Source organism: Streptomyces sp. NPDC012888 (assembly GCF_042900645.1).
Taxonomy (GTDB): Bacteria; Actinomycetota; Actinomycetes; order Streptomycetales; family Streptomycetaceae; genus Streptomyces.
The window spans coordinates 111,840-202,317 of sequence record NZ_JBIBBM010000018.1; the positions used below are offsets into that span (position 1 = coordinate 111,840).

A 90,478-nucleotide genomic window follows, 5' to 3' on the forward strand; every position below is an offset into this window, starting at 1 on the left:
TGAGCCGGGGCGGCCGGGCCGCAGCGGACACCGGTCGCTGGCCGACACCATCGGCGAGACCGACCCCGCCATGGAGCTCTTCGAGGACTTCAGCACCCTCGCCCCGCTGCTCGCCCAGCTCGACGAGCGCGACCGCAGGATCCTCTCCATGCGGTTCGGGGAGGAGATGACGCAGGCGCAGATCGGTGCCGAACTCGGCATCTCCCAGATGCAGGTCTCCCGCCTGCTGTCGCGGACCCTGGCCCGCCTGCGGGCAGGCATGCTGACGGAGGCCTGACGCCTGACGCAGACCCCGTCCCACCGCCGGGCGACGAAGCCGGGCGCCGGTACGCACCGGTGCGGTACTCCGTGTACCGCACCGGTGCGTACCGGCGCCCGGTTCGCGGTATCCGGGGTATCCGGGCCGGCCAGGGCCCCCCCGCGGCGCGGCCGCGCGGGCTGGCGGCCCCGCGCGGGCTAGCGGCCCGGTGCCAGCCTGGCGGCGTCGAACTCCGCCCAGATGGTCTTGCCCTGGTCGTGCCGCTCGGCTCCCCAGCGGTCGGACGTCTGCTGGACGATGAACAGCCCGTGCCCGCCCGGCAGTGACGGCTGGTGGGGCAGGCGGGGCGTGGGCAGGGTGGGGTTGCCGTCGCTGACCTCGACGCGCAGCCGGGAATCGGAGGCGTCCAGGACCAGTGCCAGCGGCCCGCCGCCGTGCAGCATGGCGTTGGCCACGAGCTCCGCCACGAGCAGGACGACGTCCTCCGCGACGTCGTGGTCCACCCCGAACGAGGTCGCGGACCACGCCCAGTCCTCCAGCGCCCGCGCGGTGAACGCCCTGGCGTGGGCCACCGGTTTGGGCAGCCCGGCCAGGGGGATCCACCTCCGCTGGCCGCCGGGGGGCAGTGTCCCGCCCCTCCGGCCGTCGTCGAGGGTGCCCGGGCTGGTCGTCATGTGCGGGAACCCCTTCGGTGTCGGCGTTGCAGTGCGGCTGTCGCTGTTGGTTTCGCTGTTGCTGTCGCGGTAGCCGGCGCATTGGTCGTCCGGTTTCGGATGCCCCGGTGTGCTCGGATTATGCCCCTCCCGGCCCGGAGGGCCCCACGGGTCCCTCACGCCGACAGGGCGGCGTCGACAGAATCGTGAATGGAGAAGACGGTCTGCGCGCCGGTGAGTTCGAGGACCCGCATCACCGTCGGGGCGACCGCGGCCAGCCGGAACCGGACCCCCGCCTCCAGCGCGGCCGCCCGGGTCTTGAGCAGCAGGTTCAAGCCGGAGGAGTCGCAGAACCCGACCTCTTCGAGGTCGACCACGAGCACCGGCGGTGCCTGCCTGACCAACCCGGTCAGTGACTCCTCCGCGGGCGCGAGACCCTCGATGTCGAGGTCACCGGCGACGCGGCAGACCGCCCCGCGCTCCTGCGTGTGATGGACCCGCACCGTGACGGGTGACTCCTGCGGGTACCCGGCGGTCAAGCCGGCTCCCTGCTCGTGATCGGCTGGCATCGTCGTCGTTCCTCCCAAGAGTGCCCTTCGACCTTACGCAAGCGTCCCCGGCCCGGCCAAGCCCGGCCCCCACTCGTCTGCTGCCGGGGGAGCGCCGCTCGCGTCATCCGCCCCCGGACCGCCCAGGACGGACACGCCGACCAGGCAGGTGTCGTCGTCGGTGTCGGCCCGGCTGTAGCGCAGCAGGTGGTCCAACTGGCCCTCCAGGTCCGACGGGCCGCCGTCCCCGCCGGCCCTCTCGGTCAGCGCGATCAGACTGGTCAGCGACGCCTGGAGGGACTGGTCCCGGCGTTCGATGAGACCGTCGGTGTACAGGACCAGCAGGTCCCCGGGCCGCATCCGGACCTCGTTCTCCTCGTACTCGGCCTGGTCCACCACCCCGAGCAGGATCCCCCCGAGCTGCGGCAGCGTCTCCGCGGTGCCCCCGCGCAGCAGGACCGGGGGCGGGTGGCCGGCCCGAGCCCAGCGCAGCCTGCGCGTCACCGGGTCGTACAGCCCGCACACGGCCGTGGCGGTGAGGTTCTCGGTGAGCTGGTGCGTGATGCTGTTGAGCCACGTCAGCAGCTGCGCGGGACCCGCTCCGGTGGCCGCCAGCCCGCGCAGGGCGTTCCGCAGGGCGACCATGCCCGTCGCGGCCTCGATGCCGTGACCGGCGACGTCCCCCACGCACAGCAGGATCTCGCCGGACGGCAGGGTCAGGGTGTCGTACCAGTCCCCGCCGACGAGGTGGTCCTTCTCCGCGGGCCGGTAGCGGACGGCGACGTGCAGGTCGTCGAGGTTCACCGGGCCCCGCACCGGGGGCATGATGGCGTGCTGCAGCTGCCGGGCCAGACGGCTGCGTTCGGCCGCCTGCTGCTCGGTCTGCGCGAGCTGGTCGCGGGTGGCGGCCAGGGCCACCTCGGTCCAGTGCTGCGCGGAGATGTCCTGGTAGGCGCCGCGTACGAGGTGCAGCCGCCCGTCCCGGTCGTGGACCGGCTCGGCCACCACACGGATGTGCCGCGTCACGCCGTCCGGCCGGTGCAGCCGGAACGCCGTGGAGGCGGGCCTCTGGTGGTGGAGCAGCATGCGCAGGAAACGGCCGATGGTGTGCCGGTCGTCCGGGTGGGCGTGGTCGCCGAGCTGGTCCAGCGGGATCGGCAGGGCGCCCGGGGGCAGGCCGTGCAGCTCGTAGACCGCCTCGTTCCACACGATCTGCCGGGTCCCGAGGTTCTCCTCGAAACCGCCGATCCGCCCGAGCCGCTGCGCGTGCTGGAGCAGCCGGGCCACCCGCGGGGTGCCGTCCTCCAGCCGCCACACCACCGCGAGGTGGCTGCCGTGCCGGCTGATGCTGACCTTCGCCTGGGTGCTCAGCGCCACTCCGCCGACCATGGCCGACAGCGTCATCCCCGCCGTGCGGAACGGCTCCCCGGTCACGAAGACGTGCTCGGCCTTCTCCAGCAGCCCGCCGGGTTCGGCCGCCAGGGGGTACGCCTCCAGCAGCCGTGCGCCGACGATGGCGCTGGTGGGACGCCCGGCGAAGTCGACGAAGGCGGGGTTGGCGTGGCGGATCGTGAACTGGAGCGGGCTCTCGCCGCTCTCGGGCGCCATCTGCAGGATCAGGCACGGGTCCAGCAGGCCGTCGGTGAGGGCCCGTACGCCGTCCAGCTGCGCGTCGCGCCGCTCAGGTCCCGCCGGTCCGGACCCCGCCCACGTCTCCAGGGTCGCGGCACAGAGCTCGGCCAGCGCCTCGAACTGCCGTTGCAGCGGCTGGGACTGCTCCGGCAGCCGTTCCGGCCAGCACACCTCCAGCACACCGGTGAGCCGCCCCCCGATGCCCGCCGGCACGGCGAGGCGTCCGCCGCCGATCTCGTGCTGGCCGATCGACGGCAGGCCGGCGGCGGACAGCGCCGGATAGGCGACGGAGGCCCGCCGGTCGAGGGCCCGGCGCGCCGGGGTGGGCACACCGGGCGGCACGTGCCGCCAGCGGTGGGCCTCCTCGGGGCCGAAGCCGGCGCTGCCGGCCAGGGAGAGGGACTGGTCGGGATGGGCCGCCCACACGGCCACCGCGACGGCGCCCAGCGGCCGCAGCGCGTGGTCCAGCATGGACCGGGCCACCGCTTCGGTGTCCTGTTCGGCGAGGGCCAGGGCCTCGGTGCTGCGCAGCCGCACGCCGACCGAGTCCGCGGCGGGCGCGGCCGCCGAGGCGGTGACGAAGTCGCGGGCGATGGTCGAGATGCGGTCCGCGGCGGCCTGGTTGACGAGATCGGCGGCGAGGACGAGGGTCGACACGCCCGCCTTGTCGGCGAGGACCGCCAGTTGGGCCGAGGCCTCGGTGGGGCCGCAGCGCAGCCGCTCGACGAGCACGCCGACGGCCATCTCCACGAGGGCCCGGCCCGCGGCATGCGCCTGCGCCTGTTCGAGCTCGCGCCGGAGCCGTTCGACGGTCGTCGCCAGGCGCCCGACGGCGGTCCCGTCGCCAGCGCCGGGCCCGGTGCCGTCCGCAGGGCTCCCGGTGGCGGAGCCCTCCGTACCGGCCCCGGTGGCGGAGCCCTCCGTACCGGCCCCGGTGGCGGAATCTTCCGCCCTGGCCCCGGCCGCGGTGCCGTCCGTACGGGCCCCGGTCGCGGAGCCGTCCGTACCGGCCGCGGGCGCCTCCCGCTGTGGCCCGACCAGGACGGCGTCGGTACCCGGCGCGGCCCCGATCGGGACGGTGCCGCCGCGCGGCTCACTGGTCTGGGGGTGCACTGCTCGTGGCTCCTCGGGTACTCGGATCACTTCCGGCCGCCCGGGTCAGGGCGCCAGATGGCGCGTGATCCGGCTGATCAGCTCCCCGGCGTCGACGGGTTTGGTGATGTAGTCACTGGCACCCGAGGCCAGGCTCTTCTCCCGGTCACCGATCATCGCCTTGGCGGTGACCGCGATGATGGGCAGCCGGCTGTGCTCCGGCATCGCCCGGATCGCCGCCGTCGCCGTGTACCCGTCCATCTCCGGCATCATCACGTCCATCAGGATGACGTCCACGCCCGGGTGCGCGGCGAGGGCGTCGAGCGCGGCCCGCCCGTTCTCCGCCTGCAGCACGCGCATGCCGTGCAGCTCGAGGATCCCGGTGATGGCGTACAGGTTGCGGTCGTCGTCGTCCACCACCAGGGCGGTACGGCCCGCCAGCGAGGGGTCGACCTCCGGGTCCCAGGCCGCGCCGGCGTCCGCCCGCGGGGCGAGCGGCAGTACGTCGCCCGGCCGGTCCGCCCCCATGTGCAGGGCGATCCGCTCGCGCAGCTCGTCGAGGCCGGTGATGAGTTCCAGCAGCCCCGCGCCGTCCCGCTCCCGAAGCACCCGCGCCTGGTGGGCCGCCGTGCCCCGGCTGCTGTGGGCCAGGACCGGCACCGAGTGCAGCGCCGGGTCGCGTTCCATCTCCTCCAGGAGTCCGACGGCAGCGCCGTCGGGCAGGTCCAGGTCGAGGACCACGCAGTGGCACGGACTCGTCGCCAGGGTGGCCGCCGCCTCCTGCGCCCCGACGGTGGTGACGATCTCCACGTCGCGCCGGTCCGCCGCCCCGGCCTGGCGCGGCAGGTCCCCGACGGCGTTCTCCGCTACCAGGGACAGCAGCCCGCTCGGGCGGGCCTCGACGACGAGCAGCCGCCGCGCCCGGACCGGTCCGGGCACGGGGCCGCCGGAGTCCACCGCCGCGAGGGCCCCGGCCTGACCGGCCGGCTCCCCGGTTTCGGTCTCCGAGCCCTTCCGCGTGCCCGCGGACGCCATCTCGGCGAAGTCCGGGCGGGCCACCGGCAGGTAGAGGGTGAAGGTGCTGCCCTTGCCCAGGGTGCTCTCGACGGTGATGGCGCCGCCCAGCAGGTAGGCGATCTCCCGGCTGATGGACAGGCCCAGGCCCGTCCCGCCGTACTTGCGGCTGGTGGTGCCGTCGGCCTGCTGGAAGGCGCCGAACACGGTCTCCAGGTGCTGCGGCGCGATGCCGATCCCGGTGTCGCTCACCCGGAACGCGACGACCGGACCGCCCCGGCGGACCCGTTCGGGAACCTGCGCCTCGTCGGCCGGCTCGATGCGCAGCTCCACGCTGCCCTGCTCGGTGAACTTCACCGCGTTCGACAGGAGGTTGCGCAGGATCTGCCGGAGCCGGTAGTCGTCCGTCAGCAGCTCGGTCGGGACCTCCGGTGAGGTGCGGACCGTGAACGACAGGCTCTTCTGGCTGGTCATCGGCCGGAACGTGACCTCGACGTAGTCGAGCAGCCTGCTCAGCGAGAGGGTCTCGGGGGTCAGGTCCATCTTCCCCGCCTCCACCTTCGACAGGTCGAGGATGTCGTTGATCAGCTGGAGCAGGTCGGAGCCGGCGGAGTGGATGATGCCGGCGTACTCCACCTGCTTGGCCGTCAGGTTCCTGGTGGTGTTCTGGGCCAGCAACTGGGCGAGGATCAGAAGGCTGTTGAGCGGGGTGCGCAGCTCGTGGCTCATGTTGGCCAGGAACTCCGACTTGTACGTGGAGGCCAGCGACAGCTGGTGCGCCCGCTCCTCCAGCTCCTGGCGAGCCTGCTCGATCTCCAGGTTCTTCGTCTCGATGTCGCGGTTCTGCGCGGCGAGGAGTTCGGCCTTCTCCTCCAGTTCGGCGTTCGAGGCCTGGAGCTCCTCCTGGCGGGCCTGGAGCTCCCGGGAACGCGCCTGGAGTTCGGCCGTCAGACGCTGCGACTCGCCGAGCAGTTCGTCGGTCCGGGCGTTCGCGACGATCGTGTTCACGTTCACCCCCACCACCTCCATCAGCTGCTCCAGGAAGTCGCGGTGGACCTGGGTGAACGGTCGTACGGAGGCCAGTTCGATCACGCCCAGGACCTGGCCCTCGGCGACGATCGGCAGCACCACCAGCGACAGCGCCTCGGTCTGCCCGAGCCCCGAGGAGACCGCGAGGTACCCGGCCGGCAGGGCGTCGACGGTGATCGTGCGCTTGCTGCGGGCGGCCTGGCCGACGAACGACTCGCCGAGCCGGAAACGGGTCGGGCGCGAGCCGTCGGGGAAGGCGTACGAGCCGACCAGCTGCAGGACCGTGCCCGCGGACGTCTCCTCGGCGAGGTAGAAGGCACCGCACTGGGCGGACACCAGCGGGGTCAGCTCGTCCATGATCGATTCTGCGACCAGTTTGAGGTCGCGCCGGCCCTGCAACAGGGCCGAGATCCGGGCCAGGTTGGTCTTCAGCCAGTCCTGTTCCTCGTTGGCCCGGGTGGTCTCGCGCAGGGACTCCACCATCATGTTGATGTTGTCCTTGAGGTCGGCGACCTCGCCGGAGGCGTCGACGGTGATGGAACGGGTGAGGTCGCCCTCCGCGACGGCGCTGGTCACCTCGGCGATCGCGCGGACCTGCCGGGTCAGGTTGCCGGCCAGCTCGTTGACGTTCTCGGTGAGCCGCTTCCACGTGCCGGAGACGCCCTCGACCTCGGCCTGACCGCCGAGCCGTCCCTCGCTGCCCACCTCGCGCGCCACCCGCGTCACCTCGGCCGCGAAGGCCGAGAGCTGGTCGACCATGGTGTTGATGGTGGTCTTCAGCTCGAGGATCTCGCCGCGGGCGTCCACGTCGATCTTGCGGGTGAGGTCGCCCCGGGCGACGGCCGTGGTCACCTGTGCGATGTTGCGGACCTGGCTGGTGAGGTTGTGCGCCATGAAGTTGACGTTGTCCGTGAGGTCCTTCCACGTCCCCGCCACGTTGGGCACCCTGGCCTGGCCGCCGAGGATGCCCTCGGTGCCCACCTCCCGGGCCACGCGCGTCACTTCGTCGGCGAACGCGGACAGCGTGTCGACCATGGTGTTGATGACGCCCGCCAGGGCCGCCACCTCGCCCTCGGCCTCCACGGTGATCTTCTGCGACAGGTCGCCCTTGGCGACCGCGGTGGCTACCTGGGCGATCGAGCGGACCTGCCCGGTCAGGTTGGAGGCCATCACGTTGACGTTGTCGGTGAGGTCCTTCCAGGTGCCCGAGACACCGCGGACCGTGGCCTGACCGCCGAGGTTGCCCGCGGTGCCCACCTCGCGGGCGACCCGCGTCACCTCGTCGGCGAAGGCGGAGAGCTGGTCGACCATCGTGTTGATGGTGTCCTTGAGCTCCAGGATCTCCCCGCGCGCGGTCACGGTGATCTTCTGCGACAGGTCGCCCTCGGCGACGGCCGTCGCCACCTGCGCGATCGCCCGGACCTGACTGGTCAGGTTCCCGGCCATGGAGTTCACCGAATCCGTGAGGTCGCGCCAGGTCCCGGAGACACCCTGGACGTCGGCCTGCCCGCCGAGGATGCCCTCGGTGCCGACCTCGCGGGCCACCCGGGTCACCTCGCCGGCGAACGAACTCAGCTGGTCCACCATCGTGTTGACGGTGTCCTTGAGCTCCAGGAACTCGCCGCGCGCGTCCACGGTGATCTTCTGGGACAGGTCGCCCCTGGCCACCGCCGTGGCCACCTGCGCGATGTCCCGGACCTGGGTGGTCAGGTTCCCGGCCATGGCGTTGACCGAGTCGGTGAGGTCCTCCCAGGTGCCGGACACCCCCGGCACCTGCGCCTGGCCGCCGAGCCGGCCGTCCGTGCCCACCTCCCGGGCCACCCGCGTCACCTCGGAGGTGAAGCGGGAGAGCTGGTCGACCATGCCGTTGAAGACCGTGGAGATCTCCCCGAGCAGGCCGTCCGCCTCCCCGGGCAGCCGGATGCCGAAATCCCCGTCCCGCACGGCCGTGAGCCCGGCCAGCAGCAGCCGCAGCTCCGGCTCGCCCACCTGGGCGGCCCCCGTACCGGCCTGCCTCGGGAATGCCGCGCTGTCGGGCGGTGTAGCGCCAGCCATCGAACGTCGCCTCCGTAGAACGCCTGGCCATGGGGCCGCGGAAGCCGACGCGCGGCCCGCACCGGCCCGTACCGGTCGGGAGGCTACCCCACCCCCCAGCGGATCGGAAAAGCCTCCGATCAGGCCGGACTTCTCCGCCACCGGCGTGCATGAACCCGTGATCACCGGTCATACGGACCTGACGGGGTGGTCGCCAGGGACCGCCCCCCGACCGGAAGGGGCCGTCACCGTGGCCGAGATCGTCCGTGCGTCATACCGGGCCGAGCAGTCGTACGAACCGCCCTTCCGGGGCGCGTGCCGCACCGCCGACGCCGCGGTCTTCGCCCGCGCCGCGCACGAGCCCGCCGCGGCCGCCCGGGCGCGCGAGGAGGCGGCCAAGGCCGTGTGCGGTGGCTGCCCGGTACGCATACCGTGCCGCCGTCACGCCCTCGCCTCCGGTGTTCCCCACGGCGTGCGGGGCGGTCTGACGGCGGACGAGCGCCACGTACTGCTGCTGGACCCCGCGCGCACCCTGCGGGCGTGAACTCCGTCCGGATGGCCCAGTGTGCCCGGCTCCGAAGCGGGGCATACGCGAGCAGCCGCAGGTCACACCCCGGAGGTCCCCGCTGATGACGACCGTTTCCGCCCAGGCTCCCGTCCGACTGGAGGTCGCCTCCGGCGGCCATGTCCCGCTCCAGGCCCGCCTCTTCTACGACCCCGCGGACCCGTACGCGGTGCAGGCACGGTTCCTCGACGGTCCCGCCCTCCTCGCCCGCTGGCACTTCGACCGCCAGATGCTGGCCGACGGACTGCGCCGCAGGGTGGGGGAGGGGGACGTCGTCTTCGCGCCCCAGCAGGACGGGTACGGCCGGGTGGCGGCCGTCCGGATCCAACTCCGCGGCCACACCGACGGCGACGGACGGCCGGCGGCCCTGCTCATGGATGCGGACGTCCTCGGCGGCTTCCTGGAGGAGACCTACGCCGTCACACCGGTGGGGAGCGAGACGCCCGACCTCGACCGGTTCCTGGCGGACGTCCTGGCGCACTGAACCCGACCGTCCGGCTCCGGACGCCCGTCCGGCCGGCCCGACCAACAGCCAACAGGAGGATGAACATGTCGCAGGTCAAGGAATCGATCCGGGTGGACGTCCCCGTGCGCACCGCGTACGACCAGTGGACGCAGTTCGAGTCGTTCCCGCAGTTCATGGAGGGCGTCGAGCGGATCGAGCAGCGCACCGACTCCCTCACCCACTGGGTGACGAAGATCGCGGGCGTGGAGCGGGAGTTCGACGCGCGGATCACCGAGCAGGTCCCCGACGAGAGGATCGCCTGGATGACGGTGGGCCGCGGCCCCGAGCAGGCGGGCGTGGTGACGTTCCAGCCGATCGACCCGTCCCATACGCAGGTGACCCTGGTGATGGACTTCGATCCGGACGGCATGGCGGAGACCGTCGGCGACAAGCTCGGCTTCGTCGACCGGCAGGTCAAGGGCGACCTGGAGCGGTTCAAGCACTTCATCGAGGACCGCGGGAGCGAGACCGGGGCCTGGCGCGGCCGGATCTGACCGGCGGGCCTCCCCTCTTCCCCGGGCGGTGGGACGGGCCGGTCACGGCGCGGAGGGGCCGGCGCGGACCACCGCCTGGTCACCGTGCGGACCGTACAGGTGGAGTATCTCCACGGCCCGGGTGCCGGCCGGGCCGAACCAGTGCGGCTCGCCGGTGTCGAACTCGGCTACCTCGCCCGGGCGCAGCAGGAACTCCCGCTCCCCGAGGACGAGACGCAGCTCGCCGGCGAGGACGTAGAGCCACTCGTGGCCCTCGTGCGCGACCAGCTTCGGTTCCCGAGGGGACAGCACCTGCTTGAACACCTGGACCCGCCCCGGGTACTGGGTGAGCGGGACCAACACGCTGCCCTCCGCCTTCCGCAGCGGGGTCAGGTGGACGCGCGGGTCGCCGCTGGCCGGCGCGGCCACGATCTGGTCCAGCGCCACCCGGTGGGCCCGGGCGAGCGGGATGAGCAGGTCGAGGGTGGGGCGGCGGTTGCCCGATTCCAGGCGGGACAGGGTGCTCACCGAGATCCCGGTGGCGGTGGCGAGGGCCTCCAGGGTCAGCCCCCGGCCGCGGCGCAGTTCGCGCAGCCGGGGGCCGATGCCGTCGAGGATCCGCTCGACTTCCAGGTCCATGCGGTCATTCTTGCAGTTCCCGCAAAAGCGCTCCGCGACGGTGGCGGTGCTCTCCGAGGCTGGGCGGGCACGACAGCCCGTCACGAGAGAGCAGCCGCCGATGCCCCCCGCCCCGAAGCCGTCCGGCCCCAGGCCGCCCGCCCAGAACCCGCCCGCCGCCGCGCCCGCCGTTCCGGCGCCGCCCGTACTCTCCGCGCGCCGGCGCCGGACGGTCCTGGCCGTGTGCTGCCTGTCCATGTTCCTCGTGGGCCTGGACACCACCGTCGTCAACGTGGCCCTGCCCGCCATCGGCCGTGGCCTCGACGCCGGCACCCGCGGCCTCGAATGGACCGTCGACGCCTACACCCTCGTGCTGGCCGCGCTCCTCATCTCCGCCGGCGCGCTGGCGGACCGGTTCGGCCGGCGGCGCGTCTTCCAAGTGGGCCTGACCGTCTTCGGACTCGCCTCCGTGGCCTGCGCGCTGGCCCCTTCCACGGGCGCGCTCGTCGCGGCCCGCGCCGCCCAGGGCGTGGGAGCCGCCATGCTGAGCCCCGTCGCCCTCGCCATCGTGGTGAACGCGATCCCCGACGCCAGGGAGCGCGCACGGGCCATCGGCGTCTGGGCGGCCGTCTTCGGCCTCAGCATGGCGGCCGGTCCGGTCACCGGCGGCGTCCTCCTCGAGGCGTTCGGCTGGCGGTCCGTGTTCTGGACCAACGCCCCCGTCGTGCTGGCCGCCCTCGCGCTCAGCGCGGTGTTCGTCCCGGAATCCCGCTCCCCGCGCCCGCCGTGCCTCGACCTCCCCGGCCAGGCCCTGCTCGCCGTCGCCGTCGCGGCCTCGGTCGGCGTGCTGATCGAGGGCCCGCACCTCGGCTTGGACGCCCCCGCGGTCCTGGTCCTTCTCGCGGTCGCCCTCGGCGCCACCGCCGCCTTCGTCCGGGTCGAGTCCCGCCGGCCCGCACCCCTCATGGACCTGGGACTGTTCGCACGTCCGGCCTTCCGCGGTGCCGTGCTGGGAGCCGTCGCCGTCTTCGTCGCCCTCAACCTGATCCTGTTCCTCACCACCCTCCACCTCCAGGGCAGCCTGGGCTGGAGCCCGCTCGCCGCCGGGGCGGCGACCCTGCCCATGGCCGTCGGCGCCACCGTGTGCGCGCCCTGGTCGGGCCGGCTGACCGCCCGCCGCGGCCCGCGGGTCCCCCTCACGCTGGCCGGAGCCTTCCTCACCGCGGGCGCCCTGCTCCTGACCACGCTCGGTCCGGGCACGCCCGCGGCGCTCCTGGTGCTCGCCCTGGCCCTGACCGGCACCGGCTTCGGCTTCGCCAACGCGCCGATCACCAACGTCGCGGTGGGCGGGCTCCCGCCGGCCCGGGCCGGCGTGGCCGGCGCCATCACGTCCACCGCCCGGCAGCTCGGGGCCTCCGCCGGCACCGCCCTCGCCGGGGGCCTGGTCGCCTCCGCCGCGCCGGCCGACCTGGCGGGCGCCTCCCGCCCGGGCTGGTTCCTGGCGGCCGCGTGCGGAGCCTCCCTCTTCCTGGTGGCCCGTGCGTCCCGCCCGAAGCCGACGTGCTGAGGGCATAGCAGTTCCCCGTCCGCCCGTCGGTCAATCCGCCGCATCGGAAGCCTCCCGTCCAAGGGGATACGGCTGAATATCGACGGGAAATGCGTTCGAATTGCAGTGGGGGTGGTGCCGGAAATCCGTGCCGACGTCGGAGGAAGCGTCCATCGGTCGAGCGGTGTGACTCCGGGTAGCCGAAGCGCCCTGGGAGCAATGGCGAGTTATCGATCCTCCGGTCCGATGAACTCTGGTGAAACCGCCGATCCGCCGAGTTCTGCGCCGTTATGCTCCCGGCCACCTGTCATAAGATCCGCTCTTTCGATGGTTCGAGGTTCGATGGCGCAAGAAACCATTCCCCCCGAAGAAATCCGCCCGGAGCCGGCGATAAGCCGGGGGCTGCCCGTCATCTCCGGCCTGGCCGCCGTGTGCCTCGTCGGCGGCCTCGCCTCCGCGCCGGACACCCTCCTCACCGTATGGATGGCCGTGGCGGCGGCCTGCACGGCGGCCGCGGTCGCCGAGGCGGTGCGGCGCGGCCGCGAGTTCGCCTCGCAGCGCGCCCGGATCGCCGCCCTGCAGCACACCCTCGCACGGCAGGAAGCCGCCGCGGCGCACCTGGCCGAGGTCGTGATGGACGAGGCCATCAGGCGCCTGCGCCAGGGCGAGCTGCCGGAGGAGGTCCTGTCGTCACTGGGAGGCGGCGACGCCCGCGGCCGCCCGTGGAGCGACGACCCCTACCTGACCCCCCGCTTCAAGGCCGCCCTGCGGACCGTGGTGGCCCGGGCCGTCGACGCGGTCGACAACGAGGAGGGCCTGCGCGACTCGGCGCAGCGCGCCTTCGTCAACATCGCCCGCCGCGTCCAGGCCCTCGTCCACCAACAGGCCCACGAACTGCGCGAGATGGAGGACCGGCACGGCCGGAACCCGGACGTCTTCGGCGACCTGCTGCGCCTGGACCACGGAACGGCCCTCATCGGCCGGCTCGCCGACTCCATCTCCGTCCTCGGCGGCGCCCGGCCGGGCCGGCAGTGGAGCCGGGCCGTCACCCTGTACAGCGTCCTGCGCGGCGCGATGTCCAGGATCATCGACTACCAGCGGGTGGACCTGCACTCCGTGGCCGAGGTCGCCATCCTCGGCCCCGTGGTGGAACCGCTGATCCACGCCGTCGCCGAGCTGCTGGACAACGCCACCCGGTACTCGCCGCCGCACACCCGCGTCCACCTCACCGCCTCGGAGGTGCAGTCCGGGGTGGCCGTGGAGATCGAGGACGGCGGGCTCAGCATGAGCGAGGAGGCCCGCCGCCGCGCCGAGAACATGCTCGCGCGGGCCCAGACCGGCATCGACCTCAACGACCTCGGGGAGACCCCCCGGCTCGGCCTCGCCGTGGTCGGCCGGCTCGCCCAGGCCTACGGACTGCAGGTGTCCCTGCGCTCCTCCGCGTACGGCGGCGTCCGGGCCGTGGTCGTCGTACCGCAGCACCTGGTCACCACCGCCTCCGCGGCCACCGGCCTGGCCCACGGCATCGGTTCCTCCTCCGGCCCGCGGGCCGCGGTGGCCACGGCCCGCGAACACCCCGTCCAGCACGCCAGGCCCGCCCGCGTGCCCGTGCCCGGACCCGGCACGCCGTCCTGGGCCACCAGGGCGGCCGCGCCCGCACCCACCACCCCCGCAACGACGACGGCGGTCCCCGACCGGACCGCCTCCGGCCTGCCGCAGCGCCGCCGGAAGGACCGCGTCACCGCCCCCGACGTGCCACCGGCCGCCGCCCCGCACACCACGCCGGAGAACGGCCCCGGCATGTGGCTGGAGGCGTTCCACAGCGGACTGTCCGGCGGCACCGGCGGCGGGCCGTCCGGCTCGTCCGGCCAGGACCAGGACACGCCGGGCTCAGCGACGAAGGGACGTATGCAATCGTGATGACACAGCGAAGCAGCAGCATGGACTGGATGCTCAACGACCTGGCCGCCGGGGTCCCGCAGACCCGGCACGTGATCGTGCTCTCCGCGGACGGACTCTGCGTGGCCCAGTACGGAGCCGACACCGACACCGCGGACCGGCTGGCCGCGGCCTGCGCGGGCCTGCAGAGCCTCGCCGGCGCGGTCGGCGCGGAACTCCCGCACTCCGAAGGCCGGATGCGGCTCGTCGTGATCGAGATGGACGGCGGGTTCTTCTACCTCATGGCCGCCGGCGACGGCTCCTACCTGGCGGTCCTCGCCGACGAGGGCGTCGACGCGGGCCTGATGGGCGCACAGATGCGCAACCTGGTGAAGCGCATGGGAGAACACCTGAGCACCCCGCCCCGACATGACGGGCAGCACACGTGAGTGAACCCCCCACCCGCTGGGAGGTCGGCGGCCCGGAACGGCTCTACGTCATCACCGGAGGGCGCAGCGAACCGTCCATCGCGACCGACCTCGACCTCGTCACCCTGGTCGTGGCGACCGCGGCCGCCCCGCCCGAGACGCAGCCCGAGCACGCCGCCATCCTGGACCTCTGCCAGGCGCCCCTGTCGCTGGCCGAGATATCCGCCTACGCGGGTCTGCCCGTCAGCGTCGTCAGCGTGCTGGTCGGCGACCTCCTCACCGCCCGGCTCGTCCGCTTACGCCCGCCCGTTCCCGCCGCCCAGCTCCCCGACGTCGCCCTGATCGAGGCTGTGATCAATGGACTTCAGAAGCTCTGACCCGGCCGCCGCGACCCGCACCGTGACCCCGCTCCGGCAGACGGTGACGGCAGCCGTCAAGGTGGTCATCGTCGGCGGGTTCGGGGTGGGCAAGACGACGATGGTCGGCGCGGTCAGCGAGATCAAGCCCCTCACCACCGAGGAGACGATGACCCGCGCGGGCATCGGCGTCGACGACACCAGCGGCGTCGCCCGGAAGACCACCACGACCGTGGCCATGGACTTCGGCCGCATCAGCATCAACGACGAACTCGTCCTCTACCTGTTCGGCACCCCCGGCCAGGAGCGGTTCTGGTTCCTGTGGCGCGGCCTCTTCGAAGGGGCCCTCGGAGCCGTCGTCCTCCTCGACACCCGGCGCCTGGAGAACAGCTTCGAGGTCATCGGCCGACTGGAGGAGTGGGGACTGCCCTTCGTCGTGGCCGTCAACGTCTTCCCCGGCGCCCCCGCGCACCCGCTCGAAGAACTCCGCCAGGCCCTCGACCTGCCGCCCACCGTCCCCATCCTCGTCTGCGACGCCCGCCGGCGGGACTCCTCCCGCGACGTCCTGCTGACCCTCATGCGCTACCTGCACGCCCAGGCAGCAACCCCGGAGGCAATGTGACCACCCACCCCACCCCGCCGCCCGAGTGCCCGGCCCACTCCGCCGGCCCCCTGGTGAGCGGCCAGTACCGGCTGCACGGGCCGGAGGCGGAAGCCGACCCCATGGGCCTGTACGAGAGACTGCGGGCCGAGTACGGACCGGTGGCGCCCGTGCTGGTCAGCGGGGACCTCCCGGCCTGGCTCGTGCTCGGCCACCGGGAGAACCTCGACGTGGCGCGCACCCCGTCGCGTTTCGCCCGGGACCCGCGGGGCTGGCGCGACATGCTCGAAGGACGCGTACCCGCCGACACCCCGCTGGGCCCCATGGTGTCCTGGGTCCCGGTGTGCAACTTCACCGACGGCCCGGCCCACGAGCGGCTCCGCTCGGCCGTCGTCGAGTCCCTGGAGCGGTTCGACAAGCGGGGGATCCGCCGTTACGTCACCCGGTTCGCCAACCAGCTCGTCGACGTAATCGCCGGCGACGGCCACGCCGACCTGGTCACCAGCTTCTCCGACCAGCTCCCCATGCTCGTCATGACCCAGCTCGTCGGCGCCCCCGACGAGCACGGCCCGCGCCTGGTGAACGCGGCGCGGGACATGCTCCAGGGGACCGAGACCGCCCTGCAGAGCGACCGCTACGTCACCGAGACCCTGGAGCAGCTGGTCCGCGAGCGGAAGGTCGACCCCGCCCGTGACCTGGCCACCTGGCTGCTGGAGCACCCGGCGGAGCTCACCGACACCGAGGTGCTCATGCACCTGCGCGTCGTCCTGATCGCCGCGTACGAGACCACCGCCAACCTGATCGCCAACACGCTCCGCACCGTCCTGACCGACCAGCGGTTCCGCGCCAGCCTCTCCGGCGGCCACATGACGCTGCCCGACGCCATCGAGCAGGTCCTCTGGAACGATCCGCCGATCAACGCGGTCATCGGACGCTGGGCGACGCAGGACACCGTGCTGGGCGGACGGCAGGTCAAGGCCGGGGACATGCTCCTGCTCGGCCTGGCGGCCGCCAACGCGGACCCGCGCATCCGGCCCGAGACGGAGACCTCCTTCCGCGGCAACCGGTCCCACCTCGCGTTCAGCAGCGGCCCGCACGAGTGCCCCGGCCAGGACATCGGCCGCGCCATCGCCGACACCGGCATCGAGGTCCTGCTGGACCGCCTGCCCGACGTCCAGCTGGCCGTCGCCGAGGAGGAGCTGCGCTGGCGCGGCACCCTGATGTCACGTCACCTGCTGTCCCTGCCCGTACGGTTCACCCCGCGCGCGGCCAGGCCGGCCCCGGGCGTGCAGCCCGCCCAGTCGGCCGAGTCCCCCGAGGCCGGCTGGTCCGCCGATTCCGCCGGGGCCGGCCGGTCCGCCGACCGGGCGGCGGTGCACGTGCCCGCCCCGCCGGCGGCCCCGCCGCTGACGGCCGCGGTGCCGGCGCCCCGCCGTGCCGCCCCCGCCACCCGGGGCCGCCTGTCCACCTGGTGGCACCGCCTGCTGGGCCGCCGCTGACGGACGCGCCGCGGGCCCCGGCCGCCGCAGGGGCGGCCGGGGCCCGCGGGCGTCTTCACTGCTCCAGGAACCGCCACCACCCGGCGATGGCCGGCAGCGGCGGCGGGCCCGCCGCCGGCACGCTCGGCCCGGCGGCGTACCGCAGGTCGAACCGCGCGTCGGCGAGCGGCAACCGGTGCCGGTTGCGGGGACTGGCGTACCGGGGGGCACGACCCTGCCACGCGATGGACCCCGCCACGTACTGCCCCAGCGCCTCCAGATGACGGGCCAGCGGCGGGTCCGCGTCCCGCGCCAGACGCTCCCGCAGCCGCAGGAACAGGACCATCACCCGGTCCCGCAGCGCCACGGCCGACGGGACGGCCTCCGCCGGGGAACAGCCACGCTCCTGGGCGATGACGTTGACCAGGTTCACCTCCGGCGGATCCAGGTGGTCGTCCTTGTCGTACGAGAACAGGTCGTTGTCGGCGCTGACCACGAACCCGGCCGCGTCGGTCAGCGCCCGCAGCGCGGGCGCACAGAGCACCTCGGCCGGCAGCCGCACGCCCCGCGCGGCGTCCGACCAGGTGAGCGAGAAGCGGGTGCCGTTCGCCAACGAGCCCATCGCGGCGAACTCGTTCAGCCCGGGCATGCTCCGCGACTCGGCCCGCGCGGCCTGCCAGGCCGCCCCCAGCAGCCAGTCCCGCGTCCCCCCGGCGAACCGGTGCAACTGCACCGGGTCCAGCACCGCGTGGGTGCGGCGGACCAGGTCGTCCAGTGCCCGGGTCATCGGCCCGGCCGGCAGGACGCCCGCGCCGGGGTCCTCGATGGTCCGCAGCAGCCGCAGACCGTGCTCGGTGACCGCCGCCGTCCCCGCCCCGGCGTCACCGGAGTCCTGCCAGTCGTCGACGGCGTTCGCCCAGTAGTTCCACTCGACGAACAGCAGCAGGACCTCCGGGTCGCCCTCCGGCACGATGCGGCAGGAGAAGTCGGCGCTGTGCGTGGCCAGTCCCCACGCCCGCTCGACCGCGTCCGGGTAGATCCCGAACGCGTCCAGCCACTCCACCGCCCGGACCTCCAACTCCTTCGCGTCCGGGTGCACGAGGTCGCGTTCCAGCGGGCAGTAGAAGGCGGGCAGCCGGTCCCCGAGGCGCGAGGGACGCGGCGGCCCGCTCACCGCCCGGCTCCGAGCCGGAAGAGCAGCAGCCGGGTCTCCAGGGCGTGGTCACGCCAGAGCCGGAACAGCTTGCCGTGCGCCACCGTGGAGTCTCTCAGCCGTTCGCGGGTCCAGGCGGCGGACGCACCGCCGCCCTCCAGTTGGTCGAGCTCGGCCGTGTTCCAGGCCATCGACTGCATCCAGAACTCGGTGACCGCGTCGGTCACGTCCTCGTCCCGCACCAGCTCGAACCCGGCCGCCGAGGCAGCCGTCAGGTACTCCTCCAGCGTGCCCAGCCGCGTCCGGTAGTAGCCGTCGACGAAGCCGAGCCACTCGGGGTTGCGGACGAAGTGCTCCTGGATCCCGAACCACCCGCCCGGCACCAGCGCCCGGGCCACGACCTCGAAGAGCCGGGCCCGTTCGGTGTAGCCGCTGCTCTCCAGAGCGTACGCGGCGTCGTACCGGCGGTGCTCGTCGAGGTCGTGCACGTCCCGCAGGACCGGGGTGACCTGGCGGCCCACCCCCGCACGGCGGGCGAGGAGTCCGACGATCGGCACGTGCTCGGCCGCGATGGTCAGCCCGGTGACCCGGGAGCCGTGCGCCTGCGCCCAGTACAGGGCGGCGCCGCCGAGGCCGCAGCCTATGTCGAGGAGCCTGCGCGGTGGCTTCTCGTACGCGCCCCACGAGCGGGCCGCGTGGTCGACGATCGCCTCCTGCGCGCCGACCAGGCGCTGTTTGAGGGTCTGCTGCGGAACGGTGGTGGGCGGATGCTGCCCGTCGGCGAACATGCCCACGTGGTAGTGCACGCGCGGCCCCGGGCCGTACTTGTGCAGGATGTCCTGCGTCTTGCGGCTGTAGAAGAGCCGAACCCGCTCGTCCCGGTCGTTCCGGTCGTTCCGGTCGTCCCGGTCGGGCTCGTGGTCGTTGCCTAAGGGCGACGCGAGGGGTGTAACGCTCATGTGACGTCCGTCCCTTCGAGGTGGAGGGCCGACGGGACCCGGCGCCGGCGCTGAGACGGCGCACGCCCGTCGTGGCACTGCAGCAGGGATCATCGTTGCACCTGACCCGTGCCGCGTCAGCCCACTGGACGGTTACGGATGCCCTCCCCGCGGAAGAACCGGTTCTGTGCGCTGCCCGGCCGCTGCCCGGCCGCTGCCCGGCCGCCGCCGGCGTCGCGCCGGGGTGGCGTCGCCCTCCGCCGGACGCCCTACTCCCGGCCCGTTCCCTCCGCCCGTTCCCCACCCCGGCCGGCCGCGTCCTCCCGCGCCCACCCCTTCGCGGTGCGCCGCTGGGCTCCCGTGCTGGGGCTCAGCGCGTCCCCGGCCTCCCCGTCCTTCCGGCCGGGCATCACCGCCGCGTCGGCCTCCTCGCGGGCCTCGCGGTCGCCGGCCTCGCCGGGCGCCCGCGACGGGGTCGTCCGGGGGTGCTCGCGCTCGCTCATCACGTCCTCCTCGTCTCGTCGCGCGTCTCGTTGCGCGTCTCGGTCGTCGTAGGCGGCCTCCCGGCCGCCGCCTGCCTCCCGTGTGCCCCTCCGCGTGGGGATTACGCGGCCGGGCCCGGCGCTTCAGCCGAGGACGGGGATCACGTCGCGCGTCTCGTCGACCCCGGTGCCGGCGGTGCCCCGGCCGAGCGGCGCCGCGGGAGGCGCCTCGTCCGCGCAGACCGTGCCGCGCGCCGGCAGCGCCAGCGTGGCGAGGTAGTCGGTGACCAGTGCGCTGACGCAGGAGCTCCGGTTGTACGCGGTGTGCCCCTCGGCGTCGAAGGTCAGCAACCGCCCGTTCTCCAGCGTCCCGGCGAGCGCCACGGCGTCCCGGTACGGCGTGTCCGGGTCACCCGTCGTCCCCAGTACGAGGATCGGCGCGGAACCGGCCGCCCGGTAGGAGCCCTCGTGGCGGCTCGGCCGCTCGGCCTGCCACTGGGCGCAGGCCGGCGCGTGGTTGTGGTCGTACGTGGGCGGGCCGAAGCCGATCGCCGGCCCCAGCAGGGGAGCGGCGGCGGCCTCGGCGCCGACCACCGCGCCCAGCAGCAGGGGACCGCCCGGGTACACCCGGTCGGCGCACTCGACGGCCAGGTTGACGTTGAGGAAGTCGAAGGACGCGGGGGAGGGCGGGGACAGCAGGAACGAGTACTGGCGTTCCTCGGCCGCCCGCAGCGCCTGCCCGAGCGCCGGCCAGACCGCCCTGCCCGCGTTGATGTTGAACATCAGGCGGTAGGCGAGGGTGTAGCCGGAAGCGGGCCGCCCGTTCGGGGTGATGACGGGGTCGGCGTCCAGTGCCCGCTTGAGCCGTTCGAAGGCCTGCCGCGGCTGGCCGTCGCCGAAGCCGCAGGCCGCGGGGGAGCGCGCGCACCAGTCCAGGAACCGGCCCACCGCCGCGTCGAGGGCGGCGAACTGGACGGCGTCGTAGGCGTACGGCTGGTCCGCGTAGCGATGCGGATCGTAGGCCCCGTCCAGGACCATGGCCCGGACCCGCCGCGGGAACTGCGCGGCGTAGACCGTGCCCACGTAGCTGCCGAAGGAACGGCCGTAGAAGGAGAGCGTCTCCTCGTCGAGGGCCCGGCGGAGCAGGTCGAGGTCCTTGGCGTTCGAACCGGTGCCGACGAACGGCACGAGCCCTCCGGCCCGCTGCACGCACGCGGTGGCGAAGTCCAGCCCCTGCCGGACGGCGGTCCGCAGCGCGCCCGGGCCGGGCACGCCCCGCGCGGCGTCCACGGCCGCGGAGTACTCCTGGTCGTTCCAGCACTCCACCTGCCCGCTGCGCCCGACACCGCGCATGTCGTACCCGATGACGTCGAAGCCGTCGCGGAGCGGGGCGGGCAGCGCCCGGTAGCTGTTGCGGGCGAAGTCCACGCCCGAGTTGCCCGGCCCGCCCGGGTGCAGCACCAGGACCCCGGTGCGGCGCTCCCGGTCGGGCGCGGCCCGCCGGGTGACGGCGAGCGGGAGGGTACGCCCGGTGGGGTCGCGGTAGTCCAGCGGGACCAGTGCGGTCGCGCACTCGAACCCGTCCGCCGGGCCGTCACAGGGGGCCCACGACAGGACGGGAACGGGCGGGCCGGCGGAGGGCGGCGCGGGGGCGGCCGCCCCGGGCGCCGCGCCGAGGAGCCCGGTGACCACGGCCAGGACGAGGGATATCCCCCCTGCCGCGCGCTTGCGGGTGCCATCGGCCGAACGGATCTGCATGCGGCGGTCCTCCGTCGTGAGGGGTTGCCGTGAGGCGTTGCGGGACGGGCGACAAGGTAACCGCCGGCCGCGGGTCCTGTCGGCCCACCGGGGGCCGATCCGTCACTACCCCCAGGGGCGGCGTCCGGCTACCACCAGGGGTGTACGTTCCCCCGGAACGCCGACGCCGGGACCGTCGGACGGCCCCCAGGGCGGGCGCCCCGGTACGCCCCGGCACCGGCACGCCTCGGCCCCGGCACGCCCCGGCACCGGCTCGGCGCGGGCTCCGGAGCGGATCCGGACCGGCCGCCGTCAGAGCCGTGGCGGGTGCGTGGCGAGCCAGTGCCGCGCGATCTGCTCGCGCGTGGCGACCCACGCCCCGCCGCGCTGCGCGACGTGCCGCAGGAAACCGTCGAGCGCGCGGATCCGGCCGGGCCGGCCGATGATCCTGCCGTGCAGGCCGACGCTCATCATGCGCGGGCGGTCGGCGCCCTCGGCGTGCAGCGCGTCGAACGCGTCCACGAGGTACGCGAGCATGTCGCCGGCGGTGGTGAACCCGTGCACGATGAGGAACTTGAAGTCGTTCGTGTCCAGGCCGTACGGCACCACGAGGTGCGGCCGCCCGGCCGCTTCGACGTAGAACGGCAGGTCGTCGGAGTAGTCGTCGGAGTCGTAGAGGAACCCGCCCTCCTCGGCGACCAGCCGCCGCGTCGCGGGGCTGGTCCGTCCGGTGTACCAGCCGACGGGCCGGCGTCCCACGAGCCGCCCGACGGCCGCGACCGTGCGGGCGATGTCGGCGCGCTCCTCGTCCTCGGGCACGTCCCGGTAGTCGGTCCACCGCCAGCCGTGGCCCGCCACCTCCCACCCGGCGGCCCCCATCGCCCGGGCGGCGGCCGGATTGCGTTCCAGCGCCCGCCCGACGGCGTACACGGTCAGCGGCACGCCGTACGCCGCGACCGTGCGGTGGACCCGCCAGAAGCCGGCCCGCGCCCCGTACGCGAACATCGACTCCGCGTTCAGGTCCCGGCCGCCCACCACGGGTGGAGCGCCGACGACCTCGTGCAGGTAGCCCTCCGACGCGGCGTCGCCGTCCAGGACGTTCCGCTCGCCGCCCTCCTCGTAGTTGAGCACCAGGCTGACGGCGACACGCGCCCCGCCAGGCCAGGCGGCACGCGGGGGCTCGGGACCGTAACCGGCGAGGTCGCGCTGGTGCTCGGACACGGCGGCACCCTACCGCCGGTCGGCCGCCGCGGCGGTCAGGCGCGGCCCCTGGCGCGACGGGGCGTTCAGGCCCGTACGGTGAGACCGGCCCGGGCGGGGAGGCCGGTGGTGGCGAGGTAGTGGTCCTCGACGGCGCGCCAGCGGGCGATCCACGCCTCCCGGCCGGGAGCCCACGCACGCGCCAGCAGCCGCCGCAGGCAGACCTCGGCGGGGGCGTCCAGGAAGACCGTCAGGTCGTAGAACCCGGCCAGCTCGGGGCGGGCGGTGAGCACCCCCTCCACGAGGACCGTGCCACGGCAGGGCACCTCGCGCGGCGGGCCCGGGCCCGGCGGGTCCGCCCAGGCGCGGCCGGGCCGGTACCGGGCGGGCCGGCCCTCCGAGAGCGGCACGAGGAGCTGGTCGCGCAGCCGCCGCCAGTCGAGGTACCGGCCGTAGCCCTCCACCGTGTCCAGGGCCAGTCGTTCGGCGTCGGGCATGGGCCGGAAGAAGTCGTCGCCGTGCACGACCCGTACGGGGGGCCCGGCCCCGCCGGAGGCCCGGGGTGCGGTCCGGGGTGCGGTCCGGGGCCCGGTCCGGGGTGCGGTCCGGGCCAGGGCCTCGGCCAGGGTGGTCTTCCCCGCGCCGGCACGGCCGTCCAGCGCCACCAGCACGCACCCGCCGGCGGCCCCACCAGCGGCGGGCCGCCGCTCGGCGAGCGCCGCCCAGACCTGCGCCGCCTGCTCTGCGACACCGGCGGCGCCGACGCCCGTCACGGCGCCGCCGCAGCCGCCGACAACCGCTCGAACGCCTGCGCGTCGATCACGGCCGCGCCGCCCGGGTCGTTGTTGAAGTACGCGTACACGTCCGCGTCCCGGGGCCAGGTGCCGGCGATCCGGTCCGCCCAGCTGCGGAGGGCCGTCCGGCCGTACCGGGGCGCCGGCCGGGCCCGTCCCTCGTGGAACCGCACGTAGCCCCAGTCCGCGGTCCGCCACAGCGGGGTCACCGGCCGGGAGCCCCGGTCGGCCCAGCACAGGGCCGCCCCGCGCGCGGTCAGGACCGACCGTACGGCGTCCGTCCACCACGACTCGTGGCGCGGCTCGACGGCGACGCGCGTACCGGCGGGGAAGCAGGCCAGGCAGGCGTCCAGCACCGCCGGGTCGGCCCGCAGGGTCGGTGGCAGCTGGAGCAGGACCGGACCGAGCCGGTCGCCCAGGGAGGCGGCGTGCGTCATCAGCCGGTGGACGGGTTCGGCCGGCTCGCGCAGGCGTTTGACGTGCGTCAGGAAGCGGCTCGCCTTGACCGCCATGACGAAGCCGGGCGGAGTGCGCTCGCGCCACTGGGCGAACGTCTCGGGCGACGGCAGCCGGTAGAACGCGTTGTTGCTCTCCACGGTGCCGAAGTGGCGCGCGTACTCCTCCAGCCACAGCCGCTGCGGACGGTCCGGCGGGTACAGCACGCCCGACCAGTCCCGGTACTGCCACCCGGAGGTGCCTACGTACAGGACCATGCCCCGCGCCTGCCCCCGCGAGGCCCCGGCACACCTCCCTGGCCGCCCGGCGCACCGGCGGCGGGCGGGTACGCCCCACCCCCGGCGGTGTTGCCGGGACCACCCCCGGCCGGGGTGCGGGCACCATGGCCGGCCGGTCCCGGCCGTGACTGAATGATCACCGAACGCACCGCTCCGGTGGTTCCGGCCCCCGACTCCGATACGAGGTCAGCAACATGCCACGCACCCGCCGCTCCTCCGCCCGTGCCCTCCGCAGGGGCGTCGCCCTGGTCGCCGTGACGGCGTCCGCCCTCACGGCGACCGTGGCGGCGCCCACGGCCTGGGCCCGGCCCGACACCGCGCGGACCGCGCTCCAGCGGGGGCTCGACGAGCTCGTCCGCACCGACGGTACGGTCGGCGCCCAGGCCACGCTGCTGAACGGGGAACGGCGCACGTACCTGCGCAGCGGCACCGCCCGCCTCGGCACCGGCCGCCCGATGCCCCACCAGGGCTACTTCCGGATGGGGAGCAACACCAAGACCTTCGTCGCCACCGTGGTGCTCCAGCTCGTCGGCGAGGGCCGGATACGGCTGGACGACACCGTCGAGCAGCACCTGCCGGGCGTGGTGCGCGGCAACGGCAACGACGGCCGGAGGATCACCGTACGACAGCTCCTCCAGCACACCAGCGGGCTTCCGGACTACGCCCGCCACCTGCCCGGGGTCCTGGCGGAGGAGAAGTTCCGGAAGCACCGCTTCGACCACTACGCACCGGCCGAGCTGGTGGCCCTCGCCCTCCGGAACCGGCCGCTGTTCGAACCCGGCGGCGGCTTCGCCTACTCCAACACCGGTTACGCGCTCGCCGGCATGGTCATCGAGAGGGTGACGGGCCGGCACTGGAGCGACGAGGTCCACGACCGGATCCTCGGACCGCTCCGGCTCCACCACACCTTCTCCCCGGGCGCGGACCCGGGCCTGCCCCAGCCGCACGCCACCGCCTACCACCAGTTCGAGGCGGGCGGCCGGCTGGTCGACGCCACCGAGGTCGACATGAGCTGGGGCGGCCCGGCCGGCGACCTCGTCACCACCGCGGACGACCTGGCGCGGTTCTGGCAGGGGCTGCTCGGCGGGGAACTCCTGGACCGGGAGCTGCTGGCGGAGATGCTCCGCACGGTCCCGGCCGACCTGGGCACGCCGGGCGCGGACGAACGGGCCGGGCTCGGCATCCTGTGGCGCTCGCTGAGCTGCGGCGGCGGCTACTGGGGCCACGGCGGGACGACCCTCGGCCACCTGAACGCGAACGGCTTCACCGACGACGGCCGGCGGGGCGTGATCGTGCTGCGGTCCACCAACCTCTTCCGCCAGGACCGCGACGAGCGCACCGACCGGCTCGTCGACGGGGCGCTCTGCGCCCGGAACTGAGCCCCGCCCCGGAACTGAGCCCCGCCGCGGAACTGAGCCCCGCCGCGGAACTGAGCCCCGCCGCGGGCACGAGCCCCGCGGCGGGGCGGCGGCCACTACCGCTGCGGGACGAAGGCCTGCTTGCCGGCGCAGGTCCACACCACCGCCGAGCTGCGGACGGTCTGCGGGTCGACGGTCCGTCCGCCCACCCGGCCGTCGTCGGAGACGGCCAGTGCGGTGGTCCGCCAGCCGGCGGTCACCGGCAGGGTCAGCAGCGGGCCGCTGCCGGGCCAGTACACCGGGCGCTCCTGCGACGCGAAGCCCTCGGTGAACGTGCTCTCCGTGCCCACCGTGACGTTCGTCGTCGGGCTGATCGCCTCCAGGGTGGCGTGCAGTCCGGCCGGCAGGCCCGGGTTGACGGGCTGTCCGTCGTACGGACGCTTCCACGTCGCCGGGGTGCGCCGCTGCACGTCCCGGTAGCTCTCGGCCTCGTAGCCGACGACCCGGCCCTTGTCGTCCAGGCCGCTCGCCACGGTGTTCACGGTCGGGTCGTCCTCGGTCCAGACCTGGAGCACCTGGGGCGGGTATCCGCCGGCCGGCCACACCACCGGGTTGCTGACGGTGACCTCGCGGTCGTTCTCGACGTCGGTGTGACGGACCGTGGCGGTGCCGAGGACGTCGCCGCGGGTGTTGATGCCGCTCACCGAGGTGGTCAGGGTGCCGGCGGGCAGCCCGGCGGGGGCGGGCAGGACGCGCGCCGGCCCGCCCTCGACCCACTCCTTCGCCACGCCGCCCTCGCCGAACACGATCCGGCCGGAGGCGTTGACCTTCGGTTCGGTCAGGTCGCCCGCGGTCGCCGGTGCGGTGAGCAGCCGGACCGCGGCCTGGCCCGCGCGGTAGGAGAACGCGGACTGCGCCTGGTCGGAACCGCGCTGGACCACGCCCACCATCAGCCCGGTGGCGCTGACCCCGCTCACCCATCCGGCGGTGTGGCCCTCGGGCAGGGGTACGGGGTGGGCCTGGCCGCCGGTCCAGTAGGCGGGGCGGCCGTTGCTCACGCCGACGGCGAGGTCGCCGGCCCCGAACGCCCGGACGGCACCGCTGGTCCAGCTGTCCTCGGCCGGCAGGTTCGGCAGGACGGTGAAACCGGGCGTGCAGGCCGCGGACGCCGAAGTCCCGGCCGCCGCCGGAGCGTTCCCGGCGACGGCGGGCGCGGCGGCCGACATCAGAACGGCCAGAACGGCGGCCGCCGCGGCAGCGGCAGTGCTCTTCCTCATGTGGTGTGTCCCCCCTCGAACGCGCGCCCGTACCCCGGCGCGCAGAAATGGCTGTGTCGGGACTGATCCCGATACGTCACGGCTGATCCTATGATCAGCCAACTCCGCCGTACATGGGCCGGATTGATTCGCCCACCCCAGACAGACCAACGGCACCACCGAAAGGTTGTACGTGGGCTCCGCCGGCGCCGGGCGGGGGATCCCGCGTCCCTCCCGGCCGGGCCGACCTGACGCATCCGCCCGGACTTGACCAGGTCTGGGAACGCCCTGGGACCTGCCGCGCCGCCGCTGACTACTGTCCCCGAGTCGCACGCGATCACCGTGCGGCTTCGGGGGGTCGAGCATGCCACCCCGGTCACTCCACGGATGGCTGCAGGGAGCAGAAGTGAACCGCAAGAGGTTGTCGATGATCGCCGCGCTCGTGGTGACGGGCGCGGCCGCGCTGACCGGCTGCAACAAGGACGGCGGTGCCGTCAACGTCGGCAGCGACGGCAGGGCGATCTACAAGATCGGATTCCAGGGCCCGCTCACCGGCGAGAGCTCGGCGATCGGCGTCAACATGGAGAACGGTGTCAAGCTGGCCGTCAAGCAGGCCAACGCCCGCGGCGACCTGCCCTTCCACGTCGAGTACGCCCCGTCCGACGACGCCGGCTCGCCGGACCAGTCGCCGGCCGCGGCGCAGAAGCTCATCGACGACGAGGGTGTCGTCGGCCTCGTCGGCCCCGCCTTCTCCGGCGCCGCCAAGGCCTCCGGCCGGCTGTACTCGGAGGCAGGCCTGGTCTCCGTCTCGCACGCCAGCCACCCCAGCCTGCCCGACCTCGGCTTCCGCTCCTTCGTCCGCTCCGTCCCGAACGACAGCGCCCAGGGCGGCGCCATGGTCACCTACTTCACCAAGAAGCTCCAGACCAAGAAGGTCTACGTCGTCGACGACAAGAGCGAATACGGCGTCGGCCTCTCCAAGGTCGCCGAGAAGCAGCTCGAGGAAGCCGGCGTCGAGGTCGTCAAGGCCAGCGTCCCGGCGAAGACCCCCGACTACACCGCCGCCGCCACCGCCGTGAAGCACTCCGGCGCCGACGCCCTGATCTACAACGGGCTCTACTCGGACGCGGCGCCGTTCGCCAAGAAGCTCAAGGACGTCGGCTTCGACAAGCCGAAGATCGCCAGCGACGGCACGTACGACAGGAAGTTCACCGAGCTGGCCGGGGAGGCGGCCGAGGGCTGGCTGCTGACCTGCCAGTGCCTCGACGCCAACGTCGACCCGGGCACGAAGCAGTTCGCCGAGGACTACAAGGCGGAGTACAAGACCGCGCCCGGTCTCTACGCGGCCGAGTCCTACGACGCCGCCAACCTCATCATCGAGCAGATCAAGTCGCTCGGCGGCGACGTGCGGCGCGAAGCCGTCCTGGACAAGGTGAAGAAGGCGAACTACAAGGGCCTCACCCGGCAGTTCTCGTTCAAGGAGAACGGCGAGTTCGCCGGCAACGGCATCTACCTCAGCGAGGTCAAGGGCGGCCGGATCACCCTCAAGGGCAACGTCGACACCCTGGCGAACGCGGGCTGAAACCGATGACCCTCCTCGAATTCCGCGACTACCTGGTCCCGGGCCTCGCGCTCGGCGCGCTGTACGCGGTGATCGCCATCGGCTACACCCTGGTCTACGGCGTGCTCAAGCTGATCAACTTCGCGCACAGCGAGGTGTTCATGCTGGGTGGCTTCGGGGCGCTGATCGTGCTCACCGAGGTCGCCCCCGCCCATCCCTCCGGGCCGGTCTCGGTCCTGCTCGTCCTCCTCGGCCTGGCCGTCTCCGGCCTCGTCGGGGCGGGCACCGCCTTCGGCCTGGAGAAGGTCGCCTACCGGCCGCTGCGCAAGCGCAACGCCCCCGCACTGATCTTCCTGATCAGCGCCATCGGCGCCTCGTTCTTCCTCTACAACCTCGCCGGCAAGCTCTTCGGGCGCGACCCCAAGTCCATGCCCGCGCTGTTCGACAACGGCGTGCTCTTCCACGTCCTCGGAGCACCGGTCGACGTCGTCAAGCTGCTGCTGATCGCCGCCGCGCTGGCCATGATCGTCGGCCTCGACCTCCTGGTGCGCCGCACCAGGCTGGGCTCCGCCATCCGGGCCGTCGCACAGGACCCGGAGGCCGCCGGCCTGATGGGCGTCGACATCGACCGGATCGTCTCCCGGACCTTCGTCATCGGCGGCGTGCTCGGCGGGATCGCCGGCTTCCTCTTCGGCCTCAACAGCCAGGTGTCGTTCACCATGGGCTTCGTCCCCGGCATCACCGCGTTCGCCGCGGCCGTCCTCGGAGGCATCGGCAACATCCGCGGGGCCATGCTCGGCGGCATGCTCCTCGGCCTGGTCGAGACCTACAACGTGCCGCTGTTCGGCGAGGAATGGCGCTACGTCGCCGCATTCGTGGTCCTCGTCGTCGTACTGATGGTCCGCCCGACCGGCATCCTCGGCGCGAAGCTCGGGAGGACGGCATGAGCACGCTGCACGAAACGGCCGAGCGGCACTCCCGCCCCGCGCCGGCCCCCCGCCCCGCCCGCCCGTCCGCCGAGGCCCTCGCGGCCCTGCGCAGGGTCCGCTGGTACCAGCGCCCGCGCTGGCGCAGGCTCGGCACCCTCACCGCCGTCGGCGTCCTCCTCGCCGTGATGACCGGAGAGCAGGGATCCGGAGCGGACCTGCTGTTCTCCCTGCGCACGACCTTCACCGGAACCGCCCTGTGGGCCTGGACCGCCGCGGCCGTCGCCCTCTGGGCGGTCGCCGAGTTCGGCACCGTCCCCCGCCGCGCCCTGACCTCCGGCGTCAGGGCCGCCGTCGCGCCGCTGAGCGGGATCCGCCCGGCGCTCGACCGCCGCCCCCGGCTGCGCGTCGCCCTGGTCGTGGCCGGGCTCGCCGCGGCCGTGCTGCTGCCACTGCTGTTCGACCGGTCCACCAACCAGGTCCTGGTGGACTGGGTGGGCATCTACGTACTGCTCGCCCTCGGCCTGAACGTCGTCATCGGCTGGGCCGGCCTGCTCGACCTCGGCTTCGTGGCCTTCTTCGCCATCGGCAGCTACAGCACCGCCTTCTGGAGCGGACAACTGCCCGTCGAGCCGCCGTTCGTCCTCAACCCGTTCCTGTCCATACCCGTCGCGATGGCCACCTGCCTCCTCGCGGGCCTCCTGCTCGGCGCGCCCACCCTGCGCCTGCGCGGCGACTACCTCGCCATCGTCACCCTCGGCTTCCACGAGATCATCTACCTGGTCGCGAAGAACGCCGACGCCGTCACCGGCGGCTCCCTCGGCGTCTTCGGCATCCCGCACTTCTCCGTGGACCTCGGCCCCCTCCGCCACACCTGGGGCCTGGACCCGCTGGACTACCTGTGGCTGCTCATCGCCCTGATCACTGGTCTGGTGCTGCTCTTCCGCAAGCTGGAGCGCTCCAAGATCGGACGCACCTGGGAGGCGATCCGCGAGGACGAGGTCGCCGCGGCCGCGCACGGCGTGGACACGGTCAAGTACAAGCTGATGGCCTTCGCCATCGGTGCCTCCACCTCCGGAATCGCCGGCGCCGTGTACGCCAGCAAGGTCGGGTTCATCAACCCCGAGAACTTCCCGCTGCTGTACTCGGTGCTCGTCCTCGCCTACGTGATCTTCGGCGGGATGGGTTCCATCCCCGGCGTCCTGCTGGGCGCCGCACTGCTGGCCTACCTGCCCCACGGCCTGAAGGACGTGGTGGACCAGAAGGACCGGTTCATGTACCTGGGCGCCCTGCTGGTGGTCATGATGATCTACCGCCCGCAGGGACTGCTGCCCGCCAGGCGCCGCCGGCGCACCACCGGACCCACGCGGGGGGAATCATGACGACCACGTTCGCGGAACGGGCGGCGGCCGCGACGGCCGCGGCGGCCACCCGCCCCGCCACCGGCCCCGTCCTGGAGGCATCCGGACTGACCCTCCGCTTCGGCGGCCTGGTCTCCCTGTCAGGGGTGGACCTCGCGGTGTGCCGCGGCGAGATCCACGCCGTGATCGGCCCCAACGGAGCGGGGAAGACCTCCCTGTTCAACTCGCTCACCGGTGCCTACGCACCGCAGGAGGGGCGCGTGGTGTTCCGCACCGAGGACGGTACGGAACACAGCCTGCTCGGCCGCAAACCCCACCTCGTCAACCGGCTCGGGGTGGCCCGCACCTTCCAGAACATCCGCCTCTTCGCGGCCCTCACCGCGCTGGAGAACGTCAAGGTCGCGGCGGAGAGCGACACCCGCTCCGGCCCGCTCGCCGTCATGCTGGGCCTGCCCCGGGCGAAGGCGGAGGAGCGCGCCGCCGAGGAGACGGCCCACCGACTGCTCGCACTCGTGGGCCTCGACGCCCGGGCCGACGAGACCGCGGCCTCGCTCTCGTACGGCGACCAGCGCCGGCTGGAGATCGCCCGCGCCCTCGCCACCGGACCCCGGCTGCTCCTGCTGGACGAGCCGGCGGCGGGCACCAACCCCACGGAGAAGCGGGAACTGGCCGCCCTGATCCGCCGGATCAACTGCGAACTGGACGTCAGCGTGCTGCTGATCGAGCACGACATGCCCCTGGTCACCTCGGTGGCCGACCGGGTGACCGTACTCAACTTCGGCAAGGTGATCGCCTCCGGCTCGCCGTCCGCGGTCCAGCGCGACCCGGCCGTCGTGGAGGCCTACCTCGGCTCCACCGCCGACCCGAACACACCCCGGGGGGAGACCCGATGAGCGTCGCGACGGAGGCACAGCGGCAGACCGCGACCACCACCCCGGCCGCCGCCGTACTGGAACTCGACGACCTGCACGTGGCCTACGGCGCGATCGGCGCGCTGAAGGGCGTCGACATGGTCGTCCGCGAGGGCGAGGTGGTCGCCCTCCTCGGCGCCAACGGCGCCGGCAAGACCACCACCCTGCGCACGATCTCCGGCCTGCACCGACCCACGTCGGGAGCGGTCAGGTTCCACGGGGAGCGGATCGACGGCGTCCCCGCCCACGCGGTCGTGGGCCTCGGCATCGGCCACTCCCCGGAGGGCCGCAGGGTCTTCGCCGACATGACGGTCCTGGAGAACCTCCACATGGGGGCCTACCGCTTCAAGCGGCTCCGGCCGGAGGACCTGGACCGGGTGTTCACCCTCTTCCCCCGCCTGGCCGAGCGGCGCACCCAGCGGGCGGGCACCCTCTCCGGCGGCGAACAGCAGATGCTGGCCATCGGACGGGCCCTGATGGGCCGGCCCGAACTGCTGCTCCTCGACGAGCCGTCGATGGGTCTCGCACCGCTGGTCGTGGCGCAGATCTTCGACATCGTCGAGGAGATCAACGCCCAGGGCACCACCGTCCTCCTCGTCGAGCAGAACGCCGCCCAGGCCCTCAGGATCGCCGACCGCGGATACGTCCTGGAGACGGGCCGGATCACGATGCACGCCCCGGCCTCCGACCTCCTCGACGACCCCCGCGTCCGCGCCGCCTACCTCGGCGAAACCGCCCACTGACACCCCCGCGCGCGCGAGCGACGCCCCCGCGAACCGGCCGGCCGGCGGGGGCGTCGTGGGGCCTGTCGGCGCCGTGCGGTTGACTGGGCATCAGTACGACCGGACGACCGACCTGGGGACCACGCAGTGAAGAACGACATCCACGACGTCCACGACGGCGACGGCAGGGGCGACACCTGCGACCACGACGGCGGCGGCGCTGTCCCGCCGGCGCCGGACGCCGCATGGCTGGAGGAGCGGCTGGGCGAAGGATCACTCTGGCGGCCGGACGAGGCCGCCCTGCCGGCTGAACTGACCGACGCCGCCACGCGGCGGTTCCTGCTCACCGTCGGCTTCCCCACCGTCCACCTCGACGTCGCCGGCCTCGACACGCGGCACCTGCGCGACGAGGACGGCCTGGAGCCGTTCGACGCCGACGAGATCTACGGCAACCGCTACCCCGACGACGACTCCCCGCCCGAGAACTTCTCCTTCACCGCGCTCACCTGGGGCGACCAGCACCTGATGCTCGAAGCGGCGGACGGCGGCATCACCCACTACGACCCCAACGGCTGGGACCACGGCGCAGGGTGGCAGGGCGCGGCCGCCGACGACCTCCCCTCGCTGGCGGTGCTCCTCGCCCTGATCGCCGAGTCGTCCGAAGCGCTGGAATCCTCCGACGACACCGTCCGCACGGCCGCGGCCGCCGCCCTCCGCGAGCGCATGACCGCCCACGACCTGAACGTGGACGGATCCGCCTTCTGGGACATGGTCTTCGACTGCTTCGCCTGATGTGCGGTCAGCGGGCCGGGGCGCCGGCGAGCAGCCGGTCGTGTCGGGTGCGGGCGGTGACGCGCAGCAGCTCGCGCAGCCGTTCGTCCGGGCGGCCGCGCGTCTTCAGGGCGTGGCAGTTCGGGCAGAGGGCGATCATGGACCGGGGCAGGTCCTCGCCGCCCCCGGCGTGGTCGTCGACGTGATCCACCTCCAGCAGGTAGGACCCGTTCCTGCCGCGTGTCCCGCCGAAGCGGGGATCGCGGCATTCGGGGTTCTCGCAGGCGCCGCCGCTGCGTTCGAGCACCGCCTGGCGCGAGGCGCCGATCCGGCTGAGCCGGGTGCCGGTCAGGGTGCGCGGCAGGTGGTGCCGGCCTTCGCGGACGGTCCGCTCGGCGCGGGCGTTCAGCTCCGCGTAGCGCAGCGCCGGCACGGCCATCCGCCGCAACAGGGCCGCCGTCGCCTTGCACTGTTGCAGGGCGGTCCCGGCCGGCGGCGCGGGAGGCAGCGCGTAGTGGCCCCCCGAGGTGTCCCACGCGCCCTCGAACTCGGCGTGGCGCAGGCGGGCGCACTCCCACCGGCTCCGGCCGAGGACGCCGAGGATCGTCGCGACGTCGAGCCACAGGGCGCCCTCGGGGAGACCGTCGCCGTACGTCGCGTACTCGTAGCCGGTGTAGAGGGCCGCGTACGTCGTGTTGCGGCCGTAGGTGACGACCCGTCTGCCGGCCAGGAGGCGCGCGAGTTCGTCGGCGACGTCCCGGAACGGCGGCGCCTCCCGCAGGTCCTCCACCGTCGCCCCGTGGAGGTCGAGCCGCCGCAGGAACTCGACGTCCCAGCCCGGATCGACAAGCCGGTGCCAGCGCTTCCTGCCCGTCGCGGACGTCACGGCCACCTCGTACGGCGTGGCACGGGCGAGCGGGTCGGTGGACGGCGCCGGCGACCCTATGGCGTTGACGGCGAGGACGAGCGTGGACGGATCCGCCAGCACCTGCTCGGCCCACTCGGCGGCGGTGCGCCGGTCGGCCTCCTCCCGTACGGGATCCGGCTCCGACAGCGGCAGCGGCCGCGCCCGCTCGACGTCGTACACCGGTGACGGCCGGTAGACCAGCTCGGTCCAGGTCGACGTGGCGCGGCGGCTGCCCCGGTGCGGCATGGTGACCGTCTTCGGGGGCCCGAGGACGTAACCGTCCGGCCGGAACAGGTCGAGCGGCCGCAGCCCGGCCCTCCTCAGCGAGCCGGCGGTCCGCAGGCCCGCCGGCAGCGCCGGGTACCGCTCCAGCAACTCGCGCAGGTAGCGGTCGGGTTGGCGAGCGGCTCCCAGCACGTAGACGGGGGCTCCGAAGCCGGAAGGTATCGCGCCGCACACCACGTGCTGCGTCCCGGAGGGACGGAAGGGCGGCTCGTCGTCGAAGTCGGTGAGGATCACGTCCTGAAGACCGGCGGAGCGGCGCTCTGGTTGTACGGGACCCTGCACTCCGCCGGCTCGGGTCAGCCCAGGAAGTCCACGCGGTCGATGAGACCGTCCCGCACCCGGTACGCCACGAGGACGCGGACGGGCTCCTCGGCGACCCCGTGCGCCACCTCGCGGTCGACGACCCAGTCGCCCTCGACGAGCCTCCCCGTGATCTCCGCGCGGCACCGCCGCTCGGCGAACTGCGCGCCGTACACCTCGGACAGCTCCTGCCGCCCCCGCAACACGGCGCCGTCGCGCCGCGTCACGACGACCTCCTCCGCGTACGTGGCGAGGAAGGCGGCGAGGTCATGGCCGTTGTACGCGGCGAGCTGACGTTCGACCACTTCTTCGGGTGCGCTGTTCACACCGCCCAGCCTGCCACACCACCCCGGCCCGCTCCGCCGGGGCCCCGGGGCGACGGGCCTGCCGCGGCAGCCGCGGCAGGCCCGTCGCGCGGGCCCGGGCGAGCGCTACGCGCCCCAGCCCCCGTACGGCACGGTGATGAGTTCCATGGCGTGGCCCGACGGATCCATGAAGTACACGCCGCGCCCGCCGTCGTTGTGGTTGATCGCGCCCGGCTTCTCCATCCGGGGGTCGGCGTAGTGCTCGATACCGCGCGCGCTGATCCGTGCGTACGCGGCGTCGAACTCCTCCTCGGACACGAGGAAGGCGTAGTGCTGCGGAGCGATCCTGTCCGCCGGGACGGTGGCGAAGTCCAGACTGACGCCGTTAGCGAGGGCGACGACGATGAAGGGGCCCCACTCATCGGTGATTTCGAGGCCGAGGAGCTCCGTGAAGAACTCCGCGGATTCCCGGTTGTCCCGGGCGTGGACGATCGTGTGGTTCAGTTCGACCGGCAAGGAATGCCTCCGAGGGCATGTCCCGACACCTCCATGCCTCACCCAGCCGGTGACCGGCACGCGATGTCGCCGTAGATCATACGCACCGGAACCGCTGCCCGTGAGCCCGGCACCCGGGCGGCCGCGTTGCGGACCGCCGGGCGGCGTCGTTGGTCCGGGCATGATCCGTACACCGCGCATCCTCGCGGCCGTCCTCGGCGTCACCGCCGCGGCGCTCGCCGCCACCGCACCCGCCCCGGTCGCGGGAGCCGCCGCGCCCCCGGGCCCCGGGCCGGCCGCCGGAGTCACCATCGACGTGGTCTCGGTGAACGGGTCGGGGTGCCGGCCCGGCAGCGCCGCCGTCGACGTCTCACCGGACAACACCGCCTTCACCGTGACCTACAGCGAGTACCTCGCCCAGGCCGGCAAGGGCGCCAAGCCGACCGAGTTCCGCAGGAACTGCCAGATCGGCCTGCGCGTGGACGTGCCCAAGGGCCACACCTACGCCGTCGCCAAGGCCGACTACCGCGGCTTCGCCAACCTGGCGGAAGGAGCGGTCGGCACCCAGAAGGCCGGCTACTACTTCCAGGGCACGAGCGAGACCACCGGCCGGAGCCACGACTTCCACGGCCCGCTGCGGGACAACTGGCAGGTGACCGATACGACGGCCCTGACGGACCTGGCCTGGCTGCCCTGCGGTCAGCGGCGCGACTTCAACATCAACACCGAACTGCGCGTCGACGCGGGCGGGTCCGACACCGCGACGACCACCAGCTTCATGACCATGGACTCCACCGACGGCAGCGTCAACGCCCGCTACCACCTCTCCTGGAAGAAGTGCCCGGCCCGGTGACGGCGGGCGGGCCGCCTCCCCGCGTGGGGGAGGCGGCCCGCCGAGCCGCGGCCGTCAGCACTGGCGCAGGCCGGGAGCCGGGTCGACCGGGGTGTGGACGTCCACCGCGGGAACGTTGCCCCACTGGCCGTTGTCCAGCTTGGTCCAGTACCAGACGCTGTTGCCGCCGCCGTGCCGGTCGCCGTAGCCCCAGCACTGGAACCAGCTGAAGCCGGTGTTCAGCGGGCCTCGGACGGCCGAGTTGTACGAGCGGTGCTCGTAGCCCCTGGCGCCGACGCGGTTGCCGCACCACAGCCGGCCGTCGGAGCGGACCCCGCATTCGGCCGCCGCGGCCTTGCCGGCACTCGGCGCGGCGACGGCGGGCGCGGCCGCAGTGGCCAGGCCGGAGCTCAGAGCAGCGGCGGCGAGGCCGAGGGCGATCTTCGTGCGTGGGGACATGGACATGTTTCCTCCTTGGGTGACGGCCCCGTCGTTCGACGCGGAGCCCGGTTGGTGGGATCGGGAGATGAAGAGGTGAGGGGACCGGGGCTCAGGGGCAGGTGGGTACGCCCTCCAGCCAGGCGGGTCCCTTGATGTAGATGTTGGTGATCCAGGCCCGGTACTCCGGCAGGTACGACCAGGCGTCGTTGGTGTAGCCGTCGGCCGTCACCGTCTCGGCGTGCTTCTGGCACTGCACGCGCACCCGTGTCGGCCCGCCGAACCGGTGGACGCGGGCGCTCCCGGTCGACGGCTCGGTGTGCGTCCACACGTCCGTGCCCCAGGTGCTGAACGTGCCCTGCTGCGCGGCCGCGTCGATGCGGACCGCGCCGGCGTAGTCGCCGCCCAGGCGCACGTCGCTGACCGTGATCCGGGTGCCCGACTGCCGGGCCTCGACCATCCGCCCGGCGCCCAGGTAGACCGCGATGTGGTGGACGGCCCCGCCCGACCCCCAGGCCAGCAGGTCGCCCGGCAGCAGCGGCCCGGTCCCCCGCTCCGGGCCGAAGCGGGCCGCCGCGTGCGGCGTTTGGAACTGGTGGCCGGAGTTCCCGGGCAGCAGGTCCCGGCCGGTGGCGCGGGCGTAGGCGTACCGCACCAGGCCCGAGCAGTCGAAGCCCAGCCGCTCGGGGTCGTGTTCGCTCGCCGGGTCGGACGGGTCCACCTGCCCGTACGTCGGCCCGGGCTCGGGCCCGTGACCGCCGCCCCAGGTGTACCAGACGCCGATCTGCTCACAGGCCGCCCGTACGGCGCTCTCCGCCACCGCGGAGGCGCCCGGGGCGAGCACCCCGCAGGCCGCCGCGGCGGCCGTGCCGGAGGCCCCCGCGCCGGCCGCCCCCGTACCCGGCGCCGCCACCGCCGCGGTGCCGCCGGCGACGAGGACCAGCGCCGTCACCGTCGCGCCCGTGGCCCGGCGGAGCGCACGGACGGCCCGCCGCGCCCCCCGGCGCCGCGTGCCGCCGGCCGGCCCGTCCTCCGGCACGCGGGGCGTGCTCGCCCCGCTCGCCCGCGCCGCCGCCGTCCGTGCCGGCCACGGCTCGCCCGTCGGGCCGCGCCTCGTCGCGCAGTCCGGGCTGACCGGCCCGTTCACCCCGTCGATCCTTCGCATCGCGCTCCCCGTTCCCCGTCCCGTTCACGGCGTTGCCGCCGTTCGCGGCGCCCCGTTCGCCGACCTGTGTGCCGGCCCTGCCGAGACTGTCCCGCCGCCGGGGCCGCCGTCGAGGCACCACGCGTCGCCCAGCCAGGTGGGAAACGGGAAACCCCGGGAAACCCCGCCCGACCGCGGCTGCCGTCAGCAGCGCGGCCGTTCGGGCAGGCCGGGCAGCGCCAGGTACCGGCGCCCCGCCCCTTCCGGGTCGCCGACCAGCGCGCAGATCCCCTCGACGCGCGCCCCCGGGTCCAGCGACCACAGCCGGACCGTCCCGTCGGTGCCGCTGCTCGCCGGACGCCCGCCGACCGGGTCGAACACCACGCCCCACACGGCGCCGTCGTGCCCGGCCAGCGTGGCGTACGGGCGGTGTCCGGCGACCTCCCAGAGCCGCACGCTGCCGTCGATCCCGGCGCTGGCCAGCAGCCGACCGTCCGGCGCGAACGCCACCGCCCGCACCGCCCCCGTGTGGCCGCCGAGCACCGCGGTGCCGCCGCCGGGCGCCGTCCGGTCCGCCCCCGGCGGCCAGGACCACAGCCGTACGACACCGTCGTTGCCGCTGCTGGCCAGACGGAGACCGTCGGGGGAGAAGGCCACGCTCCGCACCGCGCCGGTGTGACCGCGCAGCACCGTGCGCTCCGCCCGCTCCCCGACGTCCCACAGCCGCACGGTCAGGTCGTCGCTGCCGGTGGCCAGCAGAGCGCCGTCCGGACTGAACGCCACGGCGTTGACGAAGTCCTGGTGCGCGGTCAGCGTGCTGAGCTGCCGGTGCCCGACGGCGTCCCACAGTTTGACCGTACGGTCGGCGCTCGCCGAGGCCAGCGTCCGCCCGTCGGGGGAGAAGGCCACCGCGAACACCGAACCGCCGTGCCCGTCCAGCGTGGCCAGGAGCCGGCCGCGGGCCGCGTCCCACAGCCGCACCCTGCGGTCCGCGCCCGCCGTTGCCAGCGTGCGCCGGTCCGCGGAGAACGCGACCGCGAACACGGCCCCCTGATGCCCGGTCAGCGTCGTGACCGGCCGCCGGCGCGCCGGCTCCCACACCCGCACGGCGCCGTCGGTCCCGGCGGAGGCCAGCAACCTGCCGTCGGGGGAGTACGCGGACTGCCACAGCTGGGCGAACGGCCGCGCCACCAGCGCGCCGCGCCCGGGCTCCCACACCACCGCGGACTGGTCGAAGCTACCCGTGACCAGCAGGTCCCCGGGCCCGGCCGCCACCGCCAGGACGTAGTCGGTGTGCCCGGCGAAGGTGTGCGCCACCCGGTGGTCCACGGCGTCCCACACCTTCGCAGTCCCGTCACCGCTGCCGCTGACCAGACCGGCACCGTCACGGGTCCAGGTGACCGCGTTCACGTCGTCGCTGTGCCCCCGCAGCACCACCGGCGGCGTCGCGCCCGCCCGGCCCGCGGGGCCGCCGGTGGCCCACACCCGCACGGTTCGGTCCGCGGCACCCGAGGCGACGCTCCGCCCGTCCGGTGCGAAGGCCACCCCCAGCACCGCGTCGGTGTGCCCCTCCAGGACGGCCGCCGCGCCGCCGTCACCGCCGCGCAGCGCGCCGGCCACGTCCCACAGCCGGACCGTCCGGTCGGCCGATCCGGAGGCCACGGTCCGGCCGTCCGGCGCGAACGCCACCGAGTGCACGGTGTCCGCGTGCCCCCGCAAGGTCGCCGAGAGCCGCCGGGCCGCCACGTCCCACAGCCGCACCGTGCCGTCCATGCCGCCCGTCACCGCGGTCCGGCCGTCGGGGGAGAAGGCGACCGTCCGTGCCCCGCCACTGTGCCCGTACAGGACCCCGGCGACCTGCCGCTGCGGCATCCGCCACAGCCGTACGGTGCCGTCCGCGCCCGCCGACGCCAGCAGGGTGCCGCCCGCCCCGAACGCCACCGCCTGCACCGCGCCGCCGTGCCCGGTGAGCACCGCCAGGGGCGAGCGCGGCGCGGCCGGCCGGCCGTCCCACAGCCGTACCGTGCCGTCGCTTCCGGCCGTCGCCAGGACCCGGCCGTCCGGCGCGATAGCCACCCCGTTCACCGGCCCGCCGTGCCCCGTCAGCCGGCCGCCGAACGCCTGGCTCTGCGTGCTGAGCAGCGCCCCGCGGGCCTCGGTGGTCGGCGCCGTACGGTACGCCTCGGCCGCGAGCAGCATCGACGCCTCCGGCCGGCCGGCCGCCGCCGCCCCGGACCGCACCGCCATCGCCTGGGACTGCGCCACCCGCCGCTCCTCCACGGCCCGCGTCCGCTGGTGGAAGGCCAGCCCGCTCGCGCCGACCGCCACGGCCAGCATTACCGCCAGCGTGGCCAGCAGCCTGTTGCGGGCCCGCGCCTGGCGGAGTGCGCGCTGCCGCCGCCGGTGCTCCTCGGCGCGGCTCGCCGCCAGGAACTCCGCCTCCACCGGGCCCGGCGGGTTCCGCCCGTCCTGCCGGTCCGCCCACTCGTCGGCCGCCGCCAGCCGGTTGCCCCGGTACAGCAGTTCGGGGTCGCGGGCCTCCCGCAGCCAGGCCGCCGCCGCGTCGCTGAGCTGCTGGTGCAGCAACAGCCCCGCGCGGTCGGTGTGGATCCAGTCCCGGAGCCGCGGCCAGGCCCGTAACAGGGCCTCGTGCGTGATCTGCACCGCGCATTCCCCGGCGGTCACCAGCCGTGCCCGGACCAGGGAGTCCAGCGCGGCGGAGGCCGCCCGCGGGTCGGGGGCGGCGGAGGTGAGCCGGTCGGGGGCGGCCCGGCGGCGGGTCTCCACCTCCCCGTCGCCGAAGTGCACCAGTTGCAGCAGTACCCGCCGGGCGGCCTCCCGGCCCGGATCGTCCAGGGCCGTGTAGACCTCCTCCGCGGTACGGGCCACAGCCCCGCGCAGCCCGCCGGTCGCCTCGTACGCGTCGACGGTGAGCGTCCGGCCCGACCGGGCCTGCCAGGTGACGAGCAGGGCGTGGGAGAGCAGGGGCAGGGCGCGGGCCGTGCCGCCGGGAGCGCCGTCGCCGGCGCCGGCGTCCCGCAGCAGCAGCTCCACCAGGCCCGGCTCGAGGACCAGCCCGGCGCGTTCCGCGGGCCGGGTGATCGCCGTCCGCAGCTCGTCGGGGGTCATCGGGGCGAGGACGAACAGCCCGTGGGTGAAGACCTCCGCCAGTTCCGGGTACGCCAGGCAGCGGCCGCTGAAGTCGGCCCTCAGCCCGAGCACCACCCGTGCGGCGGCGGGCCCCGGCCGGCCGGACTCCGGACCGCCCGCGGTGGCCAGGGCGGCGAGCACGGCGAGGCAGGCCCGCCGCTCCGCCTCGTCCCGGCACTGGGTGAAGACCTCCTCGAACTGGTCGACGACCAGCACCAGCCGGGGTTCCGGCCCAGGCTCCGCCTCCGTCCCTGGCTCAGGCTCCGGCTCCGCCTCCGGCTTCGCGGCCGCCTCCGGCTCCGGCCCGGACGGGCCGCCGCGGAGGGCCTCGGCCAGCAGCCACGGCCGCTCCGCCAGTTCACCGGCGGTCGGAGCGGGCTCCCCGAGCAGGCCCTCGCGGCACAGGGCGGCCAGGAGCTGGGACAGGGGGTGCGCGGTCGGCGTGCACACCACCACCCGTGTTCCCGGCGCGCCCGGTGCGTCCCCCGGCTGCCGCAGGGCGGGGACCAGGCCGGCCCGCAGCAGTGAGGACTTGCCCGCTCCCGAGGGCGCCACCAGGGCCAGGGGGCCCCGGCCCGAGCGGGTGGCGAGCCGTTCCAGGAGGGCGGCCGTCGCCCGCTCGCGGCCGAAGAACCACTCGGCGTCCCCGGTGCCGAACCCGGCGAGCCCCCGGTAGGGGCATTGGGCCGAGGGCTCGGGCTGCCGCGGCTGGGGCAGTTCCGGCACCAGCGCCGCCAGGGTGCCGCCCGCCCGGAGGACCGCGTCACAGCTCCGCGCCAGGGCGGGGGTCGGCGGCTTCCCCCCGTTCTCGATCTTGCTCAGGTAGCCCTTGCTGTAGTGGACGAGCCGGGCGAGCGCGGCCAGGGACAGGCCGCGTTCCGTCCGGGCCCGCCGCAGGGCCGGCCCGAAGGCGCCCGAATCCCCGCCATCGGCCGCCGGGCCCCCGCCCACCGGGGCCGCGCGTACCGGGGCCGCGTCCACCGGGTCCCCGCCCGCCCGGCCCGGGCCCACCGCGCCGGAGCCGTGTCCGGCCTTCGTGGCCCCGGATCCGTCCGGGGGCGGTCCGCCTGTCCCGTCCATGCCTGCCTCCGCGCAGATGCGGCTGCACACGCTAGCGAGGCCGGCCCGTCCCCCGCGCGCAGCGGTCACCCGTTCGGCTGATTCCGGTCACCGGTCGGACCCGGGGGCAGGCCCGGCCGGGTCAGCCGCCGTGCGGCGGGCGGTCCGTCCCCGCCAGGCCCAGCCGGTCGGTCACCGCGGTGAGGGCGGCCCCCAGGGGGAGCGCCACGCGCGCCGCGGCGTGACGGTCGCCCCGCGTGGGGTCCCGGTTCACGATCAGCACGGGGGTGCCGGCCCCGGCTGCCTGACGGACGAACCGGAGCCCGGACATCACCGTCAGCGAGGAGCCCAGGACCAGCAGCGACCTGGCCCCGGCGACCAGTTCGCGGCAGCGCCCGACCCGTCCCGGCGGAACCGCCTCGCCGAAGAACACCACGTCCGGTTTGAGTACGCCCCCGCACCGCGGGCAGGGCACCACGCGGAAGCCGGCGACCTGCTCGTCAGTGAGGTCGGCGTCCCCGTCCGGGTTCAGCGCGGCGGCCACCGGCGCGAACCCCGGGTTCGCCTCCTCCAGACGCTCGGCGAGCTCGCGGCGCGGCATGGACGCGCAGCAGGACAGGCAGACGACCCGGCCGAGGCTGCCGTGGAGCTCGACCACGTCCCCGCTGCCGGCGGCCTGGTGCAGGCCGTCGACGTTCTGGGTGATCACGCCGGCGAGCAGGCCGTGCCGCCCGAACGCGGCCACGGCCCGGTGGCCGTCGTTGGGCCGGGCGCGGCCGAAGGTGCGCCAGCCGAGGTGACTGCGCGCCCAGTACCGGCGCCGGGCCCGGGCGCTGCCGGTGAAGTCCTGGTACGTCATCGGCGTGTGCCGGCTCAGGCTCCCGCCCTCGCCGCGGTAGTCGGGGATGCCCGACTCCGTGGACAGGCCCGCGCCGCTGAGCACCAGGACCCCGCCGGCGGCCAGTGCGTCGGCGACCGGCCCCAGGTCCGTACTGCCCGGGAGCGCGTCCCCGGCAGGCGTCCAGCTGAGGGTGGGGCGCATGCGCATGCGGCCAGCCTACGGAACGCCCCGGCGGCGGGCACCCGGCCGTGGGCGTTTGCGGAAGGCGGCAGCGGGCAGCGGCGCCATGAACGGGCGAGGGGACGAGGGGGCCGGTCGGCATGCACATCACGACGGAAGCGATACGCGCCGAGTTCAGCGCATGGGACCGCGACGACGACTGGCTCCTCGACGAGGAGGAGTTCTCCGGTGCCCTCACCCGGCTGACGGGAGGCGACCGCCCCCCGGAAGAGCTGCTCCGGCTCTTCCGGGTGGCGGACGTCGACGGCGACGGCCTGGTGTCCCTCCCGGAGTTCCAGGGCTGCGTCCAGAGCCTGTAGGGGCAGCGGCGGCCGGTCCCCGCTCAGCCGCTCCGGGGAGGGACGCGCAGCGGCACCGGTTCCTCCTGACCGTCCCAGACGACGCGCAGTACCGAGGGGACGGGCGCACTCATGCAGCCGACCATCATGAACTGGTGCGCGTGCCCGGCCGGGATCGTGAGGCCCTCCGGCCACTCCTCCCGGGCGCCGGAGGCATCGAGGCACCGGACGTTCCCGGCGTCCGCGTCGCCGTGGTTCACCAGCTCCCAGACCGCCTTGGTCCGGTGCTCGATGCGCAGCCGCGCCCGCGGCCGCCGCGCCTCCTCCTCGGCGGCCCGGCGTTCCGCGACCTCATTGCGCCGGTCCGCCAGGGCCCCCTCGGCGGCGGCGGCGGAGCGTTCCGCCGCGACCCCGGAGCGACGGGCCTCGACCACGGCGTCCCTGGCGGCGTCGGCCGAGCGCCGGCCGTACCGCAGTGACCGGAGGCTGACCAGCAGGGCCGCCAGCCCGAGTACCGCCCCCACCCAACCGGGTGCCTCTCCCATGCGCCTTCCTCCCCTGCGTCAGAGCATGAGCAGCAGGCGCGTGTTCGGCACGAGCTTGCGGTTCACGCTGGTGCTCTGCACGAATATCGTGAAGTCGTCGTTGTGGTCGGGCTTCACGCGGACCTCGACGTCCGGCAGGCCGAGGAGCGCGCGCGCCTCGGGCCCCGTGTACACCCGGTCAGTCCCCTTCTCCAGCACCGCGATCCGCTTCCGCGGCTGGATCTTCTCCGACTTGCTCAGCTGGTAGAACGCGCCCCCCGTGCGGTAGGTGTGCCCGCTCTCGACGACCCATTCCCGGATGGCCGCGTCACGGCCCACCGGGATCAGCTCGTACCCGGACCGGTCCACCGGGGTCAGGCCGGCCGCCTCGATGGTGTCCTTGTTGACCGCCTCCGCGCCCACGGAGAACACCGCCCGGGACCCCCGGATGCCCCGGGTCCGGCCCACCATGAACTTCTCGGTGGCCTCCTTGATGACCTGCCCGGCCTCCTCCAGACCCCGCGTGCTCGTGGCGTCCCAGACGGCGATGTTGTCCTTCGGGAAGCCGCACTGCATGGCCTCGCGCTTGCCCATCTGGTCCGGCACGAGCACGGCCAGCGTCCAGTTGTCCTCCTGCCGCGCGATCATGTCGGCGACCGCGCTCACCAGTTCGCGGGCGTTCCTGGTCGGCGCGTCCGGGCAGTGGTGGCTGGCGTTCTCCTGACCGTCGGTCAGGACGAACGTCAGGAAGCTGTGGTCGCCGTACAGCTGGGCCGTCCGGGCCAGCTCCCGCTGCGACTTGAGCGTCGCGGCCAGCAGGGCCGTCATGCCGCCCACCCGGTACAGCTGCTTCAGCGAGGGCATCCGCAGCACGTCCTTGTCGTAGATGACGCACTCCACCTGGTCGGCGAACACGTACACCGTGACCCGGGTCTCCTGGTCCAGTTCCCTGGACCGGCGGGCCAGGTACTCGATCTGCTGGTCGGCGACTTCGACGACCTTGCCGCTGAGGTGCGACATGGACGAACTGGCGTCCAGCACAAGGGCGACGTGATTGATGTAGTTCTGGTTCCCGGACATGAGATCTCCCCCTCGTTCCCAAGCGATGCACCCACCGTCTCACCCGCCACTGACAACGGGTCACGGCCGGCCCGGGACCTCAGGGCCGGTACCGCAGCGGGTGGTCCGCCGGCACCTCCACCACGGCGATGCGGACCCCGTCCGGGTCGGCGATCCACATCTCGACCAGCCCCCAGGGCTCGCGGAGCGGCGGACGCAGCACCTCGGCGCCCCGCTCGCGCAGCTCCTCGTGGGCCCCGTGGACGTCCGCGACCTGGAGCCACAGGCACAGCCCGGGAGCGGGAGGGGCGTCGGCGCGCCCCGACACCTCCAGGAAGCCGCCGCCGAGGAAGTACACCGTGCCGCGCTCGGGGCCGGTGCCGAACTCGCGGTAGACGGCCAGTCCGAGGACGTCGCCGTAGAAGGCGCGGGAGCGCTCGGGGTCGGTGGGGCGCAGCAGCGTCCGGCTGCCCAGTACGTGGACCATGCCCCCACTCTCGTGCAGCGCGGGTCCCGAGGGGAACGGTAGGGCCGGTCGGGTCACCCGCCCGCGGCGTCCCGGCCCACCCGCCGGGCCCACAGCACGAGCGGCACCTGCAGCGGCAGCCTGCCGTACGCCACCGCGCGCAGCGCGGGGGAGCGGTGGCGGAAGTCCGCGGCCATCTTGACGTTCGCCGGGAACACGCCGACGAAGAACGCGGCGGTCGCCAGCGCGGCCACCCGCCGGGTGCGCGGGTGCGCGACGCCCGCGGCGAGCGCGAGCTCCGCCACACCGCTCGCGTACGTCCACTGCCGCGGGCTGCCCGGCAGGGCGCGCGGGACGATGGCGTCGAACCGCTCCGGCACCGCGGCGTGGGCGACGGCGGCTCCCGCCAGCAGACCGGCCAGCAGCAGGGGGGAGGAGGGGGTGCGGGGCATGGGGGTCCTCTCGGGGAGCGGTCGGACAGGCGATGCTACTGACTGGTAGATCCGTGTCGTGCGGGTGCCGGCGAAAAAATCTCCGAAGAATTCCGACGCGGACGTCGATCCGAGGGCCTCTCGTTCGACGCAGGGGTGAGAGGCGGGAGGACCCGCCCCCCGACCCGAGGAGTCACCATGCCGCGTTTCCTGACGATGATCCGCATCGACGAGCAGAACCTGCCCCCGGAGAACTTCCCGCCCGAGTTCGAGCAGCGCATGGCCGCCCTCTTCGAGGAGATCACCAAGGCGGGGGTGATGCTCGACACCGCCGGACTCCTGCCCACCGCCGAGGGGACCCGCCTCAGCTGGTCCGGCGGGAAGATCAGCTACACCGACGGCCCGTTCACCGAGACCAAGGAGGTCGTCGGCGGCTACTCCCTGACCCAGTGCAAGGACAAGGCCGAGGCCGTCGAGTGGACCCGGCGCTTCCTGGAGATCCACCCGGCGGAGTGGCAGGTCAGCGCCGAGGTCCGGGAGATCCAGGAGATGTGAGCGGCCGCTGACCGACGCTGACCGCCGCGGTTGCCCCGAGCCGTCACGGCTGCTCTGATGAGTGGCCGTGACGGCGGAGGACGCGGCCCGGGCGGTCGAGACGGTGTTCAGGATCGAGTCCGGGCGGATCATCGCGGGGGTCGCCCGGATCGTCCACGACGTCGGGATCGCCGAGGAACTCGCCCAGGACGCCGTCGTCGCCGCCCTCGAACAGTGGCCCGTCTCCGGCGTCCCGGACCGCCCGGGCGCCTGGCTGATGACCACGGCCAGGCACCGCGCGATCGACCTCGTCCGCCGCAGGGAGACGTACGCCCGCAAACTCGCCGAGGTCGGCCGGACCCTGGAGGACGTACCGCCGCCCGCCGAGCCCGCCGGTCCCGGGGACATCGACGACGACCTGCTGCGGCTGATCTTCACCGCCTGCCATCCGGTCCTGCCCGCCCGGAGCCGGATCGCGCTCACGCTGCGCCTGCTGGGCGGACTGACCACGCAGGAGATCGCCCGGGCCTTCCTCACCACCGAGCCGGCCGTCGCCCAGCGCATCGTCCGTGCCAAGCGCGCCCTGGCCGGGGCGGCGGTCCCCTTCGAGGTCCCGTACGGAGCCGACCGCGAAGCCCGGCTCGCCTCCGTACTGGAGGTCGTCTACCTCGTCTTCAACGAGGGTTACTCGGCCACCGCGGGCGAGGACCTGCTGCGGCCCGCCCTCTGCGAGGACGCGCTGCGCCTGGCCCGCGTCCTGGCCGGGCTCATGCCCGAGGAGCCCGAGGTGCACGGCCTGGCCGCCCTCCTGGAGCTCCAGGCCTCCAGGACGGCCGCCCGCACTGGACCCGACGGGGAGCCGGTCCTGCTCGCCGACCAGAACCGGACCCGCTGGAACCGGCTGCTGATCCTCCGCGGCTTCGAGGCCCTGCGCCGGGCCGGCACCGGCCCGTACTCGGTGCAGGCCGCCATCGCCGCCTGCCACGCGGCCGCCGTCCGCTACGAGGACACCGACTGGGCGACGATCGCCGCCCTGTACGGACGGCTGGTGGACCTCGTCCCCTCCCCGGTGGTGGAGCTCAACCGGGCGGTCGCCGTCTCGATGGCCGACGGACCGGAAGCCGCACTGCCGCTCGTCGACGCCCTGGCGGGAGAACCGGCCCTGCGCTCCTACCACCTGCTGCCGAGCGTGCGGGGGGACCTGCTGGAGCGGCTCGGACGCCCGGCGGAGGCCCGCGCGGAGTTCCGGCGGGCGGCCGGGCTCACGCGCAACGCCAGCGAACGCGCCCTCCTCGAACGCCGCGCCTCCCGCCTCGCCGGCCAACGGCCGCAAGATCGGCAGGTCCCGCCGGCCGGCGCGTGAGGGGATTCACAAACACCCCGTGTCCTGCCCCCACGGCCCCGCAACGCCGGGGGACGGCCTTCCCGGGACGGCCGCGAGGGGGCCGAAAGGCCGATGGGCGGCGCGCGGAGGATGCCTACCCTTGGTCGCCGGGGGACCCCAGCGACACGAGAGCGGCTTTCATGGCGATCATCAGCACCCGCGCCCGCGGACGGGCGGCCCGCGCCGTCCTGGCGGCGGCGGTCCTCGCGCCCCTGGCACTCCTCGGCACCCCGGCCGTCGCCGCCGGCGGTTCGTCCGGTTCCGACGGTTCCGCGCGTACCGCGGCTTCCGCCGGTTCCGGCAGCGCCACCGACACCACGGCCGCCGGGTCCGCCGGGAGCGCCGCGCGCCCGGCGCGGGGAACCGCCGCCCGGCCCGCGACGACTCCGGTGAGCATCGCCCGGACCGCCACCGGCAAGGACCGCTCGGTCGCCATCACCATCGACGACGGCCCCGACCCCGTGTGGACGCCCAAGGTCCTCGACGTCCTCGACCGGAACCACGTCAAGGCGACCTTCTGCATGATCGGTACCAACGCGCAGAAGTACCCGGACCTGGTCCGTGAGGTCGCGGCCCGCGGCCACCGGCTCTGCAACCACTCCGTCGGCCACGACACCTCGATGGACCACAAGCCGGTCGCCTACCAGGAGCGGGAGATCCTCGGGGGCAAGGAGATGATCGAGAAGGCGGTACCCGGCGTCCGCGTGGGCTACTACCGGGCCCCCGGCGGGGCCTTCACGCCCGAGAGCCGGAAGATAGCCGCCGCCCACGGCATGCGCCCGCTGGGCTGGACGGTCGACCCCAAGGACTGGAGCCGCCCCGGCGTCCCGTCCATCGTCGAGGCCGTCGAGCACCCGCTGGTCCGCCCCACCGTCCTCTTCCACGACGGCGGCGGCGACCGCTCGGAGACGGTGGCCGCGCTGGAGCAGGTGCTGCCGTGGTTCGCCGGGCAGGGCTACGCCTTCACCTTCCCCACCCGCGACACCGACTGACCGGCCCGCCCCCGTACGCCGCTCCCGCCGCACGCACCGCCTCCCGGAGGAATCCGCTCCCCGAACGGGCGGCCCGGCGGGCACCCGCCGCGCTCCGGCCCGAGGATGGGCGCGACCACGCGTGACGGGAGCGACGAGCATGCCGAACGGTTCCGCGTCCAGGAGCGGCGTACGCACCGCCCTGGCGGGCGTACTGGCCTTCGTCGCGCTCGCCGCCGCCGGCTGCGCGGGCACCGGCGCCGGCGGCGGCCCGGGGCCGGGCCCCGGCACGGCGTCCCCGACCCGTGCCGCCGACCGGGGGAGGGTCTCCGTCGTCTACGAGGAGTCGACCGTCAAGCCCGGGGACCGCCGGGTCGTCGCCCTGATCCGCGACTCCCGGGTGCTGGAACGGACGGCCGACTGGGTGAACCGGACGGTGGCCCTACCGCACGACCTGGTCGTGAAGGTCACCGCCGCGGTGCCGCCCGGGGTCACCGACGCGGTCGCCCAGCCCGACGGCAGGACGATCTACCTGCCGCCGTCGTTCCTGACCGAGGTCCAAGAAGCCCTCACCGACGTGGTGAAGACCGTCGAGCGGCCCTCCCTGATCCCCGCGGCCGACTACGACAGCGACGACCTGACCGTGCTCGCGACCCGCTTCCTCCTCGGCCACGAGCTGGGCCACGCCCTCCAGCGCCAGCTCACGCTGCCCAACCTCGGGCTGGAGGAGGACGCGGCCGACGGCTTCGCGTCCTTCTACACCATCGGCGAGGCCGGGCCCGGGCCCTCCCTCGCGGCGGCCCTCCTCTTCGACGAACTCGCCCGCAAGGAGGGCGAGCTGACGCTGGAAGGACTGGCGAGCGACCACCCCGTCACCCAGCAGAGGGTCTTCAACTTCCTCTGCTACCTGGACGGCAGCGACCCCGGGAGGTTCCGCGGCCCCCTGGTCGAGACGGGCTACCTGCCGGAGAGCCGGGCCTGGCTGTGCCCACAGGCCTGGGCGATGCTGGACCACGGCTGGTGGACCCAGCTGCAGCCCCACTTCACCGCCGCGTACAGGGCCCGGGGCGACGCCGAACAGCGAAAGGCACGCGAGCGGTTGGCCGCGGAGACCAAGGCCTTCGCCGAGCGGATCGACGAGTTCCGCAGCGGCACCCGCAGCGGGGGAACCGTGGGGTAGCTTCGCGGCGTACCACTCTGCGGCTGCGCCCACGGACGGCAGCCCCGGACGGCGAACGACCACGCCCCGCACCCCGCTGGAAGAGACATGACCGAGCCCCGCCGACAGAGGATCCACCGCGTCAACGCCGACATCGTGCTGCACCCGGACCTCAGCCCGCCGGCCCGGCTGCTCTACGTCGCGGCCGTCATCGGCACCACCGTGCCGCTCTCCCGGGAGCGGCTCCTGGAGATCCTCGGCCTGGACGGGGAGGACCTGCTCGACCCGCTGTTCGAGGAGCTGGAAAACCTCGGGGTGGTCGAACGGGACCGGGTCGACTGCCAGCCGGACAGACTGATCGTCCACGAGCACCTGCCCCCGTCGGCCCGGCCGACCCCTGAGATGGGCGAGAGCGAACGCAGGGCGCGGGAACTCCTCGCGTCCGCGCACGAGTCGCTCGGCGCCGCGAGCGAGCGGAGCGAACCGCCCACCCTGCGCTACGCGTTCGTCACCGTCGACGGCACGCTCGCGCTCGGCACCGCGACCATGCCGCAGATCCGGCAGAAGGTCGGCGCCGGGACGCACGGCGAGACCGGCACGGAGTTCGTCTCGGTCCGCAGCGACCTCGCCGCCTACCACCTGGTCCCGTACGAGACCGACACCCGCCGGATGAACAAGGTGGCGAACGGCATGTTCTGGGAACTCAGCGACCCCGCCCACCACCCCGCCGTCACCGAGGACGACGACCCGGACGCCGCCGACGCCTCGGAGGACCGCCCCGACCGCGTGATCAAGATGCGCGGGCCGGTCGCGTTCATCCGCCGCGGCGGGATGTCGCCCGAGGACGAGGCGATGGTCAAGGAGGCGTACGAGCGGGCCCACGGCCGGTTGCGGTCCAAGGGCTGGATCTGACGGGGCATAGACTCCCGTCCATGGCATCCCGTATCAGCGAACTGGTCATAGAAGCCACTGACCCTGCCCGGCTCGCCGCCTTCTGGAGCGAGGTCCTCGACTACGTGGAACTCGGCCGCGAGGACGACGGAAGCATCGAGATCGGACCGCCGGACGTGGGCTTCGGCGGTCCGCAGCCCACCCTCGTCTTCAGCCCCAGCAGCGAGCCGCGCACCGGCAGGCTCCGGCTGCACATCGACGTCAACGCCACCGACCGCGACCAGGACGCCGAGCTGGAGCGGCTGCTCGCCCTCGGCGCCCGGCCCGCCGACGTCGGCCAGACCGGCACCGAGAGCTGGCACGTCCTGGCCGACCCCGAAGGCAACGAGTTCTGCCTGCTGCGCGCCCGGCTCCAGCCCCTCTGAACCGCCCGGAATCCACACCACACCACACCACGGCCCGGTCCGGCAGGGCGCCGGCCCGGGTCGGCGCCGGGCCGGTCACGTCCGGCCGACAGCCGCCGTGCGGAGGGCGGTGCGGACGCCGGCGATGACCACCGCGATCAGGCAGAGCGCGATGACGGTCTCCGCCCACAGGAAGGCGAACCAGTCGATCACGCAGCCGATCGGGGGCGTTCCCGGGGCGGTGTTGCGGAACGCGGACAGGGCGAACAGCGTGGCGGCCATCCAGGCGAGGGCCGGCCAGACCAGACCCTCGCGCCGGGTCATCAGGTACCAGGCGCCCATGAGCACGGCCGCCGCCAGCGCCCACATCACCACCATCATGAGGACGGCGAAGACGAGCAGGCTGCCCGAGCGGGACAGCCACAGCGCCACGACCGCCTCCCGCGACGGCGAGACGGGGGTCGGGGAGACCGAGAACAGCGTGTCGTTGTTGGAGAACAGCATCCGCACGGGTACCTCCTCGCCGCCCAGCAGCGCCCAGAACCCGACGTCGGTCTCGTAGGTGTCGAACGGGTAGTCGGCGATCGACCCGTCCGCGAGCGCGACCTTCACGTCCTTGGTGGTGAGCCGCTCGTGCGCCTCGAACGTCAGGTCGCCCAGGGTGGCCGAGGTGGTCTGGAGCCTGAGCTCGGCCACCGGGGCGGTCCCGTCCTCCTCGCCGAACTTCCCGCGCGGGGTGACCCGTACCCGCAGGACGAGTTCCCGGGCCGCGGCGTCGACGTGCTGGACGGTCGCCTGTACGTCGATCCGGTCGGGGGCCGGCGAGCCGACCGTGTGGACCTCGTCGAGCGCCTGCCGTTCGGAGAACTGGAGCCACGACCCCACGGACACCGCCACCACGATCAGGACCGCGATGGGGAGCAGCACCGGCAGGATCGACGCCCGCGAGCGGCTCGGGGGAGGTGCGTCCGAGGGTGGGGCCATGCTCACTCCGAGGAGGTGGGGGCGGACGGGCCCGTCCGCCCCGGCGCCGGGAACGGACCTCGCACCCGCGCGCCGCAGGTGGCGGCCGCACCGTGATCCTCGTCCACCCGTCAGCCGATCCACGGCATCCGGGCGGGGTGTGTCGGCGGCCCGTGGCGCGGTCGGGCAGCCCGCCGCTCCCCGCGGCCCGGCCCGCCGCGCACGGTGCCGTGACGGGTGACACATCACATGATTCGGCCCCCGCCGCCCCGCCCCGGGTTGTACGGTGCGGCTGACCGGGTCGGTCGAACAGAGGGACGGGTGAGGTGCGTTGCTGGTCGAGACGTTGACCGCGCTGGCCGCCGCGGGCGGAGGCGCGGTGGTACAGGCAGCGGGGACCGACGCCTGGCAGGTGGTGCGCGAACGCGCCGCCCGGCTGCTGAGCCGCGGGGACACCGAGGGGGGCCGGGCCGAGCTGGAGCGCCTGGACCGGACCGCACGCGACCTCGACCCCGGAACCGCCACGGACCTTGAAGGGGAGCGGCTGCGGCAGGAAGGAGCGTGGCGGATGCGCTTCGAGACGCTGTTCGAGTCCCTGGACGCGGCGGAGCAGGAGCGGGCGGCCGCCGAACTGCGCGCCCTGCTGCTGCTCGTCGCCGACACCGGATCCGGCGCGGACGTGGCCCTGGCGACCGGGAACGCCGTGGCCCGCGACGGGGGGAGTGCCGTGACGGGCGTACGCCGCGCGGGCGGTGACGCCCGCCCGGCGAGGGCGGTGAACACCGGGGACGCGGAGGCCACCGGGCCGGGGTCCAGCGCCGTCAGCGGCATCGTCCACGAGTAGCCGGACGGGGTGGCGCGCATGGCGAAGTGGCGCTGGGGCAGGAGGTACGACCCGGTCGGGCGCACCCCCGCCGCCGGCACGGACACCACCGGTGGTGCGTCCGGGTACGCGCAACAGGTCTCGGGCACCGGCAACGCGACCGCGTCGAACGGCGGCATCGCGGTCACCGGCATCTACAACGACCACTCCAGCGTGGTCCTGCCGCCCGAGGCGTTACGGCCCGCGGCGGAGGTGCGGGCCCGGCCCGGGCTGGACAACCTGCCCTACCGGCCGCGTCACTTCGTCGGCCGCGCCGCCGAACTCGACCGCCTCGACGCCGCCATGGCAACTCCCTCCGCCGGAGTGCTGCTACAGGCGGTGCACGGCCTCGGCGGCATCGGCAAGAGCGCCCTGGCCGCGCACTGGGCGGCCACCCGGGCGCCCCGGCACGGCCTGACACCCGTCCGGTGGATCACCGCGGACAGCCCGGCCGGCGTCGAACAGGGCCTGGCCGCACTGGCGATGGCCCTGCAACCCGCCGCGTCCAGGGCGCTCACCGTGGAAGCCCTGGCCGAGAACGGCATGCAGTGGCTCGCCGCGCACACCGGCTGGCTGCTCGTCCTGGACAACGTCAACGACCCCGCCGACATCGCCCCCCTCCTGGCCCGCGCTCACGGCGGCCGCTTCCTGATCACCAGCAGGCTCGCCACCGTCTGGCACGACGCCACCACCACCATCCGCCTCGACGTCCTGGACCCCGCCGAGTCCCTGCACCTCCTGACCCGCATCGCCGATCCCGGCGGCACCCGCGACATGGGCGGAGCAGCGGAGCTGTGCGCCGAACTGGGCCACCTCCCCCTGGCCGTCGAAGCCGCCGCCGCCTTCCTCGCGCAGAACCCCCTGCTGACCCCGCGCACGTACCAGGACCTGCTCCGGCAGGACCCCGCCTGGATGTACCGGCAGGGAGGCGCGGGCGTGACCGACGAGGAACGCACGATCGCCTGCGTCTGGCGCGTCACCCTCGACCGCGTCGAGGAAGTGCAGCCCCTGGCCGTCGACGCCCTCCGCGCCCTGGCCTGGTACGCCCCGGACCTCATCCCCGCCGACCTGCTCGGCCACATGGCCGAACCGGCCGCGGCCGCCGGCGCCATCGGCGTCCTGAACGCCTACAGCATGCTCACGGTCGACCCCGGGACCCGTTCCCTGGCCATGCACCGCCTCGCCCAGTCCGTCCTCCGGGCAGCCGACCCCGAGGACCGGCACCGGACGCCCGACCTCGTCGACGCGGCCCGCTCACGCGCCACCGCCGCGCTGCTCGCCGCCGTCCAGCCCTCCGACTGGCAGGACCCCGCGTCCTGGCCGACCGGGCGCGCGATGCTCCCGCACATGGACGCCGTCGCCCACCACACGCCCCCGGCCGCCGACACGACGACCACCGCCCGGCTCCTCAACCACGCGGGGGTCTTCCTCCTCAGCCAGGGAGCGGGCGGCCGCGCCGCGGCACACCTGCGCCGGGCCCTCGACCACCACGAGAGGACCCTCGGCCCGGACCACATCGACACGCTCGCCTGCCGCCACGGCCTGGCCGACGCCTTCGAGGCCGCGGGCGACCTCGCACGGGCCGTTCCGCTCTACGAACGCGCCCTGGCCGACGAGGAACGCGTCCTGGGCCCGACGCATCCCCTCACCCTCGCCGGCCGCAACAACCTGGCCGACGCCTACCGGGCTTCGGGCGACACGGACAGGGCCAGGGCCCTGCTCGGCCGGAACGTCGCCGCCGGCCTCCTGGAGGGCGGGGACCGCCGTGCCACGCTCGCCGGCGCCAACAACCTCGCCCGCGCCGTGCAGACCGCGGGTGACCTCGACGAGGCCATCCGCCTCTTCGAATCGGCCTACGACGGGTGCGTCCGCGACCTCGGCGCGGACCACCACCTCACCCTGGTGACCCGGCACAACCTCACGGCCGCCCGCGCCCAGGCGGGCCGCGCCGGCGACGCGGACCGGCTCGTCGCGCTCTTCGAGCAGGATCTGGACGACACGGAACGGGTCCTGGGCGAGGACCACCCCGACACCCTGAACGTGCGCGCGGCCCTGGCACACGCGTACAAGCAGGCGGGCGACCCCGACCGGGCCCTCCCCCTGTACGAGCGGACGCTGCGCGACATGGAGCGCGTGCACGGCGAGCAGCACAACCTGACCCGCCGCATGCGCATGGCCCTCGCCCTCGCCTACCACGAGACCGGCGATCCCGACAGGGCCGACTCCCTGGGCAGCCCGCGGCCCCACCGGGCGAGCAGCGCCGCGCCCGAGCCCGGCGCGCCCCAGCCCGCCGCGCCCCACGGCGGGGCGGTGGCCCCCACGGACGAACAGCCTCCGGACACGCGCGACGCCGACCTCGGCTACGCCTTCCTCCTGGCGGACGACCCGGAGCGGGCCATGGCCCCCCTGCGGCGGTCCCTGCACGACGTGCGACAGGACCTGGGCGAGGAACACCGCACCACCCTCAGCGCCCGCCACAACCTGGCGGTGGCCCACCTCAAGGCGGACGAGCCCGCGTCGGCCATCCCCCTCCTCCGGGCCAACCTGAACGTCCAGCAGCGGGAGCGGGGGGCGAACCACGCGAGCACCCTGACCACCCTCAGGCACCTCGCCGACGCCCACCGGCAGGCCGGCGACCTCGAACCGGCCCTGCGCCTGTACGGCAGGACCTTCCGGGGCCTCACCCGTACCCTCGGCGCCGAGCACCCCGACACCCTCGCCGCCCTCAACTGCCTGGCGTACACCCACCGGCTGGCGGGACGTCCCGAAGACGCCATTCCGCTCCACGAGGAAGCGCTCCCGGCCGTGGAGCGCGAACTGGGCCCCTCCCACCTCGACACCCTCGCCGCCCGCAACAGCCTCGCCGCGTCCTACCGGGACGTGGGGGACCTGGCACGCAGTGTCGCGCTGTACGAGCGGAACCTCGCCGCGTGCGCACGGGACCTCGGCGAGGACCACCCGCACACCAGCACCGCCCGGCACAACCTGGCCGGCGCCTACGCGGCGGCCGGGGACCACGAGCGGGCCCTCGCCTGCCTGGAGGACACCCTGCCGCACCAGGAGCGCCTGCTGGGGGCGGAGCACCCGGACACCCTCACCACCCGCATGAACATCGCCGCCACCTACCGGGCACTGGGGCGGCGCAAGGAAGCGATCCGCCTGTACCGGAAGACCCTCGACTCCTGCATACGCGCGCTCGGCCTCACCCACCCGGTGACGCTGACCGCGCACGCCCACCTGGTCGCCGCCAAACGCAGCCGGCGCTGACGCGCTTGTGTGCCGGCGCGTGTGCCGGCGCGCTGGTGTGCCGCAGCAGGCGCACGGCCTCGGTCACCCTGCCCCGCTCGGGGGACTGCGGCACGCCCGGCTCGTGCCCGCCCCCGGGCGGTCCATGCCACCGGAAGCCGCCGCCTGCGGACCGCAGGACCGCCCGGGGCCGCGCGGCGCGCCGTCGGCCGTACCCGTACGGCCGTACCCGTACGGCCGTGCCCGGATCCGGTACTCAGACCTCCGCCGACCAGCGGTGCAGCCGGTCCCCGTCGCGGGTGAGCCAGGTCCCGTCGCCCAGCGCGGTGACGTCCTCGCCCACCGGCACCGGGTAGTCCAGCCGGCCGACCGACCGCAGGGTGTCCGCGCGCAGCAGCCAGTGCCGGACCTCCGGACCCCCGTCCGCCGGGTACACCCGGCCCGGGACCAGCACCTGACGCCCGTCCAGTACCTCGGCCGAGAAGAACGCGTCGTTCTCCGGGTCGACGCCCAGCTCCGCCAGGTCGAGCAGCGCCGTCCGCTCCCCGGAGCCCGGGTCGAAGACCGCCAGCTCGTCCCGGTCGTCGTCGGGGAACACGTGCTCGGCGTACCTCTGGGTCAGCACCCGGGAGCCGGGCAGGAACCCCGCCACGGCGTGCATCCAGGTGCCCCCCAGGATCCGGGGACCGTCCGCGCGCGGTTCGGCCCACCACGTCGACCAGCTGTGCCACGCCGTCCAGCAGGACACCACCAGCGTGCCCCCGTCCGGACTCCAGGCCTGCACCGCGCCCGACGCGATCGACCCGAGCTGGCGCCGGCCCACCACACCGCCGGTCGCCGCGTCCAGGAGCACCAGGTCGTCCCGGGTGTAGTTGCGGCCCGGCTCCAGGTCGTACACCAGGGCCGCCTTCCCCGGGTCGGCCTCCAGCACCGGGACGACGAGGCTCACCAGCCGGCCGTCCGGGCTGACCGCCGGGGTGCAGTGCGCCCGTCCGGTGCCGTGCCACGGCGCGTGCGCGAACTCCCAGCGGGTGTCCCCGCCGGGACCCACCGCCCGCACCGACGCCGCGCCGGCCACCACGAACCCGCCGTCGGGCGCGGGAACCGCCCGCTCGTGCTCCTCCGTCCGCAGGGCGGCCGTCGGGCACCCGGTCCGGCCCGCGAGGAACGCCTCCCGGTCGTGCACCTCCACCAGCCCCGGAGTACGGACCAGCAGCCGCCCGCCGGCGACCGCCTCGACCGTGCCCGGCGTCCGCACCTCGCCGAGCGGCACCGCGCCGATCCGCCCGTCCCCCGTCACGTCCATGCCGGTCATGATCGCAAGTCCCGCACGGCCCGCGCCAGCCGTTTCGGGGCCGACGGCGGCGCCCGCCGACCCCGGACCCGCCTGGACGTGTCACCACCGCCGGCCCGGGCAGACGCCCCCTCATGCCGGAAATGATCAACAGCCTCGCCCGCTTCGCCCGCCGCCACCGCGAACCCGTCGTCGTCCAGGCCCTCCGTTCCACCCTGGCCGCCGTCCTCGCCTATGTCGTCGCCCTGCGCCTCAGCAGCGAGCCGGCCCCGCTCACCGCACCTCTGACCGCCCTGCTGGTCGTCCAGGTCACCCTGTACTCGACGCTGACCACCGGCATCCGGCGGATGAACTCGGTGGTCGCCGGCGTGCTCATCGCCATCGGCTTCAGCGCCCTGGTGGGGCTGAGCTGGTGGAGCCTGGGGCTGCTGATCCTCGCCTCCCTCGTGGTCGGGCACCTGGTACGGGTCGACGAGTTCGTACCGGAGGTGGCGATCAGCGCCATGCTCGTGCTGGGCGTCACCCGGGTCGCCGACACCGCCTGGGACCGGATCCTGGAGACGCTGATCGGGGCCGCCGTGGGCCTGCTCGTCAACCTGCTCGTCGCCCCACCGGTCTGGGTCGGCCCGGCCGGTGAGGCGATCACCGACCTGGCGGCCCGGATGAGCCGCCTGCTCACCCACATGGCGCGGGCTCCGCTCGGCGCCACCGACGTGGGCCAGGCGGCGGCCCGGCTGCACGAGGCCCGCCGGCTCGACAACGACATCGCGCACGTCGACACCGCCCTGCGGCAGGCCGAGGACAGCCTCCGGCTGAACCCCCGGGTCAGGGAGGGGCTGCTGTTCCGTCTGGTCCTGCGCACCGGGCTGGACACCCTTGAGATCTGCGCGGTCGTGCTGCGGGTCGCCTGCCGCACGCTGACCGACCTCGCCCGTGCACGGCCGGCCGGCGCGCAGGAGGCCGAGGAGATACCCGCCGGGATGCAGCACGCCCTGCGCGGCGTGCTGGACCACACCGCCCTCGCCGTCGAGAGCTTCGCCGACCTCATCTCGGCGCAGGTCAGCACCAACGCCGAGGAGGCCGAGGCGCGGCTGTCCCGCGAGCTCGCCGTCGCCCGCGCGAGCCGGGACCGGTTCGCCGTCATGCTCCTGGCCCGCGTGCGCGAACGTCCGGCGCAGTGGCAGCTGTACGGCGCCCTGCTCGCCGAGATCGACCGCGTCCTGGACGAACTCGGGGTGGAGAAGCGCACCGAGCGGCTCATGGAAGAGCTCGACCGGCACGCCCGGGCCCGCGGCGACCGCCGCCCCGGCCTGCGCGGCCTCCGCGACCGGCTCCGCCCGGCCGCCGACCACGGCTGACGCCGGGGCCGGAGGGTCCTCCGACCGGGCGTTGACACTCGGCCGCGTGGCCCAAGACCGCCTCGCCCGCCACCCCGCATCCGCCCGGAGGGTGCTTGCGTGGCGTTCCGGCACTGCCCGACCGGGTCCCGGCGGGCAGTCCAGGGAGGCGAGGAGCGCATGCACACCGTGGTCCACCTGTGGGCGGCCGACGCCCCGGCCCAGCTGCTCCCGGCCCGGCAGCTCATGGCCTTCACCCTCGCCTCGCACATCATCCTGGTGCCGATGGGAGTGGCCCTGCCGCTCATCACCCTCGTCATGCACCACCGCGGCCTGCGCCGGAACGATCCGACCGCCCTTCTGCTGGCCAGGCGCTGGTCCGCCGTGATGGCCGTCCAGTTCGCCATCGGCGTCGTCACCGGCACCGTCCTCTCCTTCGAGTTCGGACTCCTCTGGCCGGGCCTGATCGGCACGTGGGGCGACGTCTTCGGGATCGGCTTCGGCGTGGAGGCGTGGGCGTTCTTCCTGGAGGCGGTGCTCATCGCCGTCTACCTGTACGGCTGGCGCAGGCTGCCGCCGCGCACCCACTTCCTGCTCGGGTTCCCCCTGCCCGCCACGGCCCTGCTCGGGGCCTTCGGGATCCTGTCCGCCAACGCCTGGATGAACACACCGCGGGGCTTCACGCTCGACTCCCAGGGCCGGCCCGTCGACGTGGACGTGTGGAAGGCGATCTTCACACCGATGTTCGGGCCCCAGTACTGGCACTTCGTGGTGGCGATGCTCATGACGGCCGGTTACGTCGTGGCGGGCGTCTACGCGGTCGGGTGGCTCCGCGGCCGCCGGGACCACTACCACCGGCTCGGCTTCACGGTGCCCTTCACCGTCGCCGCCGCGGCCACTCCCGTACAGCTCGTACTGGGCGACTCCATCACCCGTGCGGTGTTCCGGGAGCAGCCCGTGAAGTTCGCGGCCATGGAGATCGTCTGGAAGACCGACAGCCACGTCCCGGAGTACCTCTTCGGCCGCCTCCACCCCGACGGGTCGGTCTCCGGCGGCATCAAGTTCCCCCAGCTCGACTCCATCCTCGCCGGGTTCAGCCCGGACACCGTGGTCCGCGGCCTCAGCTCGGTACCGGCGGGCGACCGGCCGAACGCCACCCAGGCCACCATCGCCCACACCGCCTTCGACGTCATGGTCTGCATCGGATCGCTGCTCGCGCTGCTCGCCGCCTGGTACGGCCTGGCCTGGCTCAGGCACCGCCGACCGCCGGTCTCCCGCTGGTTCTACCGCGGCGCGGCCGGTGCCGGCGCGGGGTCCGTCGTCGCCGTCGAATGCGGCTGGGTGACCACCGAGGTGGGACGCCAGCCCTGGATCGTCTACCAGAACATGCGCGTGGCGGAGGCCGTGACCTCGACCCGCCCGGCCGCCCTCTGGACGATGTTCGGCCTGGTCATCGCGGTCTACGTGTGCATCTTCGCGGCGTTCCTCGTGGTCCTGCTGAAGATGCGCGACCGCTGGCGCCTCGCCGACGCCCCGGCGGCTCCGGGCGCCGGGGACACCGCGGGGGCCGGCGAGACCCCACAGGCCCCGGAGGCACCCGAGTCCGTCACCCCGTACGGCCCGCGCCCCCCGCTGCGGGACGACGACACCGACCCGGCGGGCCGGGGCCGGGGCGGTGGTGCCTGATGGCCGAACTCGTCGCCTTCGTGCTGCTGCTCGCCGTGGCCGCCTACGCCTGCGCCGGCGGGGTCGACTACGGGGCCGGCTTCTGGGACCTCACGGCCGGCGGGCCCGGCCGGGGCAGGCGCCCCCGGTGGCTCATCGACCACGCCATGGCCCCCGTGTGGGAGGTCAACAACGTGTGGCTGGTCTTCGTCCTCGTCCTCATGTGGACCGGGTTCCCCCTCATGTTCCAGACCGTGTTCACCGCGATGTGGCTGCCCCTGGCGCTGGCCGCCCTCGGCATGGTCCTGCGCGGCGCCGGGTTCGCCCTGCGCAAACCCGTGCGCCGCCTCTCCCGCCGCCGCCTGTACGGCGCCGCGTTCGCCGTCGCCTCCCTGCTGACACCGTTCTGCCTCGGCGTGACGGTCGGAGCCGTCGCCTCGGGACGGGCCGTACCGGGGACCGAGGCCGCGGCCCGCGCCTGGGCCAGCGCCGCCTCCCTCGCGTTCGGGCTCCTCACCGTCGCCGCGACCGCGCTGCTCGGCGCCGTGTTCCTGACCGTCGACGCCGCCCGCTTCGCCGCGCCCGACCTCGTCCGCTACTTCCGCCTCCGGGCCCTGCTCGCCCTCGTCGCGGTCGCGGTGACGGCGGTGGGCGTGCTCGCCGTCACCCGAGGCGACGCCCCGTACGTCTGGCAGGGGCTCACCCACGGCGCGGGGCTCGCCCTGGCCGTCGCCTCCGCGGTCTCCTTCACCGCCACGGGGCTGCTCGTGCTGCGGGGCGGGGACCGGTGGGCGCGCTGGGCCCGGTTCGGTGCGGTCGCGACCGTCGCCACCGCCGTCTTCGCCTGGGGCGCGGCCCAGCGCCCCTACCTGATCCCCACCTCACTCCCGCTGGCACGGGCCGCGGGCGACTCCCAGACCCTGGCCTGGCTGCTGGTGGTCAGTCTCGTCGCCCTGCTGCTGGTCGGGCCGGCCGTCGCCCTGCTGTACTGGCTGGACACCCGCGGCGAGCTCGAGCCCCTCGCCGACTCCGACCTGCGCCGGACCGGCCCGGACCCCGGCGGCACGCCCGGCGCCGGCTAGCTCGACGAAGCCGTGCTGTGCGGCGCAGCGCAGGCCGTCCGGGTCGGACCGGGTTGGGGGCCAGTACCCACGGTCGCGATGCCCCGGGCGCCGAGCGCGCGGGCCTGGCCCAGGGCGCGCTCGTGGAGCCGGGTGCCGAGGCCGCGGCGGTCCGCGTCCTAGGCGTGGCCGGGGTCCCGGGGGCCGGCGGGCGGGAGGTGGGTGGCGAGGGCCTCGTGGGTCAGGTGGAGGCCGGCACGCAGCACCGCGTCGTGGCGGCTCGGGTAGGCCGCGCGGTGGGCGAGGTCGAGGGCGCGGGCCCGGTCGAGGTGGCCGGTGAACCGCCGGCCGAGCAGTGCGGCGTCCAGGGCCTCGGCCGTGGCCCGGACCAGCGGTACGAGGTCGCGCAGCGCGGGGTCGGACGCGGCCCCCGCACCGGGTGCCCGGCGCGTGCCCACCGGGGCGCCGTCGCCCGTCCGTTCGTACAGCTCCTGGCCGAAGTACTGGAGGCCCGGCACCGTCCGGGCCGCGAGCAGCACGCGCCCGCCGAGCCCCTCCGGCGGCCGGCCGGCCCGGCGGACCGGCAGGCGGCGTCCGGCTGCCGCCCGGTCCAGCGCTTCATGGCAGGCCTGCGGGCGCAGCCACAGCGCCGACCGCTCCGGCGGCGCGTCCGGCTCCACGGCCGGTCCGCCGCGCTCCAGCCGGCCGGCGATCCCGCCGAGGAACTCGCGCACGCCGGTGCGGTAGCCGTCCAGCGACGCGGTGGCCGACCGGTACGGGTCGGGGGGCCACAGCAGTGGCCCGAGCAGGACCACCACGGCGACGCCGACGAGCGTCTCCTCCAGGCGGGCCAGCGGATACCCGGGAACGGCGGTCGCGTAGACCATCAGCGCCGTGATCAGCACCTGCTGGTTGGGCGCGTCCGGGCGCCCCAGGGCGTACGTCCCGGCGCAGCCGCAGAGCAGCACGAGCGGGAAGGACCAGGCCGGGTCCGGCACCCAGTGCAGCACGAACCCGCTGGCGGCCAGGCCCACGACCACCCCGAGCAGACGCTCCGCACCGCGCCGGGTCCAGACGTGGGGGTCCTCGCGCAGGATCAGCACGGCCGGGAGGGCCGCGGGCACCGGCATCGTGCTGGTGCCCCACCACAGGCACAGGTACCACGACACGGCGGCGCACACGGCCAGCCGGGCGGCGGAGCGCAGCCGCCTGCCGGCGGACGAGACGTACGAGCCGACGACCACACCGGGTGTGACGGACATGCCGGACATCGTAGGTCGGGCGGCGTGCGGGCCGGCGCGTACGGCGCGGCGGGCCTGCCCGGGGGGCCGCGCCGTCCGGAGTGGTGCCCCGCCGCCCCGGCGGGCAGCCGTACGGACCGTGGGTCACGGCGGCAATGGAGTGGTCCGCGGGCGGGTGCGCGGCGTGGTGCTCGCCCGGGCCGGGGCCCTCGCCTACGGTCGGCGGGGGCACGGCAGCGGGCCGGCCGTTCGGATCGGGTGGGTGGGACGTGGAACGCAGGACAGCCGGGCGGCGCACGCCGCAGACTCCGACCGCCGGGGGCCGTACGGCGCCCGGACCCGCCCGCCGGCTGGCCGCCGCGGCCGGGCTGCTGGCGCTGTGCCTGCTCCCCCTGCTCCCCGTGGGGGCCGCGGGCGCCACTTCCCCCGCCGACGGACGCTCGCCCGCCGGGGCGCCGCTGTACGTCTCCGACTACAGCAACAACCGCGTGGTGGTCCTGCCCGTGGACGGCGGCGACCAGACGACCGTGCCCGCGGAGGGCCTGGTCCGGCCGACCGGCCTGGCCTGGGACGCCGCGGGCCGCCTGTACGTGTCGGACACCGGCAACAACCGGGTGGTCGTCCTGGCTCCGGACGGCTCCGGGCAGACGACCGTCCCCACCACCGACCTGTCGCGCCCCCTCGGCCTGGCCGTCGACCCCGCCGGGGACCTGTACGTCGCCGACAGCTTCAACGACCGCGTCGTGAAGGTGGCCGCCGGCGGCGGTCAGACGACCGTACCCACCAGCGGTCTGCTGCACCCGTGGGGGCTGGCCCTCGACGCCGCCGGGAACCTGTACGTCTCGGACTTCGTCAACGACCGCGTCGTCAGGGTGGCGGCGGACGGCAGCGGCCAGACCACCGTCCCGACGAGCGGCCTCTCCCAGCCGACCGGGCTGGCCGTCGACGCCGCCGGGGACCTCTACGTCTCCGACAGCGGCAACAACCGCGTGGTCAGGGTCCCCGCCGACGGCGGCGGCCAGACCACCGTGCCCACCACCGGCCTCAACAGTCCCCTGGGCCTCGCGCTCGACGGCTCCGGCGGCCTGTACGTCGCGGACGGGTTCAACGACCGCGTGGTCCGCGTCCGGCTGGCGGGTGGCGGCCAGACGACGGTCCCCTCCGACGGGCTCAACACCCCGACCGGCCTGGCCTTCCCGCCCCCCGGCGTCCGCCCCGAGGACCCCGAGCGGCCCCGCCCGGGCCCCGCCACGGATCACGGCCCGCACTGATCACGGCACGGCCGCGGCCGGCCTCAGCACCCGGCCCCGGCGGAGTGGGCGTACGGGCTGCGCATGGTCAGGTAGGTGACCTCCAGGTCGGTCTCGAGGTACTCCATGCGGCGTTCCCAGAACGCCCGCAGGTGCGGCAGCGCCAGGTGGGCGTCCAGGTCGGCCTGCGAGCGCCAGGCCTCGTAGAAGACGAAGACGCCGGGACTGTCGCGGTCCTCGTGGAAGTGGTACTCCAGGCAGCCCGGCTCGCGCCGGGTGGGCTCGACGAAGGAGAGCAGGAGCTCCTTCAGCTCGGCGGCGCGGTCGGGCCGCGGCCGGGCGGTGCCGACCAGGGTGACCAGTGGCTGGGTCATGAGAGTCCCCCGTAAAGGTATGGTGATCTTCGTACCTCGACCACGCTAACGATCTCTGAGGTACGATGCAACCCGTACCTACCCGGCGCAGGTCCCGGCGCAGGACCGGCGCAGGTCGGGCCGGACCCGCACCGGGCCCGCACCGGACCCGCGCCCGGACCCGGGCGACCCGGTCGGATCGGATCGTGCAGGAAGGCGGCGCCCCGTGCCCGACGCGGAAGGTCACCCCGACCGGGGTGAGATGGAACTCGGCAAGGTCCTCGCCGCCCTGGCCGATCCGCTCCGGCGGAGCGTCGTCCGGGAGCTCGCGGCCGCCCCCGACGGCACCGCCCGCACCTGCAGTTCGTTCGCCCTGCCCGTCTCGAAGGCGACCGTCACCCACCACTTCCGCGTCCTGCGCGAAGCCGGACTGGTCCGCCAGGTCGACCGGGGCAACAGCCGGATGGCCACCCTGCGCCGCAGCGACATCGAGCAGCGCTTCCCCGGCCTGCTCGCCCTCCTGGCCGCGGAGCCGACGGCCTGAGGCCGTGACCGCCGAGCGCCCCCCGGCCGCTATTCGAATGCCAGTTCCCTCGGGGGCGCGGTCCCCCTGCGACAATGCGCGCGTGAAGATCACCAAGAAGAGGGGTTCCCTCGTCCTGGGAGCCCTGGCGCTCCTCAGCTCCGTGCTGTTCGTCCTGCCGACGACCGCGGCGGCGTACGAGAACTGCGACGAGAACGCCCTCTGCCTCTACGACCAGGACGCCGGCAAGGGCACCCTCGAGAAGCCCGCCGCCCGCTCCCTGCTCTCCATCCCCCTGTCCGTCAACAAGGGCAACTCGACGGCCCGCTCCGTCCACAACAACACCACCTCCTGGCTGTGCCTGTACGCGGACGCCTACTACGGCGGCACCCTCGAAACGGTCGGGCCGCACACGGAGGCCAATCTGCCCGACCTCCCCGGTGAACTGCAGGGTCGGGTCGGCTCGTACAAGCTGGTGCCGTCCAAGGGGCACTGCTTCACCGGGTTCGAACGCTGCGAGCCGGGCAAGCTCTGCGTCTTCGCCGAGGAGCGGGCCCGCGGCGGCATGTACGCGACCGCGTCCTCGCACAACGGATATGCCTCCGTCTGGCACGACCGGGTCCGCTCCGTCGTCAACAACACCTCCCTGTACGCCTGCTTCCATCCCGCGGCCGGCCACACCGGCGGCTGGCGCGACGCCAACGGCACCTCCTACGGGGCCTACAAGGTGATGCCGGGCGACAGCACCACCCTCCCCGCGCCGTTCGCCAAGTCCTTCCGCTCCCACAAGCTCACCGACAAGGCGGACTGCTCGTGACCACCGACGCCCCCGCGCGGCCCTCAGCCGCCCGCCGCCCCCGTACGCGCCGCCGCGGCCCCGCCGCCGCAGCGGCACTCGCCCTGAGCGCGACCCTGCTGCTCGCCTCCCCCGGAGCGACCAACGCGGCGCCCCCCGAGGAGTCGCTGCTCGACAAGTGGGTGGAGAGCGGACGGTACGCACTGGCCGCCGGCGTGACCTACGTGCGCTACACCGAGCGGGAAACGACCCCCGGACGCCTCGCCAAGCGCGAGCTCAACGTGGTCATCGCCGACCCCGCCCTGGGCGCCACCCGCCTGGAGAGCACGGTGGGCGGTGCCGCCGCCACGGCCGAGACCGTCGCGAGCCAGCTGGCCGCGGTGAAGCCGGAGCGGCCCCTCGCCGGGATCAACGCGAGCTTCTTCAAGCCCGAGCCCCCGCACGGCGGCAGCATCCAGTTCGGCGGCACTGCCGTCCGAGACGGCCAGGTCAACGGCACCGGGTGCCTCAACGGCAACCAGGCCGCCGTCCTCCAGCACGGACTCCCGTACATATCGACGCTCCGGGCGACGGTGACGCTCCAGGTGCTCGACGCCTCCGGGGCCGTCGTCACCGAGCGACTGCTCGACGACGTCAACCGCGACCCCGGCCGCGGCGTCGGCTGCGCCCGGGGGAGCGGCGACGTCAAGAAGGAGATCGCGTACGACCCCACCGACCCCGACGACACGACCACCGTCTTCGTCGACGGGGACGAGCTCGTCGCGTTCAACGACTCGTACGACCTCGCCACCCCCGCGAAGAACCGCGACACCCACGCCGAGGTCACCACCGACGACGAGGCCGGGTACGAGGTGGCGGTCGACGGGGCGGGTACGTTCACGCTCCCCACGGACGGCGGCGGCCAGTGGGTCGAGGGCCGCGGCGGCAAGCACGTCGCCACCGGCGGATTCGTCCTGCAGGCGGTCGGCGCCGACGCCAAGCAGTGGCTGCGGACCCAGCTGACCGCCGGACGCACCCTCCAGCTCAGGAACCAGGTCGAGGACCTGGAGTTCCCCGAGCACCACATCGCGCTCGACGAGTCCGTCGACATCGTCTCCGGCCTGGCGCACCGGCTGCTGGACGACGGCGCCCCCACGGAGAGCAAGACGTGCGCCCGCGCCTACGACAAGAACGGCGCCAAGGTGACCCGCGACGGCGGCCCCGACATCGCGCTCGGCGACCACTGCAAGGACGCGCGCACCGCCCTCGGCACCGACGCCAGGGGCCGTACGGTCATGGCGACCATCTCCGGCCGGCGGGACGTACCCGCCGCCCCGACCGGCTACTCCGACCTGTCAGGCGTCGACGGCGCGTTCCTGCCCGAGTTCGCCGGCATCCTCAAGCTTCCGGAGCTCGGCGTGATCGACGCCATCAACCTCGACGGCGGCGGCTCGACCACCCTGTACACCGAGTCCAAGCGGCAGACGGGCATGACCGACATCGCCAAGCAGCCGGACGGCACCTACCGGCGCGTGGAACGCCCCGTGGCCGACGCCGTCTACCTCACCCGAGGCGGCTACGCCGTCCCCGGCGGCTCCCTGCCGTAGGACGGGAGGCGGGGCGGGCGCGCGCCGGATCCCACCGCCGCCCGCCCGTCGCGCAGGCGACGGCCAGGGGGGTGGGCGAGCTGCCGGCCCATCCGGCCGCACCGTCTGCCGGGCGCCTTGGCCACGGCCTGGCTGCGCGGCCTCCCGGGCCTGCTCGCGGCCGCCCTGCGCCAGGAACCCGACGTCCCCCCGAGGCACCGCCGGCAGGCGCATGATGACGGTATGACCGAAAGCGACGACTTCCTGACATGGGTCCGCACCGAGCTGTACGAGGCGGAGGCCGCCCTGCACGACGGCGATCCGGCCCCTCGACGGAGGCTGTGGTCGGGGCAGGAGCCGGTCAGCGTGTTCGGAGCCTGGCGCGACGCCACCGGCCGGCAGGACGTCGACCGGCTCTTCGGCGGCCTCGCCGAACGGTTCGCGGACTGCACCTCCTACGCCTTCGAGCTGCTGGCCCACGACGTCATCGGGGACATGGCCTACACGGTGGGCCTGGAACACACCGCCACCTCCGTCGACGGAGAGCCGCGGAGCTACACCCTCCGGGTCACCCAGGTGTACCGCCGCGAGGGCGGCGCGTGGCGTGTGGCGCACCGCCACGCCGACACGGTCGACGGGTGACACCGCACGCCGCGGGCGCCGCGGACCCACGGCCCGGACGGGTGGTGGTGAGCGTCACCGCCCGGACCGGCCGCGCGGCAGTCAGTGGAAGGGGTTGACGACGTTCCGCCGTGGGTCTGCACCCGCTGTGACGGCGGCCCGGCGGCGGTGCACCCGGACGGCGTGACGAACGCGACCGGATCACCGTGGTTCCTCTGGCCGGGGACCGTCTTGACGCGGGGAAACGTAGCGAGATGCACTGAATGCCTGGCACCCGCCTGTTCAGGCGGGTGGCGGTGGGGGGATCTCTGTGCACGGGGGTGGGGGAGTGGGGCTTCGGCGTGTGCGCGCTGTCGCTGTCCGGGTGGCCTGTGCCTTTCGCGCCGCGCACCTGCTGTTCGCGGGCAGCGTGGTGGTCGCGGGGCCGTTCGACGCGCGCGCGGCCGGTCTGTACGCCGTCCTGTGCGCCGTCAGCGCGGTCGTGTACGGGCCGGCCCTCGTGCGCGGCCGGCTGCGTCCCGCGCCGATGTGGGCCGACGTCCTGCTGACGGGCTGTCTGCTGCCCGGGGCGGGCGTCGCCGTGCTGGGGGAGGGCCCGGCGGTGACACCCCACGGCTGGCTGATGGTGCCGGCGCTGTCGGCCGCCGCGGCCGCCGTCGTCGTACTCGGCCGGCGCGGCACCGCCGTCGCGGTCGTACTGCTGCTCGCCACCTCCGGGGCCCTGTACCGGGCCGTACCCGGCTCCGACCCGGAGGAACTCCTCGCCCACGGGGCCGCGCTCCTCCAGTGCGTGGCCATGGCCGCCGCGGCATGGTGGTACCTGCACCGGCAGGGGGTCTCGCTGGACGCCGCCCAGGAGCGGGCCGTCGTCGCCGAGGCGGCCCGGGCCCGGCAGGCCGAACGGGCCGCCCACCACGCGGCGCTGCACGACACGGTGCTCGCCACCCTCTCCACGATCGCCGCCGGCCGGGTCGACGCCAACGCGCAGGCGGTGCGCGACCGTTGCGCGCGCGAAGCGGCCTACCTGCGGCGGCTGGTCCAGCTCGACGAGGGCACGCACCGCCGGTCGGCCACCGCACCCGCCGGCGTGACCGGCGCGGGTACGGCCCTGGAGGAGGTCGTCCGCTCCGCCGAAGGACTCGGGCTGACCGTCAGGACGCAGTACCACGCCGTACCGGACGTGCCCGCCGACGTCGCCGAGGCCCTCGCCGCGGCGGTGCGCGAGGCACTGAACAACGTGCGCAGACACGCCGGCACCTCCGCGGCCTACTGCACGGTCATGGGACGGGCCGGGGGAGTGGCGGTCACCGTGGCCGACCGCGGTGTCGGCTTCGACCCCTCCGACGCCGCCGCCCTCCTCACGGCCGGTACGGGGCTGCGGCGCTCCGTGCACGGCCGGATGGCCGCGGTCGGCGGCACCGCGGAGGTCGACAGCCGCCGCGGCGAGGGGACCGTCGTCGAACTGCGGTGGCCGGCGTGATCGACGTCGCGGTGGTGGACGACGACCGCATGCTCCTCGACGGGCTGCGCTCCTGGCTGTCCGGACAGCGGCGGCTGCGCCTGGTCGGAACCGCCGCCACGGTGGACGAACTGCTCGCCGGGCCGGCGCGGACCGCCCGGGTGGTGCTCCTCGACCTCGTCCTGCGCGACGGCTCCGTACCCGAGGCGAACGTACGGCGGGTCCGGGAGGCGGGAAGCCGCGTCCTGGTCATCAGCACGGTGGCCGACCGCGCCAGGGTCGTGGCGGCGGTGGCGGCAGGAGCGGACGGCTACCTCACCAAGGACCACGCGCTCGACACGCTCGTCGAGGCCGTCGAGACGGTCGCCGCCGGCGGCACGGCGCACTCCCCGGAACTCGCCTTCGCCTGGTTCAGCGACACCGGCCCGTGCCGCCCGCGACTGGCACCGCGCGAGCTGCAGGTACTGCGCGACTACGCCTCCGGCCTGACGCTGAAGGCGACCGCGCGGCGGGCGGGCATCAGCGTCAACACCGCGAAGTACTACCTGGACCAGGTCAAGGAGAAGTACCGGCAGGTGGGCCGCCCCGCCTACACGAAGGTCGACCTGGCCCGCCGAGCCCACGAGGACGGCTTCCACACCTGAGGCCCCCACCCGCGCTGCGGCACCGCCCCGGGCACGGCACCGCCGGGCAGCCCGGCGCCGTCCCGGGGGCGCCCGACCCGGGTCCGCCGCGCCGCGTTCAGCACCCCGCCCCTACGGGGCCGTCCCACGCCGTCTCGTAGTACCGGACCCGCTCGTCCGCGCCGGCCGGCCGCATGCCGGCCGCGGCCATCACGCGTTGCGACGCCACGTTGTCGTGGTCGGCGTCGCCCCGCACGCGCCTGAAGCCGCGCTCGCGCGCGTACGCCAGGAGCGCGCGCAAGGCCTCGGAGGCGTAGCCGGATCCACGGGCCGAAGGCGCCAGCCCGTAACCGATCGTGACGGTGCCGGCCTCGTCGGCGGGGCCGTGGAACTCCGCGCCGCCGATCGCGCACCCGTCGTCGAGGCGGCGGATCTCGAAGGCGCCGGGATGCCGGCCGGCTCCGTCCTCCGCGCAGGCGCGCAGGAAGCGCCGCGCCGCGGACACGTCCCCGTCCGTCGGGTACCCGGGTGCCCGACGCCCACCGCCACCCCCGGCCACCAGCTCCTCCGCCTCCGCCACCGTCAGCCGGTGGAGCAGGAGGCGCTCCGTCACGAGATCACCGGTCACACGCTCGCTCATGGACAGGGGTCTACCCGCGCCGCGCACCGCCCGCACCGGAATTGTTTGACATGGAGTGCACTCCAATACCTAGCGTCGTGGGCACAAGGCGGTTCGAATCCCGGAGGCAGCAACATGACCGATTTCCCCGTCCGTCACCTGGGTGGACTCGCGGTGTCAGCGCAGGGCCTGGGCTGTATGGGCATGAGCCACGCCTACGGCGACTCGGACGACGCCGAGTCGATCGCGACCCTGCACCGCGCGCTCGACCTCGGGGTGTCCTTCTGGGACACGGCCGACTTCTACGGCGCCGGCCACAACGAGGAACTGATCGGGCGGGCCCTCGCCGGCCGCCGCGAAGAGGTGGTCCTGGCCACCAAGTTCGGCTTCGCCAACCGCCTGGGCGAGCCCGCCCGCGTGCGTGGTGACGCCGCCTACGTCCGGGAGGCGTGCGAGGCCTCGCTGCGCCGGCTCGGCACCGACCACATCGACCTCTACTACCTGCACCGGGTCGATCCGAGCGTGCCGATCGAGGAGACCGTCGGTGCCATGGCCGAACTGGTCCGGGCCGGCAAGGTCCGCCACCTCGGCCTGTCCGAGGCGGGCGCGGACACCATCCGGCGCGCGCACGCCGTCCACCCGATCGCGGCACTGCAGAGCGAGTGGTCCCTGTGGACCCGCGACCTGGAGGCGGAGATCGCCCCCGTATGCCGCGAGCTCGGCATCGGCCTGGTCCCGTTCTCCCCGCTGGGGCGCGGCTTCCTGACGGGCCGTTACGGCTCCCTCGCCGCGCTGGCGGAGAACGACATGCGGCGCGGCCAGCCCCGCTTCGCCGACGGCAACCTCGAACGGAACCTGGCGGTCGTCGCGAAGCTCGACGAGCTGGCCGCCGCGAAGGGCGTCACCGCGGGACAGCTGGCACTGGCCTGGGTGCAGTACCGCGGTGACGACGTCGTGCCGATCCCCGGCACCCGGCGGCAGCGGTACCTGGAGGAGAACGTCGCGGCCCTGGCCGTCGAACTGTCGGCCGACGAGCTCGCCGCCGTGGAGGCGGCCGTCCCCGCCGACGGGATCGCGGGCGCCCGCTACGACGAGACCAGCCTGACCCTCGTCAACCACTGACCCCGGGACGTCCAGACCGTCCAGGCCGTCCCGGGAGCCCGGCCCGCCCCGTCCCGTCCCCGGCGGGGCGGGCGAGGCGGCTGGGCCACCAGGCCCGCGGGCCGATGTCGACCACGAGGGCGGGGACGAGCAGGGAGCGCACCACGAGGGTGTCCAGCAGCACGCCGAAGGCGACGATGAAGGCGATCTGGACCATGAAGGCGAGCGGGATCACCATCAGGGCCGCGAAGGTCGCCGCGAGGACCACCCCCGCGGAGGTGATGACGCCGCCGGTGGTGGTCAGCCCGCGCAGCACCCCGCGGCGGGTGCCGTGGGTGAGGGTCTCCTCCCGCACCCGGGACATCAGGAAGATGTTGTAGTCGACCCCGAGCGCGACCAGGAACACGAACCCGTAGAGCGGCACGGACGCGTCGGTCCCGCCGAAGCCGAGCAGGTCCTCGAAGACCAGCGCCGAGACGCCGAGGGTCGCGGCGAAGTTCAGCGCGACCGTCGCCACCAGCAGCACGGGCACGACGAGCGACCGCAGCAGCAGGACGAGGATCAGCAGGATGATGCCGAGGACGACCGGCACGATCACGGTCCGGTCCCGGGCGGCGGTCGCCTGCGTGTCGTACTGCTGCGCCGTGTACCCGCCGACCAGGGCCCCGGCACCCTCGACGGCGTGCAGCCGCTGCCGCAGCCGCTGGACGGTGTCCTTGGCGGCGTCGCCGTCCGCGGCCGCCGCCAGCACCGCGTCGATCCGCACCCGGCCGTCGACGACCAGCGGCGCGCCGGGCCCGGGCCGCCCCGAGGCGGTCACCGGGGCGGCCGAGGCGACGCCGTCGGTGTCCTCGGCCGCCGCCGTCACCTCGGCCGCCCTGTCCGCATCGGCGATGATCACCGTCGGGTTCCCGGAGCCGCCCGGGAAGTGCCGGCCCAGCGTGCGCTGGGCGCCGACCGAGGGCGCGTCGTTGACGAAGACCTCGTCCAGCGGAACCCCGCCGGCGGACAGGCCGGGCGAGAACGCGGCCAGCACCAGCAGGACCACCGTGGTGGACACCCACACCCGGCGCGGCGCGCGGTCGATCAGCCGGGCCACCCGGGGCCACACCCCCCGGCCGGTCCCCCCGGCGTCCGCGGGTTTCGGCGCGGCCGGCCAGTAGGCGGCCCGGCCGGCGAGCATCAGGACCGCGGGCAGGAACGTGAGGGTGGTCAGCACCGCGCAGACGATGCCGATCGCGCCCACCGGACCCAGGGCGCGGTTGTTCGTCAGGTCGCTGGCGAGCAGGGCGAGCAGGCCCAGCGCCACCGTCGCGGCGCTCGCGGTGATCGCGCCGGCCGAGCGCCGTACCGCCGCCAGCGCCGCGGCCGCCCGGTCCCCGCGTGCCGCGAGCTCCTCCCGGAAGCGGGCGGCCAGGAGCAGGGCGTAGTCGGTCGCCGCGCCGATGACCAGGATCGACAGGATCCCCTGGACCTGTCCGTCCACCCGCACGAGGTCCGCGTCGGCCAGCGCGTACACGACCGCGCAGGCCAGCCCCAGAGCGAAAACGGCGCTCACGATGATCACGAAGGGGAGCAGCACGCTCCGGTAGACCAGCAGCAGGATCAGCAGCACCGCACCGAGCGCCACCCCCAGCAGCAGACCGTCGATGCCCGAGAAGGCGTCCGCCAGGTCGGCCTGGCTGGCGGCAGGCCCGGCGATCCCGGCGCGTGCGTCCGGAACCCCCTCGGCCGCGGCCCGCACCTCGTCCAGCACGGCAGGCAGGTCCTCGCCGAGGTCGGGCGCGAGGGGGACGACCGCCTGCATCGCCTGGCCGTCCTCGGAGACCACCACCGGGGACGGCGTACCGGCCACCCCCGGGCGGCCGGCCAGCGCGCCCACCGCACGCGAGGCGGCCAGCTGCTGCGCGGCACCCACCCGCCCGTCGGACGCGGTCCACACCACGACGGCCGGCACGGTCGCGGACCGTTCGAACGCCCTGCGGGCCTCCAGCACCCGGGTGGACTCGGCGCTGCGCGGCAGGAAGGCGGCCTGGTCGTTGGTGGCGACCTCGCCCAGCCTGCCCGCGAACGGACCGAGCGTCCCTCCGATCGCCAGCCACACGAACACGAACACGAGCGCGATCGGTACGGCCGGGCGCAGCCCGCGCGGTCCCCTCACGACATCCCTCCCACCAAGCCCACGAAGCCCACGGAACCCACGAAGCCCGAACGGGCTATGTGTCAGTCATAAAGTATCTCAACCATCGAGAGATCTTATGCTGAGCTCATGCGCCGCGCCGATCTCACCCCCAGCACACCCCCGCCCGAGGATCCGACCGGACTCCAGTCCTTCGCCGTGCTGCTGCGCCGCATGAACGCGGAGTTCAACCGCATCGCCCAGGAGTTCGCGCAGGCCCAGGGCCTCCACCTCACCGACGTCCAGGCCCTGATCGCCATCCTCGACGCCGACCAGGACGACGCCGAGCCCGGTCCGATGACCCCTGGCAGGCTCCGCAAGCACATGAACCTCACCTCCGGCGCCATGACCGCCTGCCTGGACCGGCTGGAGCGGGCGGGCCACATCCGCCGGGTGCGCGCCGAGGACGACCGCCGCGTGGTCCACCTGCACTACGCGCAGGCAGGCCGGGCCGTGGCCCGCGAGTACTTCCGCCCCCTCGCCCGCGCCACCGACGCCGCCCGCGGCCGGTTCACCGCCGACGAACTGGGCACCGTGGTCCGCTTCCTCGCGGAGCTGAACCGCCAGCTGGGACTGGTACGCCGCTGACGCCGGGCGGTCAGGCCCGGGCGGCGGCCTCGTAGTGGTCGGCGTACGCCTGGAGGTGGGGAGCGAGCCGCCCCTCGGCACCGCTGGAGTTGAGCCGCATCCACAGCTCGTTCTCCACCACGAACCGGTACGCGAACTCCTCGAAGGAGTCGGCGCACCGTATCAGCGAGCCGGCCGCCGCGGCCCGGAACTCCGCGACCCGCTCCCCGTCGGCTTCGGCGTCGGCCCACGCCCAGGCGGACTCCAGCTCGATGTGCGAGCACACCACGAAAGCCTCGCCGGACGGCCGCAGGTACAGGTACCAGATGACGCAGTCCTGCTGGTCCCGCAGGAATCGGACGAGGCGGGCCCCCTCCTCGGCCGGGCTGCGCAGCGCACCGGACAGATCGCTCCAACAGGCCGTCACCGACACCTCGTCGAAAGCGCGGCAGAGCCGCTCGCTGCCGTAGAACTCCGCGAAGTCCGCGGGCAGGACGAGCCCGGCCGCCGTCAGTTCCCGTGCGAGCGCCGCCAGATGCGGGCCGTGCTCCGAGGGCGCGGCGGACGGCGCGGTTTCCTCACCGCCCAACCAGCCGAAGCGGCCGTCGAGTCCCACCGCGTCCAGCGACGGCAGGCCGTCCATCGGGTACACCTCGTACGTGGAGTCGCAGGGCCGGTACCGACCCAGGTCGGTGGCGCACCAGCCGGTCGGGAAGCGGACGGAGGCGGCGTCGGAGACGGCAGCGGACATGGGAACCCCTCGAGGCGGATCAGGACTGCGTTACCCCTCCATCCTGCCGACCGGCACTGACAACGCCCGCCGGTGCCACACTGGCAGGGTGACGGACAACGGACGGGGGACGGCCCGGCGCCTGGAACGAGCCATCCTGGAACTGCTGGAGCGCCGCGGCCCCGACGCGTCGATCTGCCCCTCCGACGCCGCGCGCGCGGCGTACGAGGGCGAGGGCGACGGCTGGCGCGCGCTCATGGAACCCGCCCGCCGCGCCGCCCGGCGCCTGGTGGCGGCCGGCGAGGTGGAGATCACCCAGGGCGGCCACCCCGTCGACCCGACGGGCGTACGCGGCCCGATCCGCATCCGCCGGGCCCGCTGACCTCCGGCGCCGCCGTCACCTGCCGCCCGTCACCCCACAGCCCGTCAACCCACCGCCCGTCACCCGCCGCGTTCGGAGCCTCCGCGGATCTGCTCCTGAGTGACGACCTGGATCTCGCCGGTCGCCTCGTTGCGGACCCGGTACACCGCGTGCGGGCCTTCGTCGCGGACCTCCTCGACCCGCCCGGTCTGCAGACCGGGCCGCCCGTCGCGGTAGGTGACCCGCTCGTTCTCGCCGTACGACATGCTGCCTCCACTCGAACCACGGCCGCGCGCCGCGCGCACCGTTCCGGCCGGCACTCCGCCCCCACCGCGGCCCGGCCGCCGCGGATGGCCCCTACCCCGCCCGCAGCCCGTCACGCACGGGCTCCGCCCACGGCCGCGGCGGACGAAGGAACCCGCGCCACCCGCGAATGACCCTGCGGCCCGCGGGCAGGCGCACCCACCAGGACCCCGTCACCCGTACCGTCACCCGTCACCCGTCCCGCCCCCACCCCGACACCGGAACCGGAAGGCGCTCCCATGACCCACCTGCCCGGACACCACGAGTCGTACTGGATGGAGAGCGCCCCGGCCACCGGCGTCCACCCCACCCTGGCCGGCGACCTCGACGTGGACGTCGCCGTGGTCGGCGCGGGCATCGCCGGGATCTGCACCGCCTGGGAACTCGCCCGCGCCGGACACGGCGTCGCCCTCGTCGAAGCGGACCGCGTGGCCGCCGGCGTCACCGGCTACACCACGGCCAAGCTCTCCGCCCAGCACGGGCTCCGGTACGCCAGGATCGAACGCACCTTCGGTGCCGAGGGCGCCAAGCTGTACGCCACCTCCCAGCAGGAAGCGGTCGAACACGTGGCCGCCGTCTCGGCCGAACTGGGCATCGACTGCGAACTGGAACGCGTGCCGGGCTACGCCTACGCCGAGTCCGCCGACGCGGTGGAGGAACTGGAGGCCGAGGCGCGGGCGGCGCGCGACGCCGGCCTCCCCGCCTCCTTCGTCACCGCCACCGACCTGCCGTACCCCGTGGCGGGCGCCGTACGCGTCGACCGGCAGGCCCAGTTCCACCCGCGCAAGTACCTCCTCGCGCTGATCGACGACCTCGTGCGCAACGGCGGACAGGTCTACGAACGCACCCGCGTCACGGAACTCCACGAGGGCACACCGGTCCGGCTGACCACCGAGGCCGGCCACCGGATCACGGCCCGCCACGTCGTCGTCGCCACGCACTACCCGGTCTTCGACCGCGCCATGCTCTTCGCCCGCCTCGAACCGACGCGCGAACTGGTCCTCGCGGCCGAGATCCCCGCCGACCGGGCACCCCGCGGCATCTACATCACCCAGGAGCAGAACACCCGCTCGGTGCGCACCGCCCCGTACGGCGACGGCCGGCGCCTGCTCATCGTCACCGGAGAGCACTTCACCCCGGGCACCGCCGACGTCGTCGAGGGCTACGGGAAGCTCGCCGCCTGGACCCGGGACCGCTTCCCCGACGCCCGCTTCACCCACCGCTGGGCGGCCCAGGACAACACCCCCACGGACAAGGTGCCCTTCGTGGGCCGGTTCCACCCCGGGACCGACCACGTTCACGTGGCGACGGGCTTCGGGGGATGGGGCATGAGCAGCGGTGTCATGTCCGGCCGGCTGCTGGCGGCCCGGATCGCCGGGGACCGGCTGCCCTGGGCCGACCTGTACGACCCCGGGCGCCTGCACCTGCGCGAGGCCCCCGCGCTGCTGAAGGCGCAGGCGTCCGTCGCCCGGCACTTCGTCGGGGACCGGCTCCGTCCCAGCCACGCCGACGCCGTCGAGGACGTCGAGCCCGGCTCCGGGGCGCTCGTCCGCATCGGAGGGCACCGCTGCGCGGTCTACCGCGACCCGGAGGGCGTCGTCACCGCGGTGTCCGCGCGCTGCACCCACCTGGGCTGCCTCGTGCAGTTCAACAACGCCGAACGCGCCTGGGAATGCCCCTGCCACGGCTCCCGCTTCGACACCGACGGCTCGGTCATCCACGGCCCCGCCACCCGCCCCCTGGAACCGCGCCCGCTCCCGCCCGCCACCGACGGGTGACCGGTACCGAGCCGTCCGCCGCCGGGCCCGCCGCCCCAGGGAGCGGGCCCGGGCGTGGCACAGTGGTCACATGTGCGGCCGTTACGCCTCCTCACGCGCCCCCGAGGACCTCGCGGGCCTGTTCGACGCCGCCCTCGACCCGTCCCACGGCTCGCCCGGCCCCTCCTGGAACGTGGCTCCCACGGACGACGTGTGGGCGGTGTGGGAGCGCCTCGACCCCGGCACCGGAGAGCTGGTCCGGCGACTGCGGTCGGTGCGGTGGGGGCTGGTGCCGTCCTGGGCCAAGGACCCGTCCGTGGGTGCGCGGATGATCAACGCCCGGGTGGAGACCGCGCACGAGAAGCCCGCCTACCGCAAGGCGTTCGTCCGGCGCCGCTGCCTGCTGCCGGCCGACGGGTTCTACGAGTGGGTGGCCGTACCGGCGAGCGGGACGGCGAAGGCCTACAAGCAGCCCTACTTCATCCGCCCGGAGGACCGGGGCGTGATGGCGATGGCCGGCCTGTTCGAGCACTGGCGCGACCCCGCGGTCGCCGACGACGACGATCCCGCGGCCTGGCTGACCACGGCCACCGTACTCACCACCGAAGCCACCGACGCGGCCGGCCGCATCCACCCCCGCATGCCCCTGGCCCTCCACCCCGGTGACTTCGCCACCTGGCTCGACCCCACCCACCAGGACACCGCCGACCTGCGGGCCCTCCTCCACACGCCCGCCGACGGCCGGCTCACCGCGACCGCGGTCACCACCGCCGTCAACAACGTCCGCAACGACGGCCCCCACCTCCTCGACCCCGCCCCCGCCCCCGCCCCGTGACGACCGGCACGGCGGCCCGCCAGGCGCCATCCACCCGTCACGCGGCCGGCCGCGGGCCCCTGCCCGGCGGGTGGAGGCGGGCGGACAGGAACGCGAGGATCTCGTCGCGGGCCCGGAGCGTCGGGTGGCCGGCCTCGTCGACCAGGTGGGCCGTGACCACGCTGTGCGGGGTGCCGACCAGCTCGGCGAAGAACGGCGGCGGTGCCGGGTTGGCGGCGGCGTCCGGGAGGACGCGCCCGTCGAACGCGTCGCCGAGCAGCGCGCGGTAGGCGGCGAACCGCGCTCCCGTGCACCACCGGTCGCCCTCGAAGCGGTACGCCAGCACGGTGAGCCCGTCGCGGGCGAGCCGCTCGCGCACCGCGCGCGCGTCCGCCGCGTCGAGTTCGAGCCCGGCGGGGTCGTCGAGCGGCAGGGACGGGTGGTTGACCACCGGGGCGACGACCGCCGGCTCCAGGGCCATGGTGAGGGCGAAGTTGCCGGTGAAGCACAGGCCGATCGCCCCGACCCCCGGCCCTGAGCACTCGCCGTGCGCCTGCCGCGCCAGGCCGCGCAGCCAGACCGTCACCGGGCTGGTGCCACCCCCCGCGAAGGCGCGGAACTCCGCGCTGACACAGGCGCGGCGTACCACCTCCCGGCCGCCCTCGACGGTCGGGAAGGCCCCGTCCGTCCCGAACAGGGAGGGCACGTGGACGGTGAACCCCGCGTCCCGCACCCAGCGCGCGAGCCGCAGCACGTCGGGACTGATGCCCGGCATCTCCGGCAGCACCACGACCGCGGGCCCGGCCCCGGCCACGTACACCGTCTTCTCCACCCCCTCCACGGCCACGCTGCGGCGGGTGAAGTCGGTGATCGGGTCGTCAACGCTCATGGGGACACCCTCGCGCCGGGACCCGCCGCCGGATGAGGGGCGGGATCGCCGGATCCGGGGGTAATCTCGCCACACGCGAACGGGGACGGGGCGGCGGGGGAGGCGCAGGAGATGGCGGCGGAGGGCGGCGGCACGGGGCCGGGCACCGGGACGGCGGCCGCGCTGCGCGTCGGGGTCCTGGCCTACCCGGGCTGCTTCGCGTCAGAAGTGTTCGGCGTGCCCGACCTGCTGACGATGGCTCAGCACGTCGCCGGGCCGGACGCCCCCGGCTACCGGCTGTCGGTCGTCTCGCCCCGCCGCCGGGTCACCGCCTCCGGCGGCGCCGTCCTGGACGTACGCCCCCTGCGCGACGTCGACGTCTTCGTGGTCCCCGGCTTCGAACTGCCCCCGGACGCGGACCTCGACGCCCGGCTCGCCCGCCTCGCCCCCGAGATCGCGGCGATCCGCGCCCAGGCCGCCGCCGGCACCGCGGTCGTCTCCCTCTGCGTCGGGGCGTTCCTGCTCGCCGCGGCCGGTCTCCTCGACGGCCGCCGGGCCACCACCTCCTGGCTGCACGCCGCCGAACTCGCCAGGCGCTGCCCGAACACCGACGTACGCCCCGACCGGCTGGTCGTCACCGACACCGGCGTCACGACCACGGCCGCCTTCACCGCCATGTACGACTTCGCACTCGACCTCATCCGCCGGCACAGCGGCGCCCGTGTGGCACGCACCACCGCACGGGTGGCCCTCGTGGACGACGCCCGGACCTCCCAGACCCCTTACGCCGACCCCCGGCTCCTGCCGCAGCCCGGCCGGGAGTTCTCCGGGCAGGTCATGCGGCGGCTCGACCAGAACCTCGGCGAACGGTACGACCTCACCGCCCTCGCGGACGCCTTCCAGGTCAGCGCCCGCACGCTGCTGCGCCGCTTCGCCGACGAGACCGGACGCACCCCCCTGGCCCACCTGCAGGCCTCCCGCGTCCGCCGCGCCCGCCACCTCCTGGAGAACACCGACCGCACCGTCGCCGCCATCGCCGCGGCCGTCGGCTACCGCGATCCCGGCACCTTCGCAGCCCTCTTCGCCCGCCACACCGGCCACAGCCCCAGCGCCTACCGCACCGCCTTCGCCCGCCGCGGCCGCCGCCAGGCCCCACCGACGCCGTAGGTCCAGCAGTGCCGTCCGGTCGTCAGGGCGTCGCCCGGCGCGGCTCCGGCGCCAGGCTCACGTGCAGGACGCAGATGTCGTCCCGGCGGGAGTCCGGCCGGACCAGGGCGTCCAGGACGCCGTCCAGGACGCCCGCGTCCTCCGCGCACGCCGCCGCCGTGCGGGCCAGCCGCGCCAGGCCCTCGTCGAGGAGCTGGCCCGGTTCCTCGATCAGGCCGTCCGTGTACAGCAGCAGGTGGTCGCCCGGCAGCAGGCGCAGCGAGGACGCCTCGTAACCGGCGTCGGGCGCCGCGCCCAGCAGGAGGCCCGCGGGAGCCGGAAGGTACTCCGCCTCCCCCCGGCGCAGCAGCAGCAGCGGCGGGTGACCGGCACGTACCCAGGTCAGCACCGAGGTGGCCGGGTCGTAGCGGGCCATGACCATGGTGGCCGTGCTGAAGTTCCGCTCGGGATTGTGCAGCAGCAGGGTGTTGAGCCGGGCCAGGATCGCCGCCAGCGGCATCCCCGTGATCGCCATGCCCTTGGCGGTGAACCGCAGCTGCGCCATGGTGGCCACCGCGTCCAGCCCGTGGCCGGCCACGTCACCGACGACGAGCAGGGCGCTCCCGTCGGGCAGCTCGATGGCGCTGTACCAGTCGCCCCCGACGTTGAGGCCCTCCTGCAGGGGCTGGTACGCCACGTCCACGGTGAGGCCGCCCATGGTCAGCGACTGCTGGGGCAGCGGGAGCAGCGCGTGCTGGAGCCGCGCGGCCAGGTCCCGCTCGGCAGCGAGCACACCCCGCTGGGCCAGGGCGGCGCGCTGGTGCTCCAGCAGCTGCTGCTCCGCCCGCTTGGTCTCGGTGAGGTCCTGGAAGAAGCCGTGGACCTCCACCGGCGCACCCCGCGCGTCGGCCTCCGCCTCCGCGACGATCCGCACGTACCGGACCCCGTCACCCGGAGTGGTGATCCGGAAGGAGTGGTCGGCGGACCCGCCCTCCCGCAGCAGGCGCCGCACGACCTCGCCCAGCGCGGGCAGGTCCTCCCTGACGGCGTGCCCGGGCAGTTCCTCCAGCCCCAGTGGACCGAGCGACCGGTCCCGGCCGAAAACGGTATAGACCTCATCGGACCAGGCGATCTCACCCCGTACCAGGTCCCAGTTCGCCCACCCCATCCGGCCCAGCCGCTGCATCACCATCAGCCTGCGCTGCTCGCGTTCCCCGCTGTCCAGGCGGACCCACGACACGATCAGCCCCGCCTGGCAGGCCGTGGCCCGCACGGCGAAGCGCGACAGCCGGGGGATGCCCGCCACGACCTCCTCGTACTCGAACGGCTCGCCCTCGTAACGGACACCGGTGCGCAGCGTCCTCAGGTACCCGTGCCACAGCTCCGTGCCGGCCACCGTCGGGTACGTCTCCAGCACGCTCAGCCCGACCAGCTCCCGCCCACGGCGCCCCCCGATGTCGAGCGCGTCCGGCGAAGCCGCCGCGACCCGGAAGTCCGACACCGCCCCGTCCGCCCCGAACACCGGCACCAGGTGGATCGCCGAGCCGGGAAGACCGTCGAGCACCTCCTGCACCGCGCCGGCGTCCCGCGGGGCGCCGGCGCCCCCGGCCACCGGCTGCCGGGGCGGCACGGAGCGGCTGACGGAGAAGACGGACCCACCGCCTCCCACGCCCACACCGCACCCATCCGACCCCGGCACTACAGGCTCCTCGCATCAGTCATGGAAACGAGCATTGCACGCATCGACACCCCCCTGATCATTCCCCACGGACCCGCGCCACTCCAGCCCGGAGCAGGACCGCCGCTCCGTGGCCGGAACTCGCAGCCCGCAAGCCCGAGCCGTCGCGGAAACCGCCCCGGGGCCGCGCCCCGGGCCGCCCACGGCCTCGGCTCGGATCCGTGCCGGACCTGCCGCGGACCCGCTGCGGCGGACCGGGAAGGCCTGCCATCATGGGGCGGGCTGTCGCGGCACGAGACGCCCGTCACCGGACCGGGGGGTGCGTTGGAGGCCGGAGAAGTGCTCGGCGAACGGTACCTGCTGACCCGGCCGCTGGGCGCCGGCGGCCACGGCGAGGTCTGGCAGGCCCAGGACCGGGAACTGTCCCGCCCGGTCGCCCTCAAGCTCCTCCGCGCCGACGTGTCGGGCCACGAGGCCGAGAAGCGGTTCCGCAGGGAAGCGGTGATCACCGCCGGGCTGCGGCACCCCGGCCTCGTCGTGGTCCACGACATCGGCCGCGACCACGGGCGCACCTTCATCGTCATGGAACTGCTCGACGGCACGGACCTCGCCCACACCCTGCGCGGCGCCCCGGCGGGCCTCCCCGTCCCCCAGGTCCTGGACGTGGCCCGCCAGGCACTGGAAGCACTGGCCGCCGCACACGACCGCGGCATCGTCCACCGCGACCTGAAACCCGCGAACCTCTTCCTCCAGGAGGACGGGCGCGTGAAGGTCTGCGACTTCGGCATCGCCCACTCCGCCGAGTTCACCAAGGGGCTGACCCCGCCCGACCGCGTCATGGGGACCTTCGACTACCTCGCCCCCGAGCAGTGCCTGGCCGGACGGGTGGACGCGCGCACCGACCTGTACTCCTTCGGCTGCACCCTCTACGCCCTGCTCACCGGAGCACCCCCGTTCGCCGGCGGCCACCCGGCCAGCCGGATGGTGCGCCACGTACAGGAACCGCCCCGCCCCCTCCGCTCGCTGCGCCCCGCCCTCCCCGCGGCCCTGGACGACCTGGTGCTCGCCCTGCTGGCCAAGGACCCGGCGCAGCGCCCTCCCACCGCCCGGGACGTGGTCCGGGCACTGACCCGACCGGACCCGTCGCCCACCCGCTTCACGACCGGCCGCGCGGCCCTTCCGCCCCGCGAAGGGGGACCGCCACGGACGTACGGCCCCGGCCACCTGTTGGCCGGGCGCTACGAGTTCCTGCAGGACATCGGCCTCCGCGGCCCGGGCGACGCCTGGCGCGCGCTCGACCGCCCCCTGGCCCGCGAAGTGACCGTCCGGGTGCTCGACCGGGATGCGTCGGCCCGGCTCGACTGGCGCCGCTTCGACCACCAGACCAGGGTCGGCGCCCGCGTCCCGCACCCGGCACTCGCGGTCGTCCACGACACCGGACGCGAGGCGGGCCGCGCCTACACCGTGGGGGAGTTCGTGGCCGGTGGCGACCTGTACGGCGTCCTCGCCCGGTCGACCGGCGGCCTGCCCCTGCGCGAGGTCTTCGAGCTGTCGTGGCAGATCGCCGACGCCCTGCGGGCGGCCCATGAGGACACCACCGCCCACCTCGGCCTGACCTGGCGGACCGTGCTGCGCCAACCGGACGGCCGGATCAAGATCTGCGACTTCGGCATCACCGCGGCGGGGGGCGCCGACGGCGCCTCGGGCGGCGGCCCCTTCACCGCTCCCGAGCAGTGGCACCGCCCCCCTGGCGACGCGCGGAGCGACCTCTACGCCCTCGGCTGCCTCCTGTACGCACTGCTCACCGCCCACCCGCCGTTCCGCGACGCCGACCCGGACCGGCTGCGCCGCCGCCACCTGACGCAGCCGGCGCCGCCCCTGGGCACGATCCGTCCGGGCCTGCCGCCCGAACTCGCAGAGCTGGCATCGGCGCTGCTGGCCAAGGAGCCGGCCGACCGCCCGTCGGCCACCGACGCACTGGCCGTCCTCGCCCCCCTGAACCCGCCCCGGGGCGAGCAACCGCCGTACCGCGCACCCGTGCGGGGCGAACTCGGCTTGCCGTACCGGGTCACCGGACCCTCGTGGACCCGCGGCTACCACCCGGGCGTCGACTTCCTCGTGCCGACCGGCACGCCCGTCCACGCCGTCGCCGCCGGCCGCGTGGAGTCGGCCGGGTGGGCCGGCTCCTACGGCTACGAGGTCGTCCTGCGGCACCCCGACGGCTTCCACACCCAGTACGCCCACCTGATGTCCCTCTCCGTGCGGGCCGGGCAGCACGTCAGCGCCGGGCAGCGCATCGCCCGCTCCGGCTGCACGGGCAACGCCAGCAGTCCCCACCTCCACTTCGAGGTCCGCACCGGCCCGGGCCCCGGATCCGACGTCGACCCGGTCGCGTACCTCCGCTCCCGCGGCGTGCACCTCGGCTGACGCCGGCGGCCCGCCCCCGGGAACCGTCACCGCCCGTCCCGGCGTCTCCAGTGGTCATGATCACGATCAGCGATGCGCGCGAATCGATGGACGACTGGGAGTCGATCTATCAGGGGTACTTCCTCGGGGAGCACGACGAGACCCTGCTGCAGTGCGTGGAACGGCTCGCCGGGGCGCGCGCCGCCCGGCCGGGCGATCCGGACGTGACGGCGTTCTACACGCTGGGCCTGGTGTGGACGTACGCCCACGCGGCGCGCGACGCGGATCCGGAGGTGGCACGGCGGGTGGTGGCGGCCCTGACCGCCACCCCGGACCCCGCCGCCGGGCAGGCCGCCTGCCCGCACCCCGCCCACCCGAGCGACGACGGCCCGGACGCGCACCTGGAGACCTTCGAGGTGCTGCTGTCGCTGCTGGCCGGCGAAACCGACTACACCTGGGAGGACCTCGACGGCGACCACGCGGGCGCCCCGGGATCCGCCTGGCACTGCCCCCACAACATCGCGGGCTTCGCCCGCTCGGCCGCCGGCGAGATCGCACGGTACCGCCGCTGGTGACGCGGCCACGCCCGGCCCGCCCCGGCCTGCCCCGGCCCGCCCCACCCATCCAGCCCGCCCCGCCCGACCCGGAGAGGATCCGACAGCCCATGTCCGTGTGGCCTTCGATAGTCGCCGTACTCGGCACCCTGGCGGGTGCCCTGACCGCCGGCGTGCTGCAGCACCGCGCCGCGCACACCGCGCGCGCCGAACAGCGCGCCGACGACCACCGGCAGGACCGGCTCGGCGCCGTCACCGACTTCGCCGCGGCCCTGGACGCGCACCGCTCGGCGATGTTCCACCGGGAGCGCCTCGCCCGTACGGACACCGACGCCCAGCACCGGCTGGAGGCACAGACGAGGTCCCACGACACCCGGGCGGCGATCACCGTGCCGCACGTCCGGCTCAAGGTGCTGGTCCCCGAACTGGGCGGTCAGGCCCAGCGGGCCGCCGACGCCACGTACGCCCTGCGCCACGCCACCGACCGCACCGACCTGGACAGCCGGCGGCACGCGGCGAAGGAAGCCACCGAGGCCTTCGTCGCCGCGGCCGCCGCGCTCCTGAACCCCGACCACCGCTGAGGCGCCCCGCCTGTCACCGCGCGCCGCCCGGGGCGTAGGCCTGGAGGAGCTGGTCGACGGGCGCGAAGTCGTCCGTGAGCGGCCGGGCGTCACCGATCCAGGAGGCGAGGTCACGGCCGCCTGCGGCCTTCCAGCCGGTCCGCCGCGCGTCCAGGGCAGCCTGCAGCGCGCGCAGGTCGGCCGGCCGGTCGGAGGCGAGCACCACCAGATTGCCGCCCTTCGCGGTGGCGGTGCGGTCGAGGCCGATGTCGGCGGCGGCTCCCACGACCGTGACGTGCGCGAACACCTCGCCCAGGGTGGCCACTTCGGCGCGCGCGAAGTCCATCCGGCCGTGGTCGATGAGGTTGGCGACGTACACGCCGTCCCTCCGCAGTACCCGCCGGACGTCGGACATGGCCTCGACCGTGGTGAGGTGCCACGGCACGCTGACACCCCCGAAAGCGTCACCGACGACGAGGTCACGGCTGTCGGTGGCCAGCCGCCGCAGCCCCAGCCTGCCGTCCTCGGCGCGCACGTCGATGCCGGCTTCCGACCCGACACCGAGCCGGTCGCGGTTGAGCCGCACCACCCCGCCGTCGATCTCCGACACGAGGCTGCGCGTCCCGGGCCGGGTGGCCGCGAGGTACCGGGGCAGGCTGAGCCCGCCCCCGCCCAGGTGGTGGGCGGCGAGCGGCTCACCCGCGGGGAACGCGCCGTCGACCACCGCCGCGATCGCGCGCACGTACGTGAACTCCAGGACGGTCGGGTCGTCCACGTCGACGTACGAGTGCCGTACGCCGTCCAGGACGAGGGTGCGGCCGCCCTCCCGGTCGGGGTCCGCCACGACCCGTGCGCAGTGGTACCGGGTCTCGCTGTCGCAGCCGCCCGGGGCGACCGCGGCGGCGAGGCCCCCCGCGGCCACCGCGAGCGCGAGCGCGGGTGTGCCGCGCCACCCGCGGGTGCGCCACTCGACCAGCGCCGAGCCGACCACCAGCAGCGTCCCGAGGCCGATCAGGATGCCGCTGACCGGCAGCCTCGACACCAGCACGAATCCGGTGAGGACCGTGCCGACGATGGCGCCGACCGTCCCGACACCGGACAGCCGGCCGACGACCGTCCCGGTCTCCGCGAGGGTGGTGAGCCGCAGCTTGGTCACGAACGGCGTCACCGCGGACAGCAGCGCCCCCGGCACGAGGATGGTCAGCGACGCGATCAGCAGGAGCAACGCGGGTGCCCACTGCGCGGTCGTGCGCAGCACGGCCGGGGTGAGCGCCACCACCGCACCCGACACCCCCAGCGCGGGCCCGATGAGCCGGCGGGGATCGAGGTGGTCGGCGACGCGCCCACCCAGCCAGGACCCGAAGGCGATCGCGGTGAGCGCGATGCCGATCACCATGGTGCTGGTCTCCAGGGTGAGGCCGAGGTACGGAGCCAGCAGCCGCAGCGCGACGATCTCGACCACCAGGACCGCGGCGGAGGACCCGAACACGAGCACGGCGGCCGCACGGGATCCGAGGCCGCGACCGCCGGGGGTGCTCTCGGCGACGGGTGAGGACGACGATCCGGTCACGTGCGACATCCTCCCACGCGACCACCGTGCCGCGGACGGAAGTTGGGCCCGGCGACAAAAGGAGTTGGACGGACGGCGGCCGGTTGCTAACGTGCGGAGCACCGTGACAGAACCCGAGGAGGTGGCACCCCATGAACGATGTATCGAGGTGGGCGCTCCCTCCTTCCGTCACGGTGTGCGACTGACCCAGGTGTCGTCGGGAGCTCCTCTGCAACCAGGCGTTTCCCGAAAGGCGACAACCATGAACGCAGTGACGGTCGGCCGCGTGGCCGAGAACCAGTGGCAGGCCGAACTCGACGGCCGCACCGTCGGCTACGCCGACGTCTCGCGGCGACCCGACGGACGGGCCTTCGTCAGCATCGACGTGTGGCAGGACCTGGCCTTCGGCCGGCTCGCCGACGCCATACTGGCGGACCTGCCCACCCCCCTGCACACCCTGGTCGGCGAGGGCGACTCCGACCTGATGTCCCGCTGGGAGCGGGCCGGCTTCACGCCCGGGCGCCGCGAGTGGGAGTACGTCCTGCCCACCGACCCGCGCGCGACGGGGCTCGAGGCGTCCCCGCCGGCCGCGGGCGTGACGATCCTGCCCGGCGAGGCGGCGGACCAGAGCCTGCTGTGCGCGCTGCACCACGCGATCCGCGAGGAGGTCGACGCCACCGTCGGCTGGCGGACCATGCCGGCCGAGGTCCTGCCCCGTCCGTCGGCGACGCGAACGCCCGGGGACCCGTCGAAGTACGCGGTGGCCGTCCGGGACGGCGCGTACGTGGGTCTGGTCCGGGTGGCGCCCGTCCCCCGCAGAGCACGGATCGGGCTGGTCGCGGTACTGGCCGGCCACCAGCGGCAGGGCGTGGGACGGGCGTTGCTCGCCCATGCGTCTGGCACGCTGTACCGCGCGGGGACCGACTCGGCGTGGGCCGAGGTCGACGCATCCAACACCGCCGCGATCACCCTGTTCGAGCGCGTCGGAGCCCGGCGGACCGGCGGCAACGTGGAACTGGTCCGCCCCTGACCGCTCCCCGCCCCGGCACCCCGACACCCCACCGACCCACCGACCCATCCGAGGAACGAGGAACATTGACGAAAACGCCGAACGGCCTGGAAGTCGAGGGCACCGTAGCCGAGTGCCTGCGCAACGCCAACTTCAAGGTGGAGCTGCAGAACGGGCACCAGGTGCTCGCGCACATCAGCGGGAAGATCCGGAAGCACCGCATCAAGATCCTCCCGTTCGACCGGGTCCTGGTCGAGCTCAGCCCGTACGACCTGACCCGCGGCCGGATCCTGTACCGGTACCGCACCTGAGCCGCGGCCGGGCGGCACGGCTCGCAGCCGTGAGGGACCCGTCGTCCGGGAGGTAGGGGGCGGGGGCGGGGGCGGGGGGACGGTCTGCGGAGCGATCGCTCCGCCTCCCGCGCCTCCGCCCCGGCCGTCGCGGCGTGCGCGACACCTCGCGGTCTTGTGCGGGACGAACGGCCGTCCGCATACTCACCGGAGCGCGGATTTGTCAGGGACACGCCACCCCTGGCGGACTCGCAGGGCCCACCACCCACCGGGCCCCCACGCTCCGAGGAGGAGACCCGTGAGGAACACGCGCACCTCGTCCCCCATCACCCCCACCACACGCCGCGCCGCGACCGCGGCCGCCGCCGCCGGCCTGCTGGCAGCCGCCCTGCTCGCCGTGCCGACCGCCGAGGCGGCCGCCCCCAGGCCCTACGGCGCGGCCGAACTCGCCGCGCTCGACCGGGCGGTGCTCGGCGCGGACGTCGGCGGCACGGCGTGGTACACGGACGCGGCGAACGGGCGGGTCGTGGTCACGGCCGACAGCACCGTCTCCGAGGCCGCGCTCGCGAAGATCAGGAAGGCGGCGGGCGTGAACGCCGGCGCGCTGCGCATCGAGCGCACCCCCGGGAAGTTCACCCGGCTGCTCGGTCCGGGCGACGCCATCCACGGCGCCGGATACCGCTGTTCGCTCGGCTTCAACGCCGTCAGCGGCAGCACCCGCTACTTCCTGACCGCCGGACACTGCGGCAACGTGGTCAGGACCTGGTACACCAACTCCGCGCAGAGCACCCTCATCGGCCCCACCGTGGGCTCGAGCTTCCCCGGCAACGACTACGCGCTCGTCCGCTACGACAACGCCTCCATCAGCGCGCCCGGCGGCTTCACCCCGGCCAACGCCTACGTGGGCGAACCGGTCAGGCGGAGCGGGTCGACCACGGGCACCAAGAGCGGAACGGTCACCGCACTCGACGCGACCGTCCACTACAGCGGCGGCGGCACGGTCCGCGGCATGATCCAGACCAACGTGTGCGCGGAGCCCGGCGACTCGGGCGGCGCGCTCTACGACGGCACGAAGGCGCTCGGCATCACCTCCGGAGGCAGCGGCAACTGCTCCGTCGGCGGCACGACCTTCTACCAGCCGGTTCCCGAGGTGCTCGCCAAGTACAAGGTCTCGCTGGCCTGACTCCGCCGCATCCCGGCACCACCGGCACCACCGCGCCGCGGGGCCGCCGTACGCCGGCGGCCCCGCGGCAGCCGGTTCAGGCCGGCTGCCGGATCCCCGCCAGGGCGTCCTTGACCTCCTGGACCACGCGGGCCGCGTCCGCCGGGTTGTTCACCACGTCCGTGTGGTTCATGTCCACCACGAGCACCTCGCTGGCCGAGTAGTGCTTGTGCACCCAGTCGTCGTACCCCGACCACAGCGTCCGGTAGTACTCGACGAGGGCCTCGTCCTGTTCGAAGTCGCGTCCGCGCAGCCCGATGCGGTGCATCACCGTCTCGAAGTCGGCCTTGAGGTAGACCATGAGATCGGGCGCCTTGCGGTACGGCAGGCCGTCGATCTCGCGCATCATCTCCGCGAGCAGCCCCTCGTACACCTGCATCTCGAGGGAGCTGATGCGGCCCAGGTCGTGGTTGACCTTGGCGAAGTACCAGTCCTCGTAGATGGACCGGTCGAGGACGTTGTCCCCCCGCTTGTACGCCTCCTTGATCGAGGCGAACCGCGTCTGCAGGAAGTAGAGCTGGAGCAGGAAGGGGTAGCGCTTGGCCTGGATCTCCTCGGGGCACGACGTGTAGAAGAGCGGGAGGATCGGGTTGTCGTCCACGCTCTCGTAGAAGACCTCGCTGCCCAGCTCCGTGGCGAGCAGCTCGGCCACACTCGTCTTGCCGATGCCGATCATGCCTCCGACGCAGATCACGGCCATACCTCACTTCTCCCTGGGTTCTTCTGTTCGCGGGGCGGGTGTTGCCGGCGCTCCACACCACCGAGGTGCACGCCGGCGGTCACGCGATTCCCAGGGATCCGCATGATCGGCGTCACGGGGTCCCGTCCGGGCCGAGGGCCCGCAGCCGCCCTGAAGCTTAAATGATATTCGGCATGCACCCACCAACGCGCCGCCCTGCCCGGCCGACGCCGACGAATGCGGCGTCCGGCTCTGGCCCGGCCTTCGATTCCGCCCCGGAAGTGGCCCGCGACACACCCCTCAAAGGGGTACGACCGGACACGTAAGGTGACATTCGGGTCGGTATCCGGTGAGGCGGCCCACAGGACCCACGTCACATACGACCCGGGACAGTAGCCCTTCCACCCGCCCTGCGCCGCGGTTACCGCCGGTCGGTGCGGTCCGGTCTGCGGTCGTGGCTAGTAGGTGGGGGCGTTGCCAGCGGGGCGGGGGGCTGGCTAACTGGTGTTGTCGCAGA

General features: G+C 74.5%; 85 protein-coding genes (1 of these 85 running past the window's edge). 49 read left to right on the forward strand and 36 right to left on the reverse strand.

What is annotated here, in order from left to right:
* Positions 1-277, forward strand: partial view of a SigB/SigF/SigG family RNA polymerase sigma factor gene (locus tag ACFY61_RS27400; RefSeq protein WP_389476145.1) — the end only. The gene continues 656 nt to the left of window position 1, outside the view; 277 of the gene's 933 nt are visible here — the last part of the coding sequence; its start codon lies off the left edge, out of view; it ends in the stop codon at positions 275-277.
* A 179-nt stretch (positions 278-456) separates the two neighbouring features.
* Here ACFY61_RS27400 and ACFY61_RS27405 read toward each other — a convergent pair whose 3' ends face one another.
* From ACFY61_RS27405 to ACFY61_RS27420, 4 genes are all read right to left on the reverse strand, one after another.
* Positions 457-933 (reverse strand): ATP-binding protein, encoded by a 477-nt coding sequence (locus tag ACFY61_RS27405; protein WP_389476147.1) that lies wholly within the window; start codon positions 931-933, stop codon positions 457-459.
* Between the two features lie 155 nt (positions 934-1,088).
* On the reverse strand, positions 1,089-1,481 hold the full coding sequence (locus tag ACFY61_RS27410) for an STAS domain-containing protein (protein WP_389476149.1): 393 nt from the start codon (positions 1,479-1,481) through the stop codon (positions 1,089-1,091).
* 33 nt (positions 1,482-1,514) lie between these two features.
* Positions 1,515-4,205 (reverse strand): SpoIIE family protein phosphatase, encoded by a 2,691-nt coding sequence (locus tag ACFY61_RS27415; protein ID WP_389476151.1) that lies wholly within the window; start codon positions 4,203-4,205, stop codon positions 1,515-1,517.
* Between the two features lie 45 nt (positions 4,206-4,250).
* The gene (locus ACFY61_RS27420) at positions 4,251-8,282 is read right to left on the reverse strand and encodes a HAMP domain-containing protein (RefSeq protein WP_389476153.1); all 4,032 of its coding nucleotides are present in this window, start codon (positions 8,280-8,282) and stop codon (positions 4,251-4,253) included.
* A 229-nt stretch (positions 8,283-8,511) separates the two neighbouring features.
* Between ACFY61_RS27420 and ACFY61_RS27425 the strand changes: the two genes are divergently transcribed.
* The 3 genes from ACFY61_RS27425 to ACFY61_RS27435 all read left to right on the forward strand — a co-directional run bounded on the left by ACFY61_RS27425 (position 8,512) and on the right by ACFY61_RS27435 (position 9,825).
* On the forward strand, positions 8,512-8,805 hold the full coding sequence (locus ACFY61_RS27425) for a WhiB family transcriptional regulator (protein WP_389476155.1): 294 nt from the start codon (positions 8,512-8,514) through the stop codon (positions 8,803-8,805).
* 85 nt (positions 8,806-8,890) lie between these two features.
* Positions 8,891-9,310, forward strand: a complete 420-nt coding sequence (locus ACFY61_RS27430) for an SsgA family sporulation/cell division regulator (protein ID WP_389476157.1) — start codon at positions 8,891-8,893, stop codon at positions 9,308-9,310.
* A 65-nt stretch (positions 9,311-9,375) separates the two neighbouring features.
* Positions 9,376-9,825, forward strand: coding sequence for an SRPBCC family protein (locus ACFY61_RS27435; RefSeq protein WP_389476159.1), 450 nt, complete (start codon positions 9,376-9,378; stop codon positions 9,823-9,825).
* A gap of 42 nt (positions 9,826-9,867) precedes the next feature.
* On the opposite strand, the gene ACFY61_RS27440 is transcribed toward ACFY61_RS27435, so the two are convergent.
* Complete coding sequence (locus ACFY61_RS27440; protein WP_389476161.1) at positions 9,868-10,443, reverse strand: helix-turn-helix domain-containing protein; 576 nt, start codon at positions 10,441-10,443, stop codon at positions 9,868-9,870.
* A gap of 100 nt (positions 10,444-10,543) precedes the next feature.
* On the opposite strand from ACFY61_RS27440, the gene ACFY61_RS27445 reads away from it, so the two are divergent.
* The 6 genes from ACFY61_RS27445 to ACFY61_RS27470 all read left to right on the forward strand — a co-directional run bounded on the left by ACFY61_RS27445 (position 10,544) and on the right by ACFY61_RS27470 (position 16,730).
* On the forward strand, positions 10,544-11,989 hold the full coding sequence (locus ACFY61_RS27445) for an MFS transporter (protein ID WP_389476163.1): 1,446 nt from the start codon (positions 10,544-10,546) through the stop codon (positions 11,987-11,989).
* A gap of 321 nt (positions 11,990-12,310) precedes the next feature.
* Positions 12,311-13,888: a sensor histidine kinase gene (locus ACFY61_RS27450; protein ID WP_389476165.1), complete on the forward strand. Its 1,578-nt coding sequence runs from the start codon at positions 12,311-12,313 to the stop codon at positions 13,886-13,888.
* Positions 13,888-14,295, forward strand: coding sequence for a roadblock/LC7 domain-containing protein (locus ACFY61_RS27455; RefSeq protein ID WP_389476167.1), 408 nt, complete (start codon positions 13,888-13,890; stop codon positions 14,293-14,295). The genes ACFY61_RS27450 and ACFY61_RS27455 overlap by 1 nt, the downstream gene beginning before the upstream one ends.
* The gene (locus tag ACFY61_RS27460) at positions 14,292-14,651 is read left to right on the forward strand and encodes a DUF742 domain-containing protein (RefSeq protein ID WP_389476169.1); all 360 of its coding nucleotides are present in this window, start codon (positions 14,292-14,294) and stop codon (positions 14,649-14,651) included. The genes ACFY61_RS27455 and ACFY61_RS27460 overlap by 4 nt, the downstream gene beginning before the upstream one ends.
* Positions 14,632-15,252, forward strand: coding sequence for an ATP/GTP-binding protein (locus tag ACFY61_RS27465; protein ID WP_389476171.1), 621 nt, complete (start codon positions 14,632-14,634; stop codon positions 15,250-15,252). Before ACFY61_RS27460 ends, ACFY61_RS27465 begins: the two co-directional genes overlap by 20 nt.
* On the forward strand, positions 15,249-16,730 hold the full coding sequence (locus tag ACFY61_RS27470) for a cytochrome P450 (RefSeq protein WP_389476173.1): 1,482 nt from the start codon (positions 15,249-15,251) through the stop codon (positions 16,728-16,730). The genes ACFY61_RS27465 and ACFY61_RS27470 overlap by 4 nt, the downstream gene beginning before the upstream one ends.
* Before the next feature lie 55 nt (positions 16,731-16,785).
* On the opposite strand, the gene ACFY61_RS27475 is transcribed toward ACFY61_RS27470, so the two are convergent.
* The 7 genes from ACFY61_RS27475 to ACFY61_RS27505 all read right to left on the reverse strand — a co-directional run bounded on the left by ACFY61_RS27475 (position 16,786) and on the right by ACFY61_RS27505 (position 23,726).
* Complete coding sequence (locus ACFY61_RS27475) at positions 16,786-17,883, reverse strand: hypothetical protein (protein WP_389476175.1); 1,098 nt, start codon at positions 17,881-17,883, stop codon at positions 16,786-16,788.
* The gene (locus tag ACFY61_RS27480) at positions 17,880-18,821 is read right to left on the reverse strand and encodes an SAM-dependent methyltransferase (protein ID WP_389476177.1); all 942 of its coding nucleotides are present in this window, start codon (positions 18,819-18,821) and stop codon (positions 17,880-17,882) included. Before ACFY61_RS27480 ends, ACFY61_RS27475 begins: the two co-directional genes overlap by 4 nt.
* 248 nt (positions 18,822-19,069) lie before the next feature.
* Positions 19,070-19,303, reverse strand: coding sequence for a hypothetical protein (locus ACFY61_RS27485; protein ID WP_389476179.1), 234 nt, complete (start codon positions 19,301-19,303; stop codon positions 19,070-19,072).
* A gap of 123 nt (positions 19,304-19,426) precedes the next feature.
* Positions 19,427-21,040 carry an alpha/beta hydrolase gene (locus tag ACFY61_RS27490; RefSeq protein WP_389476181.1) on the reverse strand — a complete coding sequence of 538 codons (1,614 nt, stop codon included), beginning with the start codon at positions 21,038-21,040 and terminating at the stop codon, positions 19,427-19,429.
* A 291-nt stretch (positions 21,041-21,331) separates the two neighbouring features.
* Complete coding sequence (gene puuE / locus ACFY61_RS27495) at positions 21,332-22,240, reverse strand: allantoinase PuuE (protein ID WP_389476183.1); 909 nt, start codon at positions 22,238-22,240, stop codon at positions 21,332-21,334.
* 65 nt (positions 22,241-22,305) lie between these two features.
* Positions 22,306-22,992, reverse strand: a complete 687-nt coding sequence (locus ACFY61_RS27500) for a uridine kinase (RefSeq protein WP_389476185.1) — start codon at positions 22,990-22,992, stop codon at positions 22,306-22,308.
* Positions 22,989-23,726, reverse strand: a complete 738-nt coding sequence (locus ACFY61_RS27505; RefSeq protein WP_389476187.1) for a DUF72 domain-containing protein — start codon at positions 23,724-23,726, stop codon at positions 22,989-22,991. Before ACFY61_RS27505 ends, ACFY61_RS27500 begins: the two co-directional genes overlap by 4 nt.
* Before the next feature lie 215 nt (positions 23,727-23,941).
* Between ACFY61_RS27505 and ACFY61_RS27510 the strand changes: the two genes are divergently transcribed.
* Positions 23,942-25,126 carry a serine hydrolase domain-containing protein gene (locus tag ACFY61_RS27510; protein ID WP_389476189.1) on the forward strand — a complete coding sequence of 395 codons (1,185 nt, stop codon included), beginning with the start codon at positions 23,942-23,944 and terminating at the stop codon, positions 25,124-25,126.
* Positions 25,127-25,221: 95 nt separating this feature from the next.
* Here ACFY61_RS27510 and ACFY61_RS27515 read toward each other — a convergent pair whose 3' ends face one another.
* The gene (locus tag ACFY61_RS27515) at positions 25,222-26,382 is read right to left on the reverse strand and encodes a hypothetical protein (protein WP_389476191.1); all 1,161 of its coding nucleotides are present in this window, start codon (positions 26,380-26,382) and stop codon (positions 25,222-25,224) included.
* Positions 26,383-26,767: 385 nt separating this feature from the next.
* Here ACFY61_RS27515 and ACFY61_RS27520 point away from each other — a divergent pair, with 385 nt between their 5' ends.
* From ACFY61_RS27520 to ACFY61_RS27545, 6 genes are all read left to right on the forward strand, one after another.
* Positions 26,768-27,943 (forward strand): branched-chain amino acid ABC transporter substrate-binding protein, encoded by a 1,176-nt coding sequence (locus ACFY61_RS27520; RefSeq protein WP_389476193.1) that lies wholly within the window; start codon positions 26,768-26,770, stop codon positions 27,941-27,943.
* Between the two features lie 5 nt (positions 27,944-27,948).
* Positions 27,949-28,869, forward strand: a complete 921-nt coding sequence (locus tag ACFY61_RS27525; RefSeq protein ID WP_389476195.1) for a branched-chain amino acid ABC transporter permease — start codon at positions 27,949-27,951, stop codon at positions 28,867-28,869.
* Positions 28,866-30,230 (forward strand): branched-chain amino acid ABC transporter permease, encoded by a 1,365-nt coding sequence (locus tag ACFY61_RS27530; protein WP_389476197.1) that lies wholly within the window; start codon positions 28,866-28,868, stop codon positions 30,228-30,230. Before ACFY61_RS27525 ends, ACFY61_RS27530 begins: the two co-directional genes overlap by 4 nt.
* Entirely contained in the window at positions 30,227-31,102 is an 876-nt protein-coding gene (locus tag ACFY61_RS27535; RefSeq protein WP_389476199.1) for an ABC transporter ATP-binding protein, read from the forward strand. Before ACFY61_RS27530 ends, ACFY61_RS27535 begins: the two co-directional genes overlap by 4 nt.
* Positions 31,099-31,863, forward strand: a complete 765-nt coding sequence (locus ACFY61_RS27540) for an ABC transporter ATP-binding protein (protein WP_389476201.1) — start codon at positions 31,099-31,101, stop codon at positions 31,861-31,863. The genes ACFY61_RS27535 and ACFY61_RS27540 overlap by 4 nt, the downstream gene beginning before the upstream one ends.
* A gap of 126 nt (positions 31,864-31,989) precedes the next feature.
* Positions 31,990-32,634, forward strand: a complete 645-nt coding sequence (locus ACFY61_RS27545) for an SUKH-4 family immunity protein (RefSeq protein WP_389476203.1) — start codon at positions 31,990-31,992, stop codon at positions 32,632-32,634.
* A 7-nt stretch (positions 32,635-32,641) separates the two neighbouring features.
* Here the strand turns inward: ACFY61_RS27545 and ACFY61_RS27550 are convergent, their stop codons facing one another.
* The 3 genes from ACFY61_RS27550 to ACFY61_RS27560 form a co-directional block, all read right to left on the reverse strand.
* Entirely contained in the window at positions 32,642-34,039 is a 1,398-nt protein-coding gene (locus ACFY61_RS27550) for an HNH endonuclease (RefSeq protein ID WP_389476205.1), read from the reverse strand.
* Between the two features lie 62 nt (positions 34,040-34,101).
* Positions 34,102-34,431, reverse strand: coding sequence for a nuclear transport factor 2 family protein (locus tag ACFY61_RS27555; protein ID WP_389476207.1), 330 nt, complete (start codon positions 34,429-34,431; stop codon positions 34,102-34,104).
* Between the two features lie 105 nt (positions 34,432-34,536).
* Positions 34,537-34,926, reverse strand: coding sequence for a VOC family protein (locus ACFY61_RS27560; RefSeq protein ID WP_389476209.1), 390 nt, complete (start codon positions 34,924-34,926; stop codon positions 34,537-34,539).
* A 160-nt stretch (positions 34,927-35,086) separates the two neighbouring features.
* Here ACFY61_RS27560 and ACFY61_RS27565 point away from each other — a divergent pair, with 160 nt between their 5' ends.
* Positions 35,087-35,758 (forward strand): DUF4360 domain-containing protein, encoded by a 672-nt coding sequence (locus ACFY61_RS27565; protein ID WP_389476211.1) that lies wholly within the window; start codon positions 35,087-35,089, stop codon positions 35,756-35,758.
* 54 nt (positions 35,759-35,812) lie between these two features.
* Here ACFY61_RS27565 and ACFY61_RS27570 read toward each other — a convergent pair whose 3' ends face one another.
* From ACFY61_RS27570 to ACFY61_RS27585, 4 genes are all read right to left on the reverse strand, one after another.
* Positions 35,813-36,196, reverse strand: a complete 384-nt coding sequence (locus ACFY61_RS27570) for a hypothetical protein (protein ID WP_389476213.1) — start codon at positions 36,194-36,196, stop codon at positions 35,813-35,815.
* A 91-nt stretch (positions 36,197-36,287) separates the two neighbouring features.
* Positions 36,288-37,340, reverse strand: a complete 1,053-nt coding sequence (locus tag ACFY61_RS27575) for a C40 family peptidase (protein WP_389476215.1) — start codon at positions 37,338-37,340, stop codon at positions 36,288-36,290.
* 183 nt (positions 37,341-37,523) lie between these two features.
* Entirely contained in the window at positions 37,524-41,549 is a 4,026-nt protein-coding gene (locus tag ACFY61_RS27580; protein ID WP_389476217.1) for a helix-turn-helix domain-containing protein, read from the reverse strand.
* Positions 41,550-41,670: 121 nt separating this feature from the next.
* Positions 41,671-42,576: an NAD-dependent protein deacetylase gene (locus ACFY61_RS27585; RefSeq protein ID WP_389476219.1), complete on the reverse strand. Its 906-nt coding sequence runs from the start codon at positions 42,574-42,576 to the stop codon at positions 41,671-41,673.
* Between the two features lie 113 nt (positions 42,577-42,689).
* Between ACFY61_RS27585 and ACFY61_RS27590 the strand changes: the two genes are divergently transcribed.
* Positions 42,690-42,908, forward strand: coding sequence for an EF-hand domain-containing protein (locus tag ACFY61_RS27590; protein WP_389476221.1), 219 nt, complete (start codon positions 42,690-42,692; stop codon positions 42,906-42,908).
* Positions 42,909-42,931: 23 nt separating this feature from the next.
* Here ACFY61_RS27590 and ACFY61_RS27595 read toward each other — a convergent pair whose 3' ends face one another.
* From ACFY61_RS27595 to ACFY61_RS27610, 4 genes are all read right to left on the reverse strand, one after another.
* Positions 42,932-43,432: a hypothetical protein gene (locus ACFY61_RS27595; RefSeq protein WP_389476223.1), complete on the reverse strand. Its 501-nt coding sequence runs from the start codon at positions 43,430-43,432 to the stop codon at positions 42,932-42,934.
* Between the two features lie 18 nt (positions 43,433-43,450).
* Positions 43,451-44,491: a vWA domain-containing protein gene (locus tag ACFY61_RS27600; protein WP_389476225.1), complete on the reverse strand. Its 1,041-nt coding sequence runs from the start codon at positions 44,489-44,491 to the stop codon at positions 43,451-43,453.
* Positions 44,492-44,570: 79 nt separating this feature from the next.
* Complete coding sequence (locus tag ACFY61_RS27605) at positions 44,571-44,957, reverse strand: VOC family protein (protein WP_389476227.1); 387 nt, start codon at positions 44,955-44,957, stop codon at positions 44,571-44,573.
* 53 nt (positions 44,958-45,010) lie between these two features.
* Positions 45,011-45,388, reverse strand: coding sequence for a hypothetical protein (locus ACFY61_RS27610; RefSeq protein ID WP_389476229.1), 378 nt, complete (start codon positions 45,386-45,388; stop codon positions 45,011-45,013).
* 177 nt (positions 45,389-45,565) lie between these two features.
* On the opposite strand from ACFY61_RS27610, the gene ACFY61_RS27615 reads away from it, so the two are divergent.
* From ACFY61_RS27615 to ACFY61_RS27640, 6 genes are all read left to right on the forward strand, one after another.
* Positions 45,566-45,922: a YciI family protein gene (locus ACFY61_RS27615; protein ID WP_389476231.1), complete on the forward strand. Its 357-nt coding sequence runs from the start codon at positions 45,566-45,568 to the stop codon at positions 45,920-45,922.
* A gap of 61 nt (positions 45,923-45,983) precedes the next feature.
* Positions 45,984-47,264, forward strand: coding sequence for an RNA polymerase sigma factor (locus tag ACFY61_RS27620; RefSeq protein WP_389476233.1), 1,281 nt, complete (start codon positions 45,984-45,986; stop codon positions 47,262-47,264).
* 161 nt (positions 47,265-47,425) lie between these two features.
* Positions 47,426-48,277, forward strand: coding sequence for a polysaccharide deacetylase family protein (locus ACFY61_RS27625; protein ID WP_389476235.1), 852 nt, complete (start codon positions 47,426-47,428; stop codon positions 48,275-48,277).
* Between the two features lie 139 nt (positions 48,278-48,416).
* Entirely contained in the window at positions 48,417-49,436 is a 1,020-nt protein-coding gene (locus tag ACFY61_RS27630; RefSeq protein WP_389476237.1) for a DUF4344 domain-containing metallopeptidase, read from the forward strand.
* Between the two features lie 87 nt (positions 49,437-49,523).
* Positions 49,524-50,327, forward strand: coding sequence for a hypothetical protein (locus tag ACFY61_RS27635; protein WP_389476239.1), 804 nt, complete (start codon positions 49,524-49,526; stop codon positions 50,325-50,327).
* Between the two features lie 20 nt (positions 50,328-50,347).
* The gene (locus tag ACFY61_RS27640) at positions 50,348-50,731 is read left to right on the forward strand and encodes a VOC family protein (RefSeq protein WP_389476241.1); all 384 of its coding nucleotides are present in this window, start codon (positions 50,348-50,350) and stop codon (positions 50,729-50,731) included.
* Positions 50,732-50,806: 75 nt separating this feature from the next.
* Here ACFY61_RS27640 and ACFY61_RS27645 read toward each other — a convergent pair whose 3' ends face one another.
* Positions 50,807-51,694 (reverse strand): DUF4436 family protein, encoded by an 888-nt coding sequence (locus tag ACFY61_RS27645; protein ID WP_389476243.1) that lies wholly within the window; start codon positions 51,692-51,694, stop codon positions 50,807-50,809.
* Positions 51,695-52,052: 358 nt separating this feature from the next.
* On the opposite strand from ACFY61_RS27645, the gene ACFY61_RS27650 reads away from it, so the two are divergent.
* Both ACFY61_RS27650 and ACFY61_RS27655 read left to right on the forward strand, forming a co-directional pair.
* A complete protein-coding gene (locus tag ACFY61_RS27650; protein ID WP_389476245.1) occupies positions 52,053-52,517 on the forward strand; it encodes a hypothetical protein in 465 nt (154 codons plus the stop codon).
* An 18-nt stretch (positions 52,518-52,535) separates the two neighbouring features.
* Positions 52,536-55,802: a tetratricopeptide repeat protein gene (locus tag ACFY61_RS27655; RefSeq protein ID WP_389476247.1), complete on the forward strand. Its 3,267-nt coding sequence runs from the start codon at positions 52,536-52,538 to the stop codon at positions 55,800-55,802.
* A 235-nt stretch (positions 55,803-56,037) separates the two neighbouring features.
* Here ACFY61_RS27655 and ACFY61_RS27660 read toward each other — a convergent pair whose 3' ends face one another.
* Positions 56,038-57,087 (reverse strand): hypothetical protein, encoded by a 1,050-nt coding sequence (locus tag ACFY61_RS27660; RefSeq protein ID WP_389476248.1) that lies wholly within the window; start codon positions 57,085-57,087, stop codon positions 56,038-56,040.
* Between the two features lie 122 nt (positions 57,088-57,209).
* Here ACFY61_RS27660 and ACFY61_RS27665 point away from each other — a divergent pair, with 122 nt between their 5' ends.
* From ACFY61_RS27665 to ACFY61_RS27675, 3 genes are all read left to right on the forward strand, one after another.
* Positions 57,210-58,433 carry an aromatic acid exporter family protein gene (locus tag ACFY61_RS27665; protein ID WP_389476250.1) on the forward strand — a complete coding sequence of 408 codons (1,224 nt, stop codon included), beginning with the start codon at positions 57,210-57,212 and terminating at the stop codon, positions 58,431-58,433.
* A 159-nt stretch (positions 58,434-58,592) separates the two neighbouring features.
* The gene (locus ACFY61_RS27670) at positions 58,593-60,098 is read left to right on the forward strand and encodes a cytochrome ubiquinol oxidase subunit I (protein WP_389476252.1); all 1,506 of its coding nucleotides are present in this window, start codon (positions 58,593-58,595) and stop codon (positions 60,096-60,098) included.
* On the forward strand, positions 60,098-61,159 hold the full coding sequence (locus tag ACFY61_RS27675) for a cytochrome d ubiquinol oxidase subunit II (RefSeq protein WP_389476254.1): 1,062 nt from the start codon (positions 60,098-60,100) through the stop codon (positions 61,157-61,159). Before ACFY61_RS27670 ends, ACFY61_RS27675 begins: the two co-directional genes overlap by 1 nt.
* A 158-nt stretch (positions 61,160-61,317) precedes the next feature.
* On the opposite strand, the gene ACFY61_RS27680 is transcribed toward ACFY61_RS27675, so the two are convergent.
* The gene (locus ACFY61_RS27680; RefSeq protein ID WP_389476256.1) at positions 61,318-62,400 is read right to left on the reverse strand and encodes an FUSC family protein; all 1,083 of its coding nucleotides are present in this window, start codon (positions 62,398-62,400) and stop codon (positions 61,318-61,320) included.
* Between the two features lie 248 nt (positions 62,401-62,648).
* Between ACFY61_RS27680 and ACFY61_RS27685 the strand changes: the two genes are divergently transcribed.
* On the forward strand, positions 62,649-63,650 hold the full coding sequence (locus ACFY61_RS27685; RefSeq protein ID WP_389476258.1) for a hypothetical protein: 1,002 nt from the start codon (positions 62,649-62,651) through the stop codon (positions 63,648-63,650).
* A 23-nt stretch (positions 63,651-63,673) separates the two neighbouring features.
* Here the strand turns inward: ACFY61_RS27685 and ACFY61_RS27690 are convergent, their stop codons facing one another.
* A complete protein-coding gene (locus ACFY61_RS27690; RefSeq protein ID WP_389476260.1) occupies positions 63,674-64,003 on the reverse strand; it encodes a putative quinol monooxygenase in 330 nt (109 codons plus the stop codon).
* Between the two features lie 205 nt (positions 64,004-64,208).
* Here ACFY61_RS27690 and ACFY61_RS27695 point away from each other — a divergent pair, with 205 nt between their 5' ends.
* The 6 genes from ACFY61_RS27695 to ACFY61_RS27720 all read left to right on the forward strand — a co-directional run bounded on the left by ACFY61_RS27695 (position 64,209) and on the right by ACFY61_RS27720 (position 69,590).
* Positions 64,209-64,526, forward strand: a complete 318-nt coding sequence (locus ACFY61_RS27695) for an ArsR/SmtB family transcription factor (protein WP_389476262.1) — start codon at positions 64,209-64,211, stop codon at positions 64,524-64,526.
* Between the two features lie 82 nt (positions 64,527-64,608).
* Positions 64,609-65,322 (forward strand): peptidase inhibitor family I36 protein, encoded by a 714-nt coding sequence (locus ACFY61_RS27700; protein ID WP_389476264.1) that lies wholly within the window; start codon positions 64,609-64,611, stop codon positions 65,320-65,322.
* Complete coding sequence (locus tag ACFY61_RS27705) at positions 65,319-66,887, forward strand: phosphodiester glycosidase family protein (RefSeq protein WP_389476266.1); 1,569 nt, start codon at positions 65,319-65,321, stop codon at positions 66,885-66,887. Before ACFY61_RS27700 ends, ACFY61_RS27705 begins: the two co-directional genes overlap by 4 nt.
* Positions 66,888-67,109: 222 nt before the next feature.
* A complete protein-coding gene (locus tag ACFY61_RS27710; RefSeq protein ID WP_389476268.1) occupies positions 67,110-67,508 on the forward strand; it encodes a nuclear transport factor 2 family protein in 399 nt (132 codons plus the stop codon).
* 343 nt (positions 67,509-67,851) lie between these two features.
* Positions 67,852-68,967, forward strand: a complete 1,116-nt coding sequence (locus ACFY61_RS27715) for a sensor histidine kinase (protein WP_389476270.1) — start codon at positions 67,852-67,854, stop codon at positions 68,965-68,967.
* A complete protein-coding gene (locus tag ACFY61_RS27720; RefSeq protein ID WP_389476272.1) occupies positions 68,964-69,590 on the forward strand; it encodes a response regulator transcription factor in 627 nt (208 codons plus the stop codon). The genes ACFY61_RS27715 and ACFY61_RS27720 overlap by 4 nt, the downstream gene beginning before the upstream one ends.
* A gap of 97 nt (positions 69,591-69,687) precedes the next feature.
* Here ACFY61_RS27720 and ACFY61_RS27725 read toward each other — a convergent pair whose 3' ends face one another.
* A complete protein-coding gene (locus ACFY61_RS27725; protein WP_389476274.1) occupies positions 69,688-70,209 on the reverse strand; it encodes a GNAT family N-acetyltransferase in 522 nt (173 codons plus the stop codon).
* A 114-nt stretch (positions 70,210-70,323) separates the two neighbouring features.
* Between ACFY61_RS27725 and ACFY61_RS27730 the strand changes: the two genes are divergently transcribed.
* Positions 70,324-71,310, forward strand: coding sequence for an aldo/keto reductase (locus tag ACFY61_RS27730; RefSeq protein ID WP_389476276.1), 987 nt, complete (start codon positions 70,324-70,326; stop codon positions 71,308-71,310).
* Here the strand turns inward: ACFY61_RS27730 and ACFY61_RS27735 are convergent.
* A complete protein-coding gene (locus tag ACFY61_RS27735) occupies positions 71,300-73,450 on the reverse strand; it encodes an MMPL family transporter (protein WP_389476278.1) in 2,151 nt (716 codons plus the stop codon). The two genes, ACFY61_RS27730 and ACFY61_RS27735, sit on opposite strands and share 11 nt — an antisense overlap.
* Positions 73,451-73,558: 108 nt before the next feature.
* On the opposite strand from ACFY61_RS27735, the gene ACFY61_RS27740 reads away from it, so the two are divergent.
* A complete protein-coding gene (locus ACFY61_RS27740; protein WP_389476280.1) occupies positions 73,559-74,056 on the forward strand; it encodes a MarR family winged helix-turn-helix transcriptional regulator in 498 nt (165 codons plus the stop codon).
* A gap of 10 nt (positions 74,057-74,066) precedes the next feature.
* On the opposite strand, the gene ACFY61_RS27745 is transcribed toward ACFY61_RS27740, so the two are convergent.
* Positions 74,067-74,786 carry a hypothetical protein gene (locus tag ACFY61_RS27745; RefSeq protein WP_389476282.1) on the reverse strand — a complete coding sequence of 240 codons (720 nt, stop codon included), beginning with the start codon at positions 74,784-74,786 and terminating at the stop codon, positions 74,067-74,069.
* An 88-nt stretch (positions 74,787-74,874) separates the two neighbouring features.
* On the opposite strand from ACFY61_RS27745, the gene ACFY61_RS27750 reads away from it, so the two are divergent.
* Complete coding sequence (locus ACFY61_RS27750) at positions 74,875-75,147, forward strand: DUF3253 domain-containing protein (RefSeq protein ID WP_389476284.1); 273 nt, start codon at positions 74,875-74,877, stop codon at positions 75,145-75,147.
* A 59-nt stretch (positions 75,148-75,206) separates the two neighbouring features.
* Here ACFY61_RS27750 and ACFY61_RS27755 read toward each other — a convergent pair whose 3' ends face one another.
* Positions 75,207-75,392, reverse strand: coding sequence for a hypothetical protein (locus ACFY61_RS27755; protein WP_389476286.1), 186 nt, complete (start codon positions 75,390-75,392; stop codon positions 75,207-75,209).
* 276 nt (positions 75,393-75,668) lie between these two features.
* Here ACFY61_RS27755 and ACFY61_RS27760 point away from each other — a divergent pair, with 276 nt between their 5' ends.
* Entirely contained in the window at positions 75,669-77,207 is a 1,539-nt protein-coding gene (locus ACFY61_RS27760) for an FAD-dependent oxidoreductase (protein WP_389476288.1), read from the forward strand.
* Positions 77,208-77,277: 70 nt separating this feature from the next.
* A complete protein-coding gene (locus ACFY61_RS27765; RefSeq protein ID WP_389476290.1) occupies positions 77,278-78,021 on the forward strand; it encodes an SOS response-associated peptidase in 744 nt (247 codons plus the stop codon).
* A 37-nt stretch (positions 78,022-78,058) separates the two neighbouring features.
* Here ACFY61_RS27765 and ACFY61_RS27770 read toward each other — a convergent pair whose 3' ends face one another.
* On the reverse strand, positions 78,059-78,889 hold the full coding sequence (locus ACFY61_RS27770) for a dienelactone hydrolase family protein (protein WP_389476292.1): 831 nt from the start codon (positions 78,887-78,889) through the stop codon (positions 78,059-78,061).
* Between the two features lie 111 nt (positions 78,890-79,000).
* On the opposite strand from ACFY61_RS27770, the gene ACFY61_RS27775 reads away from it, so the two are divergent.
* Positions 79,001-80,035, forward strand: a complete 1,035-nt coding sequence (locus tag ACFY61_RS27775; protein WP_389476294.1) for a GlxA family transcriptional regulator — start codon at positions 79,001-79,003, stop codon at positions 80,033-80,035.
* Positions 80,036-80,057: 22 nt separating this feature from the next.
* Here the strand turns inward: ACFY61_RS27775 and ACFY61_RS27780 are convergent, their stop codons facing one another.
* A complete protein-coding gene (locus ACFY61_RS27780) occupies positions 80,058-81,683 on the reverse strand; it encodes a PP2C family protein-serine/threonine phosphatase (RefSeq protein WP_389476296.1) in 1,626 nt (541 codons plus the stop codon).
* Positions 81,684-82,031: 348 nt separating this feature from the next.
* Between ACFY61_RS27780 and ACFY61_RS27785 the strand changes: the two genes are divergently transcribed.
* From ACFY61_RS27785 to ACFY61_RS27795, 3 genes are all read left to right on the forward strand, one after another.
* Positions 82,032-84,119, forward strand: coding sequence for a protein kinase (locus tag ACFY61_RS27785; RefSeq protein WP_389476298.1), 2,088 nt, complete (start codon positions 82,032-82,034; stop codon positions 84,117-84,119).
* Positions 84,120-84,175: 56 nt separating this feature from the next.
* Positions 84,176-84,673, forward strand: a complete 498-nt coding sequence (locus ACFY61_RS27790) for a hypothetical protein (protein ID WP_389476299.1) — start codon at positions 84,176-84,178, stop codon at positions 84,671-84,673.
* A gap of 89 nt (positions 84,674-84,762) precedes the next feature.
* Complete coding sequence (locus ACFY61_RS27795; protein WP_389476301.1) at positions 84,763-85,233, forward strand: protein kilB; 471 nt, start codon at positions 84,763-84,765, stop codon at positions 85,231-85,233.
* Positions 85,234-85,246: 13 nt separating this feature from the next.
* Here ACFY61_RS27795 and ACFY61_RS27800 read toward each other — a convergent pair whose 3' ends face one another.
* Positions 85,247-86,782: a fused MFS/spermidine synthase gene (locus tag ACFY61_RS27800; RefSeq protein ID WP_389476303.1), complete on the reverse strand. Its 1,536-nt coding sequence runs from the start codon at positions 86,780-86,782 to the stop codon at positions 85,247-85,249.
* Between the two features lie 241 nt (positions 86,783-87,023).
* Between ACFY61_RS27800 and ACFY61_RS27805 the strand changes: the two genes are divergently transcribed.
* The 3 genes from ACFY61_RS27805 to ACFY61_RS27815 all read left to right on the forward strand — a co-directional run bounded on the left by ACFY61_RS27805 (position 87,024) and on the right by ACFY61_RS27815 (position 89,243).
* On the forward strand, positions 87,024-87,791 hold the full coding sequence (locus tag ACFY61_RS27805; protein WP_389476305.1) for a GNAT family N-acetyltransferase: 768 nt from the start codon (positions 87,024-87,026) through the stop codon (positions 87,789-87,791).
* A gap of 65 nt (positions 87,792-87,856) precedes the next feature.
* The gene (gene infA, locus ACFY61_RS27810) at positions 87,857-88,081 is read left to right on the forward strand and encodes a translation initiation factor IF-1 (protein ID WP_389476307.1); all 225 of its coding nucleotides are present in this window, start codon (positions 87,857-87,859) and stop codon (positions 88,079-88,081) included.
* Positions 88,082-88,358: 277 nt separating this feature from the next.
* A complete protein-coding gene (locus ACFY61_RS27815) occupies positions 88,359-89,243 on the forward strand; it encodes a S1 family peptidase (protein WP_389476309.1) in 885 nt (294 codons plus the stop codon).
* A gap of 76 nt (positions 89,244-89,319) precedes the next feature.
* On the opposite strand, the gene ACFY61_RS27820 is transcribed toward ACFY61_RS27815, so the two are convergent.
* Positions 89,320-89,982, reverse strand: a complete 663-nt coding sequence (locus ACFY61_RS27820) for a deoxynucleoside kinase (protein ID WP_389476311.1) — start codon at positions 89,980-89,982, stop codon at positions 89,320-89,322.
* Positions 89,983-90,478 lie beyond the last annotated feature (496 nt).

Coding starts and splice junctions, on each gene's coding strand:
- ACFY61_RS27430 (WP_389476157.1), top strand. CDS start 8,891: ATGACGACCGTTTCCGCCCAGGCTCCCGTCCGACTGGAGGTCGCCTCC.
- ACFY61_RS27480 (WP_389476177.1), bottom strand. CDS start 18,821: ATGAGCGTTACACCCCTCGCGTCGCCCTTAGGCAACGACCACGAGCCC.
- ACFY61_RS27655 (WP_389476247.1), top strand. CDS start 52,536: ATGGCGAAGTGGCGCTGGGGCAGGAGGTACGACCCGGTCGGGCGCACC.
- ACFY61_RS27665 (WP_389476250.1), top strand. CDS start 57,210: ATGCCGGAAATGATCAACAGCCTCGCCCGCTTCGCCCGCCGCCACCGC.
- ACFY61_RS27760 (WP_389476288.1), top strand. CDS start 75,669: ATGACCCACCTGCCCGGACACCACGAGTCGTACTGGATGGAGAGCGCC.
- ACFY61_RS27445 (WP_389476163.1), top strand. CDS start 10,544: ATGCCCCCCGCCCCGAAGCCGTCCGGCCCCAGGCCGCCCGCCCAGAAC.
- ACFY61_RS27450 (WP_389476165.1), top strand. CDS start 12,311: ATGGCGCAAGAAACCATTCCCCCCGAAGAAATCCGCCCGGAGCCGGCG.
- ACFY61_RS27610 (WP_389476229.1), bottom strand. CDS start 45,388: ATGCCCCGCACCCCCTCCTCCCCCCTGCTGCTGGCCGGTCTGCTGGCG.
- ACFY61_RS27640 (WP_389476241.1), top strand. CDS start 50,348: ATGGCATCCCGTATCAGCGAACTGGTCATAGAAGCCACTGACCCTGCC.
- ACFY61_RS27790 (WP_389476299.1), top strand. CDS start 84,176: ATGATCACGATCAGCGATGCGCGCGAATCGATGGACGACTGGGAGTCG.
- ACFY61_RS27590 (WP_389476221.1), top strand. CDS start 42,690: ATGCACATCACGACGGAAGCGATACGCGCCGAGTTCAGCGCATGGGAC.
- ACFY61_RS27540 (WP_389476201.1), top strand. CDS start 31,099: ATGAGCGTCGCGACGGAGGCACAGCGGCAGACCGCGACCACCACCCCG.
- ACFY61_RS27625 (WP_389476235.1), top strand. CDS start 47,426: ATGGCGATCATCAGCACCCGCGCCCGCGGACGGGCGGCCCGCGCCGTC.
- ACFY61_RS27660 (WP_389476248.1), bottom strand. CDS start 57,087: ATGGACGTGACGGGGGACGGGCGGATCGGCGCGGTGCCGCTCGGCGAG.
- ACFY61_RS27420 (WP_389476153.1), bottom strand. CDS start 8,282: ATGGCTGGCGCTACACCGCCCGACAGCGCGGCATTCCCGAGGCAGGCC.
- ACFY61_RS27670 (WP_389476252.1), top strand. CDS start 58,593: ATGCACACCGTGGTCCACCTGTGGGCGGCCGACGCCCCGGCCCAGCTG.
- ACFY61_RS27600 (WP_389476225.1), bottom strand. CDS start 44,491: ATGTCCGGGAACCAGAACTACATCAATCACGTCGCCCTTGTGCTGGAC.
- ACFY61_RS27730 (WP_389476276.1), top strand. CDS start 70,324: ATGACCGATTTCCCCGTCCGTCACCTGGGTGGACTCGCGGTGTCAGCG.
- ACFY61_RS27710 (WP_389476268.1), top strand. CDS start 67,110: ATGACCGAAAGCGACGACTTCCTGACATGGGTCCGCACCGAGCTGTAC.
- ACFY61_RS27605 (WP_389476227.1), bottom strand. CDS start 44,957: ATGGTCCACGTACTGGGCAGCCGGACGCTGCTGCGCCCCACCGACCCC.
- ACFY61_RS27635 (WP_389476239.1), top strand. CDS start 49,524: ATGACCGAGCCCCGCCGACAGAGGATCCACCGCGTCAACGCCGACATC.
- ACFY61_RS27585 (WP_389476219.1), bottom strand. CDS start 42,576: ATGCGCATGCGCCCCACCCTCAGCTGGACGCCTGCCGGGGACGCGCTC.
- ACFY61_RS27515 (WP_389476191.1), bottom strand. CDS start 26,382: ATGAGGAAGAGCACTGCCGCTGCCGCGGCGGCCGCCGTTCTGGCCGTT.
- ACFY61_RS27440 (WP_389476161.1), bottom strand. CDS start 10,443: ATGGACCTGGAAGTCGAGCGGATCCTCGACGGCATCGGCCCCCGGCTG.
- ACFY61_RS27615 (WP_389476231.1), top strand. CDS start 45,566: ATGCCGCGTTTCCTGACGATGATCCGCATCGACGAGCAGAACCTGCCC.
- ACFY61_RS27630 (WP_389476237.1), top strand. CDS start 48,417: ATGCCGAACGGTTCCGCGTCCAGGAGCGGCGTACGCACCGCCCTGGCG.
- ACFY61_RS27645 (WP_389476243.1), bottom strand. CDS start 51,694: ATGGCCCCACCCTCGGACGCACCTCCCCCGAGCCGCTCGCGGGCGTCG.
- ACFY61_RS27405 (WP_389476147.1), bottom strand. CDS start 933: ATGACGACCAGCCCGGGCACCCTCGACGACGGCCGGAGGGGCGGGACA.
- ACFY61_RS27435 (WP_389476159.1), top strand. CDS start 9,376: ATGTCGCAGGTCAAGGAATCGATCCGGGTGGACGTCCCCGTGCGCACC.
- ACFY61_RS27725 (WP_389476274.1), bottom strand. CDS start 70,209: ATGAGCGAGCGTGTGACCGGTGATCTCGTGACGGAGCGCCTCCTGCTC.
- ACFY61_RS27535 (WP_389476199.1), top strand. CDS start 30,227: ATGACGACCACGTTCGCGGAACGGGCGGCGGCCGCGACGGCCGCGGCG.
- ACFY61_RS27765 (WP_389476290.1), top strand. CDS start 77,278: ATGTGCGGCCGTTACGCCTCCTCACGCGCCCCCGAGGACCTCGCGGGC.
- ACFY61_RS27580 (WP_389476217.1), bottom strand. CDS start 41,549: ATGGACGGGACAGGCGGACCGCCCCCGGACGGATCCGGGGCCACGAAG.
- ACFY61_RS27575 (WP_389476215.1), bottom strand. CDS start 37,340: ATGCGAAGGATCGACGGGGTGAACGGGCCGGTCAGCCCGGACTGCGCG.
- ACFY61_RS27820 (WP_389476311.1), bottom strand. CDS start 89,982: ATGGCCGTGATCTGCGTCGGAGGCATGATCGGCATCGGCAAGACGAGT.
- ACFY61_RS27410 (WP_389476149.1), bottom strand. CDS start 1,481: ATGCCAGCCGATCACGAGCAGGGAGCCGGCTTGACCGCCGGGTACCCG.
- ACFY61_RS27675 (WP_389476254.1), top strand. CDS start 60,098: ATGGCCGAACTCGTCGCCTTCGTGCTGCTGCTCGCCGTGGCCGCCTAC.
- ACFY61_RS27565 (WP_389476211.1), top strand. CDS start 35,087: ATGATCCGTACACCGCGCATCCTCGCGGCCGTCCTCGGCGTCACCGCC.
- ACFY61_RS27485 (WP_389476179.1), bottom strand. CDS start 19,303: ATGAGCGAGCGCGAGCACCCCCGGACGACCCCGTCGCGGGCGCCCGGC.
- ACFY61_RS27805 (WP_389476305.1), top strand. CDS start 87,024: ATGAACGCAGTGACGGTCGGCCGCGTGGCCGAGAACCAGTGGCAGGCC.
- ACFY61_RS27490 (WP_389476181.1), bottom strand. CDS start 21,040: ATGCAGATCCGTTCGGCCGATGGCACCCGCAAGCGCGCGGCAGGGGGG.
- ACFY61_RS27680 (WP_389476256.1), bottom strand. CDS start 62,400: ATGTCCGTCACACCCGGTGTGGTCGTCGGCTCGTACGTCTCGTCCGCC.
- ACFY61_RS27795 (WP_389476301.1), top strand. CDS start 84,763: ATGTCCGTGTGGCCTTCGATAGTCGCCGTACTCGGCACCCTGGCGGGT.
- ACFY61_RS27740 (WP_389476280.1), top strand. CDS start 73,559: ATGCGCCGCGCCGATCTCACCCCCAGCACACCCCCGCCCGAGGATCCG.
- ACFY61_RS27525 (WP_389476195.1), top strand. CDS start 27,949: ATGACCCTCCTCGAATTCCGCGACTACCTGGTCCCGGGCCTCGCGCTC.
- ACFY61_RS27505 (WP_389476187.1), bottom strand. CDS start 23,726: ATGGTCCTGTACGTAGGCACCTCCGGGTGGCAGTACCGGGACTGGTCG.
- ACFY61_RS27745 (WP_389476282.1), bottom strand. CDS start 74,786: ATGTCCGCTGCCGTCTCCGACGCCGCCTCCGTCCGCTTCCCGACCGGC.
- ACFY61_RS27770 (WP_389476292.1), bottom strand. CDS start 78,889: ATGAGCGTTGACGACCCGATCACCGACTTCACCCGCCGCAGCGTGGCC.
- ACFY61_RS27755 (WP_389476286.1), bottom strand. CDS start 75,392: ATGTCGTACGGCGAGAACGAGCGGGTCACCTACCGCGACGGGCGGCCC.
- ACFY61_RS27595 (WP_389476223.1), bottom strand. CDS start 43,432: ATGGGAGAGGCACCCGGTTGGGTGGGGGCGGTACTCGGGCTGGCGGCC.
- ACFY61_RS27570 (WP_389476213.1), bottom strand. CDS start 36,196: ATGTCCCCACGCACGAAGATCGCCCTCGGCCTCGCCGCCGCTGCTCTG.
- ACFY61_RS27775 (WP_389476294.1), top strand. CDS start 79,001: ATGGCGGCGGAGGGCGGCGGCACGGGGCCGGGCACCGGGACGGCGGCC.
- ACFY61_RS27465 (WP_389476171.1), top strand. CDS start 14,632: ATGGACTTCAGAAGCTCTGACCCGGCCGCCGCGACCCGCACCGTGACC.
- ACFY61_RS27530 (WP_389476197.1), top strand. CDS start 28,866: ATGAGCACGCTGCACGAAACGGCCGAGCGGCACTCCCGCCCCGCGCCG.
- ACFY61_RS27510 (WP_389476189.1), top strand. CDS start 23,942: ATGCCACGCACCCGCCGCTCCTCCGCCCGTGCCCTCCGCAGGGGCGTC.
- ACFY61_RS27690 (WP_389476260.1), bottom strand. CDS start 64,003: ATGACCCAGCCACTGGTCACCCTGGTCGGCACCGCCCGGCCGCGGCCC.
- ACFY61_RS27455 (WP_389476167.1), top strand. CDS start 13,888: ATGACACAGCGAAGCAGCAGCATGGACTGGATGCTCAACGACCTGGCC.